This window comes from Reyranella sp., from assembly GCF_030651995.1.
In the GTDB taxonomy this organism is placed as follows: domain Bacteria; phylum Pseudomonadota; class Alphaproteobacteria; order Reyranellales; family Reyranellaceae; genus Reyranella.
Window position 1 is genome coordinate 168454 of sequence record NZ_JAUSBN010000005.1, and the last position, 109411, is coordinate 277864.

Sequence of the window (109411 nt, forward strand, 5' to 3'; positions counted from 1 at the left end):
GCCGGTTCCCATACGCTCTGGACGCAGGCCCTCGTCACCTACGCCGTCGTCATCGCCTTCCCGCAACTGCTGCGCTGGCGGCTCATCGAGAACTGGACCGGCGGCGTCCAGGGACTCTACCTCGACTTCCCGACGCCGCCCACCGGCCTGCTCAGCAACGATCGCTGGGCCTTCCTGATGGCGCTCGCGATCCTGGGCGCCGGCATCTGGCTGGCGCACAATCTGATCCACAGTCGCTCAGGCCGCGCGTTGAAGGCCGCGCGCGATCAGGATTTCGCGGCGACCGCCCAGGGCGTCCGGGTCCCGCAGGTGCGCGCCGCGGCCTCCGGGATTGCCGGAGCCTATCTCGCCGTCGCCGGCTGCCTGTCGGCCTGGCAGTTCGGATTCGTGGGACCGGGCAGCTACAATTTCGCGCTCTCGGTCCAGATGCTGTTCGGCCTGGTGATCGGCGGCATGCATTCGGCCGGCGGCGCGATCCTGGGCGGGCTGTTCCTGCAGTTCTTCCCCGACGTGACGGCGGGGCTGGGCAAGGGCTACTCCGCCCTGCTTTACGGCGTGCTGCTGATCGCCGCCATGGTCGCTATGCCCGACGGCGTGGCGGGCGCGCTGGCCCGCCTCGCCGCCCGACTGAAGCTCAGGCGCCCTTGAAGTTGGGGGCGCGCTTCTCGACGAAGGCGCGCGCAGCTTCCTTGTGATCTTCCGTCTCGCCGGTGCGGATCATGCGCGCGGCCTCGCTGTCGAGCGCCTCGGAGAGGGTGCCCTCCTCCGCCACCTTCATGTTCTTCTTGGCGTGCCACCAGGCGACGCGCGGGCCAGCGGCCAGCTTCTTGGCGAAGGCCATCGTCTCGGCGTCGAGGTTGGCATCGTCGACGATGCGGGTCGCGAGGCCGAGCTTCTCGATCTGCTCGGCGTTCAGGATCTCGGCGGTGAAATAGAGCTCGCGCGCCTTGGAGGTGCCGACCAGCTTGTGCAGGAAGTAGTGCGAGCCGAAGTCGCCAGAGAAGCCCACCTTGGCGAAGGCGGTCGTCATGCGCGCGCTCTTGCCCGCGAAGCGCATGTCAGCGGCGAGAGCCAGCGACAGGCCGGCGCCGGCGGCGACACCGTTCACCATGGCGATCGTCGGCTTACCCATCTCGTGCAGCAGCTCGGAGACCTTCATGCGCTCGCGAATCTCGTGGACCTTGTCTTCGTAGGTCTTGTCCTGGTCGCGACCCGCCGCCATCGACTTCACGTCACCACCAGCGCAGAAGGCCTTGTCGCCGGCGCCGCGCACCACGACGCAGCCGATGGCGCGGGTCCCCGCCGCTTCCTCGAGCGAGTCGGAGAGGGCCTGCATCATGTCGCGGCTCAGCGCATTCATGGCATCGGGACGGTTGAGCACGATCTTCATGACGCCGTCTTCGACGGTCTTGATCAGGTGAGACATCGACTTCCTCCGGGATTGCGGTTGGCGGGTGTTGCGGCGAATGTTTCCCAAACCTTGAAGCCACGCAACGACATTCCGTCTTGCTGGGCGGAACCGACCGGGGAGGGAATTCTGGCCATGAACTACGAGACCTTGCTGACGGAAGTGAACGGCGGCGTGATGACCGTGACGCTGAACCGGCCCGACAAGCTCAACGCCTTCTCGACCACGATGAGCCGCGAACTCATCGACTTCTTCCAGCGCGTGAACACGATGGACGAGGTGCGCGCCATCGTCGTCACCGGCGCCGGCCGCGCCTTCTGCGCCGGGGCCGACATCTCGGGCGGAACGGCCGCCTTCCAGGTCTGGAACGACGGCAACAAGCCCGAGAAGCGGGAGGCCAGCGATTCGATCACGCTCGCGATCTTCAATTGCCTGAAGCCGATCGTCGCGGCGATCAACGGCGCCGCCGTCGGCGTCGGCATCACCATGTGTCTGCCGATGGACATCCGGATGATGTCGAGCACCGCCCGCATCGGCTTCGTCTTCAACAAGCGCGGCATGGCGATGGAGGCTGGAAGCTGCTGGTTCCTGCCGCGCCTTGTGGGCATGCAGCAGGCGCAGGAATGGGTCATGACCGCCGACCTGTTCGGCGCGGACGAGGCGCTGAAGGGTGGCCTGGTGAGGTCCGTCCATGCGCCGGAGGAGCTGCTGCCGGCGGCGCAGGCGCTGGCCGCGAAGTTCGCCGCCTCGACTTCCTCCGCGGTGGCGGCGGCGGTCAACCGCCGGCTGATGTGGAGCATGTGGGGCGCGCAGGATCCGCTCGATGCGGTGACGCTCGACCTGCAATGCGTCGGCCATCTTGCGGCCGGTGCCGATGCGCAGGAGGGCATCAAGTCGTTCTTCGAGAAGCGCGCCCCGAACTTCCCGCTCAAGCCCTCGAAGGACATGCCGCCCTTCGGACCGTGGGTCAGGTAGCACCAGGTCGACCGATGCTTCGCCCCGGCGTGCTGCCTAGAGCCGGAGCACGTACATGGCGAAGCTCTCGGCCGGTTCGCTCCTGGGTTCGTAGAGGGCCCGCGCGGCGTCGTTGTCCGGCTCGGTACCAACCCAGCCTTCCCGGCAGCCCAACTCCCGGCCAAGTACGAGCATGGCGTCGAGCAGACGACGGGCAATGCCCTGCCGTTGGAACGCCGGAGCCACGCCCACTTCGTCGATGTACAGTTCGGTCGGGCGTCCATCCGGATGATAGTGCACCACGGCGGCGATCTGACCGACGATCTGCCCCTCCGCGATCGCCACGATGAGATGGTGTCCTGGCGTGGTGAGATAGCGGGAGAGCTGGCTGCGCTCCACCGGATGGTCGAACACGTCGGGCGCAACGCGGTCGAACAGCGCCTCGTCACCTGGCAGGACGTATCGAATTCCTACGGTCATGGTGCCTCCGTAGCCGATATTCGAAGCGCTGCCACCAGGGCGCGGGCGATCGCGGCCGGTGACTTCTTCCCAGCGCGATACCAGGTCGGTGTCCAGTTCAAAGCCCCGAGAAGCTGAAGACGCCAGATCGTCCGATCGATGCCGGACGCGAGCGGCAGGGCGCCCACCAGTTCGACGAAGCGCCGTTCGTAACCGTCGCGCATCGTGACCAGCCGGCGGCGCAGCTTGGGATCGAGGCGGCCGAGATCGGCCGTCATGACCGCCGCGTGGGCACGGTCGGCCAGCAGCGATTCCAGATGCGCCACGCAGGCGGCTTCCAGGCGGCTCCAGGGCGCCTGCAGTCCCGCCAGGGCGCGATCGACCGCGCCGCCGATTTCCGCCACCCCCTGCTCGTAGACCGCCGCGATCAGGTCGTTCTTCGAGGGAAAGTGATAGTACATCGAACCCGCGAGCATCCCCGCCTCGCCCGCGATGTCGCGCATCGAGGTGGCGTCGAAGCCACCGCGGGCAAACAGGCGTGCAGAGACGGCCATCAGGGTCTCACGGGACATTTGTTCTTCTACCAACCAAACACTTGTTTGGTAAACCGCACAGCGCTAGCCTCGCCGGGTGACCTACACCTTCGATCTCGGCAATCCCGCGACCAACGCCAATCCCTTCCCGGAATTCGCGCGTCTGCGCGCCGAGGATCCGATCCACTGGTCGCCGGCCATGAAGGCCTGGATCATCACGCGCCATGCCGACGTGAAGCAGGTGGCGCTCAACAACAGGCAGATCTCGGCCGACCGGCTCACGCCCTTCTTCAAGACCAACCCCGAGTACCTGCGCGGCTCGATCGACAGCCTGGTTCGTTACCTCAACCACTGGATGGTGTTCCGGGATCCGCCCGACCACACGCGGCTGCGGCGGTTGTTCAACAAGGCCTTCACGCCGACCTCGGTGTCCAACCTGCGGCCCAGCATCGAGAGCATCGTTACCCACCTGATCGACGGCATGGAAGCCAGGGCCCGGCGCGGCGAGACCGTCGACTACATCGCCGATTTTGCCTATCCGCTGCCAGCCTCGGTGATCATGGACCTGCTGGGCGTGCCGCGGGCCGACCTCGAACGCGTAAAGGTCTGGTCCGACGACATCGCCCTGTTCATCGGCACGGCCCAGGTGGCCGGCAACAAGTACCTGCGTGCCGAATCCGGCGCCAAGGCCATGTCGGACTATTTCCGCAGCCTGGTCGAGGCACGTACCGCAGAGCCGCACGACGACATGATCAGCCACCTCGTACTGGCGCGCGACGATCGCGATGCACTCACGACCGACGAGATCATCGGCACCTGCATCCTGCTCCTGTTCGCCGGTCACGAAACGACCACCAACCTGATCGGCAACGGCTTCCTTTACTCGATGCGACATCGCGACCAGTGGGAGCGCCTGGTCGCCGATCCGTCCCTGGCCGGGAGCGCGGTCGAGGAATACCTGCGCTACGACGGCCCCTCGGGTGCCCTCGCCCGTGTCGCCGCCGCGGACCTCGAGATGGGCGGCAAGACGATTCGCCAAGGCCAGCGCCTCTTCGCCTTCATGAACTCGGCCAACCGCGATCCCGAGGCCGTCGCCGATCCCGACCGGTTCGACATCGGTCGCGAGCCCAATGCCCACCTCACCTTCGGTCACGGCATCCACTTCTGCCTGGGCGCGCCGCTCGCTCGTCTGGAGGCGCAGATCGCGACGACCCGGCTCGCGGAACGACTGCCCGACATCCGGCTTTCCGGCGGCGACCCGGAATGGCACGATTCGCTCATCCTGCGCGGCGTCAAGCGATTGCCGGTGCAACTCGGCTAGGGAGACATTGGCATGGCCTCTGGAATTCGCGACAAGGTCGCCATCGTCGGCATGGGGTGCACGCGCTTCGGCGAGCACTGGGACAAGGGCGCCGAGGAGTTGATGGTCGGCGCCTTCGAGGAGGCGATCGGCGATGCCGGCATCGAGCGCAAGCAGATCGATGCCGCCTGGCTTTCGACCTGCCTCGACGAGGTCCATGTCGGCAAGTCGGGCCTGCCGCTCTCCGAGACGCTGCGCTTCGACTATATTCCGGTCAGCCGCGTGGAAAACTACTGCGCCTCCGGCTCCGATGCCTTCCGGTCGGCGGTCTATGCCGTCGCGGCCGGCGCCTGCGACATGGCCCTGGCGCTGGGTGTCGAAAAGCTGAAGGACACTGGCTTCGGCGGTCTGCCCGGCCTCAATGCCGGATCGACCGCACCGCTGTGGTGGTCGAACCTCACGGCCCCCGGCAGCTTCGCCCAGCTCGCCTCGGCCTATCGCGCCAAGCACGGCATCGGCCGAGACGACCTCAAGCGGGCAATGGCCCATATCTCGGTCAAGAGCCATGCCAATGGCGTCAAGAATCCCAAGGCTCACCTGCAGCGTGCGATTACCGAAGCCGACGTGCTGAACGCGCCGCTGATCGCCGATCCTCTGGGCCTCTACGATTGCTGCGGCGTGAGCGACGGCGCCGCCGCAGCCATCGTCACCACCCCCGAGATCGCGCGCAGCCTCGGCAAGAAGGATATCGTCTCGGTCAAGGCGCTCCAGATCGCGGGCTCCAATGGCATCGAGGAGCAGCACAATACCTGGGACGGAAGCTATTTCGCCACGGCCCGGGTCGCCGCCCAGCGCGCCTACCGCGAGGCCGGCATCGACCGGCCGCGCGAGCAGCTCAGCCTGGTGGAATGCCACGACTGCTTTTCCGTCACCGAACTGGTGACGCTGGAAGACCTGTTCATCTCGCCGGAAGGCGGCGCGGTGAGGGACGTGCTCGACGGCTTCTACGATTCGGATGGCAAGGTGCCGTGCCAGATCGACGGCGGCCTGAAGTGCTTCGGCCACCCGATCGGCGCCTCCGGCATCCGCATGATCTACGAGATGTACCTCCAGCTGCAGGGCCGCGCCGGCGCCCGGCAGCGTCCCGACGTCCGCCTCGGCCTCACCCACAATCTCGGCGGCTTCCCGGCGCGCAACGTCTGCTCCGTTGCCATCGTCGGCGCCCTCGGCGCCTGATAGAAAGCTCCTCATGAAGGCCATGATCTGCCGCCAGTGGGGCGGCCCCGAGGACTTGCGTCTCGAAGATGTCGAGTCGCCGCCGCTGAAGGCCGGCCAGGTGCGCATCCGCATCCGCGCGGCCGGCGTCAGCTTCGCCACGACCCTTGTCATCGCGGGCAAGTACCAGCGGCGACCGCCCTTCCCCTTCGCCCCCGGCACCGAGGCCTCCGGCATCGTCACCGAAGTCGATCTCGCCTGCACGCGGGTTAAAGTCGGCGACGAGGTCGTGGCCGTGCTCGACTGGGGCGGGCTCGCCGAGGAAGTCGTGGCTCACGAGGTCAATGTCTTCCCCAAGCCGCGCAATGTGGGGTTCGTGGAGGCGATCCAGCTCGCCATCTCCTATCCGACGTCGGCCGGCGCCCTGACCTGGCCCGAGGCGCTCGACGTGCGGTCCGGTCATACGTTGCTGGTCCATGCGGCGGCCGGCGGCGTCGGCATGGCGGCGGTCGAGATCGGCAAGATCCTCGGCGCGACGGTGATCGCCACCGCAGGCGGCCCGCGCAAGACGGCGTTCGCCAAGGCGCACGGCGCGGACCACGTCATCGACTACAGCGCGACCGACTTCCGCGAAGAAGTACTGAAGATCACCGGCGGCCGCGGCGTCGACCGGGTCTACGATCCGGTCGGCGGCGACGTCTTTACGCAGTCCCTGCGGTGCATGGCCGTGGGCGGCCGCATCTGTCCGATCGGCTTCGCCAGCGGCACGATCCCCCAGGTCCCCGCCAACATCCTGCTGGTGAAGACCCTGGCCGTGATGGGCTTCAACTACGGCTACTATGTCGGCTGGAGCCCGCACGACGCGCGCTTCGAGGAGGCGGCGCGCACCTTCGCGCTGGCCGAGCGCATCCGCGGCTGGTGCGAACAGGGTCTCTGCCGCCCGCACGTCGACCGCACCTTTACCCTCCCCGACGCCGCGCAGGCGATGCGCGCGCTCCTGGAGCGTAGCGTCACCGGCCGCGTGGCGATCGTGATGGACGGGTCTGCGGGCTAGATCAGGCCCGGCGCCTTGGTGCCGTAGCCGCTCGGCAGATCGCTGAAGTCCATGCAGTAGCCCTTCAGGGGCCGCGGCACCTTGCTGACGAACAGGTCATAGGGAATGGCCTCCGCGAGTACTGCGGCCGCCGTATTGATCTGTCCGCGCAGGAGGGCGGCATTGTTGGCGCCCATCTGCACGAAATCGTAGGGCTGGCCGCAATAGGTCCATGTCGCCTTGTGCAGCATCTGCTTGCGATCGGGCGACTGGACCTGGGCCGTGACCTGGGCGACGAGCGCGATCTTCGGGTTGACGTGCGCCTGATGGAAGATGGCGAGCCTGTACTCGACGGCGATGATGTGCGACGGCGCGCTACCCGCCGAAACAGTGGTCGCGCTTTGCTGAGCCGCCGTGGAAGCGCCTGCCGTGACACTGGAAACAACGATGTTGCCGGCCACATTGGAAGCGGCGAGACGCGCCCTCAGATCTTCGGCGAAGTCGGTGTCCTGCATGGCAAGCCGCAGTTCGGTGCGCGTGTCATCCACCACGTTCTCCGATTGCGCCTCCGCCGCACCCTTCGCGCCTCCTATGGCTGCGCCCACGGGCGCGATGAGAAGTCCGAGGAGCGTGCCGCTACCAATGGTCGCCGCGGCACCTTGATTAGCCCCGCGCCTGGCGCCTTCGTCGCTGCCGCGCGCACCGATCTTGGAAGTGTCTGAGTTCTTTACCCCGGACACATCGCCCGATATCGACGTAATCGTCCGCAGCGTGGCTTCCGGTACCGGTTTGACAGGTGGTTCAGCACAGGCCGAAAGAAAAACACAGACAACACTCGCAACTGCGAAAACACGCGCAACCACCATCGATAGTCTCTCCCCCGGCTCTCTCAACCAGTGGAAACCATCGACGCGTTCCCTGTCAACGACTTAAATTTCCAGAGATCACTCCGGTGTCGCGCCCCACGCGCGGATCCAATCCAGCGGGGCTATGTTCACTACCTGCCGGTGAAATGCGGCTCGCGCTTTTCCAGGAAGGCCTTGATGCCCTCCTTCATGTCCTCGGTCTGCATCAGCGGCAGGAGCTGCAGGAAGACGTGATGGACGTGCTCGTTGAACGGCTCGTTCCAGGCCATGCGCATCATCCGCTTGGCCGCCTGGATGGCGAGCGGCGCATTTGCCGCGATCTCCAGCGCCAGGTCGCGGGCGGCGCCCAGGACGTCCGCGTCCGGCACGACCTTGTTCACGAGGCCGATCTCCAGTGATTGCGCGGCGGTCAAGGTCCGGCCGGTGAAGATCAGCTCCGAAGCCTTCGCCCAGCCCAGCATGCGCGGCAGATACCAGGTGCCACCGGACTCCGGCAGGACGCCGCGCTTGGCGTAGGAGGCGGCCAGCTTGGCCGACTGCGCCATCACCCGGATGTCGGCGCCGAGCGCCAGGTCGAGCCCGTAGCCGGCCGCGGAGCCGTTGAGGGCGCAGATCACCGGCTTGTCCATGGCATGCAGGACCGGCGGCGGCGTGTTGCGCAGGTCGATGCTGGTCGGCGTGGCGCCCGAACCGACGCTCAGATTGTCGGTGCCCTTGCTCTGTGCCTCGAGGTTCAGCCCGGCGCAGAAGGCGCGGCCCGCGCCGGTCAGGATCACGACGCGCACGGCGCGGTCCTCGTTCGCCTTCACCAGCCCATCGGTGAGCTGCCTCAGCATCGGGCCGGAGATGGTGTTCATGCGCTGCGGCGCGTTGAGCGTGACCGTCGCGATCGCGCCGTCGACGGCATAGAGCAGCTCCTCCGGCAGGGCCGAAGCTGTGGGTGCGGCCGCAAACTGGCTCATGTTTCCTCCTCCTGGCGATTGCCGTTATGGTGGCGCAGGAGATCAGGACACGCCATGCAAAACCGTTTCATCGACCTTTACAGCGACACCAAGACCAAGCCGTCCCCCGGCATGCGGAAGGCGATGGCCGACGCCGAGGTCGGCGACGAGCAGAAAATGGAGGACCCCACCGTCAACCGGCTGCGCGACCGCGTGTGCGAGCTTCTCGGCAAGGAAGACGCGGTGTTCCTGCCGAGCGGCACCATGGGCAACCAGATCGCCATCCGGGTGCACTGCCGGCTGGGCGACGAGGTGATCGCGGACCGCACGGCCCATATCATCAACGCCGAGTCGGGCGGGACCGCCGCCAATGCCGGCGTCATGATCCGCATGCTCGACGGCCCCCAAGGCGTCTTCACCGGCGAGCAGGTCAAGGAAGCGATCCGCGATCCGGGCAGCCGCAACGCGCCGCGCTCGCGCCTCGTGTCGATCGAGAACACGTCGAACGGCGGCTGCGGCACCGTGTGGCCGCTCGCCACCATGCAGGGCGTGACCCAGGTGGCCCGCGAGGCCGGCCTCGGCCTGCACATGGACGGCGCCCGTCTCTGCAACGCGGTCGTCAAATCGGGAACGAAGGCCAGCGACTACGCCGCCTGCGTCGACTCGCTGTGGCTCGACTACACCAAGGGCCTGGGCGCGCCGGTCGGCGCCAGCCTGGCGGGCTCGAAGGAGTTCATCCACGAAGCCTGGCGCCAGAAGCAGATGCTGGGCGGCTCGATGCGCCAGTCCGGCATCATCGCCGCCGCCGCCCTCTACGCCCTCGAACACAACTGGGACCGTCTCGCCGAGGACCACGACAATGCCCGCCATCTGTCGGAGGGCATCGCCAACATCAAGGGCCTGAAGATCGACGTGCCGCGCATGGAGACCAACCTGGTCTTCTTCGAGGTCACCAAGCCCGGCTGGACGCCGGCCCGACTGGTCGAGGCCTGCAAGGAGCGCGGCGTCGGCATGGGCACCGCGGCCGGCAACCGCATCCGCGCCGTCACCCACCTCGACGTCAACAAGGCCGACATCGACAGCGCCCTCAAGGTGATCAGCGACGCGCTGGCGGCCTGAACTCGTTTCGAGCGCACTCGACTCCATCGTACCAACCTCATGCTGAGGAGCGCTCCGCAGAAGCGCGTCTCGAAGCATGGGAACGAGCACCGCGTCCGTTGCTCACCCTTCGAGACGGCGCGCTTCGCGCGCCTCCTCAGGGTGAGGCGGGTGGGTCAACTCGACATGGAAGATCTCGGAAGATCGCGCCGGACCTACGGCACCGCGTGGCCGCGGCGGACCCATTCCTGGACCAGGAAACGGACGTCGAAGATCGGTTTGCTGTCATAGCCCTTGCCGACCCAGCAGAACTGGCGCTGATCGAGGCTGCGACCCTCGACCAGGCGAACTCCGGCCTCCAGCTCGCCCCGCCGGGCGAGAGCGACGGCCTGCAAGCCCTGCAACGTGTCGCGCAGGCAGGCGACGTCCTTGGCGGGCAACTGCGCCAGGTCCTTCGGAAGCGATCGGGTCGCCGCCTCGATCTCGGATGCAGCACCATCCCAGGCCAGCGCATCGGCCACCTCGACCAGCCGGCGGCTGGCTTCCTGCGCGTCGATGCCCTGGCGCAGGCCCACGAGCGTCGCGAGATCGGTCCGGTCGCCCATCTCGCGCAGCAGCATGACGCCAACGAAGATGTCGGAGACGCCGAAGGCGCCGGCGCTGCCGGCCACGAAGCCGCGCAGCATCGCCTTCGCCCGGTCGCGCCGCCCCTGCAGCAGCAGGAGCCGCAGCGCCGGAAGGTCCTTGCCCGGAAACACGTGGAGATAGGCATCGAGCGCGGCCGCGGCGCGGTCCGTCAGACCGGCATTCTGCCGCGCCTCGATAATGTGGAGGACGGGACCGGCGTCGAGATCGACCGCGGCCGGCTCCGCTTCCATGAGCGCCCGGGCATCGACGGCATTGCCTTCGAGCACCAGGGCGATCAACTGGAGTTGCGCCCGCAGTTTGGGATTGATGCGATCCAGGGTTTCCCGGTCGGGCCCGGCCAGCCCAGCCAGTCTCCGCGCCAGCGGGGAGCGGGGATAGTTCGCGAGGAACGATAGCGCCCAGTCCACGCCCAGCGCCTTGGCCGCCGCGTCGTCGATCGGTGCGCCCGCCGCCACGCGCGCGAGGATCAGCGACTGCCGCGCCCCGTGCCAGGCGAGCGCCGGCGCATTGTTGCGACGCGCGATATCGGTCTGGGCCTCGGCCGCAAGGATCGCGGCATTCGTGAGATCGATGCCGTTCTCGCGCGCGCTCTTGTCGAAGATGGCGATCAGCTGCTCGATCAGTTCGACGGAAGCCGGTCCCGCCGTCGCTCCGGCCACCGCTTCCGCGAGGGCCACGAGATAGGGCTGTCCCAGCGCCGTGCGGCCGGGCTGTGCCGTCAGCTTGAAGGCCGACTGCCAGTAGACGCTGCGCGCCTGCCAGCGCCGCGCAAAGCCGCGATCGAGCGTCCAGTCGCAGTCGCCATAATCCACCGACACGCGGCGGTCGGGTGACAGTTGTCGCGGTTCGACGGCCTCGACGACCTTGCGGACGAGACGCTCGACCTCCGCGCTGTCGCCGCGCCGGCTGGCCATGACGGCCAGGCGCGCCAGGATCTCCGGACCGGCCGGGGCGCGGCGCGTGGTCTGCGTCATGCTGCCGGCCACACGCTGCTCGGCCTCGGCCGAGGCCCCGAGATCGGCCAGCCTCAACCCCATCGCGGCGTCGAGTTCGGGCGCGGTCAGGCGCGTTGCGACCTGCCGTGCCAGCGACCGGTGGCCCCGCTGGCACAGCCAGTCGATGGCGACGCTGCGATTGACGAGTCCCGCGACCTCGCCGACGCCTGGCTGCATCGACTGGAAGAACCAGCTCATGGCATCGGCGTCGTTCGCGCGCATGAGCTGAAGGAAATACTGTTTGTTCACGCCCTCGCCCGACGACAGGCCGGAGTATTGCCGGTCGAACAGGAATATGCGCTGCAGGTCGTCGCGCTCCTCGGCCAGCGTCCGGGCCGCGGCCAGTCCGACTTCGATGACTTCGCGGTCGCTCGATGCGGACGGAGATTTCTCCGCGAGCGCCTCGTCGATCGCCCTCAGCCGGTCGGCCGCCTCGTACTGCCGATGGGTCGACGGCAGGGAGAGCAGCGCCAGATAGGCCTCGACCTGCATCCGCCGCTTCAGGTCGGCATTCATCTCCCGCTGGGCCTTGTCGAGATGCGCATCGACCAACTCGATCGCGCGGGCGAGCGTCGTGCGCTCAGAGGGCGTCACGGCGGCCGGCGATTGCGCCTGGCCGAGGGAAGCGAAGCAGTGCACTGCCAAGGCCGCAGCCAAGACAGACTTGATCCAAACCCTAAATTTCATCGTCGATGCTGGTCGCCCGAACCGGTGTATGATGGGGGTTAACGAACGACTGAGTACATTTGGTGGCAAAGATTACAACAGACCGGCCGGTTCGGCGCCCCATCCCCTCCCGGACCGGCGGGACCCGATGAACGCGCCCCTCAAGCTCGGTCATTCGATCACGCGGCGTGAAGACCAGCGGTTCCTGACCGGCCGCGGGCTCTATGCCGACAATACCGCGCCCGCCGACGCGCTGGCTGTGCTGTTCGTGCGCTCGCCGCATGCGCATGCCCGGATCCTGGGCATCGATGCGGCGGCCGCCCTCGCCTCGCCCGGCGTCCAGGCGATTTATACGGCGCAGGATCTCGTGGCCGACAAGATCGGCCACATGCCGGCCATCAGCGAGATCAAGGATGCGGCCGGAAATCGCCACCGCGAGCCGGATCATCTGCCCATGCCGGTCGGCAAGGTGCGCCATGTCGGCGACATCGTGGCGATGATCGTGGCGGGTACGATCGACGAGGCGCGTGACGCCGCCGAACTGCTCCAGGTCGACTACGAGGAACTGCCCGCCGTCGTGACCGCGGCGCAGGCGCTCGCTCCGGATGCACCACTGGTGCATGACGACGTGCCCGGCAACCTGATGTGCCGCTGGGGCAAGGGCGACGGCACCGCCACCGAGGCCGCGTTTGCGCGTGCGGCGCACGTCACGACCCTGTCGATCCGCTCGCCGCGCCAGATCGTGCACTACATGGAGACGCGGGCCGCCTGGTCGAACTACGACGCCGGCGACGATCTCGTCACCGTCACCTTCTCATCTCAGGGCGTACAGGTCCCGCACCGGCTGATGTGCGAGCGGGTGCTCCACGTCCCGAAGGAAAAGCTGCGCCTGATCACCGAGGATGTCGGCGGCGGCTTCGGGCCGAAGTACCCGATCTACGCCGAATCGACGCTGATCGCCTGGGCGACGCGCAAGCTCGGACGAGGGCTACGCTGGACCTGCGAGCGCGCGGAACTGGCACAGGCCGACGCCCATGCCCGCGACCTCGTCGCGACGGCGGATCTCGCGCTCGACGCCGAGGGCCGTTTCATCGGCCTGCGCGTGAAGGCGGAAGCCAATTACGGCGCCTATGTCTCGATGTTCGCCCCGACCATCCCGACCACGGGGCTCGCCAAGGTCATCTCCGGCCTCTACCGCATTCCCGCGATCTGCCTCGACTTCGACTGCGTCTTCAGCAACACCGTGCCGGTCGACGCCATTCGCGGTGCCGGCAAGCCCGAAGCGCTGTTCCTGCTGGAGCGTCTGGTCGACCTCGCCGCCCACGAGACCGGCCGCACGCCGGTCGAGCTGCGCCGCCTAAATTTGCTGCGCCCCGACGAGATGCCGTATGCCACGGCGACCGGCTACACCTACGATGCCGCCGATTGCACGAGGCTGTTCGAGACGGCGCTCTCGGCCGCCGACGAAGCGGGCTTTGCAGCCCGGCGCGTCGCGAGCGAGGCCGCGGGCAAACGGCGCGGCTTGGGCCTGTCGTGCCACCTGCATGGCACTGGCGGCATCGCCGACGAGCATGTCGTGGTGAATGCCGAGGCCTGCCGGCTGGTCGCGCGGGTCGGCACGCAGAGCCAGGGCCAGGGCCACGAGACGGTGTTCGCGCAGATCCTGGCCGCCGCGCTCGACGTGCCGGTCGAGCGCATCGAGATCCGCCAGGGCGACACGCGCAGCATCCCGCACGGCGGCGGCACCGGCGGCTCCTCCTCCACCATCATCAGCGGCACGACGCTCAAGCGCGCCGCCGACGTGCTGATCGAGCGCGGCCGCGATCTCGCCGCCGAGCGGCTCGAGACCTCGCCCGCCGACATCGCCTATCGCGACGGCGCCTTCGAGGTCGTGGGTACCGACCGGCGGGTCGGCCTGTTCGAGCTGGCGGCCTGGAGGCCGTTCGACGGCGACGCGGTGTTCGCCGACAGCATGGAAGCCTTCCCGACCGGCGTCATGGTCTGCGAGGTCGAAGTCGATCCCGAGACCGGCGCCACGCACATCGACCGGCTCATGGCCGTCGCCGACTGCGGCCCGATCGTGAATCCGCGCCTGCTGGCCGGCCAGATGCATGGCGGCATCGTGCACGGACTCGGCAATGCGCTGATGGAGGAGGCTCTCTACGACGAGACGAGCGGCCAGCTGCTGACGGGCACCCTGATGGATTATGCCCTGCCGCGGGCCGACGACGTGCCGTCGTTCGGGATCGAGACGATCGTGACGCTCTCGCCCAACAACATGCTGGGCTTCAAGGGCGTCGGCGAGCTTCCGACCAACGGCGCGCCGGCGGCGCTGGCCAATGCGGTGCTCGACGCGCTGCGGCCGCTGGGCGTTCGTCATATCGACATGCCACTGACCGCCGCCAAGGTCTGGGCGGCCTTGCAGAAGGGCTGATCAGGCCTGCAGCAGGTCGAACAGGCCGCGCCCGCCGACATAGAGGCCGGCCACGATCACGAAGAGGGCGAAGAGCCTCGTCAGGACTCCCTTGCGCTGCGCCAGCACGGCATTCGCTTTGGTGCCAGCCAACGCACCGGCGACGCCACCCGCGATCAGAAGGGCCGCCACCTGCCAGTCCACCAGCCCGGACCAGGCATAGCTGCCGGCCGCCGTGATGCCGAAGGCGGTCACCGCCACCAGCGAGGCGCTGGTCGCATCCTCGAGTTTCATGTCCGCGGCGAGGATCAGGCCCGGCACGATCAGGAAGCCGCCGCCGATGCCGAAGAAGCCCGACAGGAGACCGACGCCCGCCCCCAACAGCACGAGACGCGGCAGGAGTCGCCGCGCGTTCTCCCGCGTCAGCCAGGCCGACTGGCTGCCGCCCTTGTCCTTGGGGCGCAGCATCATCACGCCGACCACGATCATGAGCACGCCGAACAGCGCGACGAGCTTCTGCCCGTCCATCGTCTTGCCGAGCGCGGCGCCGGCGAAGGCGCCGCCGACGCCCGCGAGGCTGAACACAATGGCACACGGCCAGTGGATCGGCGCCTTGCGCGCATGCATGGCCAGCCCTGCCGCGGCATTGACGGCCACGGCGAAGGCGGCCGTGCCGATCGCGACATGGGCCGAGGGCATGCCGACGGCGTAGAGGAGGAGCGGCACGGCCAGGATCGAGCCACCGCCCCCGATGAGTCCGAGGACGAGGCCGACCACACCGCCCGAGGCGAGCGCCGCGATCGGAGCGAACATCAGGCCAGCGCCTTCCGGACCGTCCGGTTCCACGGCATCAGGGCCAGCACCTTGGCCATGCCGCACCAGCCCGTACTGCCGGCAAAGACGAGACCGGCGCCGACGAACGCCGAGACGGCGAAGAAGGGCGGCGCGATCCAGAGGCCCAGGACGACGCCCAGCACGACCAGGCTGCCGGCCACGATCTGGACCTGCCGCATGATCTCGATTGGCTGCTTCCTGTCGGTTGCCACGGGCAGCCCGGCACGCTTCCACGCTTCGAGCCCGCCCTCGAGCAGGTAGGCCTCACATCCCGCCGCGTCACCCAGGCGGGCGGCGTTGGCGCCGGTGCGGGCGCCGGAGCGGCAATGGAAGATGACCGCCATCGCGCCGCTCGTTTCGACACGCTGCAGGCTCGACAGCGGCGCATGCTTCGTCCCGGGGATGTGCTCGCGTGCCCTCTCATCGGGTTCGCGCACGTCGACCAGGATGGCTCCTTCAGCAACGAGCTGACGCGCCTTGGCAACATCGATGACTTGCAGGGACATGATGAATCCTTTCCGCGCGGCTCTTCAGTCCGCGCAATAGAGTCTGTGAAGCGTCGAAAGCAACGTCTCGATCCGGGCGTCCCCGATCCGGTACCAGAGGGTCTGGGCCTCCCGCCGGAAGGCGACGATCCCCTCCTCGCGCATGCGGGCGAGATGCTGGGACAGCGCCGACTGAGACAGGCCCACTTCGGTCGCGAGCGTGCCGACGGTCGCCTCCCCTACCTCCACGAGCTTGCAGAGGATGAGCAGGCGCCGGTCATTGGCCAGCGCCGAGAGGGTGTCCGCGACTTCGCCGGCTTTTGCGCGGAGAGTCTCGAGATCGATGGTTTGCTTTGCCGTCTTCATTTTCGATCTTGCTAATTTAGTCATTTCTAATATATCCGTCAATCAGATAACAGAGGAAATCATGGCACACGCCCCCACCATCGACGCCTTTTTCGACGAGGCGACCTTCACGGTAACCTATCTGGTGACCGACCCCGAGACGCGCCGCGCCGCGATCGTCGACCCTGTGCTCGACTACGACCACAAGTCCGGCAAGGCGTCGACCAGGTCGGTGGAGCGCGTTCTCGCCAAGGCAAAGGAACGGCAGGCCTCCGTCGACTGGATCCTGGAAACGCATGCCCACGCCGACCATCTGACGGCGGCGCCGCTGTTGAAGGCACGGACAGCCGCCAAGGTCGTCATCGGCGAGCACATCCGCGACGTGCAGAGGATCTTCAGGAAGGTGTTCAACGCGGCGGACGTGAGCGAGGACGGGCGCGAGTTCGACCGGCTCGTCACCGACGCCGAGACGCTGCCGCTCGGCGATCTCCTGATCGAGGTGATGCACCTGCCCGGCCATACGCCGGCCGACGTCGCCTACCGGATCGGCGATGCCGTGTTCGTCGGCGACACGATCTTCATGCCCGACTACGGCACCGCCCGCACCGACTTTCCCGGGGGCGATGCGCCCACGCTGTACCGGTCGATCCGGCGCCTCCTGTCCCTGCCCCCGGAGACGCGGCTGTTCATGTGCCACGACTACAAGGCGCCCGGCCGCGACCGCTATGCCTGGGAAACCACGGTCGCCGAGGAGCGGGCCCGCAACATCCATGTGCATGACGGCGTGACCGAGGCCGAGTTCGTCGCGATGCGCACCAAGCGCGACGCCTCGCTGGCGGCCCCCGTGCTGTTGCTGCCTTCGGTGCAGGTGAACATCCGGGCCGGTCGCCTGCCGCCGCCGGATGACAATGGCCAGAGCTACCTGAAGATCCCGGTGAGACTCGTAGAAGCGTGAGGATTGGCAGCGCGTTTCGCTCCCGCTAGGCTCCGCGTCCAAGGGAGAAAAACGCATGTCCAAGAAATCCGTCGTCGCGCTCGCGGGCGCGCTGGTCCTGTTCGCCTCGTCGGCCTTTGCCCAGGCGCCCTGGCCCAACAAGCCCATCAAGCTGGTCGCACCCTATCCGCCGGGCGGCCAGACCGATGTCGTGTCCCGCTACTTCGCCGAGAAACTGTCCGGCGTGCTGGGCCAGCAGGTGATCGTCGACAACAAGCCCGGCGCCAACGGCATGGTCGGCATGGAGATCGTCAAGAACCTGCCGGCCGACGGCTACACGTTCGTCTACGTGAACTCGTCGATGATGTGCATCAACCCGTACGTCTACAAGAAGATCCCCTATGACGGGTTCAAGGATTTCATGCCCGTGACCCAGCATGGGCTGGCGCCGCTCGCGATGGTCGTGCCGCCCTCGCTGGGCGTCAAATCGGTCAAGGAATTCGTCGCCTGGGCCAACGAGCGCAAGGGCAAGGTCAACTTCGCCTCGTTCGGCAACGGCTCCTCCTCGCATATCTGGGGCGAGATGCTGAACCAGGCCGAGAAGCTCGACATGACGCACGTCCCCTACAAGGGCGCCGGACCGGCCGTGCAGGACGTCGTAGCCGGCCACATCCCGGTAACCATCCAGGACCTCGCCTCCAGCGGCGGGGCGATCAGCGGCGGCAAGCTGACGCCGCTCGCCGTCACCTCCGCCCAGCGCTGGCCGCGCCTGCCCAACGTGCCGACCTTCGAGGAGGCCGGCTACAAGATCAACCTGACCGGCTGGAACGGCCTCATGGCGCCGGCCGGCACGCCCAAGGAGATCGTCGAACGGCTGAGCGCCGAGATCCGCAAGCTGGTGCAGACTCCCGAGGGCAAGGAGAAGCTCCTCGACATGGGCCTGATCGCCACGGGAACGACGCCCGCGGAGATGGCCGAGATCCTGAAGACCGGCTGCGCCGCGTGGGGCGACGCCGTGAAGCGCGCCGGCGTCCAGCCGGAATGAGCGATCAACTCTGATCCACATCAAGGGATGAAGGGCGTCCCCATGCGAGCGTGGCGCGCATGGGCTCACGCATCCTGATCCTGAACGGCCATCCCGACACCAGCCGCAAGGGTCTGTGCGGCGCCTTGGCCGATGCCTATGCCGAGGGCGCCGAATCGGGCGGCCACTCGGTCGAGCGGCTCGACATCGGGGCGCTGCAGTTCGACCTGCTGCGCTCCCAGGCCGAATTCGAGACCGGCACGGCGCCGCCGGACATCGCGGCGGCGCAGGAGGCGATCCGGCGCGCCGAACACCTGGTGGTCGTCTTCCCGCTCTGGCTGGGCGACATGCCGGCGCTGCTCAAGGGCTTCTTCGAGCAGACGCTGCGGCCGGGCTTCGCCTTCGCCTATCGCCCCAGTGGCCTGCCGCAGAAGCATCTCGGCGGGCGCAGCGCCCGGATCGTCGTCACCATGGGCATGCCGGCGCTCATCTACCGCTGGTACTTTCGCGCGCACGGGGTGAAGAACCTGAAGCGCAACATCCTGGGCTTCGTGGGCTACGGGCCGGTGCGTGACACGATCATCGGAGGCGTCGCAACGGCCAAGCCCGCCGCCATGGCCCGCCACTTCGAGACGATGCGCTCCCTCGGCCGGGCCGCGCGCTGAGCTAGCGGCGCGACAGGCGGTCGAGGGCCACTGCGATCGCTTCGCGTGTCGCGGCGGGCTGCTCGGCGATGGCACGCCCCAGCAGGTCGAGCTGGCGGCGCAGCGTGTGCACCTGGTCGACCAGGTCGACCACCGTCTCGACCGATTCTTCTTCGAAGCCCAGCTCGTCGACCAGCTCGCCCAGAAGGCGCGCGCGCGCCACGTCGATCTGCTCGAAGCGCCAGCCATCCCCCGCGCCCGAGGGACGCAACAGGCCGCGCGACACCCAGCGCTCGACATGGACTTCCGTCAGCTGACCGTGCTGACGCAGCAGTTCGTCCAACGTCGTCATGTGAACTGCTCCATCTCCTTGCGGGGATCGTAGGCACGACCGGCTTCCCAGCCCTCGAGGAACGCCTTCAGCTTATCGTCCGGCGCCTCGGGCAGGACGACCTTGAGCTTCACGTACTGGTCGCCGCGCTGGCCCGACTTGCGGTCGAGCAGGCCGCGTCCCTTGAGCCGCAGCGACGTGCCGGTGTTGGAGCCGGCCGGTACGTTCAACATCACCGCGCCGCCCACCGTCGGCACCTTCACCTTGCCGCCCAGGGCCGCCTCGGTGACCGTGACCGGCAGCTCGACATGGATGTCATTGTCGCGCGGCTGGAAGAAGGCGTGCGGGTCGACATGGATCTCGACATAGGCATCTCCCGCGGGACGGCCCTGGGTGCCGGGCATGCCCTGCCCCTTGAGGCGCAGGGTCTGGCCGTCGGTCGTGCCCTCGGGCACGTCGATGTCGAGCGTCTTGCCGTCGGGCAGCGTGACCCGCTGCTTGCCGCCGCGGGCCGCGACCAGGAACGGCACGCGCAGACTGTAGGTGACCGGCATACCGCCCATGTCGAAGCCGTCTCCGCCGAACCCAGGGCCAGGGCCACCGCCACGGCGCTGGCCGAACATTTCGGAGAAGATACCGCCCATGTCGACGAACGATTCGTGGCCGCCCGCGTGTTCGTACTTGCCGCCGCGGCCGCCTGCCTGGTCGCGATAGAAGCCGCGCGGCGGCATTTCCTGGCCGGTACCGTCGATCTCGCCCGCGTCGAAGCGCCGGCGCTTCTCCGGATCGGACAGGATTTCGTTGGCCTGGCTGATCTCCTTGAACTTGGCTTCGGCCGCCTTGTCGCCGGGATTGAGGTCGGGGTGGTGCTTCTTGGCGAGCTTGCGGAACGCCTTCCGGATATCGTCCTCGGAGGCAGTCCTTGGCACGCCGAGAACGGAGTAAGGATCTGTCATAGCCCTACAGATGTGAAGAGTATTGCGCGCTTACAAGGGCCTTATGACAGGTGCTCACAGACCCAGCACCGCCTTGGCGATGATATTGCGCTGGATCTCGTTGGAACCGGCATAAATCGTCGAGGCCCGGTTGTTGAGGTAGAGCGGCATGGCGCTGATACCCCAGTCGGGCGTCACCGTCGGCTCGTTGTGGCCGAGCTCGCGCGCCTCGGGTTCGAAGGGCGCGGCGTACCAGGCCAGCGCCTCGACGCCGAGATGGTCGAGCTTCTGCAAGGTCTCGCTGCCCCTGATCTTCATCGAGGAGGAGACCGCACCGGGATTGCGGCCGCGGCTCAGGTCGGACAGGACCTGCATCTCGATCATCTCCAGCGCCTGGATGTCCATCTCGGCCTCTGCCAGCCGCTCGATGAAGCCGCGTTCGGCGATCAGCCGGCCCGATCCGTCGGCCGCCTCCTCGCGGGCGATCCGCTTCACGTCCTCGAGACGGGCATGGAGATTGGGCGTGTAGGCTTCGCCGCCGCGCTCGAATTCGAGCAGGTACTTGGCGACCGTCCAGCCGGCATTCTCGGGGCCGATGCGGTTGGCGACCGGCGTCCGGACACTGTCGAAGAAGACCTGGTTGACTTCGTGGTCGCCGGCCAGGGTGACGATCGGCGCGACGGTGAGGCCCGGCGTTTTCATGGAATCGATCAGCACGAAGGAGATGCCGTCCTGCGGCTTGCCTTCGGAGGAGGTCCGTACCAGGCAGAACATGTGATCGGCGACGTGCGCGCCGGTCGTCCAGATCTTGGTGCCGTTGATGACATAGTCGTCGCCGTCGCGCTCGGCGCGGGTCTTGAGGCTGGCGAGGTCGGACCCCGAGCCCGGCTCGGAATAACCTTGGCAGAAGGTGATGTCTCCCGACACGATGCGCGGCAGGTACTTGGCCTTTTGCTCCGGCGTGCCGAACTTCATGATGACCGGCCCGACCATGCGCAGGCCCATTGCGAAGATGCGGGGCGCGTCGGCGGCGATGCATTCGCGGCTGAAGATATAGCGCTGGGTCGCGCTCCAGCCGGTGCCGCCATACTCCTTCGGCCAGGTCGGCGCCGACCAGCCGCGGCGGGCCAGGATCTTGTGCCACCGCATCCCGGCGGCATATTCGGCGAACACCCCCGTGGTCTTGCGCCCGGCCTCCCGCAGATCCTGCGTCAGGTTCTCGTCGAGGAAACGCCGAACCTCGGCGCGGAACTCTTCGTCTTCCCTGCTGAGCGTCAAATCCATGAGCTTCCTCCGCTTCCTCTTTCCAAGGAGGCTAGCGACCGCCGCCACCCCTCGTCCAGTGGCGGCTGACACCAGCGCAGGATGAGCGGTATGGTTCTTGCCTCTGAAGCGTAACGAACGCGGAGGTCGCCGTGGCCCGACTGGTTGGTCTGATCGCCCTTCTCTTCCTGGCGCTGCCGGCGACGGCCCAGGACCGCAAGGAAGTCGACCTCGCGCTGGTGCTGGCGATCGACATCTCCGGCAGCATCGACCCCGACGAGGCCCGGCTGCAGCGTCAGGGCTATGTCGAGGCGTTCAACGACCCGGTCATCGTCCGGGCGATCCTGGGCGGCAATCACGGCCGAATCGCCGTGGCCTACTTCGAATGGTCCGACTCCTGGATCCAGAAGCTGCTGATCGACTGGACTCTGCTCGATTCGGAGGCGGCGATCCTGGACTTCACCCGCCGCCTCGCCGACGCGCCGATCTCGATCGCGCGACGCACCTCGATCAGCGGCGCCATCCGCTATGCCATTCCCATGTATGGCCGCAGTCCCTATGACGCGGACCGCAAGGTGCTCGACATTTCGGGCGACGGATCGAACAACGATGGCGGCCTGGTCACCGAGGTCCGGCACGACGCGCTGAAGCAGCGAATCATCATCAATGGGCTGCCGATCATGAACGGCCGCCCCAACCCGTTCGGCTTCCCGGCCGAGGAAGACCTCGACAAGTACTATCTGCACTGCGTCACCGGCGGGCCGCGCTCCTTCGTCGAGGTCGCGCGCAGCTTCGAGGATTTCCCCCGCGCGATCCGCAAGAAGCTCCTGCAGGAAGTGGCCGATATCGGACCTTTGAACGACTTCGACATCCGCGAGCTCGGCGCGCCGCGCGACGGCGTCCAGCTCGCGCAATCGAGCGGCGGCACGCGCCGCACGGTCGACGACGACTATACGCGCTTCGTACGACCCGAATACGAGCTGGGCTGCGACGTCGGCGAGCGCCGGTCCCGCGATTTCTGGCAGCGCCGCTTCGGCGTCGCTCCCGACTGAGGCGAAACGGGGCTAAGGCGTGGGGCGCAGCGGGCCCCCTCCAGCCGGCGGATTGGGCAGCGCCGGGCCGGAATCGATACCGCCGCCACCGATGCCCGGTCTACCGATCATCGGTTGTCCAACCGGGCCGTTGGCCCGCGGAACCGGCCCGCCCTGGACCGGTCCGAGGGCATTGGGGCCCTTGCCGGAATTGGCGTCGGCCAAGCCGGTTGCCATCGCCGCCCCGTCGGCACCAGAGCCCGGCCGGCCCGCGCCTGCTTCGAGCCTGCTGATACTGCCGGCGAGGCTTCCACGCGCAGGGCGCATTGCCGGTCCCGGCGCCTGACCCAGGACTGTACTGACCTGAAAACCGGGAGCCGTCACGCTCTGCGTCCTGCCCTGGCTGGTCATCGTCATTTCATGGCCGAATACGAAGGTGGCGGTGGTTTTCGTCGGCTCGACGCTGAACATCGCAATGCCGCCGCGAATGGTGAGCGTGGCCGATGGCGTAACGACGGTGACCGGCGTCTTCTTGCTGATCCTACCGCCGACCAGACGGAAAACGCCTTTCGTCGCCGTGATCGCGAGGTCGCCCAGCTTCTGGTCGGCGTCATAGACGAACCGGTCGAGGGTGACCTGCGCCAGGTTGCTGATCGTCAGAGCAGTTCCGTCAAGGAACAGGAGATGGGCGCGATCCGCCGCGCCCGTGGTGACGACCTCGCCCGCCGTCACGTCGATCCCGACATGGAGGACCCGCTCGATCTCGTCGGGCGGCTTCCCGGTCGGATCACCCGAGACCGCCGACGTGATCCCGATCCTTTGCGCGATCGCTGGGCCGGGCGCTCCAGCGCCTAAGGACAGGACCAGGATTGTTGCACCCACAAGGAACGCGCCGCGAATCTTCTGCATGCAACAGCTACGCGCGTGGCGGTGGCGTCATCCCCCTTGGCTTCCGGTCCAATCATCCCCTGACCGCCGGCGTGCACCGATCGTTCGCTCCGGAATCGTGCCTGGCCAGGCAGCGACGATCCGTCTGGAAGCCGACATAGGCCATGCGCCTCGGATCGAACGGCATCTCCGGCGGAGCCTTCTACATCCTCAGGGCCGAGAAATCCGGATGAAGAAGGCCGGCGCGGAAAGCGCCCGGCCACGGGAACAAGCAGGCCGATTCCTTCTGAACCTGGAAGCCCTCTCCAATCACGTCGTCGCGAATCAGCATCGAAAGTGATCGCGAACTGCAATTATCCCCAGCACAGTGACTGTACTCTCGACTCTCCATGCCTGCCGCTAGTGCCCGTGAACATTGCAAAAATTCAATCCATCGGATCGTCTCTGGCGGATTGCCAATTGTTGATCTCTCACTGAAATTTGCTATCGTAGGTTTTGGGAAGAGGTGGCCTTGGGAAGGGTCGCCACCGTGGGCGTCGGATTGGGCTCCGATGCACCAAGCCACGGTCTTGTTGTTGTGGGTAGGGTGTAAATTTCATGGCTGGGGTACAACCTGGCGTCGCAGCGTCGGCCACATGCGCCGGCGCCGTCGATGCGTTCGATTTCGAGAATGTGGGTGGAACGATCACCGGGCGGTTTGCCGCGAGCGCGGCCGCCGCCGCGGCTTCGGTCGCTATCGTCCAGCGCGACCAGACGACGACCTATGCCGAGCTCGATCGCCGGTCCAACAAGCTCGCGCGCTACCTTGTCCGCCAAGGAGTCGGCGCCGGAGATGTGATCGCGTTGCATGCCGGCCGCTCCGTCGGCTCGATCGTGGCGATTCTCGCGATCCTCAAGGCAGGCGCTGCCTACGCGCCGCTCGACCCCGCCGCCCCTCCCGACTGCCTCGCCTGGCTCGTCCATGATTGCGGCGCCCGCCTCACGCTGGCGGGCCGGTCCGATGCAGCGGAGCGGACAGGACAGGTGCTCGACCTCGACGCGGCGCTGGCGGCGTGCGAACACGAGGACGGATCGGCGATCGAGGATCGCTGCCGCCCCGACGACATTGCCTACGTGATGTACACGTCGGGCTCGACCGGCCGCCCGAAGGGAGCCGCCGTGCCCCATCGCGCCGTGGTCCGCCTCGTGACCGACCAGACCTACGCGCGCTTCGCCGCCGACGAGGTGTTCCTGCACGCAGCCCCGCTGGCCTTCGACGCCAGCACGCTCGAGATCTGGGGCACGTTGCTGCACGGTGCGCGAGGCGTCGTCGTCGAGGAGGATCGAGCCTCCCTGCAGCAGATCGCCGGCACGATACAGCGCCACGGCGTCACCACGGCCTGGTTCACCGCCGGACTATTCCATCTGCTGGTCGATCACCAGCTCCTGGCGTTGCGGGACATGCGCCAGATCCTGGCCGGCGGCGACGTGCTGTCGCCCACTCATGTGCGGCGCGCCTACGCCTCGCTACCGAACTGCCAGCTCATTAACGGTTACGGCCCGACCGAGAACACAACCTTCACCTGCTGCTACCGGATCCCGAAGGCCGGCTGGGGCGCCGGCCCGGTGCCCATCGGCACGCCGATCCGCGGCACCTACGTGCGCCTGCTCGACGACGACATGAAGCCGGTGGCGGATGGCGAGATCGGCATGCTCTATGCCGGTGGCCTCGGCCTCGCCTCGGGCTATCTCGGGGACGCCGGCCGGTCGGCAGCCATGTTCGTGCCCGATCCCTTTCACCCCGGAGCGACGCTCTACCGGACCGGCGACCTCGCACGACGACGTCCGGACGGCGCGCTCGACTTCATGGGTCGGCGCGATCGTCAGGTGAAGATCGACGGCAAGCGGGTCGAGCTCGGCGAGATCGAGGACACCTTGCGACGCAGCGTCAGTATCGCCGACGCCATCGTCACCGCGAGCAAGGTCGAGGACAGCCACATCCTCACCGCCTACATCAAGGGCGCCGCCGCCAACAGCGACCCCTCGATGCTGGCGTCGGAGGCGCGTAACGACCTGCTTCGCACCCTACCCCCGCACATGCGGCCGGCGCGCATCGTCGTGCTCGACGAGTTCCCGCTCAAGACCTGCGGCAAGGTCGACCACGACCGCCTGCCCAAGCCGTATCCGCTGCCTGCCGAAGCCGGGCAGCCCGCCGAGGACGACACCGAGCGCACGCTGCGCGAGATCTTCGGGCGCAAGCTGGGCGTGCGCAGCGTCGGCGCCGACACCAACTTCTTCGATCTCGGCGCCACCTCGCTGAAGCTGGTCGAGGCCCATGCCGCGATCGAGCGCATCTGGCCCGGCGTCAACGTCGTGGCTCTGTTCCGCCATCCCAACATCCGCGACCTGGCACGCGCCATCGGAGGGCGCGATACTTCGCTCCACGCCGCCGCGCGCCGCCGCGCGCAGCAGCAGTCGGATGCGCTGAAGAGGATGCAGCGCGCCCGGCTGGCGCGATGAGCGAAGAGCTGCCCGAAAACGCCATCGCCATCGTCGGGCTGGCCGGACGCTTCCCCGGCGCCGACGACGTCGCCGAGTTCTGGGCGAACGTGCGCAGCGGGAAGATCTCGATCGCGCGCTTCACCGAAGCCGAGCTCGAGGATTCCTTCGGCCCCGACGTGCGCCACGACCCCAACTTCGTGCGGGCCCGGCCGATCCTGAAGAACGTCGACAAGTTCGACGCCGAGTTCTTCGCCATGCTGCCGCGCGACGCTGCCCTCACCGACCCGCAGCACCGGCTGATGCTGGAATGCGCGTGGGCCGCACTGGAAGACGCGGGCTACGATCCCGCGAAGTATCCCGGCTCGATCGGCGTGTTCGCCGGCTCGAGCATGAACACCTACCTGCTGACCAACGTGCTGGCCGAGCGGCAGAGCGCCGACGGCTTCGCCAGCGACTACCAGGTCGGCTCCTACGACACGCTGCTGGGCGCGCTGTCCGACACGCTGGCCACCCGCGTCGCGTACAAGCTCAACCTGCGCGGCCCGGCGATGACGGTGCAGAGCGCCTGCTCGACCTCGCTGCTGGCCGTGGCCCAGGCCTGCCAGAGCCTGCTGATGTACCAATCGGACATGGCGCTGGCAGGCGGCGTCTCGATCACCTTCCCACAGAAGCGCGGCTACCTGCACCAGGAAGGCGGCATTGTCTCGCCCGACGGCGTCTGCCGGCCGTTCGACGACGGCGCCGGCGGCACCGTGTTCGGCGACGGCGCGGCCGTCGTGCTGCTGAAGCGGCTCAGCGACGCGATCGAGGATGGCGACCACATCCACGCGGTGATCCGCGGCAGCGCGGTCAACAACGACGGCGCCGACAAGGTAGGCTTCACGGCACCCAGCGTGCGCGGCCAGTCGGAGGTCATCGCTTCGGCGATCGCCGCCGCCGGCATCGACGCCCGCACCATCGGTTATGTCGAGTGCCACGGCACGGCGACGCCACTCGGCGATCCCATCGAGTTCGACGGGCTGCTGCGCGGCTTCGGCACGCAGGAGGTCGAGCAGCCTTACTGTGCGCTGGGCTCGGTGAAGGCCAATGTCGGCCATCTCGACGCCGCCGCCGGCGCGACCGGCCTGATCAAGGCGGTGATGGCGCTGCAGCATCGCGAGATCCCGCCGCTGACCAACTTCACCCGCCCCAACCGGCACCTCGATCTCGTCGGCAGCCCTTTCTACTTCCCCGCGATGCCGCTGCCCTGGGCGCAAGGCACCGCGCCTCGCCGAGCCGGCGTGAGCGCGTTCGGCGTCGGCGGCACCAATGTCCACGTGGTCCTGGAAGAAGCGCCGCAGCCCGCGCGGCGGCAGGCTCCGGCCGCGCAAATCGAGGACGTCGCCCATACCCTGCAGACCGGCCGACGAGCCTTCGACCGCCGCGTCGCGGTCACCGCCCACTCGCGCGAGGACGCGATCAAGGCATTGCGCACGCTGCCGCCCGCCAGCACGGCCCAGGGACGGCCGCCGCTCGTGTTCATGTTCCCCGGCCAGGGCGCGCAGCATGCCGGTATGGCGCGCGATCTCCATCGCGACCACGCGCTGTTCCGCCGGCTGGTCGACGAGGGCATCGCCATCGCGGGGCCGATCGTCGGCGACGGGCTGAAGGCCCTGCTCCTCGACCCGGAGGCGACGGCTGGCGACGCGACACTCCATGCGCAGCCCGGCCTCTTCATCTTCGAGTACGCGCTGGCGCGGCTCTATATGTCCTGGGGCCTCGAGCCCGATACCATGGTGGGCCACAGTGTCGGCGAGTTCGTCGCGGCGTGCCTCAGTGGCGTCTTCACCTTCGAGGAAGGCTGCCGTTTGGTATCCGAGCGGGCGCGGGCGATGCAGGCCATGCCGCCGGGCGCGATGCTGGCGGTCCGCCTGCCCGAAGCCGAGCTGCGCGCCGAACTGGGCGACGCGCTCGACCTTGCCGCCATCAACGCGCCGCAGCTCGTGGTCGCCGCAGGGCCCAAGGCCGACATCGATGCCCTGAATGCCCGCCTCACCGCGCGCGGCGTGATGTGCCGGCCGCTCGCCGTCAGCCACGCCTTCCATTCGCGCGCACTCGACCCGGCACTGCCGGCCATCGAACGCGCCGCGGCTGCGGTCGCGCTGCAGGCGCCACAGCGTGCCTTCGCCTCCAGCGTCACGGGCGGCTGGGCGAGTGCGGCACAGGCGACCGATCCGGGATACTGGGCACGCCACGGCCGCGAGCCGGTGCGCTTCGCCGACGCGCTGGCCACGGTTGCGCACGACCAGCCGTTCCTGCTGGAGGTCGGTCCGGGCCGCAACCTCGCGGGCCTGGCGGCACAGATCGTCGCCCGCCGGTCCTTGCGCGGCGTGGCAGCGAGCCTGCCCGACGCCGAGACCGAGGATCTGCGTGAGGCGCTGGGGGCGCTCTGGAGCGCGGGCATCGAGATCGACTGGAACCAGGTCGGCGCGCCCGAGGGGCGGCGGATCCCGCTGCCGACCTACCGTTTCCAGCGCACGCGGCACTGGATCGAACGCACGCCGCGCCGCGCCGCCGCCCCCATGCCGGCGATCGGGGCGGAGCCGGTCGCGGCAGCAGCACCCGTCGCCGCCGCGTCGGCGTCGCGTCTGGAGACCCTGCAGGCCGAGATCGTCGGCATTCTCGAGCACCTGTCGGGCGCGGCGGACATCGATCCGCGCGAGACCTTCGTGGACCTGGGCTTCGACTCACTGCTGCTGGGCCAGGTCGCGCGCGCCGTCGAGCGCAAGTTCAGGATGCGGATCACCTTCCGCCAGCTCCTGAGGGACATGCCGTCGGCGGCGGCCCTCGCCCGCCATCTCGACGCGACCCTGCCGGCCGATGCGGTGCAGCCAAAGCCCGAGGCCGCAACGCCCGTCGCTGCCGCTCCTCCGCCGGCCGACGAGGGCGAGGCGCGGGTGCGGCTCTACCGGCCGTCCTCGGCCAAGGTGCCGAGCACGCTCAACAACACCCAGCGCGACTACGTCGAGACGCTGGTGCGCCAGATCAACGAGCGCACGCCGCTCTCCAAGGCCAGGACGCAGCGCGACCGCGCGGCGCTGGCCGATCCGCGCACCGCCGCGGGCTTCCGCCAGGAGTGGAAGGAGCTCGTCTATCCGGTGATCGCGGCCAGCGCCAAGGGCTCGAGGATCCGCGACATCGACGGCAACGACTATGTGGACCTGGTGAACGGCTACGGCCAGACCATGTTCGGCCACTCGCCCGACTTCGTGACCGAGGCGATCGAGGCCCAGCTCAGGGACGGCTTCCCGATCGGCCCGCAGAGCCCGCTGGCCGGCGAGGTCGCGACGCTGGTTTCCGAGATGACCGGCGACGAGCGCGTCACCTTCTGCAACACCGGCTCCGAGGCGGTGATGGCCGCGATGCGCGTGGCGCGCGCCGTCACGGGACGCGAGCGCGTCGTGGTGTTCGCGCACGACTATCATGGCCAGTTCGACGAGGTGCTGGTGAAGGCGGGCGGTGGTGCGGCACGCGCCGCCGTGCCGGTGGCGCCGGGCATCCCGCCCGAGTCCGTGGCCAACATGACGGTGCTGCCGTACGGCGACCCGCGCAGCCTCAACTGGATCGAGGCCAACGGTGAGGAGATCGCCGCCGTCATGGTCGAGCCGGTGCAGAGCCGCCATCCCGACCTCCGGCCCAAGGGATTCCTGCAGAAGCTGCGGGCGCTCACCGAGGCCAGCGGCTCGGCGCTGGTGTTCGACGAGATCGTCACCGGCTTCCGCGTCCATCCGGGCGGCATGCAGGCGGTATTCGGCATCCGAGCCGACATGGCGACCTACGGCAAGGTGGTGGGCGGCGGTATGCCCATCGGCATCCTGGCCGGCAAGGCGCGCTTCCTGGATGCGCTCGACGGCGGCATGTGGCGCTACGGCGACGACTCGATCCCCGAGACGGCGCCGACCTTCTTCGCCGGCACCTTCGTGCGCCATCCGCTGGCGCTCACGGCCTGCAAGGCGGTGCTGCTGCATCTCAAGGCCGAAGGGCCGGCGCTGCAGGAGACTCTCGCCGCGCGCATGGGCGGGCTGGTGGAACGGCTGAACGGCGAGCTGCGGCGGCGCGGGCTCGCGACGCGCCTCGAAGCCTATTCGAGCTGGTTCCACATGAACTTCGCGGCCGAAGGGCCGCTCGCCGCCCTGATCTGGCCGCAGATGCGCCAGCTCGGCGTCCATGTGCAGGACGGCTATCCCTGCTTCCTGACGACGGCCCATTCCGATGCCGACATCGCCGCCATCGAGAGTGCCTTCACGGCGACGCTCGACGCGCTGGAGCGCGGCGGCATCCTCGATGCGGCGCGCCCTGCAGCGGCCGACTCAGCGCCGCTCACCGAGCCGCAGCTCGAGATCCTGGCGGCCGCCCAGCTCGGTGACGATGCTTCCTGTGCCTTCAACGAGGGTGTGAGTGTCGAACTCGTGGGCGAGATCGACCCGGCGGCCCTCGCGGCGGCGCTGAACGCGGTCGTGGCGCGCCACCAGGCGCTGCGCGGGCACGTCGACCGCTCGGGCGAGCGCATGCACTTCGCGCGCAACCTCACGCTCGACCTTCCCGTGCGCGACCTCTCGCGCGAGGCCGATCCGGCAGCCGCGCTGGCCGGGCTGGTCGACGCCGATGCACGCACTGCCTTCGACCTGTGGAACGGCCCGCTCGTCCGTGCCGCGCTCGTGCGGCTGGCAGCGGACCGCCATGTGCTGGTCTTCACCGCGCACCACATCGTCTGCGACGGTTGGTCGGTGAACATCGTGCTGAACGATCTCGCCGCGCTCTATGGCGCGGCGCGCGCCGGCGCGACCGCCGACCTCGCACCGGCGCCGCGCTTCGCCGACTACGCGTCGGCGCAGACGGAAACCCGGGACGCGCGCGCCCAGGACCTTGCCTGGTGGACCAGCCAGTTCGCCGACCTGCCGCCGCTGCCCGACCTGCCGGTAGACCGGCCGCGGCCGCCGCTCCGCTCCTTCGCCGGCGCCACCTACACGACGCGGTTCGATGGCGGCCTCCACGCCGCGCTCCGCAAGACCGGCGCGGCGAGCGGCACGACGCTCTTCTCCGTCCTGTTCGCCGCGCTGCAGGCCGTGCTCGGCCGCCTCGCCAACGCCTCCGACGTGGTGATGGGCGTGCCGGTCGCCGGCCAGTCGGTCGACGACCAGCCCGACCTCGTCGGCCATTGCGTGCAGATGCTGCCCTTCCGTGCGGCCGTGGACTGGCAGGCGCCGTTCGATCGCCACGTCGAGGCAGTGGCGCAGCGCCTGCTCGACGGCTTCGACCATGCGCGCTGCACCTACGGCACGCTGGTACGCGCGCTGCCGATACAGCGGGTCGCCAATCGACTGCCGCTCACCGAGATCCAGTTCAACCTGGAGAAGGTCGCCGACGCGCTCGGCTTCGGTGGCCCCAGGGTCTCGGTCACGCCCAACGGCAAGGCCGCGGTCAATTTCGACCTGTTCGTGAACATCGTCGAATCTGCTTCCGGCCTCCGGATCGATTGCGACTACAACAGCGACCTCTACGACGAGGAGACGGTCGCACGGTGGATGGCGCATTACCGGCGCCTGCTCGAGGGTCTCGTCGCGGCGCCGGCCACGACCATGGCCGCGCTGCCGCTGCTCACACCCGAGCAGGAGCGCTTCGTCCTCGACGAGGTCAACGACAGCGCGGCGGTCTATCCGAGCGAAAGCTGCCTGCACGAGCTGTTCGCCGCGCAGGTGGCGAAGACACCCGACGCCGTCGCCGTCGTCGACCGTAGGGGCTCGCTGACCTACGCCGAGCTCGACCGGCACTCGACGCGGCTCGCACACGAGATGCTGGGCGTCAGCGAGAAGCGCCACGGCCGGATCGCCATCGCGGTCGACCGCTCGCGCCTGCTGCCGGTCGCGCTGCTCGCCGCCCTGAAGTCGGGCCACGCCTACGTGCCGCTCGACGCAAGCCAGCCGATCGAGCGGCTGAAGCAGATCGCGCTCGCCGCCCAGATCGACGGCCTTGTCTGCCAGGATGACCGACTCGCAGGGATTGCGCCTTATGCCTTCGCGCTGCGCGCCGACCGGCTCCCCCTCGACGAGGTGCTGCAGCGCCGTCCCCTGCCCAAGGTGACGGTTGACGCGACGGCCTACGTTCTCTTCACGTCGGGCTCGACCGGTGCGCCCAAGGGCGTCGAGGTCGGTCATCGCTCGCTCACCAACCTGATCACCGACGTGGTCCGCCGGCTCGAACTCACGGCGAGCGACGTCACGATCGGCTCCAGCGCCATCACTTTCGACGTGGCCGCCACCGAGCTCTTTGCGCCGCTGGTGAGCGGCGGCCGTCTCGTGCTGAGCGAGGCGGACGAGGTCAGGACCGGCGTCGAGCTGATCCACCTCGCCGGGGAATCGGCCGCCACGCTGATGCAGGCGACGCCGACCCTGTGGCGCATGCTGCTCGACGCGGGCTTCGCCTCGTGGCCCGGCCTGCGCATGATCACTGTCGGCGAGGCGATCTCGCGCGCCACCGTCGACCGGTTGATCGAGGGCGGCGGGCGGCTGTGGAACCTCTACGGCCCGACCGAGACCACGATCTACTCCTCGGGCCGCGAGATGCTGCCGGGCGAGACCGGGGTCACGATCGGCCGGCCGCTTGCCAACCAGCGCCTCTACGTGCTCGACGACCGCGACCAGCCGGCGCCGCCGGGCACGGTCGGCAACCTGTTCATCGGCGGTGACGGCCTCGCCAAGGGATACTTCGACCGCAGCGACCTCACCGAGGCCGCCTTCCGCGCCCTCGCGCTGGCCGGCCGCGCGCCGCAGCGTCTCTACCGCACCGGCGACCTCGCCCGCCTGCTGCCGTCGGGCGAGTTCGAGTTGCACGGGCGCATCGACCATCAGGTGAAGCTGCGCGGCTTCCGGATCGAGCTCGAGGAGATCGAGGCAGTGCTGCGCCAGGCGTCAGGCGTGCGCGACGCCGCCGTGGTTCTGCGCACCGACATCGGCCCCGATCCGCTGCTGGTCGGCTACGTGGCAGGCGATGCGCGCGCGACCAAGCTCTCGGCCTTCCTGGCCGACCGGCTGCCGGCCTACATGGTGCCGTCGCGCTGGATGACGCTCGATGCGCTGCCGCTCACGCCCAATGGCAAGACCGACCGCAACGCCTTGCCCTTGCCCGCACCGGCCGCCGCGGCGCCGGTCAGCAGCCTGCCGCGCACGCCGCTCGAAGGCCGCATCGCCGCGGTGTGGGCGGCCGTCATCGGCCTGCCCGCGGTCGGCGTGCATGACCCGCTGTTCGCCCTGGGCGCGGATTCACTCCAGGTGTTCCGCATCGCCGCCCAGCTCGACCAGGAGGGGATCGCGGTCAGCGCACGCGAGCTGATGAAGAACCCCACGGTGGCCGCTCTTGCGGAAGTGATCGATGGCACGCCGGAGGCGTCGCGAGAGGCCAACGTCCGTCGCGGCCCCTCTCTTGCCGACTTCCGGCACGGCGCTCGGCGGCGTACCCTCAACTCGTGAGCATGGGGGAATACGACGACAGGCTTCCGGCGGCGGACGCGCAGGCGTTCGCCTGCACGATGCTGCAGGAACGCCTCTTCGCCCAGCAGCACAGCCGCGGACCGCAGGGACTGAACATCGCCATGCGCTGGCTGGTGACCGGCGCGCTGTCGCATGCCGCGGCGGAGGGCGCGCTGCAGGCGCTGGTGCGCCGGCACGAGATCCTGCGCACCTCGTTCCGCGAGATCGACGGCCGACTGGCGCAGGAGGTGCATCCGTCCTGCCCGGTGAAGCTGAACGCCATCGACCTGACGGCGCTGCCGGCCGAGGAGCGCGAGTCGCGCGCCGAGGAGATCGCCCGCGCCGAGGCCGTGGCGCCGATCGATCCCGCGGTGGCGCCGCTCCTGCGCGCCAGCCTGCTGCAGCTGGCGCCCGACCACGGCGTCCTGCTGCTCACCCTGCATTCGCTGATCTGCGACGGGTGGTCGACCGGCTTGATCGTCCGCGAGCTGCGTGCGGCCGCCCAGGCGATCGACGACGGGCGCACGCCCGACGCCACACCGCCCGACCTGCAGTTCGCCGACTACGCGGCCTGGCAGAACGAGCTGCTCGCGAGTGGCGAGCTCGACGAGGCGCGCGCCTACTGGATGCGGCAGCTCCGCGGCGCTTCGGCCACCCCCGTGCCGGCCGACTACGCCCTGCCCGCTGGCCCGCGGCCCGGTGAGCGCAGCAACATCACCTCGCTGCTGCTGCCGGGTGAACTCAGCGCGGCGTTCGAGAGCTTCGCGCGGAAGCACGACGCCACGCTGTTCGGCCTGGCCGTGGCGGCGCTGGGGCTGATGCTGCATCGCGTGACGGGGAGCGCCGAAATCGTGTTCGGCTCCCAGGTCGCCAACCGCGAGCAGCCCGAGGCCGCGGAGCTGGTCGGGCCGACGGTGAACTCGATCACCCTCCGCCTGCCGGTCGACGACGCCACGACCCTGCACGGCTTCGTCGGCGTCGCCAACGAGCGCGTGCAGGAAGCGCTGCGCCACCAGCGCCTGCCGTTCGAGATCGCCGAGAGCTTCGCCGCGCGCCGCGACGGGCGACCGCTGCACGCCGTCAACCTCGTGCTGCACCGCTCCTATTCCGGCACCACCGAGACCGAGCGCGACGGCGCGGGCCGCTTCGGCCTGGTCTCGCTGCCCTCCTTCTCGTCGGGCACGCAGTGGCCACTCAACTTTTACATGATCAGCCGCGACGAAGGCTGGCGCCTGTCCTGCGAGGCCGATGCCGGCCTCTACGAGCCGGCCACCGTCAAGGCGCTGCTGGACGCGTGGCGCCTCTGCCTCGAGACGCTCGCGACCGCGGCCGACGGGCCGCTGGTGGCGAACGCGGCTCTGGCCGGCATCGCGGCCCGCAGCGGGCCGTTGCCGTCGGGGCGCCCGGCCGTGGCGCGCGGCGAGCCCATCCCGGTGCACGAGCCGGAACGGCAGGTCGTGCGCTTCCACGAGGGCGGTCCGCGCACGCCGATGATCGTGCTCAACAACCGCTCGGTCTATTTTCAGCTCGCGCGCCAGCTCGGCGAGCAGCGGCCCTTCACCGACATCCTGATGTACCACCAGGACGGACCGGTCGATCTCGACGCCTACACGTTCGAGGATTTCGGCGCCTATGCGGCGCGGCTGATCCGCTGGGCGCAGCCGCGCGGGCCCTACATCCTGGGCGGCCACTGCGTCTATGGCGTGCTGGCCTTCGAGGCGGCGCGTCAGCTCACGGCGATGGGCGAGAAGGTGCCGCTGGTCGCGCTGTTCGACAGCTGGGGGCCCGGCTATCGCGAGACCATGTCGCGCTGGGACCGCGTGCTGCGCCGCCAGCAACTCCGCCTCGACCGCTACAAGAATCGCGTCAGGCAGTTCCGCAAGGGCGAGGTCGGCCTCGACGAGCTGGTCCGCAAGCCGGTGCTCTACCATCTCGGCCTGCTGCCCCAGGAAGCGGGACCGACGCGGCAGGCGCTGGCCGGCGAGTGGTTCGACGACTATCTCTACGGCAAGGTCGCGCAGTACCGGCCGACGCCCTATGCCGGCGATGTCGTGCTGTTCCGCAGCAAGGAGCCGCTGCGCGGCCGGCTGTTCGACGAGCACATGGGCTGGAAGCCCCTGGTCGCCGGCAAGTTCGCCAAGGTCGAGGTGAACAGCGGCCATTTCGACATGTTCCGCGAGCGGCCAGCGGCCGAGATCGCAACCGTCTTGCGTCCGCTGTGACCCTCCTCCGCCTATTCCTCCTCGCCGTACTGGTCGTGGCCGTTGTCATCGCGGCCGGTTGGTACGTCCTCGTGCCGCGCTGGCCGACGCCCGGCGGTCCCGACGCGGTCGCCGAGAGCAACGCCACGCTGAAGGACGCCAACGGGCAGCCGCTCGTCGTGACGATCTGGCAGCCGCGCGAGCTCAAGGGGCCGGCGCCGCTGGTCCTCTATTCGCCGGGCTGGGGCGGAACGCGCACACAGAGCCGCGCGCAGGTCGAGAATCTCGCGAGCAACGGCTTTGTCGTCGTGGGCGTCGATGACTATGCAAGCGACCGCGCCGCCGACCCGGACAAGGGCGCCTCGTTCGAGCTGCTCACCGAGGCACAGACGGAGGAGTCGATGCGGCGCGCGGCGCGCCATGTCACCACCCAGGGCAACCGCATTGTCGAGGTACTGGCGGCACTGCGCGACGGCCAGCTTCCCGACCTCGCCAACCGGATCGCCCTCGACCGCGTCGGCGTGCTCGGCATGTCGATCGGCGGCCCCTCTGGCCTGGCGGCCGCGTCCAAGGACCCGCACATCGTCGCGGTCTACAATCTCGATGGCGGCCTGTTTGGCGCCGCCGCCCGTCGCATCGGCGTGCCGAACTATCTCCTGATGTCGAGCCGCGAGGCCTTTCCCTCGGATGCCGAGCTCGCCTCACCCGATGCGTTCACGCGCAACTACGCCCAGGTGAGCGCCCTCGACATCCCGCACAACAGTCTTCGCATGGAGCGACCGCACGGTTACTGGGCGCAGATTCCGGCTGCCGGGCACAACGACCTCGCTGATGGGTTGTTCCAGATGCCCCGCCGTCCGCCGATCCGCACGAACTTCGAACGTACGGACATCAACGAGGCGATCGCCCGGACCCAGGTCGCCTTTTTCCGAAGCGCCCTGCTGCGCGACGACGCGGCGCTCCGCGCGTTGCTCGGCCGCAGCGATCAGACTTTGCGCTGGATCAGTCCGAGTTCGCCGCCGCCGGGCACCGCAACGGCGCGGCAGTAGTCGCCCGGCTCGAGGTGCAGCCACCAGGCGCCCGGCGACTCGGACGGCGCGACGGCCATGACGGGGCGTGGCCCGTCGATCGAGACCGCGAAGCCGTCGAGCGGCAGCGAGAGGCCGAGGCCGATCGCCTTCACCACCGCCTCCTTGAGCGTCCAGATTTGGAAGAAGGCCCGCCGCGGGTCTCGATGCCGCTCGATGGCGCGGACCTCGTCGGGATGGAAGTTGCGTCGCGCGAGGTCGAGATGGTCGACGGCGCGCATCATCTCGAGGTCGGCACCGATCTCCGGGCCGTCGCTCACCGCCAGCAGCGCGCGATCCTGCGAATGGCTGAGGCTGAAATGCACGCCGGGATGGTCGGCGAGCCGCGGTTTGCCGAACTCGTTCAGCAGGAAGACGAGGCTGCGGGGTTCGCGGCCGAGATGGTGGCCGAGCAGGGCGCGGAGCCGGGCGCGCGCCGCCACGAAGCGACGCTGCAGCAACGGACCGACGAAGCGTTGTGCGCGGTCGCGCTCCTCATCGGTAAGCAGGCTCTCGCCGCCCGGCGGCTCGTCGTCGAGAGACCAGGACCAGAGTTGGATGTCGTGTCGGCTCATGCTACGGCCGCGATCTTGGACACCCCGGCGGCGGTTGGCTAGGTTCGCGGCGGTGCTAGGTCCTTTGAAAAACCTCGGCTTCATGGCCTATGGCCGGTTCCGTGCCCTGCGCGGCGAGCCGGTGCGCTTCCGCGGCGCCTTCGCCTCCTACGACGAGGCACTGGCGAACGTCCGGGCCGGCCGGCTGGCAGGCTACGACCACGACAGCGTCGCACCGGTCTCGCAGGCGTTCATGCAGGAGCGCGCGCCGTGGGACTACCCGGTTCTCTACTGGCTGCAGCGCCTGGCGCCAGACATCCGATGCCTGGTCGACGCCGGCGGCCATATCGGCGTGAAGTACCGCGCTTTCGCGCCCTATCTCGACCTCGACCGGCTGCAATGGGTGGTCTACGACCTGCCCGCGCTGGTGCGGGCCGGCCGCGCGCAGCAGCGACCGCAAGACCACACGCTCTCCTTCGTCGAGCGCCTCGAGGAGGCGCCGTCCGCGGACGTGCTGCTGGCCTCGGGCCTGCTGCCCTATCTGCGCGAGCCGTTCGAGGAGCTGGTCGGCCGCCTCAGCCGTCGGCCGCGCCACATCCTCCTGAACAAGGTCGTGACGCGCGATGGCCCGACCGTCGTCACGCTCGAAAACTTCGGCCTGGCCGAAGTGCCCTACCAGATCCGCAATGTGTACGAAGTGCCGGCAGCGCTGCAGGCGCTGGGCTACGAGATCCTCGACGAGTGGACGATCGACCAGCTCGCCCACCGCATCCAGACGCATCCCGAGCTCGGCCGCTGCGCCTATCGCGGGTACGTCGCGCGGCTCAAAGGCTAGGCCGCGTTCGTCGTCTCGAACGGCATCTCCTTCGGACTGCTCCGAGCCGGTCAATCGGGGTGCAGTACAGGCAGGGCCGACAGTTTCCTCGCCGCGAATTCCACGAAGGTGTCGATCTTGGGAGCCCGATGTAACCGGCTCTTTGTGACCAGCTGCACCGGCAGCGGCGGCGGCTCGAAGCGGTGCAACAGACGCACGAGACGTCCGGCGGCGAGATCCTCGGCGACCTGATAGGAGAGGAACTGTGCGATGCCGCGACCCTCGCGCGCCAGGCGCAGGCGGGTCTCGATATCGTCGACGCGAAGCCGGCCCGCGAGATGGGTGGGCGCGCCGCGACGCCGGCTGCCGAAGGTCCATTCAATCGCCCCACGGGAGGTGCCCAGCAGCGCCTCGTGCCGTGCGAGATCCGCCGGCTCCTTCGGCGCACCATGCCCGGCGAGATAGGCGGGACTGGCCACCCACTGCCGCCGCACGCGCCCGACCGGCCGGGCGACGAGCCCCGAATCGGCGAGGGCGCCGATGCGGACCGCCACGTCGATCCCTTCCTCGATGAGGTCGACGTTGCGATCGTTCAACATGAGTTCGATCTCGACGCCGTCGTGACTGTCGAGAAAGCGCGTCGCGAGCGGCGCGACATGGCGCCGGCCGAACTGCACCGGCGCGGCGATGCGCAGCAGTCCGCGCACCGGCGCCTCGCGAGCGCCCGCTGCGGCGGCCTCATAGTCGGCGACGACCGCACGCGCCCGCTCATAGAGAGCGCGCCCGGCCTCCGTCGGCGCGAGCCGCCGCGTCGTGCGGTCGATCAGGCGCACGCCGATGCGATCCTCGAGCGCCGCCAGGGCCCGCGTCACCGCCGGCGCCGACCGGCGCAGACGCTGTGCCGCCCGCACCAGGCTCCCCTCCTCCACGATGCGCACGAAGATCGCGAACTCGTCCAGCCGATCCATACATTCTTCCACCTTTTGAAATTATGACTTTATCATTCATCCCGTTATCGTCGCAATCGACCGACCTTACCTTGGCATCGCCGACAATCGTTCGTGTTGAAGGAAGGGTGAGGTATGCAATGACCCCCAGTGAGATCGACTTCCTGCCGTTCCATGCCGACGAGCAGGCGGCGCAGGCGCTGGCCGGATACCGCCTGGGACGGGCGCCAGTCCGGCCCCTCCTGCCGGAGCAGCATCGCGAGTTCTTCGGCCTGCTGCCCTACCTCTTCACCGCAACGCCGGACGCGCAGGGCTGGCCGATGGCCTCGATGCTGACAGGCTCGCCCGGGTTCATCGCGTCGCCCGACCCGATAACACTGCGCATCGACACCCTGCCGCGCGAGGGCGATCCCGCGGCGCCGGGCTTTGGGGCCGGCGCCGACATCGGCCTGCTGGGGATCGACCTCTCGACGCGGCGGCGCAACCGCGCCAACGGCCGTATCGTGACACGCGACATGGGGCTCACGGTCCAAATCGCCCAGAGCTTCGGCAACTGCCCGCAATACATCCAGACGCGCAAGGTGGTCGGACGCGACAGGAAGGCCGGCCCGGTCGAGACGTTGGCCGGGTTGGACGAAGCGGCGCGCGATCTGATCGAATCAGCCGACACGTTCTTCGTTGCCAGCCGGGGCCGGGCAGAGCTGGGGGCCGAGGGCGGGTTCGACATGTCCCATCGCGGCGGCCGGCCGGGTTTCGTCGGCGTGCACGGAGACACGCTCGTCATTCCCGACTTCCGCGGCAATCGCTTCTTCAACACGCTGGGCAACCTGCTGGGTGACCCACGGGCTGGCCTGCTCTTCGTGAATTTCGGCACCGGGGACGTGCTGCAGCTCCAGGGCACGGTGGCCATCGACTGGCATCCCGGAGAAATCGGGCCGGAAGGGACCGAGCGCCTGTGGCGCATCCGGGTCGCGCGGGCGTGGCGCACCCGTTCGGCTTTCCCCTACCTCACGATTTTCGGGGATTACGCACCGACGACGCTGCTGACGGGCATCTGGTAGCCATATCCGTCGTCAGGCCGAGATCGGACGCACCCGCGCCACCATGGCCTCGAGCGCCAGAAGATAGGAATCGACGCCGAAGCCCGCGATCATCCCGACCGCCGCCTCGGCGGTGATGGAGCCGAAACCGCGCTTCTCGATGTTGGTCATGTGGATTTCGATCGCCGGCATCGAGATCGACCGGAGGCAATCACGCAGCGCGTGGCCGGCGTGGAGAAAGCCCGCGGGGTTGAACAGCAGCCCGTCGAACTTGGCACGGTCGGCCTTGTAGATCGCCGACACCGCCTCGCCTTCGGTGTTCGTGTAGAAGATCTCGATCTCCACGCCGAGATCCCTGGCCCGGCGCCGGATCGCGGCATCGAGCTCCTTGGCCGTGGTCGTGCCATAGAGTTCCGGCTGGCGGCGGCCCAGATACTCCATGTTCGCACCCTGAATCAGCAGAAGCTTCATCAGATGATGCTAGGCCAAAATCGTCCGCAAGCGAACCATAACCGTTCCGCCCATCAACGCGGCAAAGTAGAAGATCCCATCAAGCTTTCGTCAATGGAGCGGGCGCACTGGCGACCTTCGCGGATCGCCCAAACGACCAGCGACTGGCCGCGACGCATGTCGCCGGCAGCAAACAGCCTCGGCACCGAGGTCTGGTAGTCCTTCACGTTGGCTGAGACGTTGCCGCGCGGATCGAGCGCCACGCCCGCCTGCTCGACCAGGCCGGGCCGGCGTGGTCCGACGAATCCCATGGCCAGCAGCACCAGGTCGGCCCTGAGCTCGAAGGTGCTGCCCGCGACCTCCTGCATGGCCATGCGACCGTCGGCGCCCTTCACCCATTCGACGCGCACGCACTCCAGCGCCTCGATCTTGCCGTTGCTGCCCACCGCACGCTTGGTCAGAACGGCGAAATCGCGGGCCGCGCCCTCCTCGTGGCTCGACGAAGTGCGCAGCTTGAGCGGCCAGTCCGGCCAGGTCAGCGCCTTGTTCTCGCGCACCGGTGGCTGCGGCATCACCTCGAGCTGCGTCACCGAGGCGGCGCCATGGCGGTTCGAGGTGCCGACGCAATCAGAGCCGGTGTCGCCGCCGCCGATCACGATGACGTGCTTGCCCTTGGCGGTGAGCGTGCCGCGCGGCGCGGCCCGCGCCTCGTCGTCGCCGGCGTTGCGCTTGTTCTGTTGCGTCAGGAAATCCATCGCGAAATGGATGCCGTTCAGCTCGCGCCCCGGGACCTCGAGATCGCGCGGCAGCTCGGCGCCACCGGTGAGGGCAACCGCGTCATAGCCTTCGAGCAACGACTTGATCGACAGGGTCGCCCCGACCTCGACGCCGGTCCGGAACTCGACGCCCTCGGCCTCCATCTGCCGCATGCGCCGGTCGATATGGTGCTTCTCCATCTTGAAGTCGGGAATGCCGTAGCGCAGCAGGCCGCCGACCCGGTCGGCCTTCTCGAACAGGGTCACCGAATGGCCGGCGCGCGCGAGCTGCTGGGCGCAGGAGAGACCCGCCGGGCCCGAGCCCACGACGGCGACGCGCTTGCCGGTCTTCTGGACGGGCACGAGCGGCTGGATCCAGCCCTCCTGCCAGCCGCGGTCGACGATCGCGCATTCGATCGACTTGATGGTCACCGGGTTGTCGTCGATGTTCAGCGTGCACGAGGCCTCGCAGGGCGCGGGGCAGATACGGCCGGTGAACTCCGGGAAATTATTGGTCGAGTGCAGGACCTCGAGCGCATCCTTCCAGCGGTCGCGGCGCACCAGCTCGTTGAACTGCGGGATGATGTTATTGACCGGGCATCCGTTGTGACAATACGGGATGCCGCAGTCCATGCAGCGCGCGCCCTGCCGCGAGACCTCGGCCGGCGGCATCGGCAGGACGAACTCGCTGTAGTTCTTCAGGCGCTGCTCGACCGGTTCGTAGGACCGGTCCTTGCGCTCGATCTCGAGGAAGCCCGTGGCTAGGCCCATCGTCCAAATTCCTTCAGCTCACTTAATTCTTCCTCCTCTCCCCCGCTAGGGGGAGAGGAACATGATTCATTCAGCCGCGACGGCCTTCGCCGACGCCCGCTCGCGCGCCCGAAGGAGCGCCTGCTTGTAGTCGCGCGGCATCACCTTCACGAAGCTCTGCAGCGCATTGTCCCAATCCTCCAGGAGCGCCCGTGCCTGCGCGCTGCCGGTATGGAGATGATGGCGCTCGACCAGGATGCGCAGCCGTTCGGCGTCGAAGCGCAGCACGTCGCCCATCCCGTTGTCCTCGACATCGGTCGCGCGCTGGCGCGGCCGACCGGTCTCGTCGCCGTCGATCGAAGCAGGACCGACCTTCTCCAGATCGACCATCGACGGGTTGCACAGCTCCGTGAAGCGGGCCCTCGGATCGTAGACGTAGGCGACGCCACCGGACATGCCGGCCGCGAAGTTGCGCCCGGTATCCCCCAGCACGACCACCACGCCGCCCGTCATGTACTCGCAGCCATGGTCGCCCGTGCCCTCGACGACGCAGACGGCGCCGGAGTTGCGGACGGCAAAGCGTTCGCCCGCCACGCCCTCGAAGTAGGCCTCGCCGCCGATGGCGCCGTAGAGCACGGTGTTGCCGACGATGATGTTCTTCAGCGGATCGCGCGCGCAGTCCTTCGGCTGGCGCACGACGACCCGGCCGCCCGACAGGCCCTTGCCGACATAGTCGTTGCCGTCGCCCGACAGTTCGAGCGACACGCCGCGCGCCAGGAAGGCGCCGAAGCTCTGGCCGGCGGTTCCGGTCAGGCGCACGGAGATCGTGTCCTCCGGCAGTCCGGCATGGCCGTAACGCCGCGCCACCTCGCCCGACAGCATGGCGCCGACGGTGCGGTTCACGTTGGTGACCGGCAGCTCGATCTGCACCGGCTCGCCCGTCTCGAGCGCCGGCTGCGCCGCCTCGATGAGCTTGTGGTCCAGTGCCTTGTCGAGACCGTGATCCTGGCGCTCGACGTTCCAGATCGCCACGCCTTCGCGCGCCGGCATCTGGTGAAGGAGCTTCGAAAGATCGACGCCGCCTGCCTTCCAGTGGTCGATGGCGTGGCGCATGTCGAGCCGGTCGACCCGGCCGATCATCTCGTTCAGCGTGCGGAAGCCCAGCCGCGCCATGATCTCGCGCAGTTCCTCGGCGACGAAGAAGAAGTAGTTGATCACGTGCTCGGGCTGGCCGGTGAAGCGCTTGCGCAGCACCGGATCCTGCGTCGCCACACCCACCGGGCAGGTGTTGAGGTGACACTTGCGCATCATGATGCAGCCCGCCGCGATCAGCGGCGCGGTGGCGAAGCCGAACTCGTCGGCGCCCAGCAGCGCGCCGATGGCGACGTCGCGGCCGGTGCGCAGGCCGCCGTCGACCTGCACGGCGATGCGGCCGCGCAGCCCGTTCAACACCAGCGTCTGCTGCGTCTCGGCGAGGCCGATCTCCCACGGCGAACCGGCATGGGTGAGCGAGGTGAGCGGCGAGGCGCCGGTGCCGCCCTCGTAGCCCGAGATCGTCACATGGTCGGCGCGGGCCTTGCTGACGCCGGCGGCGACCGTGCCGACACCGACCTCGGAGACGAGCTTCACGGAGACTCGCGCCGCCGTGTTCACGTTCTTCAGATCGTGGATGAGCTGCGCCAGGTCCTCGATCGAATAGATGTCGTGATGCGGCGGCGGGGAGATCAGGCCGACGCCGGCCGTCGAGCGGCGCACGCGGGCGATGTTCTCGTCGACCTTGTGGCCGGGCAGCTGGCCGCCCTCGCCGGGCTTGGCGCCCTGCGCCATCTTGATCTGGATGTCGTCGGCATTGACCAGGTATTCGGCCGTGACGCCGAAGCGGCCCGACGCGACCTGCTTGATGGCCGATCGCATCGAATCGCCGTTGGCCAGCGGCTTGAAGCGATCCGCCTCCTCGCCGCCCTCGCCGGTGTTCGACTTGCCGCCGATGCGGTTCATGGCGATGGCGAGCGTCGTGTGCGCCTCGCGGCTGATCGACCCGAAGCTCATGGCGCCGGTGGCGAAGCGCCTGACGATGGAAGTGGCAGGCTCGACCTCCTCGACCGGAATGGGCTGCTCCGCCCACTTGAGCTGCATCAGGCCACGAATGGTGAGCAGCCGTTCGCTCTGCTCGTTGATCGAGGTCGCGAAGGCCTTGTAGTCGTCCGACGAGTTGCCGCGCACGGCGTGCTGCAGGCGCGACACGCTCTCGGGCGTCCAGGCATGCTCCTCGCCGCGCAGGCGGAAGGCATAGTCGCCGCCGACGTCGAGCATGGTGCGGTAGACCGGATTGTCGCCGTAGGCGTTGCGGTGACGGCGCACCGTCTCCTCGGCGATCTCCTGCCAGCCCGCGCCCTCGATCGTGGTGGCGGTGCCGGTGAAGTACTTCTCGACGAAGCCGGAGTGCAGGCCGACCGCGTCGAAGATCTGCGCGCCGCAATAGGACTGATAGGTCGAGATGCCCATCTTGGACATCACCTTGAGCAGCCCCTTGCCTATCGCCTTGATGAAGTTCTTCTGAACCTCGTAGGGCTTGAGCGGCAGGCCGTTCTGGACGCGCAGTGTCTCCAGCGTCTCGAAGGCGAGATAGGGGTTCACCGCCTCGGCGCCGTAGCCCGCCAGGCAGCAGAAGTGATGGACCTCGCGCGCCTCGCCGGTCTCGACCACGAGACCCGTCTGGGTCCGCAGGCCGCGGCGGATCAGGCTGTGATGAACGGCGGCCGTCGCCAGCAGCGCCGGGATCGGCACGCGCTCGGCCGACACCGCGCGATCCGACAGGATCAGGATGTTGCGATCGGCCAGAACGTGGTCGGTGGCCTCGGCGCAGACGCGGTCCAGCGCCTCCTCGAGCCCGGCCGCGCCTTCCGAGGCGAGCCAGGTCGTGTCGATGGTGGCGGTGCGGAACGAACCGTCGAGCAGGTCCTCGATCGATCGGATCTTCTCCAGTTCGGCATTGGTCAGCACCGGCTGGGACACTTCGAGGCGCTTGTGCATGCCGGCGTGGCGGCCGAGCAGGTTGGGGCGCGGGCCGATCATCGAGACCAGCGACATCACCAGTTCCTCACGGATCGGATCGATCGGCGGATTGGTGACCTGCGCGAAGTTCTGCTTGAAGTAGTTGTAGAGCAGCTTCGGCTTCTTCGAGAGCACGGCGATGGGCGTGTCGGTGCCCATGGAGCCGATCGGGTCGTCGGCCACGCTGGCCATCGGCTCAAGGAAGAACTGGATGTCCTCCTGCGTGTAGCCGAAGGCCTGCTGGCGATCGAGCAGGGTCGAGGGATCGTTCGACGCCACCGGCGAGGGCGCGTCGGGAATCTCCGACAGCTCTTCCAGCTTGTGCTGCGTCTCCTTCAACCACTCCTCGTAGGGCTCGGCCTCGGCCAGGGTGCGCTTCAGTTCCTCGTCCTCGACGATGCGGCCCTCTTCGAGGTCGATCAGCAGCATCTTGCCGGGCTGCAGGCGCCACTTGCGCACGATCTTCTCGTCGGGGATCGGCAGGACGCCGGATTCCGACGACATCACCACGAGATCGTCCTCGGTGATCAGGAAGCGCGCCGGCCGCAGCCCGTTGCGGTCGAGCGTGGCGCCGATCTGGCGGCCGTCGGTGAAGGCGATCGACGCCGGGCCGTCCCACGGCTCCATCAGCGCCGCGTGATACTCGTAGAAGGCCTTGCGGCTGGAATCCATCAGCGGATTGCCGGCCCAGGCCTCCGGAATCAGCATCATCATGGCGTGGCTCAGCGAATAGCCGCCGGCGACCAGCAGTTCGAGCGCATTGTCGAGGCAGGCCGTGTCCGACTGGCCGTGCGGGATGATCGGCCACATCTTGTCGAGGTCGGCGCCGATCAGGTCGGATTCCATCGTGCGCCGGCGGGCATACATCCAGTTGACGTTGCCGCGGACCGTATTGATCTCGCCGTTATGGGCGATGAACCGGTACGGATGGGCCAGCTTCCAGGACGGGAACGTGTTCGTCGAGAATCTCTGGTGAACGAGGCAAAGCGCTGATTCACATAGAGGATTCCTCAAATCCTCATAAAAACTCTCAACCTGGTGCGCGAGCAGCAGACCCTTGTAGACCACGGTGCGCGACGAGAAGGACGGCATGTAGAGTTGCGACAGGCCGGGCAGCTTGTGCTTCTTCTCCAGATCGGCCAGCGGGTTCTGGGTCTGCTTGCGGATTGCCAGCACCTTGCGCTCGAAGGCGTCCTGGTCGGCGACTTTCGTGCCCCGGCCAACGATCGCCATGCGGATGACCGGCATAGATTCGATGACCGCCTTGCCGAGACCCGTGAGGTCGGTCGGCACGTCACGCCACCCAACCAGCTTCTGCTTTTCTACTTTAATGAAATGCTCGAACCGCTTGATTGCAAACGCTCTTGCCTTCTCATCCGGCGGCAGGAAGCACATCGCTACGGCGTAGTGGCCGGGCTCCGGCAGGTCGACGCCTTCCTTGCGCGCCCAGTCGCGCAGCAGCGCGTCCGGAATCTGGATCATCGCGCCCGCGCCATCGCCCATCAGCGGATCGGCGCCAACGGCGCCGCGATGGTCGAGATTGACCAGGATCTGAAGACCCTGGCGCACGATGGCGTGCGTTTTCCGGCCCTTGATGTCGGCCACGAAGCCGACGCCGCAGGAATCGTGTTCGTTGCGTGGGTCGTACAGTCCCTGCTTCTCAGGCAATGCCATGATTCTACCCTGCTGGCGCGCTAGCTGGCCCAGCATCCCCCCCGGATGCGTTCGCTTATCGCGGCATTATTAGCCCGGCCGGCCCTGCAAACGAAAGCCCTCGTTGCATCGCGAGAGCCGACCTGAGAAAGCGACGCTATCGGCTTGAATTCGATTGAGTTTGGCGGCAGCACTCCGCGGTGCATTGAAGAGGCCGCGCCCATGGCCTAATTTGCCCGCCGGAGAGGGGCGGCGTTCATTGCCCCGGGGAGAGGCTGCGCTGATGTCGGAACCTTCGATCGGTCGCTGGACGACCCTGCTCACGGCTCCCCTGCTGGCCGCCGCCCTGGCCATTCCCCTGGGGGCCTGCACGGGGCCCGGCGCGAGCCAGGCCTATACCGGCCCCGGCTGGTACCTCGAAAAGTCCTACATCATCGTCGGTGGCGGTCCCAAGGTGTTCGGCGGCCCCTTCACCTACGAGAAGTGCGAGGAAGAACGCATCAAGATGGGGCCGATCACCTCGCCCGAGATGCTCTGCGTGAACCACCCCGGCCCGCCGAAGAAGTACGGCCTGTACTGAGCCCAGGACGCGACCGCTAGCCGATCGCCATCAGGCTGGCGTTGCCGCCGGCAGCGGCGATGTTGACGCTGAGCGACACCTCGTCGAACAGAAGCGCGCGCGAATAGGGCGCGACATGAACCGGGACGATACGGCCCGGCCGATCGGCCATGCGACGGGTGAGATCGAGAAAGTCCTCTTCTTCGCCCGAGAACAGGACGGCCGCAATGTCGCCGGCTTCGCTCGCGGCGACGCGACTGCCGGTCGACCGCACCAGCTCCTGCTGCACGGCCAATTCCGCCGGATCCGCCGCGATACAGAGGACCGCACCCTTGGGGCGACGCGCATAGACGTTGCGTTCGCCCACCGGGCCGGCGAGTTCGCCCTCCGCCGCCTCGGCGGCCGGCCCGCTCGCCAGCAGGCGGTGGACGTAGAGCGGCCCGCCCGCCTTCGGGCCGGTGCCCGACAGGCCATGCCCGCCGAACGGCTGCACGCCGACGACGGCGCCGATCATGTTGCGGTTGACGTACTGGTTGCCGGCGGCGCTGGCGGCCGTGGCCCGCTCGATCGTCTCGTCGATGCGGCTGTGCACGCCGAACGTGAGGCCGAAGCCTGTCGCGTTCACCGCGCGGATCACCTCCTCCATCTCTTCCCGGGGATAGCGCAGAACGTGGAGCACCGGGCCGAAAACCTCTCCCGGCAAATCCGCTATCGAGCTGATTTCGATCAGGGTCGGCGGCACGAAGGTCCCCCACCTCACGTCGTCGGGAAGCGGCACCTGGTGGACGCGATGGCCGGCCGCACGCATGCGGTCGATATGGTCGAGCAGCCGCTTCTGGGCCTCCGCCGAGATGACGGGGCCGACATCGACCGAGAGCCGGTCCGGATTGCCGATCCCCAGCTCCGCCATCGCACCCTGCAGCATCGGCACAACCTTGTCGGCGATCTCGTCCTGCAAGCAGAGGACGCGCAGCGCCGAGCAGCGCTGGCCGGCCGAGTCGAACGCCGAGGCGAGCACGTCGATCACCAGTTGCTCGGGCAGCGCCGAGGAATCTGCCATCAGCGCGTTCTGACCGCCGGTCTCGGCAATCAGCGGTTCGGGCCTGCCCCCGGCACCGAGACGCCGCGCCAGGGTGCGGTTGATCGATTGCGCCGCCTCGGTCGAGCCGGTGAAGACCACGCCCGCCACCGTCTCGTTGGCGACAAGTCGTTTCCCAATCTCGCCATCGCCCGGCGTGAGCTGCAGCGCCGTGGCTGGTACGCCGGCTTCGTGCAGGATCGCCACGGCAAGGGCCGCGATCAGGGGCGTCTCTTCGGCCGGCTTGGCAATGACGGCATTGCCTGCGGCCAACGCGCCTGCGACCTGTCCGGTGAAGATCGAGAGCGGAAAGTTCCACGGGCTGATGCAGGCGACGACACCGAGCGGCCGATGCGTTGCGTTGCTGAACCCCTCGATGCAGTTCGCGTAATAGCGCAGGAAATCGACCGCCTCGCGCACCTCGCCCACCGCGTTGCCCAGCGTCTTGCCGGCCTCGCGCACGATCGGCCCCAACAGCCTTTCCATCCGAGCTTCCATCAGGTCGGCCGCCCGACGCAGGGTCGAGGCGCGATCAGCGGGTGAAGCCGACCACGGCTCGGCCTCGGCGCAGGCTTCGTCGACCAGATCAGGCGTCGCTTCGACGACGGTGCCGACGAGATCGCCCCTGTCCGCGGGACTGTGCACCTCGCGTGGGGTGCCATCGCGCGGACCGTCGGCCAGGATCGGAGTCGCCCGCAGCATCGTCGAGGCGCCGGCAACCAGCTCACGCGCCAGCGCGGCGAGCACGCCTTCGTTGACCAGATCGAGGCCTCGCGAATTGGCACGCGTCGGCCCGAACAGGTCGCGCGGCAAGAGTATGAGCGGGTGCGGCGCACCGACCGGCGAGAGACTGAGGGCGCGTTCGACCGGATCGGCCAGCAGGCTGTCGATGGCCAGGTCGGGATCGGCGACCTGGTTTACGAAAGAGGTGTTCGCGCCGTTCTCGAGCAGGCGACGCACGAGATACGCCAGCAAAGTCTCATGCGTGCCGACGGGCGCATAGATGCGGCAGGGCCTGTTGAGCTTCTCCCGCCCAACCACTTCCTCGTAGAGCGGCTCACCCATGCCGTGCAGGCACTGGAACTCATACTGGCCGGCATAGAAGTTCTCGCCCGCCATGGCGTGGATCGACGCCAGGGTCAGCGCATTGTGCGTGGCGAATTGCGGGAAGGCCGCTTCCGGCGCAGCCAGCAGCTTGCGGGCGCAGGCGAGATAGGAAACGTCGGTGTGGATCTTGCGCGTGAAGACCGGGAAGTCCTCCAGCCCGTCGACCTGCGCGCGCTTGATCTCGCTGTCCCAGTAGGCCCCTTTCACCAGCCGGATCATCAGCCGGTGGCGGCTGCGACGGCCGAGATCAATCAGATGGTCGATCACGAAGGCGGCGCGCTTCTTGTAGGCCTGCACCACGAAGCCGATGCCGTTCCAGCCTTCGAGCGCGGGCTCGAAGCAGAGCCGCTCCAGCAGGTCGAGCGAGATTTCGAGCCGGTCGGCCTCCTCCGCATCGATGTTCACGCCGATATCGTAGGTGCGCGCCAGCACGGCGAGGTCGCGCAGGCGCGGATAGAGTTCGGCGTGGACACGCTCGACCTGCGAACGGCTGTAGCGCGGATGCAGCGCCGACAGCTTGAGCGAGATGCCCGCGCCCTCGTAGATGCCGCGCCCGGCCGAGGCGCGGCCGATGGCGTGGATCGCCCGCTCGTAGGCCTGGCGGTAATGCTCGGCCTGGGCGGCGGTGATCGCCGCCTCGCCCAGCATGTCGTAGGAATAGCGGAAGCCCTCTTCCTCGAAGCGGCGGCCGTTGGCCAATGCCTCCTCGATCGTCTGGCCGGCCACGAACTGTTCGCCCATCATGCGCATCGCGATGTTCACGCCGCCCCGGATCAAGGGTTCGCCGCCCCGCGCGATCAGCCGCGTGAGCGCGGCCGAGAGGCCAGTCTCGCTGCTGGTCGCCGTCAGCCGGCCGGTCAGCATCAGGCCCCAGGTGGCGGCGTTCACGAACAGCGACGGGCTCTGCCCAAGATGGGCGCGCCAGTCGCCGCTGCCGATCTTGTCGCGGATCAGCGCGTCGCGGGTCTCGTCGTCGGGAATGCGCAGCAGCGCCTCGGCGAGACACATCAGCGCCACGCCCTCCTGGCTGGACAGTGCATATTCGTGGATCAGCCCCTCGACGCCGCCCGACGGCACCTTGGCGCGCAGGGCTTCGACCAGCCGCCGCGCCAGCGCGCGTGCCCTGGCCGTCGCTGCGGGCGTCAGGGTTGCAAGATCGAGCAGCGGCGGCACGCACTCCGGCTCCGGCCGGCGATAGGCCGCCGTGATGGCGGCGCGCAGCGGCGTCTGCAGTCGCAGCGAGCGGACGAAGGCGTCGAACGGCGCGGTCATTTCCTCTCCAGCCTACTTGTAGGACGAAACCTCGATCAGGTTGCCGTCGGGATCGCGGCAATAGACCGAGAGGATCGTGCCCATCGCGCCACTCTTTTCGGTCGGTCCCAGCTCGATTGCCACGTCGCAGCTCCGGAAATGGTCGGCCACCGCTTGCGGCGTCGACCGCGTCAGGAAACACAGATCGTCGCTGCCCGGCGCCACACTCTTGCCCGTGAACCATTGCTTTTGTGTGGCTGTCTCAGGCCGCAGGTTGATCTTCTGGCGGCCGAAATGCATCGAGGTGACCGTCCGGCCGGGCGACGGTTCGGTGAGCTTGCGCGTCATGCCCAGCACGCGCTCGTACCAGGCGGCCGCGACCTCTACGTCGCGCACGTTGATGACGATATGATCCAGAGCTTCGACGACGACAGACATTGGACGACCTCAAGCGTAAAAGCCCAGAGTGAACCCGCCCCGTCTTTCCGTCCATCCACCCGCCCCATGACAAGGGGATCGATGGAGCCGCTTCCCGTCGACGAGGCGCTGCCGCGTCTCACGGCCGCGCTGGTGGCCGGCAATGCCGCCGTGCTGGTGGCGCCGCCCGGCGCCGGCAAGACGACGCGCGTTCCGCTGGCGCTGCTCGATGCGCCGTGGCTCGGCGGCCGCAGGATCGTCATGCAGGAGCCGCGACGGCTGGCCGCGCGCGCCGCCGCCCGGCGGATGGCGGCGACCCTGGGCGAAGCGGTCGGCGAGACCGTGGGCTATCGCGTCCGCTTCGATACCAGGGTAGGCCCGCGCACCCGCATCGAGGTCGTCACCGACGGCCTGTTCCTGCGTCTGCTGCAGGAGGATCCGTCGCTCGATGCGGTGGGCTGCGTGATCTTCGACGAGCTGCATGAACGCGGGCTCGAGACCGATCTTTCATTCGCGCTGGTGCGCGAGGCGCAGAGCGCCCTGCGCGAGGATCTGCGCGTGGTGGCCATGTCGGCGACGCTCGATCCCGGCCCGGTCTCGGCGCGGCTGGGCGGCGCGCCCGTCATCGAGAGCGCGGGCCGCATGTTCCCGGTCGACACGCGCTATCTCGATCGCGAGTCCGCCGGCCGCATCGAGGACGCCGTCGCGACCGCCGTGCGCCGCGCGCTGGCCGAGGAAACCGGCAGCGCGCTCGTGTTCCTGCCGGGCGTCGGCGAGATCCGCCGGGTCGAGGAGCGGCTGCAGGGCATCAGCGCCGATGTCGACGTGGCGCCGCTCTACGGCGACCTGTCGCCCGCCGACCAGGACCGCGCCATCGCGCCCTCGCTGCCGGGCCGGCGCAAGGTTGTGCTGGCGACGTCGATTGCCGAGACCAGCCTCACGATCGAGGGCGTGCGCATCGTGATCGACAGCGGCCAGATGCGCGTGCCGAAATTCTCGCCCCGCTCGGGCATGACGCGGCTCGAGACCGTGCGTGTCAGCCAGGCTTCGGCCGACCAGCGCCGCGGTCGCGCCGGTCGTCTCGAACCCGGCATCTGCTATCGCCTGTGGCCGGAGCAGGCGCAGCGCGGGCTGCTGCCCTTCACGCCGCCCGAGATTCTCGATGCCGACCTGGCGCCGCTCGCGCTGGAGCTGGCCGCCTGGGGCACCAGCGATGCCGCGAGCCTGCCGTGGCTGACGCCGCCGCCTGCCGCCTCGCTCGCCACCGCGCGGGCGCTGCTGGCCGATCTCGGTGCGATCGACACGGGCGGCGCCATCACGCAACACGGCCGCGCCATGGTGCGTCTCGGCCAGCATCCGCGCATCGCCCATCTCGTTCTCAAGGGCCGCGAGCTGCGACAAGGCAAGGTCGCCGCGCTGCTGGCCGCGATCCTGGGCGAACGCGATTTCCTGCGCCTGCCGCCCGGCCAGCGCGACGCCGATCTCAGGCACCGGGTCGACATCGCGCTGAGCGGACGACGCGACGGTACCTTGCGCCTGATCCAGGAGTCGGCACGTCGATTGATGCCGCGTAACGGCGGCGAAGAACGACCCGATATCGCGATGACGGGGCCGCTGCTGGCGCTGGCCTATCCCGACCGGATCGGCCGCCGCCGCCCCGGCACGGCCGGGCGCTATCTCCTGTCGGGCGGCCGGGGTGCCGCGCTGCCCGAAGGCGATCCGATGGCCAACGAGGAGTTCCTCGTCGTCGCCGATCTCGACGGCTCGGCGCAGGAATCGCGAATCTTCCTCGCCGCGCCGATCACGGCCGCTGAGATCGAAGATCTCTACGCCGACCGCATCGTCGACGAGCAGCTCGTGCAGTGGAGCGCGCGCGACGGCGCGGTGCTGGTGCGGCGCCGTCGCCGGCTGGGCGCGCTCGCGCTGGAGGACAAGCCGCTCGGCCACCCCGATCCCGACAAGGTGCAGGCCGCGATGCTCGACGGCGTGCGCCAACTCGGACTCGGCGCCCTGCCCTGGAGCGACGATCTCGTGCGCTGGCGCGAGCGCATCGGCTTCCTGCGCCGCCATGCCGGCGAGGACTGGCCCGACCTGTCGGACGCCGCCCTGCTGGCATCACTGGCGGATTGGCTCGGCCCCTCTCTTGATGGCGTGTCGCGCAAGGATCATCTCGCCCGCATCGATCTCGCCACGGCGCTCAAGACGCTGGTGCCGTGGGAGAAGCAACGCGAGGTCGAGCGGCTGGTGCCGACGCACATCGAAGTGCCGAGCGGGTCGCGCGTAGCGATCGACTATGCCAACCCGGACGAGCCGACGCTGTCGGTCCGCCTGCAGGAGATGTTCGGGCTCACGGAAACGCCGCGCATTGCCGGCGGCAAGGTGCCGCTCACCATCCACCTGCTCTCGCCGGCACGCCGGCCGGTCCAGGTGACGCGCGATCTCGCGAGCTTCTGGGCCAACGGCTACAAGGCCGTGAAATCCGAACTCAAGGGCCGCTACCCGCGCCATTACTGGCCGGACGATCCGCTGGTCGCCGAGCCAACGGCCCGCCCGCGTCCCCGCCCCCGTTAGCAAATGGCCTGAGCGCTACCGGGTCTCGATCAGCCGCGACAGCAGCCGCCGCATCACCGGCATCAGGAACAGCATGGTCGGAAAGGCGACCATCCAGGACGCCATCCACGATTCCATCCAGCGGGCGGTCATGCCCGTCTCGAATCCCATCGCCCGGATCGTGGCGATGCCGGAGACGATGAAGGTCATGACGAAGGTCAGGGCCAACGGCATGGCGAGGTGCATGGTTCGGGCGGGGAGTTTCTTCACGGCGGGCCGGACAATATGGTACGGGCTTGGATCTCGTCCATCCCCGTTGCGGAAGCCCAGCCCCCCATGTCCCTCGCCCTCCCGTTCCAGACCGCCAAGCAGCTCGCCGCTGCGGTCCGGAAGAAGAAGATCGGCTGCCTCGAACTGCTCGACCTCTACCTGAAGAGGGTCGAGGCCTATAATCCCGAGCTGAACGCCATCATCGCCACCGACATCGAAGGCGCCCGCAAGCGCGCCAAGGCGGCGGACCGCGCGGTCAGGGCCGGCAAGAAGCTGGGACCGCTGCACGGCGTGCCGATGACGATCAAGGAATCCTTCGACGTCGCGGGCTTGCCCACGACCTGGGGCGATCCCGCCTTCAAGGACACGGTCGCGGCGCAGAACTCGCTGGTCGCCCAGCGCATGACCGATGCCGGCGTCACCCTGTTCGGCAAGACAAACGTGCCGCTGAACCTCGCCGACTGGCAGAGCTACAACGAGGTCTACGGCTCGACCAACAACCCGTGGGATCTCGGCCGCACGCCGGGCGGCTCCTCGGGCGGGTCGGGGGCGGCGCTGGCCGCCGGTCTCACCGGCATCGAGGCCGGCAGCGACATCGGCGCCTCGATCCGCAATCCCGCCCACTATTGTGGCGTCTGGGGCCACAAGCCGAGCTGGGGCGTCGTCTCGCCGAAGGGCCATGCCCTCGCGGGCGCGGTCGCCTACGGCGATATCGGCGTGGTCGGTCCGCTGGCGCGCGGCGCGGAGGATCTCGAGATCGCGCTCAGCGCGATGGCCGGTCCCGATGCGATCGACGGCCGCGGCTGGACGCTCACCCTGCCCCGCTCGAAGAAGACCCAGCTGCGCGACTTCAAGGTCGCGGTGCTGCTGACCGACCCGAATGCCGAAGTTGACGACTCTGTGCAGGAGCAGATCTCGAAGCTCGCCTCGTTCCTCGCCAAGAACAAGGTCAAGGTGAGCGACAAGGCACGGCCCGAGATCGACACGACGGAACTGAACGACGTCTATATCCGGCTGCTGCGCGCGGCGACGTCGGGCCGCATGAGCGACGCGGTCTACGAACAGGCCGTCAAGGACGCGGCCAGCCTGCCGGCCGACGACATGAGCTACTTCGCGCAGATGCAGCGGGGCAACTCGCTATCGCATCGTGCCTGGCTCGGGCTGAACGAGAAGCGCCACAGGATGCGGCACGCCTGGGATTCGTTCTTCCAGGACTACGACCTGATGCTGTGCCCGGTCGCCGTGACCGCGGCCTTCCCGCACGATCAGGCAGGGCTGCGCCACAAGCGCACGATCGTCGTGAACAACAAGAAGGTGCCGGTCGTCGACCAGATCTTCTGGGCGGGCTACTCGGGCGTCACCTGGCTGCCCTCGACCGCCGCCCCGATCGGGCAGAGCAAGGAAGGCCTGCCGATCGGCGTGCAGATCATCGGCCGCCAGTATGGCGACTACGAGTGCATCCAGTTCGCCAAGCTGCTGGAGAAGGAATATCGCGGCTTCGTGCCGCCGCCGGCCTACAGCTGATCGCAGGAGACAGAATGTCCAAGGATATCGACCTCAAGCAGCACATTCGCTCGATCCCCGACTTCCCCAAGCCGGGCATCCTCTTCTACGACATCTCGACCCTGCTGGCGCATCCCAAGGCCTGGCACACCGCGATCGAGCGGCTCGCCGACCTGATCCGGCCGCACAAGCCCGACGCACTCGCCGGAATCGAATCGCGCGGCTTCCTGCTGGCCGCGCCGCTTGCCCTCGCGCTCGGCACCGGCTTCGTGATGATGCGCAAGCAGGGCAAGCTGCCGGGCACGACAGTACGCCACACCTATGCGCTGGAGTACGGCACCGACACGATCGAGATCCAGCAGGACGCCGTGCACAAGGGCTCCCGGGTCGTCCTCGTCGACGATCTGCTGGCGACCGGCGGCACGATGGGCGCCGCCGTGAACCTGCTGGAAACCATCGGCGCCGTGGTGCCCGCGACCGCGGTCCTCATCGAGCTCACCTTCCTCGAAGGCCGCAAGAGACTGACGCCGCCGGTCGAAACGCTGCTGCAGTACGACAGCTAGAGGCCGAGCCGACGGACCTCATTCTGAGGAGCCGCGCAGAGCGCGGCGTCTCGAAGGATGGGCAACAGACATGGTGCTCGTTCCCCACCCTTCGAGACGCGGTCCTTCGGACCGGTCCTCAGGGTGAGGCATTGTTGTCCGACATGCTTTCCGCCTCGTCGGCAAACCGGCTACGATGCCGGCCGGAGGAAATGCATGTTTTCAGTTTCCGGGTGCTTCTCTGAAACCTATGCCGAGGCGCGCGCCAAGTTCTGCGGTGCCGCCGCCCAGGCCGGAGGAGCCCTGCGTTCGTGGCTGAATCCGAAGGCGCGCGGTCCGAATGGCGAGACGCTCTATCTCGACACGGCGCGCTTCGGGCCGGCGGATGCCGCGAACATGCTGGTGCTGATCGCCGGCACGCACGGCGTCGAGGGCCATTGCGGATCGGGCGCCGAGATCGCCTGGATGCGCTCGGGCGGGCCGGCGAAGCTGCCGCCCGGCACGGGGGCGCTGCTGATCCATGCGCTCAATCCCTATGGCTTCGCGTGGACGCGCCGCGTCACCGAGGACAATGTCGATCTCAACCGCAACTTCGTCGATCACGACAAGGGCTATCCAGCGAACGACGGCTATCTCGCCATTGCGGACGCCGTTCTGCCGACCGACTGGGATGAGGCAAGCAAGGCCGAGACCGATCGCGTGTTCGCGGCCTATGCCCAGAAGCACGGCGCCTTCGGCCTGCAGAGCGCGATCAGCGGCGGCCAGTATACCCACCCCGACGGCATTTTCTTCGGCGGCACTTCGCCCAGCTGGAGCAACCGGACGATCCGCGCCATCGCCCGCGAGGAGCTGTCGCGGGCCAAGAGAGTCGGGATCATCGATTTCCATACCGGCCTCGGCCCGTTCGGCCATGGCGAACTGATCTGCGCGGTGTCGCCCGCCGCCAGGTCATTCGCCCGCGCCAAGGCCTGGTACGGCGACGAGATGACCTCGCCGGAAGGCGGCACTTCCACTTCGGCAGTGGTCGTCGGCGTCATGACCGACGCCTTCCCGCAGGAGCTGCCCGATGCCGAGGTGACGCCGGTCGCGCTCGAATACGGCACCTATCCGGTGCCGGAAGTGCTGAACGCGGTGCGCGCCGACAACTGGCTGCATCATCGCGGCGACCCCGGCTCGGCGCGGGGGCGCGCCCTGAAGGCGGACATGAAGGAGCGTTTCTTCCCGGCCGGCGACAAGTGGCGGGAAATGGTCTGGGCCCGCGCCGACCAGACGATCGGCTGGGCGCTGAAGGGGATGACCAGGGGATGAGCCTCGCCGTGCCGAGCGAGGATACCGCCCGGCTGCGGCTGCAGAAGGTGCTGCAGCAGACTCCGCTGTTCGCCGACCTCGCCCCCGAAGCCCTGGCCGCCGTCGAGCACCAGCTGACCTTGCTGGTGCTGCCCGGCGGTGCGCCGCTGTTCCGCCAGGGCGAGCCGGCCGACGCCGTCTATGTCGTGACGAGCGGCTCTCTCGGGGTGTTTCGCCATCACGAGGCCGGCGACGCCCGCGAGCCCGTGCTGATCGCGGAGATCCCGCCGGGCAATCTCGTCGGCGAGATGTCGCTCCTGTCGCAGGGCAAGCGCACGCGCAGCGTGGCGGCGCTGCGCGACAGCGAGGTCTGGCGTCTGCCCCAGACCAGCTTCCACACCCTCACCTCGAACCATCCGGAGGTCTTGCCGGCGCTGATGCGCAGCGTCGTGGCGCGCAATGCGCAGGACGCCAGGGGCGGGCGCCGCCAGCCGCGTACCTTCGCGCTGCTGCCCAGCGGCCCCGACGTTCCCTCGGCGCGTTTCGCGGTGATGCTGGCCAATGCGCTCGGCCGCATCGGCACCCAGGTGCAGATGCTGGGGTCGGAATCGCTCGACCAGGAGCCCGAATGGTTCGCGCGCTGCGAGATGGAATCGTCGTTCGTGCTCTACCGCGCCGATCCGACCCTGACGCCGTGGACCGAGCTTTGCCTGCGCCAGGCCGATTGCCTGGTCGTGATGCGCAATGCCGACAACGACGCTCCGACCAAGGTCCCTTTTGAAATCGAGACGGCGCAGAGCGGCGCGGTGTTCCACCGGCGCCGCGAGCTGGTGCTGCTGCATGAGGGTCACGAACCGAAGGCGGGCTCCACCGCTCCGCTGCTGGCGGGCGGCCTCTACGGCAACCACCATCATGTTCGCCTCGACATTCCTGCCGACATCGACCGGCTGGCGCGCATCCTCACCGGTCATGCCGTGGGCGTCGTCATGGCGGGCGGCGGCGCGCGCGCCTTCACCCATATCGGCGTGGTCAAGGCGTTGCGCGAGTGCGGCGTGCCGATCGACCTGGTGGGCGGCACCAGCATGGGCGCCATCGTCGCGGCCGGCGTCGCCTCCCGCTGGAACGACGAGGAACTCGACACGCGTTTCCGCCGCGCCTTCGTCGACAACAATCCGCTCAGCGATTACACGGTGCCGCTGATCTCGCTGTTCGCCGGGCGCAGGGTCACGCGCCTGCTGCGCATGGCCTTTGGCGAGAAGGACATCGAGGATCTGATCCTCCCCTACTACTGCATCACCGCGAACCTCACGACCTCCAAGGCAGACATCCATACGGTCGGGCGGCTGTGGCGGTGGCTGCGTGCCTCGGTGTCGATCCCCGGCGTGATACCGCCCTTCAACGAGGCGGGCGAAGTCCATGTCGATGGCGGCGTCATCGACAATTTCCCCGTGCGCGCCATGCAGCGGCTGGGTCGCGGCGTGACCATCGGCGTCGACATCGATACCGGCGGCGCGCTGGCCGCCGGCGAGGGTGTCATGGAACCCTGGTCGGCCTGGCAGTTCTTCAGGCGCCTCGTCTGGAAGCGCAACGAGACGCTGCCGATCCCCTCGATCGTGCGCATCCTGCTGCGCTCGGCGCTGGTCGCCAGCACGTCGCGCGCGGCCGAGGATCGCGCCGCCGCGGAGCTGCTGATCGTGCCGCCGATGACCCATATCGACCTGCTCGACTGGACCAGTTTCGACGCCGCGATCGAGCTCGGCTACCGCACGACGATGGAAGGTCTCGAGAAGGCCCGCACCCTGCCGGTCGGCGTGCGTCTCTTCGTGTCGTGAAGGACGCTTCCGATCGGACACGGGAAGGAAACAACATGACGGACGAGTCGACGGCCCGGCATCTCGCGACCCTGCGGGAGCTCAATCACCACTACGTGCGTTCGGTCGGGGAAGCCGACGTCGAGTGGTTCGACCGGCATCTGTCGGACGATTTCCACAACACCAACCCCGACGGCACGCTGATCGAGCGTGCCGCGTTCCTGGCGCAGATCGGCCGCGGCTCGGCGGTGAAGCACCTTCGCGAGCACGACGTGAAGATCCGCCTGCTGGGCGGCTTCGCCATCATCCACGCGCGGACCAGCTATACGAAGGCCGACGGCAGCACCGGCGCCGGCTGGTACACCGACGACTGGCAGCTTGGGCCGGAGGGCTGGCGCTGCGTTTCGGCCCACGTCAGCCGCTCGTGAGCGCGTCCCGGCCATGACGACGGATACGGCCGCCGCGGATACATCTCCCGCCGCCTGGCGCGTCGTCTTCGCCTGCTTCGTATCGGCCGTGTTCGCCTGGGGGTTCGGCTTCTATGCGCACGGGATCTATCTCGTCGAACTGCAGCGGGCGCACGGCTGGTCGACCGGCTTCATCTCGTCCGTCGTCACCATGCACTACGTGCTGGGCGCCTTGCTGCTGCCCCGCATCGCCGAGGCGATCGGCCGCTTCGGGCCGCGCACCGTGTTCCTGGCCGGCCTCTCCATCACGACCGTCTCCCTGATGCTGCTGCCCTCGGTCACCGAACCGTGGCAGCTGGTCGTGCTCTACATCGTCATGGCGCCGGGCTGGAACGCCACCAGCGTGGCGCCGATCGCCGCCACGGTCGGCCAATGGTTCGACCGCAAGCGCGGCCTCGCGCTCAATCTCGCGCTGAGCGGCGCCACCCTCGCGGGCCTCGTCGTCACGCCGGTCCTGCTCGCGGCCATCCCCGCGCTGGGCTTCGCGACGGCCGAACGGCTGCTGGTGGCCGTCGGCATCGTCCTGGCCGCCGGCGCCGTCGCCCTGTTCGTGCGCCGGGGACCGCTGTCGCCCAGGCCGGCGACGGTGCGGCTCAATCGGCTGGCGCCCCTGCGGGAGTGGCATTTCTGGAGCATCGCTGCGCCCTTCGCCCTCGTGCTGACGTCCCAGGTCGGCTTCCTCACACATCTCGTGCCGCTGGTTATCTCTCGTTCGGCTGTGAGCGGAGCGGCGATTGATCCTGCCCTGGCCGTCGGCATCAACGCCGTGACGGCGCTCGTCGGCCGCATCATGCTGGGGTTGGTGATCGACCGCCTCGAGCCGCGCCGCGCCTCGGCGATCTGCTTTCTCGTGCAGGCCGGCGCCATCGCCGTGCTGGAATTCGTCGAGACGCCGCTCGCCGTTTACAGCGCCTGCGCCGCCTATGGGCTCGCCGTGGGCAACATCATCACCCTGTCGCCGATGATCGTGCAGCGTGAATTCACAGCCGATCGGTTCCCCGCGATCGTCGCCCTTTCCACGGCGGTCATGCAGACCCTCTACGCCTTCGGACCCGGCCTGCTGGGCGTCCTGCGCGACGCCTCAGGTGGGTACACCGTGCCACTGGCGGTCTGCATGGGCCTCAACCTCACGGCGTCAGCGCTGATCCTGATGCGAGCGCGGCGACCAGCCTAAGCCAGGAACTTCAGCCCGTTCACCACCTTGTCGACCGCCTTGCGCGGCCCGTGCACGCCGATGCCGACGAAGTCCAGCGCATCGACCGGCGCCGCGGCCACGGCCGCGCGATTGTCGGCGTCGTTGGTCGTGGTGAACATCGGCTCGATATAGATGGCGGGCACCAGCTCGCGCGACAGCGCCCGCTGGTGCGTCCGCCGAAGCTCCTCCAGCGTGGCGCCGTAGACGAACACCGGCTCGCGGATCAGGGCGGTGTAGGCCCGCCCACCGCCATCGCGATAGGGCTCGCCCATCAGATGGGCGTGGGTGCCGGCGAGGCCGCCCGCCAGGAAGGCCGCGACATTGGCGACCTGCCAGGCGGCCAGTTCCTTGCGCAGCACGAGGGCTGTCTTGGTTTCGTAGATCATGCCGCCGATATGGGGCATGCTGTTCCCACCGTCTTGAACATTCGTGCATGACCGTCGACCAGATCCGTCTCGACCGACCGGCGTCCGGCCTGCAGCGCCTCGAAGGGCGGTTCGGCGGCCATGCCTACGACCTGCACCGGCACGAGACCTACGGAGTCGGGCTCACCCTCTACGGCGTGCAGCAGTTCCACTATCGCGGCAGCCTGCGGGCGAGCCGGGCGCGGCAGGTGCTGGTCCTGCATCCCGACGAGGCGCATGACGGCCATGCCGGCGAAGGCCGCGCCTTCGCCTATCGCATGCTCTATCTCGATCCAGCCGCGATCACCCAGGCGCTCGATGGTGCGAGCCTGCCCCATGTCACGGAGGCGGTCGGGCACGATCCCGAGACGGCGAGGCTCATCGAGGAAGCCTTTGTCGATTTCCCGCAGCCGCTCGAGCCACTGGCGATCGACGCCACGATCGGCCGTCTCGCCGATCTCCTGGCGCGGCGCGGGGATGGCGGACCTCGCCGGCGGCGGGGCAGCGTCGCCTTTCGGGCGGTGCGACTGGCCCGCAGCTTCCTGATGGCCGAGTCTCACCGTGTCGTGGGCTCCGACGAGCTGGAACGTGTGAGCGGGCTCGACCGCTTCACCCTTGCCCGTCATTTCCGCTCGGCGTTCGGCACTTCGCCCCATCGCTACCAGGTCGGCCGGCGCCTGATGCGCGCGCAGGCCCTGATCGTGGAGGGCCATGCCCTGTCGGAGGCCGCCGCCGCCGCGGGCTTCGCCGACCAGAGCCATCTCACGCGACACTTCTCGGCCCGCTTCGGGATCACGCCGGGCCGCTGGGCCGCTCTGTCGCGACGCGACTAAAGCCGATACCGGCCGTCGGCGTCGAGCGAATCGGCCGATCGCCAGCCGCGGCGCAGCCCCGCCAGCACGCCCGTCAGCCTCCGGCGGAGGGGCGCTATCTGACAGGCGCGCGGCAGGACGAGATCGCGCGGGATGGCGAGCAGATCATGGTGCGACTGGAAAAACGGCGTCAGCAGGTGACTGGCGGTCCCGTAGAAACGGTTGGGAGGACCTCGTCTCTGCGCGAACAGGTCCATCGCCTGTGCAAGATCGCCGGCCTCGGCGAGGCTGCGCCCCAGCGCATGAGCGTCGAGCAGGCCGAGATTGGCCCCTTGGCCCAGCTGCGGGCTGGTGCCGTGCGCGGCATCGCCGATGAACAGGACCGGGCCCTCGGCCCAGCGCGGCAAGCTCACGTGGCGGTAAGTCGCGCGCGAGAAATCGCCGGCAGCGACTGCGCGCTCGACGATCGGGGCCGCATCCGGCCAGAGCGACAAGGCGTCGCGCCGCATCGCCTCGAGATCGAGCGGCCGGTCGGCCTCGAGTTCGGCCGTGGGCAGGCTCCAGAACAGGGTGACCCTGTGGGGCGCGACCGGGAGAATCCCCATCATATTACTCGTGCCAGCGAAGCGCTGGCGCAGGAGGCGTACGGCACCGAAGGCCTGGGTATCGGGCACGGTCGTCCACATGCAGCCCCAAGGATAAAGGGGTGCCCGAGACCGGGGAAACACGCGTTGCCTCAGCGCCGAATGTGAACCGTCCGCCACCACCAGCAGGTCGAAGGGGCCGTGCCGGCCCGCCTTGCGGTCGAGGGCAACCGCCCGGGCGCCCTCGCGCTCGACGTCCACGATTTCAACGCCTGTGACCAGCCGGACCCCCGAGACCAGCACACGGCGGTGCAGAAGGTCGAACAGGGCCGAACGGCGGATTCCCAGGCCGAACGTCGCCGGGTGCAGGTCGCCATAGGCGAGATCGATTACCCGTATCCCCCACTGATTCTCCCCCACCAGCCCGTCGATCCGAGCCCCGGCGGCGAGGGCGTCCTGCTCGATGCCGAGGGCGCGCAGGACCGAAAGGCCCGTGGGCTGCAGCAGCAGGCCGGCCCCCACCGCGTGCGGCTGCTCAAAGCGCTCCAGCAAGGTGACGACATGTCCGGCATCGGCGAGAAAGCGGGCCGCTGCCTGCCCTGCGATGCCGCAGCCGACAATACCGATCTCAAGAGACCTCAACGCCATCCACCCTCGTAGGTCGCCCCACTATCCATACAACGAAAAAGGGTGACCCGCAGGCCACCCTTTGATCGAGCGTCCGTCGTCGAAGATCAGAGGCCGCCGTTCACGACCAGGCACTGGCCGCTGACATAGTCGCTGTCGGGGCTGCAGAACAGGTAGACCGAACCCGCTGCCTCCTCGGGCAGGCCGCCGCGGCCCAGGGGGATCATCTGGTTCAGCGCGGCGAGACGGCCGCCCTGGACGCCGATCTTGACGGTGCGGCCCTGGACCTCGATCTCGCCGGACTCGCCCTGGGCCAGCGGCTTGGTGAGGCGGGTCTGGATGTAGCCGAAGGCCACGGCGTTCACCGTGACGTCGTAGCGGCCGAACTCCTTGGCCAGCGTCTTGGTCAGGCCGACGATGCCCGCCTTGCCCGCCGAGTAGTTGGACTGGCCGGCATTGCCGTTGACGCCCGAGGTCGAGGAAATGTTCACGACCTTGCGCACGATGCGCTTGCCCTCGGCGCGCTCCTTCTCGACGGCATCCTTGAAGTGCAGCTGGAAGGCCCGGAGGATGCGGAACGGCGCGGTCAGGTGGACGTCGAGGATGGCGTACCACTGCTCGTCGGTCATCTTCTGGATGACCGAGTCCCAGGTGTAGCCGGCATTATTCACCACGACATGGCAGCCGCCGAAGGCGTCGACCGCGGTCTTGACGATGCGATCGCCGAAATCCGGCTTGGCGACGTCGCCGTTGCACATGACGGCCTTGCCGCCCATCTTCTTGATCTCGGCCACCGTCTCCTCGGCCGGCGCGTCGTCGATGTCGTTGATGACCACGCTGGCGCCGTCGCGCACCAGGCGCAGCGCGATCTCCTTGCCGATGCCGCGTCCCGAACCGGTGACGATCGCCACCCTGCCGTCCATCTGACCCATGTCTGTCTCCTCAAAGTACGCCTCACCCTGAGGAGCCGCGCGCAGCGCGGCGTCTCGAAGGGTGGGAACCAGTCGCAATGTTGCCCACCCTTCGAGACGCGCCTGTGGCGCTCCTCAGGGTGAGGTGGATGGTGATCAGTTCAGTGCGACCGTGGCGGTCCCCTGAAGAGTGTCCTGGCCGTTCTGGTTGGTGCACTTGACCTCGAGATCGACCAGCGTCTCGCCGTCCTTCTCGCGCTTGCCCGTGACCTTGCCCGAGACGGTGATGACGTCGCCCACCCAGGTGATCGAGGTGAAGCGCGTGCCGAGGCCGCGGACCTGCTTCTGCGGGACCCACGAGGTGACGAGACGGCCGAGGAAGGCCATCGACAGCATGCCGTGGGCGAACACATCCTTGAAACCGAACTTCTTGGCGAAGTCGATGTCGACGTGGATCGGATTGTGGTCGCCGGAGCCGCCGCAGTAGAGGGCGAGCTGGTGGCGGCTGATCGGCGGCAGCACCAGCGGCTTCAGTTCGTCGCCGACCTTCACGTCGGCAAATTTCGGAGCGGTCGCAGTTGCCATGAGTGCCTCCCTTACTTCTTCGCCGCGTCGGGGTTGCGGACGACGGTGACGCCGCGGCCCTTGGCCAGCAGCTTGCCCGCCTGGTCCTTCATCTCCATCTCCTGGACGACGAACCAGAGCGCGCCGCCCTTCTTGTCGTAGATGTCGACGACCTTCTCCTGGCAGGTGACGACGTCACCGACCACGACCGGTGCGTGGTATTCGAAGTGCTGCTCGCCGTGGAGGATCAGGCCGATATCGACGTTGAGCAGGCGCAGAAGCCCGCCCTTGTTGGGATCGTCGGCCTGCAGGGCGCGCAGGAAGGTGAGCGGCGCGGTGATGCCGCGATAGCCCGCCGCCTTGGCCGCCCCCTCGTCGGAATAGATCGGGTCTTCCTCGCCGATGGCCTTGCAGAACAGCTTGATCTTGCCGGCTTCGACGGTGGCGGTAAACGGCGTGAACTCGTGGCCGATGAGCTTCTTGTCGAGCTCCATGAACGTCTCCTCCTGATCGGATGCAAAGAAAAGCCCTCTCCCCGACTGCCTCGAGTCAGAGAGAGGGCTTCGCGATTCGCGACTACTCGTAGCGGCCGACGATGGCGACGCTCGAGATGTTCTCGCGCGGCGCGCCGCCGAGATTGTGCGTCATGCCGATGCGCGGGTTGGCGAGCTGGCGGGGGCCGGCCTTGCCCTGGAGCTGCAGGTACATCTCGTAGAGCATGCGCAGGCCCGAAGCGCCGATCGGGTGGCCGAAGCACTTGAGGCCGCCGTCGATCTGGCAGGGGATCTTGCCGTCGGCGTCGTAGAAGCCGTCGAGCACGTCCTTCCAGCCCTTGCCGGTCTCGGAGATGTGCAGGTCTTCCATGGTCACCAGTTCGGTAACCGAGAAGCAGTCATGGACCTCGAACATCGACACTTCGTCGCGCGGGTTCTTGATGCCGGCTTCCTCGTAGGCCTTCTTGGAAGCGATGCGCGTCGTGTGGAAGTAGCTGCCGTCCCACGAATTGTGGCCCGACTCCGAGCCGTTCGAGACCGAGAGCTGCAGCGCCTTGACGCTGACGATGTCCTTCTTGCCGAGCGCCTTGGCGATCTCGGGCGTCGTCACGATGGCCGCGGCCGCGCCGTCCGACACGCCGCAGCAGTCGAACAGGCCGAGCGGCGAGGCGATCATCGGCGCGTTGAGGATGGTGTCCATCTCGACGGCCTTCTGCAGATGGGCCTTCGGATTCTTGGCGCCGTTCTGGTGGCTCTTCCACGAGACGTGGCCGATCGCCCTCTTGAGGTCCTCACCCGAGACGCCGTGCGCGGTCATGTAGGCGGTGGCGAGCTGGGCGAAGTTGCCCGGCGCCGTGCCGTTGGCGTTCCACAGGACCTGCAGCGGGCCGCCGCGGCCGCCGGGAAGGCCGCCGTAGCCGGTGTCCTTGAGCTTCTCGACGCCCAGCGCCAGCGCGAAGTCGGCGGCACCGGAAGCAACCGCGTAGCAGGCGCCGCGGAAGGCCTCGGTGCCCGACGCGCACATGTTCTCGACATGCGTCACGGGAATGTTGGGCAGGCGCAGTGTCGTCGACAGCGGGATACCGGACTTGCCGACATGGACCTCGTCGATGGCGGTCGAGAACCATGCCGCCTGGAGCTGGTTCTGATCGATACCGGCGTCCTTCAGACACTCCTTGTAGGCCTCGAGCATCAGCTCCTCGGCGCCGCTGTCCCAGCGTTCACCGAATTTCGAGCAGCCCATGCCGAGAATAGCGACCTTGTCCTTGATACCACGAGCCATTGCAGGTCTCCTTGGTGGTGAGGTTGAACTCTTGAACTCTTCGAAATCTTACTCCTCTCCCCCGCTAGGGGGAGAGGTTGGGTGAGGGGGTTACACGAACCTTCAAAGCCCCCTCACCTAGCCTCTCCCCCTAGCGGGGGAGAGGAACATGAAAGTCAGACCGGTGCGGCCTTCCAGAAGTAACGCTTGAAGCCGCCGCGCATCTGGTCGTTGTCGCGCATGCGGAAGGTCATGCGCATCTTGGCGCCGACCTTCACCTGATCCTTGTCGCTGTCCGTGAAGTCGGCCATGAACCGCCCGCCCTCGGGGAAGGTGATCATGCCGTAATACGCCGGCGGATCCGGCGAATAGGTGAGCGAGTCGGCGGTGAACGACATCACCGAGCATTCCAGTCCGGCCATCGCGTAGGGATCCTGGCTGTCGATGGCGTGGCAGTTCGGATTGACGCAGACCTGGCTGCGCGGGAACTGCACGGTGCCGCAGACCTTGCACTTGCCGCCGACCAGCCCGTAGATCATGTCGCGCTTGCGCCACAGGACCGACAGCGCGGTCTTCTTGTCGAACTCCGCCCGCATGCCCTTGTCGATCGGCAGCATCTCGTTGAAGGCGAGGAACTTCATATAGTTCTTCTCTTCCTTCCGGCGCGCCATCCAGCCCGACAGGCCCTTGCGCGCGGGAAGCTTGTCCTTCTCGGCCGTGACCTCGAACACCAGGATGTCGACGCCCTGGCCGAAGGCGACGACCATGATCCTGTCGCCCGCCTTGGCGGCTTCCAGCGCGTCGACCAGCATGACCAGCGCATGGGCCGCACCCGTATCGCCGAGCGTCGCGCCCAGCAGGTCGCGCACCGCGCCCTCGCCGATGCCCACCATCTTGGCCATCTGCTTCGGCACCGCCGGCATCGGGCTCGGCATGATGAAGTGCGTGATGTCCGTGCCCTTCAGCTTGCAGGCGGCAAGGGCCGCCTTGATCGCCGGCGGCACGATCTTCGAGTAGCCCTCGTCGCGGATCCAGCGCTCTTCCCAGCCATAGTCGAAGTCCGACTCGTCGCCGCGGAAGTGGTCGACGAAGTCCATCGACACGGAGTGATGGCCAACCAGCTTGGCGATCACGTTCTCGGTGCCGCACAGCAGGGCCGCGGCGCCGTCGCCGTAGTTCAGCTCGCCGGACGAGGCCACGCGGGCCATGCGCTTGTCGGCGGCGGCGACCAGCGTCGGCGCGCCTTCCCGGGAGGCATTGAGGCCGGCGATGAGGGCCGAAGTGCCGGCCTTCAGCGAGCCGCCGATGTCGGTGGCCGACAGGTTCTGCTCGACGTTCAGCGCCGTGCCGATCACGCCGGCATTCTGGCGATCCTTGAACGGATGCGTGGTCGAGGCGAAGTAGATGTTGCGGACATCCTCGGCCTTGTGGCTGGTCAGGCAGTCGCGCGACGCCTCGACCGCCATGGTGATCGAGTCCTCGTCCCAGTTGGCCATCGACCGCTCGCCCTTCGCGAGGCCGCGCAGGCCCGGGGCAAACCACTTGTTGGCGTCGTAGACGGCCTGACGGTTGAGACGCAGGCGCGGCACATAGGCGCCAAAGGCCACGATTCCGACCATCGTTCTTCTTCCTCCACCTGGTCCGACCGCAGTCGGTTCATGAACGAGCGTTTATTGCGTCGCTCTTAGCGCGGCGGCCCGTTTCGGGCGAGCCGCTTTTCTTCCGCGCGCCGCATTCAGCGAAATTATCTTCCAGTCTGCGGAACACCACCGCCTGCCGGCATCTCACGGATCAGATTACGGTACCCGGCGCCCTCGGGGATGTGCAGGAACTTCTTGCCGTCCTTGACCTCGACCCAGGGCAGGACCGTGACGATCTTGCGCGCACTCGCTGCGGAGATCGCACCGGCGACCGTCTTGCCCTCGGCCAGCAGCTCGAGGTTCTTCGTCGTGGCGTGGACCAGCGTCCGCTTGCCGGCCTTCGCTTCCTCGATCGCTTCCTGAGGTCCGATCCAGACCGAGTCCGTCGACTCCGACCCATCGTGCAGGGCGATCTGGTCCTCCGGCGCCTCGGCCAGGAAGAACCAGGTGTCGAAGCGCTTCGGCACGAAGGTCGGCGTGATCCAGTGCGCATAGGGCGTCATCAGTTCGGTCGCGATCTCCAGGTCCTCGGCCTCGACCATGTCGACGATGCTCGCCTGGTCCTTGGCAAGCTTGACGCGCCAGCGCTCCTCGATCCCCTTGAGGTCGGCCGCCCCGATCAGCGCCCGCTGACCGCGCTTGCGGGCGAGAAGGACTCCGCATTCCTCGAAGGCCTCGCGCACGCCGGCGACACGGAACTTGAGTTCGGCATCGTCGATCTTGTCGGCACCGCCGCAACGCGCCCGCAACGACGCGGCGCCATCGGCCTCCTCCAGCTTGCCGCCGGGAAACACGAGCGCGCCCGAAAAGGAATCGATCTGATGATGGCGCACCACCATGAACACCTCCAGCGGCGATGCGGCGTCGCCCAGCTGCGACGGACGCAGCAGGAGCACGGTGGTGGCGGGTCGCGGCGCGGCGCCTTCGGTCTTCGGTTGGGTCATCTCTTCCTGCATTCGTGTGACACTTGAGTGTCCCATACAACCAGCGACAGTGCCATTGGGCGGGTGTATCCTGACATTGTCCATTCCGCTCTGAAGGAGCATGCCATGACAATGTCCACCAACAGTCCGCTTCCCCCCAATCTGGCGGAGGGCCTCAAGGTTCTCCGCGCCAAGTGGGGGTGGATCGTGGCGCTGGGCGTCGTGTTCCTGATCGCCGGCTTCATCGCGCTGGGCAGCGCCGTCGCCGCGACCGCCTCGGCCGTCATGATCGTCGGCATCATGATGATCATGGGCGGCGCCGCGGAAATCGTCGCAGCCTTCAGCGTCAAGGGCTGGGGCAAGTTCATCCTCTGGATGCTGCTCGGCGCGCTCTATGTCGGCGCCGGCATCATCGCCATCGGCAACCCCTTCGCGGCGGCCACCATCCTCACGCTGATGCTGGGCGCGGCGCTGGTGGCCGGCGGCGTGCTGCGCATCTTCCTGGCGTTCAGCATGAAGTCGGCCGGCAAGCCGTGGGGCTGGGTCGTCGTGTCCGGCCTCGTCACCCTGCTGCTGGGCGCCATGATCATCGCCCAGTGGCCGGCCTCCAGCTTCTTCGTGCTGGGCATCTTCCTCGGCATCGACCTGATCTTCATCGGGTCGGGCTGGGTGACGATGGGGCTGGCTCTGAAGAACCGCCCGGTGGCCTAGAGCAGGATGACGTTAGTCCAATAAAAAGCTCCGTCGTCTCTCCACTCCGCGCCTGCGGCGCTCCGGTCGAGACGACGGAATCTCTTGGGTCGATACTACTTCCGGGTCGGATCCTCGGCGACCTGCACCAGCAGCTTGCCGAAGTTCCGGCCCTTCAGGAGGCCGATGAAGGCCTCGGGCGCGTTCTCGATGCCCTTCACGACATCCTCGCGGTACTTGATCTTGCCGGCCTTCACCGCGGCCGGCACTTCCTTCCAGAAATCGGCCATCTGGCCGAAGTGATCGGAGACGATGAAGCCGGTCACCGTGGCACGCTTGATCAGCAGCAGGCGCCAGTCGGGGCCGGGGTTCATCTGCATCTCGTTGTACTGCGAGATCAGGCCACAGAGCGGCACCCGCGCGAAGTCGTTGAGCTGCGGCACGACGGCCGCCTGCACCGCCCCGCCGACATTCTCGAAATAGATATCGATGCCCTTGGGCGCCGCGGCCCGCAGCTCCTTGAACAGATTGCCGCCGGCCGCGCGATAGTCGACGCAGGCATCGAAGCCCAGCTCGTTCACGACATAGTCGCACTTCTCCTTGCCACCGGCGATCCCGACCGCGCGGCAGCCCTTGAGCTTGGCGAGCTGTCCGACCACCGAGCCGACGGCGCCGGACGCCGCCGACACGACGACGGTCTCGCCCGCCTTGGGCTTGCCGATCTCCATCAGCCCCCACCAGGCTGTCATGCCGGGCATGCCCAGCACCGACAGCGCGGTCGAGAGCGGCGCGGCGTCGGGATCGAGCTTCATCGACATGTCGCCGGTCGAGACGGCGTAGCTCTGCCAGCCGGCATACTCGACGACATAGTCGCCTTCCTTGAAGCGCGGGTTCTTCGACTTCACCACCTGGCCCACCGTGCCGCCGACCATCGCGTCGCCGAGATTGACGTTCGACGCGTAGCCCTTGGCCTCCGCCATGCGGCCGCGCATGTAGGGATCGAGCGACAGCCAGATCGTGCGCGACAGATACTCGCCGTCCTTCGGCTCGGGGATCGCCTGGTCGACAATGTCGAAATTGTCGGGCGTCGGTTCGCCCTGCGGACGCGACTTCAGCAGCACGCGACGATTGGTGGCCATGGAATCCTCCGTTGATTTGCGGCACGGTATCATGCCGATGAAAGCCCGCGAAACGCCGCGCCTCGTCCTTGCCCTGCTCCTTCTGCTATGGAGTGGTGCCGTGACAGCCCGGACCCTCACCGAAGACGAACGTGCCCTGATCGAGGCGACGCAGCGCAACGACATCGGGACCGCGCGCCGCCTGATCGCCGCCGGCACCAGCGTCAATGCCCAGGACGAGAAGCGCGACAGCGCCTTCCTTCTGGCCGGCGCCGAGGGGCGCCTCGAAATCCTGAAGCTCACCCTGCAGGCCGGCGCCGATCTCACGAGCACCAACCGCTATGGCGGGACGGCGCTGATCCCGGCCTGCCATCACGGCCATGTCGAGACGGTGCGCGAACTGCTCAAGACTGCGATCGACGTGAACCATGTGAACCGGCTCGGCTGGACCGCCCTGCTCGAGGTGGCGATCCTGGGCGATGGCGGACCTGCTTATATGGAAATCACGCGCCTGCTGCTCGCGCACGGCGCCGACATCAATCTTCCCGACAACCAGGGCGTCACGCCGCTCGGTCACGCACGACAGCGCGGCCAGCGCGAGATCGCCTCGATCCTGGAGGCCGCCGGCGCGCGCTGAATGAGTGAGTCCCGTACCTACGTTTGTCTTCCCGGCGCCTGGATGGGCGCCTGGTCCTGGAAGTTCGTGCTCGAACGGCTGACGGCGGCGGGCCACGACGCCCGCGCCCTGCCCTTTCGCGGCATCGGCGAGCGTGCGGCGGAACTGTCGCCCGAACTCGACAACGACGTTTTTCTCGCCGAGACGATCGCCACCCTGGAGCAGGAAGACCTGCGCGACATCGTGCTGGTCGGCCACAGTTTCGGCAGCCTGATCGCCACCCTCGTTACCGATCGCATCCCCGACCGGATCGGCCATCTCGTCATCATCGATGGCGGCATCGCAACCGACGGCCAGTCGATCTTCGGCCGCATCCCGCCGGAGATCGTGGCCAAGCGGAAGAAATTGATAAAGGTCGTGAACGACACGGAGGTGCTGCCCTTCGCGCCGGTCGGCAGCCTGATCATCGACGATCCGGAGCTGGCCGCGTGGACGCACCGCCATCTCACGCCACACCCCGTCGCCTGCTACACCAAGCCGATCACGCTGCATCATCCGGCCGGCAACGGCCGCCCGATGACCTACATCGCCTGCACCAAGCCGCGCTATCCGGTGTCGGCCGGCATGCACGAGAAGGTCCAGGCAATGCCGCATGTCCGCTACCGCTCGATCGAAGCGGGTCACAACTGCATCATTTCGGCCCCCGATCTGGTAGCCGCGGAGTTGCTGGCGGTTCCGCGTTAATCATCAAACCCGTCGTCCCGAGCGAAGCCGCCCCTGGGCGGCGCAGTCGAGGGACCTCTTTTCCGGCGCACGATGTGTCGAAACGAAAAGAGGTCCCTCGACTTCGCTGCGCGCCGCTCCAGGGCGGGGGTTACCCCGCCCGCGACGGCGCAGGGCTGTCCGGGGAAAATGACGCGCGACTTCGAATAGGGGAAAATTGTCATCCCGAGCGCAGCGAGGGACCTTTAGAGCCACCGACAAAGGTCCCTCGCTGCGCTCGGGATGACAAAGTGCGTACAAATAGGGCCGGCTGGACCAGACTCGGGGTCCTGAGTCGGACACTCCCTGGATTGTAACGTGTCGTTGCTGCTGCTGGCGATTTGCCGGACCTCTTCAATCTTTCCCCGGACACTCCTGCATCTGAATGGGGAAGCGGATGATCCGCCTTAACCCCGCCCGCCGTTCTTCCACCAGCGGTTCAGGCTCGCGGCGTCGCCGTTGTACATGTTGCGGTCGCAGTGGCCGACGCCCTCGACGTGGCGCGGTTCGCTGCCGAAGGCGAAGTTCTGCGAGGTCTCGTCGGCGACGTACTGCCAGAGCTTCCAGCCGCGGGTCGCCCAGGCCACGGGAAGGCGCGGCGTCTCGCGATAGTCGGCCAGCCAGAGTTCGCAGCGCGCCAGGATCGAGCCCGGCCGGATGCTGGCGCCGAGGCTGATGCGGCGGCGGCCGTAGATCTCGCCGTCGGCCCAGGCGGGATGGGAGTAGAGCATCGGCAGCCGCCCGGTGGCCTTCTGCACGGCCAGCACGAAGGCCTCGGCCTGGTCGAGCCGCATCGTGTTGCGCGGGTTGGCGTCGTTCGGTTCGAGGTCCAGCGCCATCACGGTCTGCGGGCCGGGCTGGCAGGCCGACAGGAACGAGGCTGCCTGCTGTTCGCCGGAAAACTGGCGCGTGCCGAAATGGTAGCCGCCCCAGAAGAGGCCCGCCGCCTCGGCCTGGCGGCGCCGTGCCGTATAGGCCGGGTCGAACCAGTCGCCGCCCTCGCTGACCTTGTGGATGATGCCCAGGATGTTGCTGCGCCGGATCGCGGCGAAACTGGTGACGGTCACGTGGTTGCTGATGTCGATCACTGCATCCAGGCCAGGCCGCGTCTGGCCCGACGTGGAGGCCGCCGTCTGGGTCGGCTGGCCGCCGCAGCCCGCCAGCGCCGGCAGGGCGAGCCCGCCCGCCAGCATGCTTCTCCGTGAGATCATCGAGGGGAGTCCTATTTCGCTTTCTTGAGCACATTGGTGGCGGCGACCGAAACGCCGGCACGGTTCTCGGTATAGAAGAGTTCGAGCGAGCCGTCGTCCAGCAAGGTGCCTTCGATCGCCGAACCGCCCTGCCCGATCATGCGCACGCGCTTCCCGTCCGCCCCGATGACGCCGATGATCGGCTCAGCCTTCGATTCGGAAGAGAGCGTGCCCCAGAACCGTCCCTCGTCCTGGCCGTCGATCCGCACCGTGACCTTCAGTTCGACCAGGCGGTTGCCATCGACGATCGTCGAGGGCGCGGTCACCGGAAAGTGAGCCGGCAGGCCGCTCACGATGCTCCTGTTGGTGCCGGTCCAGGTGCCCGTCATGTCCGGCCCGGCCGGCTGGGCGACCGCGATGCCGGCGGCACAGGCGAGGGAAAGGCCGAGGGGAAGCAGGAGGGAGACACCACGCATGGCTTTTTCCTTCGAGGTTGTCGGGGGCCGCATCATGCCCAAACATCGGCCCGCGTAAAGCCGGGCCATCGTCGCGGCAGTCGACAGGCGGAGCAGCCGCGCGCCATACTGGCCGCAATGGAATACGACTTCATCGTCGTCGGCGCCGGTTCGGCGGGCGCCGTCGTCGCCAACAGGCTGTCGGCCGACCCGCGCCACAAGGTGCTGCTGCTGGAAGCCGGGCCCGCCGGCCATCCCTGGACCCGCATTCCCGTCGGCTATTCGCGGTTGATCACCAACCCGGCCGTCAACTGGCTCTACAGTTCCGAGCCCGAGCCCAGCACCAACGGCCGCCGCATCCCGGTGCCGCGCGGAAAACTGCTCGGCGGCTCGAGCGCCATCAACGGCCTCGCCTTCGTGCGCGGCCAGGCGCAGGACTTCGACACCTGGGCGCAGATGGGCAACCAGGGATGGGCCTACGAGGACGTCCTTCCGTTCTTCAAGCGCATGGAGAGCTACGAGGAGGGTGACGAGCGCTTTCGCGGCCGCTCGGGCCCGCTGAAGGTGACCAATCCCGCGCCGGCCAGTCCGCTCTACGCCACGGTGATCAAGGCGGCCGGCGAAGTCGGGATCCCGCACAACTCCGATTACAACGGGGCCAAGCAGGACGGCATCGCCATGAGCCAGGCCACCATCGCCTCAGGCTGGCGCATGAGCACGGCCCGCTGCTACCTCGATCCGGCGAAGCGGCGGCCCAACCTGCGGATCGAGACCGGCGCGCTGGCCGAATCGCTCCTGCTCGACGGCCAGCGCTGCACCGGCGTGCGCTATTCGGTGGGCGGCGAGCCGCGCGAGGCGCGGGCGGCCCGCGCCGTCGTGGTGAGCGGCGGATCGATCAACTCGCCGCAGCTGCTCGAACTGTCGGGCATCGGCCAGCCGGACCGGCTGCGCGCGCTGGGCATCGAAGTGCGCCACGCGCTGCCCGGCGTCGGCGAAAACCTGCGCGAGCACTATGCGCCGCGCACGCGATGGACCATCGGCACGCGCGGCATCACCTTCAACGATCGCGGCCGCGGGCTCGGCCTGGTGCACCAGGCGCTGCGCTGGGCGCTGAACCGCGACAGTCTCCTGTCCATGGTCGGCGCGCCGCTGCGCGCCTTCGTGCGCTCGCGCGACGGGCTCGAGGCGCCCGACCTGCTGCTGGGCTGGGTGCCGATGTTCACCGAGGCGGGTCCCCGCGGGCCGCGGATCGCCCGGCAGTCGGGCATCTCCTGCTATGCCCATCCGATGCGGCCCGAGAGCAAGGGCACCATCCACATCGTCTCCGCCGATCCGAAGCGGCCGCCGGAGATCCGCTACAACTTCCTGTCGGCCCCGATCGACGGCGAGCTGACCGTGCGCGCCATCCGCATCGCCCGCGCCATCATGACCGCGCCGGCCATGGCGCCGCTGCAGGTGGCCGAGATCGCGCCGGGACCGGGCGGCAACAGCGACGACGAGATCCTCGACTGGGTGCGCCGCGCCGCCGAGACGACCTATCACCCGGTCGGCACCTGCAAGATGGGCTCGGATCCCCTGGCCGTGGTCGATGCGCGGCTGCGCGTCCATGGCATCGAGGGGCTGAGGATCGCCGACGCCTCGATCATGCCGACGCTGACCTCCGGCAACACCAACGCGCCCTCGATCATGATCGGCGAGAAGGCCGCCGACATGGTGCTGCGGGATGCAGCCTAAGGCCTATCCGATTCAAGTTATCCGCACGACCTCATCCAGAGAGGCTGACCGGAAATGAACTGAATCGATTCAAGCACTTGCCTCATCCTGAGGAGCGCCGCCCCGCGGCGCGTCTCGAAGGATGGGCAACAAACGCGGTGCTCGTGCCCATGCTTCGAGACGCGCTCCTGCGAAGCGCTCCTCAGCATGAGGTTGGTGGTGGTGATTCTGTCGTGCTCAGAAAGACTTCACCGCCCGCGGAAGGCGCGGGCGAGCTGGTCGGTGAGCGGCTTCACGAGGAACGACGCCACGGTGCGGGGCGTGGTCTCGATGAAGGCTTCGACCGGCATGCCGGCCAGGAGCTGCAGTCCCTGGAGGCTGGCCAGCCCGCTCTCGGAAACCCGGATGCGCACCGAGTAATAGGGCTCGGTCGCCTTGTCCTCCTGCGTGACGTCGGCGCCGATATGGATCACCTCGCCATTGACTTCGGGTGTCGTCTGCTGGCTGAAGGCCCCAAAGCGCAGGACGGCGTGCTGCCCGACATGGATCTGGTCGATGTCCTGCGGCGCCACCTTGGCGTCGACGATCAGCGTGTCGGAATCCGGCACGATCAGCATCAGCTGTTCGCCGGCCTGGACCACGCCACCGACCGTATGGACGTTCCTCTGGAACACCTTGCCGTTCTGCGGCGATACGAGATCGATGCGCTTCAGCTGATCCTCGGCGGCGATGCGGCGCTCGCTCATCTCCGATCTCTTGGCGCGGATCTCGGCCAGTTCCTTGCCGACCTCGCTGCTGAGATCCTGGTCGATCTGGTGGATCTTGAGTTCCAGTTCGGCGATGCGGCCCCGGCTCTGCGCCAGCGAGGCGACGAGGGCGGAACGCTCGCCTTCCATACGGGCCGAGTCGCGTTCCAGGGTCGTAACCCTGCTGATCGGCACCAGGTTCTGCTTCCAGAGCGTACGGACACCCTCCAGCTCCTGCGCCAACAGCTTCAGCTCTTTGCCCTTGGCAGCTTCCTGCGCCTGAATGCCGTCGATCTGGAGGTGGAGCTGCTTGATCTGTTCCCGGAGCTGGGCCTTCTGGCCGTCGCGCGCTGTGCGGCGCATCTCGAACAGCTTCTGCTCGCCGCTCATCAGGCGCGCGATCTCCGGATCGCCTGCGCGCGAGGTCAGTTCGGGCGGGAACTCGACGTCCTTGTCGTTGTCCCGCTCCGCCTCGAACCGGGCCTGGCGAGCCGCCAGCTCCTCCAGCGCCTTGGTCACGATCCCGAGATTGGCCTTGGCCTGGGTGCCATCGAGCCGGACGACCACGTCGCCCTGCTTCACCCGGTCGCCTTCCTTGACCAGCAGCTCGCCCACGACGCCGCCGGTCGGGTGCTGGATCTTCTTGACGTTGGTGTCGACGACCAGCTTCCCGGACGCGATCACCGCACCGGACAATTGCGTCGTGGCCGCCCATCCCCCAACCCCGAAGACGAGAAGGAGGCTGGCCGCCAGACCGATCATGAGAGGTTTCCGGGTCATGGCCGGGATGGATACGGGCTGGGTCATGGCTCTCGCGCTCGCGCCGCCGGGGCCCGCAACTGAGACGGCGGGCCGGCCGCCGTCGCCGCCGCCACCGGCGTCGCCGCCTTCAGGGTTTCCCGCAGGACGGCATCCTTGGGACCGAAGGCCTGCTGCCGGCCGCCGCGCATCACCAGAAGCTGGTCGACGGCGGCCAGGGCGCTCGGCCGGTGGGCGATCACGATGGCGATGCCGCCACGTGCCCGCACGGACATGATGGCCTTGGTCAGGGCTTCCTCGCCGTCGTGATCGAGGCTCGAATTGGGTTCGTCCAGCACCACCAGGAACGGGTCGCCGTAGAGCGCCCTCGCCAGCCCGACGCGCTGGCGCTGCCCGGCCGACAGCGCGGTGCCGCCCTCGCCCATCTCGGTCTCGTAGCCGTTGGGCAAGCCGAGGATCAGCTCGTGCACGCCGGCGGCCTGCGCCGCCGCGATCACCTTCGCGGCGTCGGGTTCGGGCTCCAGGCGGGCGATGTTCTGCGCGACCGTGCCGGAGAACAGCTCCATGTCCTGCGGCAGGTAGCCGATATGTTCGCCCAGCGCCTCGGACGACCATTGGTCGAGCGTCGCGCCATCGATCCGGACCTTGCCGGTGACGGGCCGCCAGACGCCGACGAGGGTGCGGGCGAGAGACGACTTGCCCGAGGCGCTGGGACCGATGACCCCCATCCCCTGGCCGGCCTTCAGGCCGAAAGCGATGTCACGGGCCACCAGCGTGTTCACGCCCGGAGGTGCCACGCTGACCGCTTCGACCGACAAAGAAGCCTTGGGCTTGGGCAACTGCATCACGTCGCGGTCTTCGGGAATACGGGTCAGCAGGTTGTTGAGGCGGTGCCAGCTCTGGCGGGCCGAGACGAAGACGCGCCACTGGGCGATCACCTGCTCGATCGGCGCCAGCGCCCGGGCCGAGAGGATGGAACCGGCGATGATGATGCCGGCGGTCGCCTGCCCATTGATCACCAGATAGGCGCCGACCGCCAGCACCGCCGATTGCAGCGCCATGCGCAGCGCCCGCGAGAAGCTGCCCATGCCGCCGGTAATGTCGCCCGCACGCTGATGGGCCTCGACATAGCGGCGCCCGTAGTCCGCCCAATGCTGGGCAAACCGCCCGACCATGCCCATGGCATGCAGGACCTCCGAATTGCGGCGGCTGGCTTCGGCGAGGCTGTTGCGGCGGCCGGAGAGCGACGAGACTTCGATCGACGGCTGGCGGACCTTGACCTCGGTCATGAAGGTGATGGCCACCAGGATCAGCGCGCCGACCGTCGCCGTGAGGCCGATCAGCGGGTGGAACAGGTAGCAGATGCCGAGATAGAGCGGCATCCAGGGCAGGTCGAACAGCGCCGCGGGACCGGGTCCGGACATGAAGCCGCGGATCTGGTCGAGGTCGCGCACCGGCTCGAAGCCGTTCATCTGCGGCGCCCGGAGCGGGAGCTTGACCAGCAGGTGATAGATGCGCCGGTCCAGCGTCTCGGCAAAACCGCCGGCGATCCGGATCAGGACCCGGTTGCGGACGATGTCCAGGATGGCCTGAAAGCCATAAAGACCGAGAGCCAGGATGCACAGCGCGATCAGGGTGGGTACGCTGCGGCTCGGCAGCACCCGGTCGTAGACCTGGAGCATGAAGAACGAGCCGGTGAGATAGAGGACGTTCAGAATGGCCGTGAAGACGGCCACGCCCAAATAGGACGAGCGGCAGGACCGGAGCGCCTCCGCCAGTTCGGTCCGTGGCGATCCTGCGGCAGGTTTCGGAGCCCGGGTCATGTTCTTGTCACATCCCTCATGGGCCGCCCCTGTCTCCGGACAGCGGGGCGACGGGCCCACCTAGCATCGGCAAACCGCGGCTGTCTCTCCCTTTCGACCAAAAAGAGCCCTGTTGACGGAGATTTCACGGTCCCCAAACGCTGGGAACGGCCGAGTTTACCGGTTCGGCGGCGGCTCGAGGTTGCAGTGCACCTAAACGTCGACCATCTTCAGGGCGCCGCACATTCCGTGCGATCGCCCCCAAACTTCCAACCCTGCAGACGGAAACGGAAAGCATGCCTTCAGTGCCCCCGGTCGGTGTGGTGATTGCCAACTACAACAACGGCGCCTTCGTGGGACGGGCGATCGAATCGGTCGCCCGCCAATCCTGCCGGAACCTGCGCACGATCGTCGTCGACGACGCCTCGACAGACAATTCGGACGCGGAAATCCGGGCCTGCCTGTCGCGGCTTGACGATTCGAGGTTCCACTATGTCCGCCTCGACGCCAATGTCGGACAGACCGGGGCGATCAAGCGCGGCCTCTCCCAGCTGGACACGCCTTTCGTGGGTTTCCTCGATTCCGACGACAAGTGGTATGAGAATTTCATAGAGAGACATTTGTGCGTTCACATGAACGCCGAGTTTCCCGTCGCCCTCACCTACTGCGATTCGCACATCATCGACGCCGACGACCGTCTGCTGGCAGGCACGGCCTGGTGGTTCGAGCACGCCGCCCCTACCGACAAGGCGTTCGACACCGCCATCGTGCCGAAGATCGACGCGGCGACCGGCGGATTCACCTTCCCCGCGAACGGCCGGCTGACCTTCCATCCGCGCTGGACGCCGCTCAGCGCCACCAACAGCATGGCGAGCATGCTGTTCCGTCGCAGCTTCGTGGACCTCGTGCTCGTCTTGCCGGACAACGATCTCAGGCTCTATCTCGACTACTACCTGTCGACGTTCGCGGGCCTGCTGACCGGCTCCATCGCCATCCACGACGCGCTTTATGGCTACCGCATGCACGGCGCCAACAAGCATTCAAATGCCACGGTCATGGGCGGCACCTACAATTCCTCGACCAAGGACTGGGAGCCGATCAGCAACCACATCCTCCAGCTCGTCCAGCGCGTCCTCGACGAGGAGGCCCCCTCCATTCGCGCCGCGTTCGGGGAGTGGCGTCACGCCCATTCGCAGGCACTGGTGCGACGCGCCCTGGATGCCCGCTCGAACAGCAGCAGGGGCGCGTGGATCCGTTTCGTCGATGCGGTGTCGATGAGAGTGAAGACCCTGCTCGGCAACGGCCGTTCGGCCGCTGCGGGACAACTGCATCGCGAGCGCTGATGGCGGCGCGCTCGGCCGGCCGGATGCCCTGCACCGCCCGTCACGGCTCCCCCTTCAGGCCAAGCGAGGCCAGGTAGCTCCAGCGCACCGTGCCGTTCCTGAAACGGATGCCCTCGAGATACTGCGCGACGGCACGGTCGATCACTTCCGATGAGGGCTTCTCCTTCGCGGCACCGTCGGCAAAGGCCACGATCTCCTTCCAGCCCTCGGGGCGCGGGATCGACACGATGGTCGAGGGCGTGTCGAGGTTCTTGTAGGTCCAGAACGACCAGCCGATCCCGTGGGCCTCGTGCAGGCGGCGGAATTCCTCGTTCCATTCGTCGGTGAGTTCGCCGGTCTCGCCCAGGAACAGCGGCACGTCGTGGAGGTTGGCGAAGTTCAGGTGCCGCTGGATCGAGTCGCGCTGCGTCGAGGCCCAGAACGAATGGTAGGTGTAGGCGAGATTCTTCGCGAAGGGCGGGCCGAGCATGGCGAAGCTCGAACTCCACTGCCCGCCCGCCAGGATCACGATGCGCTGGGGATCGACCTCGCGGATCGCCGCCGTCGCCCGCTTGTAGAACGGCTCCAGCCGCGCGTTCAGCGTCGCCACGTCGTGATAGGGGGCGATCGGCTCGTTCAGGATGTCGTATCCCAGGATCGTGGGGTTGCCGCGATAGCGTTGCGCCACGGCGCGCCACAGCTTGACCGTGAGATCGCGATGGCGCGGCACGTAGAACATCAGCGGGTAGCCCGGCCCGTCGTCGTGGTTGATGCCGGTCTGGCCGCCGGGGGCGGCGTGCAGGTCGGGAATCACGTAAAGGCCGGCCGTGGCGGCCCAGCCGACGACCCGGTCGAGCAGCGACCAGCCCTCGCCGCCGATCTCGCCGTCGGCGGACATGAACAGCCGCCAGTGCAGCGGCACGCGCACCATGTTGAAGCCGACCGACTTGATGAAGCGGATGTCGTCCTCGGTCACGTAGGTGTCACGATACTGCCGCCAGAACTGGGCCGCGCGCTCCGGTCCCAGCAGGCGATCGAAGGCGCCGTAGATCTGGCGCGGCGACTTGGCGACCTGGAACTTGAACATGTAGCCCTCGGGCATCAGCCAGTTGCCGAGGCTGATGCCCTTGAGGTGCAGGATGCGGCCGTCGGGTTCGACGAAGTTCCTGCCCTCGATTCGTACCAATGCCTCGGCATGAGCGGGCGACGCGAGACCGAGCATCATCAAAAAAGCGACGAGGAGGCGCATGACGGAACTGTAGCAGGACACTAAGGTTCGTCCCGAAATGATTCTCGCTTCTCTCCTGCTGCCGATGGCGGTCGCCGCCATCGTCTTCCTGGTCCAGCGCGTCCGCCTGCCCGTCTTCCTCGCGATCATGGGAACGGTCGTGGTCTATGGCATCGCCGCCGACATGACCTTCCAGTCGGTCGGCAAGGCGTTCGGGCTGGGCTTTACCGCGGCGATGGAGCAGACGGGCCTGCTGGTCGTCGCGGGCGCGCTGATCGGCGGCCTGGTGCTGCGCACGCCGCTCGGCACCGGCACCTCGGCCGCAGCGGGCGTGGTGGCGGGACTGGGCGCCTCGGCTTCGGGCGGGCTGGCGCTCCTGCAGCCGGCCGGGCAGGACGCCCCGCGGCGCGCGCTGGGTCTGGCGCTCACCCTGCTCGCGGTCGCAGCCCTGATGGCGCCGTCGCCACTGGCGGTCGCGGCTGCTTCGGTCATGAAGGCCGACATCCGCACGGAGTTCATGATCGCCTTGCCGGTCGCGGCGGTCGCCGTGGGGCTGGGCTGGTGGCACGTGGCGCGACAGGTCCCCTCGCAGCCGGCCGAAGGGCGGCTCTCCTGGGCCTGGCTGTGCGTCGGCATTCCGCTCGTCCTGCTGGTCCTGCAGTCGGTGGCGCAGATGCCCAGCGAACCCCTCGGCAGGGGCGGCTCGCGCGAATTCTACGTCGGCATCTCCAAGCCGCTGATGCTGACGGCCATCGCCGTCACCCTGGCGATCGTGCTCGCCCGCCGCTGGGAGCCCTCGGTCCTGGCCGGCCGCTCCTGGGCGCCGCTGCTGCTGGCGGTGGGCGCGTCGGGCGGCCTGGCGCGCGTCTTCGACGAAACCGGCATGTCGGAGCTTCTGGCCGAGTATGTGCTGCATCCGCGTTACGGCGTGCTGACGCCCTTCCTGGCGGCCGCCATCGTGAAGACGATGCAGGGCAATTCGCTCACCGCCGTGCTCACCGCCTCGGGCATGGTCGAGCCCATGCTGCCGGCGCTCGGCCTCGACAGCGCCTCGGGCCGGGCCATCGCGGCAGCGGCCGTCGGCGCGGGCTCGATGGCGATCTGCCACGTCAACGATCCGTTCTTCTGGATCGCTGCCCATATGGGCCGGCTGTCGCCCGGCCGCGCGCTCACCGTGATCTCGCTCGGCAGCGCCGTCATGGCAATCGGCGCCCTGGTGGTGATCGCGGCGATCCGGCAGTTCATTTAGAGCGACGGAGATATCCAAAAAAGAAACCGTCGTCCTGAGCGGAGCGCCATAGGCGCGCAGTCGAAGGACCTCTTTTCGTCTCTGCACATCGTGCGTCGGAAAAGAGGTCCTTCGACTGCGTTCGCTTCGCTCACTTCGCTCAGGACGACGGGCATCTTTTCAACCTCATCCCGTTCCCATCTGCACCACCCCCTCCTCGCGGGCCTTGATCTGTAGCGCGAGGTAGCGGGAGTAGATGCGGCACTGGGCCAGGCTGCCGGCGATGAACCACAGGCCGGGCTGCGGCGTCGGCTTGAACATGTTGGCGAGTTCGCCGCCGGCATCGAAGCCCCAGACCGGGCCGATCCGGTCGGCCACGGCATCGCCCAGGAAAGCGCGCACCGTCTCCTGCTGGTTCTCGTAACCGGTGGCGACCACCACCAGCTCGGCCTCGCGCAACGTCCCGTCCTTCAGGCGCACGCCGCCGGTCTCGAACCGCTCGATGTCGTCGTACTGCAGCAGCCTGATCCGCCCGTCGACGATCATGTCGGAGCAGCCGACGTTGAAGTAGTAACCGCCGCCGCGGCGCAGATACATCATCTGGAAGCCGGTATCGTCCTCGCCATAGGTGAGGCGGAAGCCGCGCTTCTCCAGGCCCGCCAGGAGATCGCGGTCGACCTGGCGCATCTCGGCGGTCGAGAGCTGGTAGGCGCGCTGCAGGACCGGATAGGGCGAGGCGGCGGCCAGCAGGTCGCAATCCTCGAACGGCAGGCCCTCGGTGTAGATCGCATAGACCTTCTGGGCCTCGCGGATCGACACGACATAGGTCGGGCTGCGCTGCACCATCGTCACCTCGGCGCCGCTGGCGCAGAGATCCTGCGCCACGTCGTGACCGCTGTTGCCGGTGCCGACCACGATCGCTTTGCGCCCCTTCCACTCCATGCCGTTCGTATAGGCGCCGGAATGCATCACCGTACCGGCGAACGTGTCGAGGCCCGGCAGCGACGGTTCGATCGGAATGGCGCTCACGCCGGTGGCGAAGACGACATGGCGCGGATGGAGCACGCGCTCGGTCCCGTCGCCGCGCTTCAAGGTCACCGTCCAGCGCTGCGTGGCCTCGTCGTAGCTGCCCGCCGTGAGCTGCGTATCGGCCCAGTAGTTGAGGTCGAGAGTCTCGACATAGGACTCGAACCAGTTCGCCAGCTTGTCCTTGGGAATGAACACCGGGAAGGTCGAGGGGAACGGCATCAACGGCAGGTGATTGACGTGCACCTCGTTGTGCAGGGTGAGCGAGTGGTAGCGCCGCCGCCAGTTGTCGCCGATCCTCTGATGCCGATCGACGATCAGCGTATCGACGCCCAGCGCCCGCAGGCGGGCGGCGGTGGCGAGACCCGCCTGGCCGCCACCGACCACGAGTACGGCGGGATCGCGATCCTCGTAGGCCTGCGCCTTGACCCGCTGGTCGAGCCAGTTGGCGCCGCCGAAGTCGCGGCTGTAGCGCTCGGCGTCGCTCAGCTCGCGCGGCCTCCCGTCGGGCCAGCCGTGCAGCTCCTCCAGCGTGGTGAGCAGCGACCAGGCCCGCCACGCGCCGTCGGCCTCGACGAGGCGCACGACGGCGTTGGCATGACCAAAGGCGGTCTCGAACCCGAAGATCGCCTCGATGCACTCGATGCCGGCCCGCTTCGCGCGACGCGGCGGCGTGCGCCCGCCGGGGATCTCCACATCCTTCGCGGCGGTGCGCGCCAGCACCGGCCCCAGCGCCGCCTCGATCGCCGCCCGTCCCGAATGGGTGACGACGTCCCAGGTGAAGGCCAGCACGTCGCGCCAATGCCCGTCGGGCATGAACGTCGCCGCAACGGCAGCGGCATCCTGCGCCTGGAGCGCTGTTCCGAACGAATCGAGCCAGCGCGCGGCGATCTCTCCGGCCTCGTCCGGGACTTCGGCAAACTGTACGGACATCAATACTACTCCTGAAGAGAATCAGTCGAGCTTCACGCCCGAGGCCTTGACCGCGGGCTCCCAGAGCTTGCGGTCCTCGGCCAGGAACAGGTCGAAGCCGGCACGGCCGGGCGGCGGCATGTCGAGGCCGAGATCGCTGTTCCAGCGCTTCTGGATCTCGGGCGACTTCAGCGCCTCGGCGATCGCGGTCTCGAGCCGGGCGAGGATCGGTTCGGGCGTGCCGGCCGGCGCGCCGATCCCGTACCACGAGGTGGCGACATAACCCGGCACGGTCTCGGCGATGGCCGGAATATCCGGCGCCGCCTTGGAGCGCTGCGCCGAGGTGACGCCCAGCCCCCTGAGCTTCCCGGCGCGGACCTGCGGCAGCATCGAGGGCATGTTGGCGAACATCATGTTCACGATGCCGGCCATCAGGTCGGAATAGACCGGGCCGGCGCCCTTGTAGGGCACATGGATGATGTCGACGCCGGCCAATTTCTTGAACAGCTCGCCGCTCAGGTGCAGCGACGTGCCGGGGCCCGACGAGGCGAAGGAGTATTTGCCCGGCTCCTTCTTGCAGAGCGCGATCAGCTCGGCGACGTTGTTGGCCGGCAGCGACGGCGTCACCCCCAGCAGGTTGGCGAGGAGCGCGACGCGCGAGACCGCCACGATGTCCTTGTCCGGATTGTAGGGCAGCCTCGAGTAGAGCATCGGGTTCAGCGTATGGCTGGCCACCGAGATCAGGCCGATCGTGTAGCCGTCGGGGGCCGCCCGCGCGAGTTCGACCGTGCCGATGTTGCCGCCCGCCCCGCCCTTGTTCTCGACCACGAAAGTCTGGCCCAGTGCCTTCGAAAGCTGGTCGCACATCAGCCGGCTCACCGTGTCGGTGCCGCCGCCCGCCGCGAAGGGACAGATGAACTTCACGGTCTTCTTGGGCCAGGCCTCCTGGCCCAGCGCGACGCCGGGAACGATCGACGGCGCGGCAAGAGCCGCGACGAGCAGGCTGCGTCTTTTCATGGCATTTCCCCCGAACTTCCAGTTTTTGCTTTTGAGACATCCGAGCGTAACGTGCTTGGGTAATCTGTCCAGATGACAGAACCGAAAAGCGTACAGGCCTACATCGACCAGACACCGTCCTGGCCCGATGGCACCCCGACCCCCAGCGTCCCGATGACCCAGATGCAATGGCGCATCTGGACGCTCGCGACCGCCGGCAAGTTCTTCGAAGGCCTGGTCGTGTTCATGACCGGCGTCGCCCTGCCGCTGATCGTCGAGGAGTTCGGCCTCTCGCCCACGGGCAAGGGCATCGTGAGCGCCGCCACCCTGGCGGGCATCATGGTCGGCGCCGTGGCGATGGGCGGCCTTGCCGACGTCTACGGCCGGCGCCGCATGTTCGTGATCGAGATGCTGGTCTTCGTCATCTTCCTGGCCGGCCTGACCATCGCACCGAATTTCGGCTGGCTGGTCGTGTTCCTGTTCGGCGTCGGCGTGGCGCTGGGCTGCGACTATCCCACCGCGCACCTCGTGATCTCCGAGAGCATTCCCAGTCGCGATCGCGGCAAGCTGGTGCTGGCCGCCTTCGCCTTCCAGGCGATCGGCGCGCTCGCCGGCACGGCGCTGGGCTTCGTGATCCTGACCTTCGATCCCTCGCTCGACGCCTGGCGCTGGATGTACGCCACGGCGATCGTGCCGGCGGCGTTCGTCGTGGTCGCCCGCCTGTTCGTGAGCGACAGCGGCCAGTGGCTGGTGAGCCGCGGCCGCCGCGCCGAGGCCGAGCGCGAGTTGCGACGGCTGCTGAAGCGCAAGCCGCAATATCCCAAGCAGGTGCGCCTGGCCGTGAGCGACGACCCCGCCCATCACAGCCACCACCGGCACGGACGCTGGGCCGACCTCTTCAACAAGAAGAACCGGCGCGCCACGATCCTGGCCTCCGTGCCGTGGTTCCTGCAGGACCTCGGGACCTACGGCATCGGCATCTTCACGCCGACGATCCTCGTCCATACGATCGGTCACGAGGTCACGAACGCCCATAACGTGTCGGCCGTCATCGCCCGCGACCTCGAGGGTGCGAAAGGCGCGGCGCTGGTGGATACGCTGCTCATCGTGGGCATTCTCGCCGCGGTGCTGATGTCCGACAGGGTCGGCCGGATCCGGCTCCAGGTGCTGGGCTTCCTGGGCTGCGCCGTCGGGCTCGCGATGGCGGCGCTGCAGTCCCATGTCGAGGAGCCGGCGCGCACGATGCTGCTGTTCGGCGGCTTCATGCTGTTCAATTTCATGACCAACCTCGGGCCCAATTCGCAGACCTACCTGCTGGCCGGCGAGGTCTTCCCGACCCACATCCGCGGCAAGGGCGCAGGCTTCGCCGCCGCCTTCGCCAAGATCGGCGCGGTGCTGACGGCCTTCATCTTCCCGGTGATCCTGGCCGATACCGGCACCGACGTCCTGCTGACCGGCCTCGTCTTCACCTCCCTCCTGGGGGCGCTGATCACCTGGTGGTTCCGCATCGAGACGGCAGGCGTCAATTTGGAGGAGATCGGGCGCTGAAACCTGCAGGCCGCGCTTCGCATGACGCGGCCGCGCGGGTACCTTCGGTGAAATGGACTCGCCGATCCGGGAGCTGTTGCGCTCGCCCGACTTTCTGAGATTGTGGCTGGTGGGCGCTTTCGCCAACGCGATGCGCTGGCTGGAGCTGCTGGCGTCGGGCCTGTTCGCCTGGGAGGTCACCCATTCCGCCTTCGCCGTCACGGTCGTGGTGGCCCTGCGGCAGATCCCGCAGCTCCTGTTCGGCGCCTTCGCCGGCGCCCTCTCCGAGGCGCTGAACCGCAAGCTGATCTTCATGCTGGCGCTGGTGATACCGGCGGCGATCTCGACCCTGCTCGCCACGCTGGCCTTCACCGGCCATCTCGAAGTCTGGCATGTGGCGCTGGGCAACCTCGTCTCCGGGACCATGTGGTCGACCGAGATGTCGACGCGTCGGCGCATGGTCGGCGAGGTCGCGGGGCCGCACCGCATCGTGAACGCCATCGCCCTCGACAGCGTCACCTCGGCAGCCACGCGCGCGGTGGGACCGCTGCTGGGCGGCGTGGCCTTCGAGTGGCTTGGCATGAAGGGCGCCTACACCGTCACCGCCCTCGTGCAGTTCGCCGGCGCCTTCGCCATCGCGGGCCTCGCCCACGCCCAAGTGACGCGGCGGCTCGACCTGCTGCGCATCCCGCACGAGATCGCCGACGGGCTGCGCTTCGCCTGGACGCGCCCCACCATCCTGCTGGTGTTCGGCGTCACCATCGTCACCAACGCCTTCGCCTTCGCCTATTCGGGCCTCGTGGCACCTCTCGGCCAAGGCGAGTTCAATGTCTCGCCGGCGCTGGTCGGGCTGCTGGCGGCCGGCGAGCCGCTGGGGGCGCTGCTGGGCGGCGCGCTGATCGCGGCCGGCATCGTGCGCATGGATCGGCGCCTCGCCTTCGCCGGCGGCGCCGCGCTCTTCATGGTCGCGCTCATCCTGATGGCGCTGTCGCCGTTCTACTGGCTCGCCTTCGCCCTGCTCGTGATCGGCGGCTTCGGCACGGCGGGCTTCGGCAACATGCAATCGACCCTGATGCTGACCGAGGCTCCGCCCGAGATGCGGTCGAGGCTGATGGGCGTCGTCACCGTCTGCATCGGCACGGGTCCGCTCGGCCAGCTAGCCGCCGGCGCGCTTTCCGATGGGCTCGGCACCCGCGGCGCGGTGATCGCGATCGCGGCGGTGGGATTGGTGCTGACCGGCCTAATGATGATGGCGCTGAGGACAAGGCCTCACGCGCCACCACCTACTTGAGGGGTCCTGGTTTAGTATCTTCGTTTAAGTTCGAAGTGCTTTTGAATGTCTTGATAATCCAAGGGGACAGATCGCGTTCCCGATCTTATGTAGAGTTCCACCCCGCCGCCCGATTTCTTCAAAAATGTCAAATCTACCCGAGGAGCAATCTCTATCTTGACGAAGTTATTTCCCTGTTCCTGATGGCAACTCGTCTTAAAGTAGGCGTTTACTGATCGCCCATCAACAATCTGACTTTCCACCTGTGATCGTAGATACAAATCCCAGCCGTCGTAATCCTGTAGTGTCGGATTCGCCAATTGGAAGTCTTCTCGCAATCCACACAGCGTGGAATTGTTCTCAAGGCACGGCGATTTTTCTGAGTATTGTGAAGGGTCTTCTTTGGCCTGGAGTATCAGCCGAAATTCGCCGAAATCGGCACTGCCAGCTACCGACGTCGTTCGCAACGATTGAAGTGGGAAGCGCCGAGGAGAAACTGCAGAATACTTAGCAAATCGGCAGGGCCCCGTCAGAGGAGTGGGATGACAATCTAGATTGTCGCCCTGAGCCGCCAGCGACTACTCCTCACTTCAACAACTTCAGACACTCCCCTGCCGCTTCGGCGGCGGTGCGGGCGGTGTCCCGGGACATCGAACCGGCCATCACCATTGGACGGGCGACACCGGTCAGCGCATCCTTGATGTCGGTCTTGGGCGTCATCGTTGGCGCCACCTTGCCGTAAAAGAGCTGGCCGTCCTGGGAGAGCTGGGCTGAACACGCGGCAGCGGCGACCTGGTCAGCGGCCTGGGCGAGGGCGGGCAGCAGCAGCAGGCCGAACAGGGGCAGAAGGATGCGGCGCATGATGGATCTCCCTCGAGAGCTTGAAGCGGCCGGGAACGGTGCGTCGCCGGTGGGCCGCGGCATAGGCGCCGGGGGTGTGCCCATTGCGGCGAACGGACCGACGCCGTGCAACGCCGGGAGGCCGGGCGCGTTCACCCTGCGCCGATGTGCTGCGCGTCCGCGGGACGGCCAGGGGATCTCACCATGACCATGTCGGCCGAAAGCATTCTCGTCATTCTCGTCGTGGGCATCGTGGCCGGCTGGCTGGCCGGCAAGGTCTTGCGCGGCACCGGGTTCGGGCTGGTCGGCGACCTCCTGGTCGGCATCGCCGGCGCCCTGTTCGCGGGCCTGCTGTTTCCCCGTCTGGGGCTCAACCTGGGCGGCGGGATCCTCGCCCAGATCCTGTTCGCGGCGCTGGGTGCGATCGTCCTGCTGCTGATCGTCGGGCTGGTGCGCGGGCGGCGGGCTTAGCCCGCTTCCCCTGCGCCCCTCGGGCGTCAGGGCGCTATCACATGTGACTCAAAGGTCCCTCACTGCGTTCGGGATGACAGCGTTTTCTGAATCGGCGCACTGCACAAATTCCAACAAAATTGTCATCCCGAACGAAGTGAGGGACCTTTCGCTTTCTTGAAAAGTGAACTGCAACGGCGCTTCGGGTCACATGCGATAGCCCTCAGGCGTCAGGGAGCGGGCGTCAGGCGAGCTTCTCGACCGAAATCTCGTGGACGGCCCGGCCGTCGCGCTCGAAGGCCGTGATGTTGGCGATCGTGGTGGCGGCAATGCCCTGCAGGGCGTCGGCGGTGAAGAAGGCCTGGTGCCCGGTGACGAGGACGTTGGGGAAGGACAGGAGCCGGGCAAAGACGTCGTCCTGGATCACCTTGTCGGACAGGTCCTCGAAGAACAGGTCGGCCTCTTCCTCGTAGACGTCGAGACCGAGATGGCCCAGCCGCCCGTCCTTCAGCGCCGCGATCACGGCCGGCGTGTCGATCACCGCGCCGCGGCTGGTGTTGATCAGCATCGCGCCCGGGCGCAGGCGGGCGAGCGCCGCCGCGTCGATCAGGTGATGGGTTGCGGGCGTCAGGGGGCAATGGAGCGAGACGATGTCGGAGGCCGCCAGCAGCTCGGGCAGCTCGACATAGCGCACCCCCGCCGCGATGCAGGCCGCGTCGGGGGCTGGATCGACGGTGAGGATCGTGCAGCCGAAGCCCGCCAGGATGCGGGCGAAGGTGGCGCCGATGTGCCCGGTGCCGACGACGCCCACGGTGCGGCCCTTCATGTCGAAGCCCAGCAGCCCTTCCAGCGCGAAGTTGCCCTCGCGGACGCGGGCATAGGCGCGATGGATGTTGCGGTTCAGCGCCAGCACGAGGGCGACGGCATGCTCGGCGACTGCATGCGGTGAGTATTCGGGCACGCGGGCGACGGTGATGCCGAGCTTCCGCGCGGCCGCGAGGTCGACGTTGTTGAAGCCCGTGCAGCGCAGCGCCACGAGGCGGACGCCCCCTCCGGCGAGCGCCTCGAGCACCTCCGCGGGCAGCGCATCGTTCACGAAGGCGCAAACCGCCGTCGCGCCCCGGACGAGGGTGGCGGTCTCGATCGTCAGGCGCGGTTCGAGATAGGCCAGCTCATGGCGGGCGGACGCGTTGGCGGCGTCCAGGAAATGCCGGTCGTAAGGCTTGGTGCTGAAAACCGCGACGCGCATGCGGGCGCCCGGGGTGCCGGTCCCGCCTCTCCTAGCCTTTCTGGCCGTGGCCGGTCGGGCGCTTGTCCTTTTTCACGGACTTCGGGCCGCCGCGCACGGCGTCCTTGGCGATCTGCCTGGTCGAGACACGGAGGGCCGCCTGGTGCTGACGGTCGTTGGGGGTGCGCTGGGGAGTCTTTGACATCACCGCTCAACGCCCGCCCGGTCTGGAAGTTGCCTGGAGTGCGCGCTGGCAGGATGGCGCGAAACGCGTCACACTCGCAGCGGCCTCGCGTGATCTCGCGGTGGCGGCCCAGGAGCGATAGAGACGGTGCAGGACAGCGAGCGGAAGCCCCCCACGATGCTGAGCGCGACGGCGCTTTCCAAGCCGCCCCGCATGGACGGCAGGCGGCTGCGCAGCGAACGCACCAGGCAACTCATCATCGAGGCCTATCTGGCGCTGCTGCGCGAGAGTCCGGAGATCCCGACGGCGGCCGAGATCGCCAAGCGGGCCGGCTATTCCGTGCGCTCGATCTTCGAGCGGTTCGACGACCTGCTGGCCCTGAGTTTCGCCGTCGCGGACTATGCCCTGGCGGCGGGGCTGGCGCAGGCGGCGGTCCGCGATCTCGACGGCGATCGCGCGGCGCGTATCCGTTCCCAGGTCGAGACGCGGGCCGGCATCTGCGAGCAGTGGCTGCCGCTGTGGCGAGTGCTGTTGCACAACCAGCGGGAATCGCCCCTGCTGACGCTGCGCATCGACCGCATGCGCGACGCGGTGTGGGCGCGGCTGATGCTGATGTACCGGCCCGAGCTCTCGACCCTGGCGGAGACCGACCGGACGGCCCTGCTGATCACGCTGGAGGCGCTGACCGATTTCGAGAGCTGGGGCCGGATGCGCGAGCGTCACGGACTCAGCATCGAGGCGGCGCGCGACGTGTGGGTCCGCGCCATCGACCGGCTGTTGCCGCAGACGCCCTGAGCCGCACACTTCCTGTTAGGCTATGAACGTCGATGGCCCTCGGGGCCGGTTGTCGTCATCGGGGATCAGGGAATGCTCACGCTCTATCATGGCTGGAAATCGTCGGCGTCGCGGCGGGTGCGGTTGTGCCTGGCCGAGAAGGGCCTCCCCTTCGAGAGCAAGGTGATCGACCTCACGAAGATGGAGCATCACGCGCCCGCCTTCCTGAAGCTCAACCCCAACGGCGTCATTCCGCTGCTGATCCTCGAGGACGGGCGCTCGCTCTACGAGAGTGGCACGATCTGCGAATATATCGACGAGACCTGGCCCGAGCCGCCGCTGCGACCGGCGGACGCCTACGGACGGGCCGTGATGCGCAACTGGATCCGCCATGTCGACGGGCTGATCGGCAACCTGATCATCTTCAACTGGGCGCACTCCATGGCCAAGGTCGCCACGCAATGGTCCGATGCTGAACTCGCCGAAAAGCTGGCCAACGTCCCCAGCAAGGAACGGCGCGAGGCGTGGCTGCGCACCGCGCGCAAGCCCTATACCGAGGAGGAGCGCCAGGAGGCGCGCACCAAGCTGAAGGTCGGGCTGGTCGACCGCATGGAAGAGACGCTGCGCCACAGCCGGTGGCTGGCCGGCGACAGCTATTCGCTGGCCGACATCGGCGCGGTGCCCTTCATCAAGCGGATCGACGAGGAGATCGCACCGGAGGAGATCACACCGGCCAGGCATCCCAGGGTCGCCGCCTGGTGGACGGCGATCCAGTCGCGGCCGGCCTTCGCCACCGCCAAGATAGGGCCCTTCACGGGATGAGGGAGCCTGTGACGAGCGGCGCGCGCACCATCACCTTCGATTTCTACGGCACGCTGGTACAGTGGCACGAAGGCGTCGAGGCCGGCTTCCGAGCCATCGCCGCGCGCCACGGCAAGCCGGCGATGGACCCTGCGCCTCTCATCCACGCCTTCCATGCCGAGGGCCGCCGGCGGCGCGACACACCGCCCTGGCGGCCCTATCGCGACGTGCTGCGCGAGAGCCTGCGGTTCGCGATGAACCAGGGCGGGCTTGCGATGACGGAAGCTGATGTCGATGGACTCATCGCAGGATTGTCGCGGCTGCCGGCGCATGCCGACGTGCCGGCGGCGCTCGCGTCCCTGCGGGCCGGCGGCTGGCGCCTGGCGGCGATCTCCAACACCGACGACGACCTGATCGCGGGCAGCCTGCCGAGCCTGGGCCTCACCCTCGATGCCGTGATCACCGCGCAGCAGGCCCGCGCCTACAAGCCGGACCTGCGCCTGTTCCGCCATGCCCATGAAGGGCTCGGCGTGACGCCGCAACAGACAGTGCATGTCGCGGCGAGCCAGCCGCTCGACATGGCGGTGTGCAAGGCGCTCGGCATCCGCGCCTACTGGGTGAACCGGCGGGGCGAGACGGCCGACCCGCAATGGTTTCCCTTCACCGAGGTGACGGACGTGGCCGAGGCGGCCCTGTCCATTCTCCAGTGAGGCGATCCAGGGCTGACCGTCAGGCGCGCACGAGCGACTTGATGGCAAGCGCCGGCTTGCCGGACTTCTCGGCGACCTCGCGATCCTGCTCCTCGATGATCTGCCGGGCCGGCAAGTCTTTTTCGAGCCCTTCGAGGGCCTCGAGCGGTACGCGGCGGTTGGAGCGCTGGCTGCCGTCCTCGTAGATGACGTTGAACAGCACGTATTCCGAACGCTTGTTGGATTTCTTACCCATCGGGGGCCTCCATATCGGTTCAAGTCCGTCGACGGAGAGGGGGGCTCGCGCGCCCGATCGACGGATCGACGCGACACTTCAGCAACCGTCGCCGGTCGCCGCGGTTCCCGCCACGCCGGCAGCGCCGCGCCCGTAACGGGAAAGCCAAAGAAAAGCCCCGCACCCAGAGGGTGCGGGGCCAATCTCGTATTCCGAGACGTGGCCGCCGTTACCGGCGGCCGCGCGATCAGCCGATCGTCTTCAGATTGTCGGCAGCCATCTTGCCGCTGCGACGGTCAGCGACGAGTTCGAACTCGACCTTCTGACCTTCGTTGAGCGTGCCCAGGCCGGCGCGCTCGACGGCGCTGATGTGCACGAAGGCATCGGCACCGCCGTTGTCCGGCTGGATGAAGCCGAAGCCCTTCTGAATATTGAACCACTTCACGGTTCCCGTCGCCATGGGTAACCCTTTCACTACTTTAGATATGCTGAACCGCGCGGCATCCCACTTATTAAAATGGAACGCGCAGCGGGCCGTCGAATTCGCACTGGTTTTCGGGATCAAAGTTCGGGAGCGAGCTGCCGGCGAGGCCGGGAACGCGGACCAAATCGTCTGTCCGTCTATCGACCGGGTGCATATGGCCTTTTGCCGGGACTTTTGCAAGGACCGTTTGGCCACGGACGGCTAAGGTCCGCCAAGGCATGCAGGGGAGTTCGCGTGGCCAACAATCCGAAAGTGCTGATCACGGGTGCGGGCCCGGTGGGCCTGACCCTCGCCAACGAGCTGGTGCGGCACGGTATCTCCGTCCGTATCGTCGACAGGTCGGCCGCCCGTACGGACAAGTCCAAGGCGCTCGTCCTGTGGAGCCGCACCCTCGAACTGCTGGATGATGCCGGCTATGCCAAGGACTTCCTGTCGTCCGGCATGCCGGCGCATGGTGCGCAGATCTCGACCGGCAAGCAGGTCGTGGCCAAGGTCTCGTTCGACCAGATCGACAGCCGCTTCGCCTACGCGCTGATGATCGCGCAAAGCGAGACCGAGAGGGTGCTCGAGGAACGACTGGCGGCCGCCGGCGTGACGGTCGAGCGCACGGTCGAACTGACGCGTTTCTCCGACAAGGGCGCCGCCGTCGAAGCGGAGCTCACGAAGGCGAACGGCAAGCGGGAAACGCTCGAGGCCGACTGGCTGGTCGGGTGCGATGGCGCCCACTCGACCGTGCGGCACGGGCTGGGCTTCGCGTTCGAGGGCTCGACGCTCCAGTCCCACTGGGCGCTGGCCGACGGCCACCTCGAAGGCCTCGCGCCGGCGGATCATCTCCACATCTTCTGGCACCGCGACGGCATCCTCGCCTTCTTCCCGATCGGCGGCGATCGCTGGCGGGTGATCGCCAATCTCGGCCCGGCCAGGGACGGCGAAACCCATCCCGACCCTACCCTCGACGACATCAACGCCCTGATGGCGCGTCGCGGCTCGCCGGGCATCGTGATGTCCGATCCGGTCTGGCTGGCCGCCTTCCGCATCAACGAGCGCAAGGTCAGGGACTATTCGAGGGGTCGTGTGTTCCTGGCCGGCGATGCGGCGCACATCCACAGCCCGGCAGGCGGCCAGGGCATGAACACCGGAATGCAGGACGCCTTCAATCTCGCCTGGAAGCTGGCGCTCGTCATCGACGGCGCCGCAAAACCGTCGCTGCTCGACAGCTACTCGACGGAGCGCACGGCGGTCGGCGACCGCGTGCTGAAGAATGCCGGACGCCTCACGGAGGCGGCCACGCTCAGCAATCCACTGCTGCAGGACGTGCGCAACGCGGTCCTGCGCTTCGCGGCGACTTTTCCGCACTTCCAGCACAAGGTGGCCGACCAGCTCGCCGAGATGGACATCGGCTATCCCGACAGTCCGCTCTCGGCCAGGAATGGCCACGTGGCGACCGGACCGCGATCGGGCGAGCGCTGGCCGCACCGGCTGCCCGAGGGGGCCGGCGGCCGGAAGTTCACCGCCCTCGGGCCGGCCGATATCGTGGCGGGTCTCGCCGCCAGGTTTCCAAGACTGGTCGTCGCTGCGCCGGCACGGGATCCGTCGCACGCGACCGCAGTGCGCCTGATCCGGCCCGATGGATACGTGGGCTTCGCCGGGTCGCCGAAGGACGCCCCGCGCGCCGAAGCCTACCTGACGATTTTGGCCCCCTGAGCCGTCGGTTTCGCGGCCGCAGGCTTCGCCGGCAAGTAACGGAACGTCATGAGCCAGCCGCGGGCCTGAAGCGGATCCGTGAACACGCGGAACGGCCGCGCCCCCACGCGCTGCTTCAGCAGCACCGCCATGTCGATGTTCAGGGCGCCCAGCACGACCATGGCGACGGGACCGGCATCGCCGCCAACGCCGTATTCGACCACCGTTCTGGCCACCGACTCCAGGTCGTCGCGATCCAGGCTGAGATTGCCGACCATGAGATCGACCAGCTTGGCATGGGCCTTGGTCCCTTCCCGCACGGTGGCACTTAGATAGTCTTCGATGTCCTGCCGGCCGATGTCGCCTTGCCCGACGACGGTCAGGATTCCGAACTCGTCGCTGCGCATCCAACGAAGCGGCATGCGTACCCTCCCAACGTGAACGACACTACACGTCAACAACGCAGCCGGGCAAAAATTTGCAGCGGAAGATCAGGGACTTCCCGGGAGCATCCGGTCGATGGCAGAGACCCAGACGTCGAGGGCCGAATCCCAGGCCACACCGAAATCTTCCCGCAACGCGCCCCAGCTTTCGAAGCTTGTAAGCGTCACCACCGCCAGGACCAGCGCCTCGCGCGCTGGTGGATCCAGTCTTGCCAGTTCCGGTTGGTACATCAGCTCCACGCGCTCGACGTTGGCACGGCGGACGGCCAGCACGCGCAACCGCAGATCGGTGATTTGTTCCTGGACCGGCTTGGCCGTGAGGATCCGCCACAGCGGCAGCCATTTCTCGCAGGCCTGCGCCCGCGTGCGGACATGCGAGCGGATGCGGGTGGCTCGATCGCCCTCGGTAGCGCGCGCCACCGCCTCGGCCTGGCCGAGCGCGATCGCGTAGTCCGCCGCAGCAAGGCTCAGCGCATCGAGATCGGAAAAACGCTCGAAAATGGACCTTACGGAATAGCCGGCGCGGCCCGCGATCTCGGCCGTGGTCGGCATGCGCCGGTGTTCCAGCAGGAGCGCCAGATAGGCCTCGATGATGAGCTGCCGCGTCCGCTCGCTGCGCAGGCGCCGGCCGTCGAGACGGGTGTTTGCGGCTGCGGCGAGGTCGAGGTCCTGCGAGGACACTGTCTGGGCTCCAATAAGAATAGGCAAGCACCACTAAGGCGGCGCGGCGGCAGAGTCACCCCCTCCTTTCGCCGCTCTGGTGCTCCTTTCGCGACACTGGCAAGTTCCCCCGCCATGCCGCTGCACTGGACCATCGACTCCAAGACGAAGCTGCTCACCGCCGTGGCGGAGGGCGATGTCACGCGGGCCGAATTCGAGTCCTATCTCGACATGATCGATCAGGCCGGCCTTCACACGTATCGCAAGCTGTTCGACGGCATGGGCGCCGACACCAGCATGGGGCCGGAGCACATTCTGGCGATGGGCGTGCGCATGCGCACATCCCACCAGACTCAACCCGTCGGTCCGCTGGCGGTCGCCGTCGCGGAGGACAAGGTCGCCCTGTTTGCCCGCGTGCTCGGCATGCTGGCGGCGGCGACCAGACCGATGCGCGTCTTCCACGATGCCGGTCCGGCCCGCGACTGGATCCTGAAGCAGCCGCCTGGCAAGAGCGCAGCTATCTAGGATCAGCGGCGGCGGCGCGCCTTTGCCCGTGACGTCGCCGGAACCTCCTCGTCGCGGCTGAGGTTGTCGTGGTGCTCGTCCATGAGACGGTAGTCCATGGTGAGCTCCTCCCCGGCCTTGATGTCGCGCAACGCATAGTAGGTCACGTCGCCGTCGTCGGAGCCGATGTTGGGATCGGCATCGTGGTTCATGTACCAGCCGGTCGAGATTCGCAGGAAGTCCAGCGGCGCCCAGTAACCGCCGCTGACGCGGATGCCGAAGCGCTTGATGAGCTGGACCTGCGGCGAGGCATGTGCCCGGGCGAGCGGGATGAAGCGGCTGTCCTTGCCGTCCCACACCCGGACGGACTCGCCCTTCCCGATGTCGATGTCGGCAAAGCAGCCGAGCCCGTGGATGGCAGAGGGGCCTAGATGGACGAACGCCTTGCTGGCCTTGCGCTTCATGGACTCACCACTCTCGGGGACTCGGACGGGCGGCGCGTGAATACCCCGCGCCGGCACGGCAGCGCAACGTGGACGAAGCGGTGAAACTGCAGATAGGCTGTCCGCAGCGTCAGGGCTCGGAGGTCTGGGATGAAGCGGCGGGACATGGTCATGATGGGCGCGTTCACGGTCACGACGGGCATGGCGGCGACGGCATTCGCCCAGCCCAATTCGTCGACGGCGCAGGCGACATCGGCCGGCACCGCCGCGATGGCCGACAGGCATTTCACGGCGGCCCAGCTCGACCAGATGCTGGCGCCCATCGCGCTCTATCCCGACGCCTTGTTGGCACAGATCCTGATGGCGGCAACCTATCCGATCGAGGTGGTCGAAGCGGCGCGCTGGTCGAGGGACAACCCGGCCCTCAAGGGCGACGCCGCCCTCACGGCAGCTAAGGACAAGGGCTGGGACGTGAGCGTCACCTCGCTGGTCGCCTTCCCGCAGGTCCTGCAGATGATGTCCAGCAAGGTCGACTGGGTTCAGAATGTCGGCGACGCGATGGTGTCGCAGCAGTCCGACGTCGCCGCGTCGATCCAGCGCCTGCGCGCGCAAGCCAAGGCGGCGGGCACGCTCAAGACCACGCCACAGCAAACGGTCGTGGAGCAGCCGCCGAGCGCCGGCGCACCGGCAGGTACGCCGCCGGCCATTGTCATCCAGCCGACCAATCCCGAACTGGTCTACGTGCCGAGCTACGACCCTTCGACGGCGTACGGCCCCTGGCCCTATGCGGAGTATCCGCCCACCTACTTCCCCCCGTCACCGGGCTGGGGCTACGGCGTCGGCCCGGCCGTGTTGGGTGGGCTGGCGTTCGGCGTGGGCATGGCCGTCGGCGGCGCCTTTTTCGGCGGCTGGGGCTGGGGCGGCGGTTGGGGTGGCGGCTGGGGTTGGCGAGGCTGGGACGCTTGGGGAAACCGTCATAGCTGGGCGACCTATCGCGACGGCCGCTGGGCCCACGACCCCGCACACCGGCATGGCGTGCCCTATCGCAACGCAGCGGACCGCGAACGATATGGCCAGCATCATCCGGGGGCCGCCGGGCGCGCCGGATTCCGGGGCGGACACGATGGCGATAGGCGAGGCGAAGGGCGGCGCGAGCATCATGGTGCGGGACACCACGGCGCCTTGCATGGCGTGAACCATGGCAACCATACGAGACACGCATCGGCGCGCGGCCATGCCTCGACGCATCACTCTGCCGCCCATCACGGGGGCGGAGGACATCATGGTGGCGGTGGGCATCATGGCGGTGGCCACCATGGTGGCGGACATCACGGCGGCGGACATGGAGGTCGGCGATGAGCGGCTCGTTTCAACGGCGTCAACTCCTGGCGCCCGCCGCGCTGACCATGACGACGGTCGTCGCAGCCCTGCAGCAGGCCGCGGCCCAGCCGGCAACCAGGCTACAAGGTTTTCCGACGCCCGAAGCGGCGGCAACGGCTCTCACCGAAGCCGTCCGCTCCCTGAACGACAAGGCCCTGGCGGCGATGCTGGGCGAAAGTTGGAGCGTCTTCGCACCCACCCGTGATCAGGATTTCGGCATCGATCGCGAGGCCTATCTCGCGGCCTGGCAGGCCGGCAACAAGGCGATCGTCGACGGCGCGAAGGCGACCATCGAAGTCGGAACGGATGGCTGGACCCTGCCGCTCCCCCTCATGAAGGACGGCGCCGAATGGCGCTTCGACATCGCGGCAGGCCGAGAGGAAATGGCGGCGCGCATCATCGGCAGCAACGAGCTGGGCGCCATCCAGACGCTGCTGGCGATCGGCGATGCCGAACGAGAGTACGTCGATCTCAACCCGATGAAAGAGAAGGCGCCGACCTATGCACGCCGGCTGATGAGTTCAGCCGGTCGCAAGGATGGGCTCTACTGGCCGACCAAGGCCGGCGAGCCGCCAAGCCCGCTCGGTCGGCAGGTCGCCATGTCCCAGCCGGACGGTATCTCGCCAAGCCTCCATTATGGCTACAACTACCGCCTGCTCTATGCGCAGGGACCGGCGGCCCCCGGTGGCGCCCGCGACTATTTCGTGCAGGGCCGCATGATCGGCGGCTTCGCCGCCATCGCCTGGCCTGCGCGCTACGGCGTGACCGGCGTCATGACCTTCATCATGGGCCACGACAATGTCGTCCGGGAGCACGACCTAGGTCCCCACACCCCAACGCGTGCCGGGCTGATGACCGTCTTCAACCCCGACACGGGATGGAAGAAGGCCGACACTACCCTGCCATGAACTTCTTCGTGAGGCCCGATCAGCTCTTCACGATGAACGGCTTCGCCGTGGCATCATAGTCGGCATAGCCCAGGGTCGCGCGCAGATCGGCGGGCGACAGCGCGGCCTTGCTTTCCGCCTCGCCGGCCTTGAGCGCGGCCAGGCCCGCCTTCATGCCGGCGGTCGCGGGCGAGAGCATGCCGGTCGGATAGGTGCCGATCTTGAAGCCGAGCTTGAGGGCTTCCGCCTGCGAGGGCGTGGCGCGCGGCGCGCCGGGCGACAGCACGGCGAAGGACGGCCGGCCCTTCGCGGCGGCGATTCCGCGCTTTATCTCCTCGTCGTCGGCCGGCGAGTCGAGGAACAGGATGTCGGCGCCTTCCTCGACGTACATCTCGATGCGCGCCACGGCCTCGTCGATGCCCTGCGTCGGGCGGCAGTCGGTGCGCGCCAGCACCAGGATGCCGGAGTCCCTGGCGGCCTGCACGGCCGCGCGGATCTTCATGCGCGCCTCCTCGCGCGGCAGGCAGGGCTTGCCGGCCGCCGTGAGGGCGCGTGGCGTGATCTTGTCCTCGATCAGCACGGCGGCGGCGCCGGCGCGGCCATAGGCGCGGACGGTCCGCTGGACGTTCATCGCGTTGCCGTAGCCGTGATCGCCATCGGCCAGCACCAGCAGGTCCGGCGCCGCGCCATGCACCATGTTGAAGGAGTCGAACATCTCGCCGAACGAGACGAGATCGAGGTCGGGACCGCCGAGGCGACTGGCGGCCACGCAGGACCCGGAGAGGAAGGCCGTCTTGAAGCCCTCGCCGTAGGCCAGCTTGGCGGTCAACCCGTCCCACACCGCCGGCATGACGACGAGGCCGGGCTCGGCCAGCAGGGCGCGCAGACGCTGAGGGGCAGTGGTCACAGGAATCTCCTCGGGATGAATTCGGGCCGGACGATAGCAGAGATGCCGGCCCAGTCGACACGCCGACTGTATCGGGTCTAGGCTTCTGGCCGAGTGCAATCGAGTTGGAGAAACCACGAACGAGCAAGCGACGTCACTGGGAGGACAACATGAAGATCCCGAACGGGTGTTTCGCGTTGATTTGCGTAGTGGCGGCAGTGATTGCCCCAACCGGCGCCGGATGGGCGCAGAAAAGCGGCGGCACGCTGCGCATACAGCACATGGACACGCCGCCCAGCGCCTCCATCCATGAGGAATCGACCGTCTCGGTCGCCGTCCCCTTCATGGCGATCTACAACAACCTCGTCATTTTCGATCAGAACGTTCCGAAGAACAGCCTCGAGTCGATCGTGCCCGACCTCGCGACGAGCTGGGAGACGAAGGACGGTGGCCGAAAGCTCGTCTTCAGGACACGCGACGGCGTGAAGTGGCATGACGGCAAGCCGTTCTCGGCGGCCGACGTGGCCTGTACCTTCGACCTCATCCTCACCCCAGACAGGTTGCGCCGCAATCCGCGCAGTGCCTGGTACACCAATCTCGAGAAGGTGACCGCCGACGGGCCGTCGGAAGTGACCTTCCACCTGAAGCAGCCGCAACCCTCTCTGCTGGCGCTGCTCGCCTCCGGCTACACGCCGATCTATCCCTGTCACGTGCCGGCCGCCGACATGCGGCGCAAGCCGGTCGGCACCGGCCCGTTCAAGCTGGCCGACTTCAGGATGAACGAGGGCATCAAACTGGTGAAGAACCCGGACTACTGGAAACCGGGTCGCCCGTATCTCGACGCCATCGAGTTCTCGATCATCCCGGATCGCTCGACACGCATGCTGTCGTTCGTCGCCGGCAAGTTCGACATGACGTTCCCGGCCGACGTCACCGTACCGCTGCTGAAGAACGTCAAGCGCGACGCGCCCCAGGCGCAGTGCACGATGCGCGAGAGCGGCGTCAGCACCAACCTGATCATCAATCGCGAGGTCGCGCCCTTCGACAATCCGAAGATCCGCCGCGCCATGGCGCTGACGCTCGACCGCGAGGCCTTCATCCAGATCCTGAGCGAAGGCGAAGGCAGGATGGGCGGCGCCCTGCTGCCGCCGACCGACGGCGTCTGGGGCCTGCCTGCGGAGAAGCTGAAGGGCCTGATCGGCTACGGCGACGTGGAGAAGTCCCGCGAGGAAGCCCGGGCGCTGATGAAGGAGGCGGGCTACGGGCCTGACAAGCGCCTGAAGCTGAAGGTCAGCACCCGCAACATCGCCACCTTCAAGGATCCGGCGGTGATCCTCATCGATCAGCTCAAGCAGATCTGGATCGATGCCGAACTCGAGATCATCGATACGACGATCTACTACAACCGCGTCTTCAAGAAGGACTACGTCGTCGCCTTGAACCTGACCGGCAGCGCGGTCGACGATCCGGACGTGACCCTGTTCGAGGGCTACGCCTGCGGCTCGCTGCGCAACTACAACAACTACTGCAATCCGGAGATGACGAAGCTCTTCGAGGAGCAGTCGCGCGAGACCGACCGCAGGAAGCGGCAGGAGCTGGTCTGGGAGATCGACCGCAAGCTGCAGGAGGACGTGGCGCGGCCGATCATCAGCCATGGCCGCATCGCCGGATGCTGGCAGCCGCACGTGAAGAACGTGACGCTGCACATCAACAGCATCTACAACAACTGGCGGTTCGAGGACGTCTGGCTGGACCGCTGAGACCAGATCAGCCGACGGCCTTCAGCAGCAGCTTGCCGGCGACGCCCCGGCCTTCGAGGCGGCGGTGCATCTCCGCCGCCTCGGCCAGCGCAAACACGCCCTCGATGGGCACCTTGAGCCAGCCCCCGACGAGGCCCGCCATCACCTGGTCGACGCCTTCCCGCCACTCGGGCGACGTCTGGTCGATATGGCCGAGATGCAGGCGGGTGAAGGTCTGGGAGCGCGGCAGGATGCGCTCGCGGATATTCTTGAAGGGCTGTCCCTCGGCTTCGCCGATGCTGATGACGTGCCCCAGCATCTTCACGACGCCGAACGTACGGTCGAGCATGGTGGCGCCGTAGGAATCGATGGCGAGGTCGACGCCTTTCCCGCCGGTGAAGTCGAGCACGGCACGCTCGAAATCCTCCTGCGAGGTCACCACGACCCGCGAAGCGCCATAGGCCAGCGCCCTGGCCTCCTTGCCTGGCGTCCCTGTCGTGCCGATGACGCGCGCGCCAGCATGGACGGCGAGCTGGGTGCACATGAGACCGACGCCGCCGCCGATCGCACTGACCAGCACGGTGTCGCCCGGCCCGATGCCGCCATAGATCGTCCACATCATGTGCCAGGCGGTCAGCGCCTGGATCGGAAACGCCGCCCCCACGTCGAGGCCGACCGCATCGGGCAGCTTGATGAGCCCTTGGGCCGACGCGACGCACTTCTCGGCATAGGCGCCACCCTTTTCGGGGAAGGTCGCGACGCGATCGCCTACCTCGACACCCGTCACGCCCGGTCCCAGCGCCGCCACCGTTCCCGAGACCTCGAAGCCCAGGACCATCGGGTAGGTCATCGGATGCGGATAGATCCCCATGCGGACCTGGGTGTCGGCCCAGTTGCAGCCGGCATAGGCCACGTCGATCAGCACCTCGCCCGCACCGGGCACCGGATCGGGCAGATCGGCCAGCACGAGCTGCTCGGGGCCGCCGGTGGCATGGATGACGACGGCTTTCATGAGGATCCTCCCGCGACGTTTGCGGCAGGAGCCTTGCAGCTTCGGTGCCAGAAGCGGACCGGCCGGCGCCGGGCGCGGCTCAGCCCTTCTCCGCCAGCACCTCGCGCAGACGGGCCGTCGCGGCCCGGCCGATGCCGAGCGGGTCGGTCATGCCCTCGAGAAAGAGGCGACTGGTCGACCGCGCCGGCGATTCGACGCAGCGCAACCGGTCGAGGTTGATCATCACCGACCGCCCCAGGCGCACGAACGGGCCGGACGGCAGCACTTCCTCGAAATGCGCCAGCGTCCGCAGGATCATCACCGGCGGCTGCCCGGCCACGAAGACACGCACGAAGTCGCCGTCGGCGCAGATCGCCACGATCTCCGCCGGCGCCGCGAGCAGCGTGCGGCGGGGCGTCCTGAGCTCGATCGTGCCGGGGCCGGAAGGCGGCGCCGACAGGGCGAGCTCCCGTTCCGCCCGCGCCAGCGCCCGTTCCAGGCGGGCCGGCTCGACCGGCTTGAGAAGGAAATCGACGGCCTCGACAGCGAAGGCATCGACCGCGTGTTCGGCATAGGCCGTCACGAAGACCACGATGGGCCGGCGTTCCAGGGAATCGAGGAGGTCGAAGCCGTCACCACCACCGCCCAGTTCGATGTCGAGGAAGACGAGATCGGGCTGCGTGCTTGTGACCTGATGACGGGCGGCTTCGGTGCTGTCGGCCTCGCCGACGATCTCCACATGGGGATGGGCGCCGAGCAGCCGCCGCAGGGCGCTGCGGGCCAGCGGCTCGTCGTCGACGATCAGGACCCGCACGGTTCGCCCCGGAGTTCGAGCGTCGCGGTCACTCTCTTGTCGCAGGCAGGCCCGCCGCTCTCGGTTAAGCTGAAGGAATGCCGGTCCGGGTAGTGCAGCGCAAGGCGACGGCGCACGTTCTCCAACCCGATGCCAGGACGCTGGCGACGGGCCGGTCGCCGCGTCGTGTCGAGCGTGCCCGTGTTCTCGATCTCGACGTGGAGCGTATCGCCCGAGAGGCGGATGCCGACGCGGAGCTCGAGTCCGTGGTCGCGCCGGCCGTGCTTCACGGCATTCTCGACGAGCGGCTGCAGCAGGAAGCTCGCGATGCGCCGTTGCGCGGCCTCGGGCATCACGTCGAGACGGGTATGCAGGCGGTTGCCGAAGCGCGCCCTCTGGACACCGAGATAGGCCATCAGGCCGGCAACTTCGCGCGAAACCGTTACGACCGTGTGGTCGATACCGTCGAGAGAATGGCGGAGGTAGGCGGTGAGATTGCGCAGCATCTCGAGGGCTGCGGCCGGATGCTCGGGAATCTCCTCGGCAATCCCGTTCAGGGCATTGAATAGAAAATGCGGGTCGAGCTGGAGCCGCAGCTGCTCGAGTTCGGCGCGCAGGGCCTCGGCCTGAGCGCGCATCGCCTTGCGATGCTGCGCCTGCTCCGCCAGTTCGGCGCGCAGCCAGAAATAGGCGAGGCTCCACCCCGCCAGGACGAAGAAATAATGCACGAGCGGGACGAGGAATTCACGGGCCCCCTCGTGATCCGGCGTCACGAGCCAGGGAAGGGCTTCATGGGCGACCACGATCATGGTCGCGGTGACCAGAGCGCCGAGAAGCGAAAGCAGGGCGATCAGGGCCAGGCCTGCGATCGACACACGGGCTTCGAAACGGCGCGAGACGTAGACGGCACGCATCGCCGTCGAGATCGCGACCAGGCAGAGAAGAATGAGCCCCGTGCGGGCGAAGGCGACACCGTAACTGTGAAACGCCACGCGCTGCGCCATGAGGTTGGCGATCGCGAAGAGCCCCCATCCCGCGATCTGGGCCTGCCAGAACAGAGGCAGGCCGTTCCACCGGGCAAGCAGGAATGCAGACAAGGTCGTGAACTCCGGAGGACGCAGCGGACGTCCGTCGGAAGATTGTGCATTTGGCGCAGCGGGGCAAGCGCCGCCCCTCCAGGGGCGCGCGAGTGCCGTTCGTCGAGTTTCCTGCCGTGTTCATCGACTGGGGCCCGGGCTGCCGATTTACCGCCCGAAAGTCGATGGCATCTTTGCGTGGACGCAGTGGAGTGGAGGTAGCAATGGCGACGGTGCGATACACGGTCAGGGACAACTGGGGTTCGGGCTTCATCGGCAACATGACCGTCGAAGGAGGCTCGTCCGGCATTGATGGATGGACCGTCGAGTTCGATGCCGGCTTCGCCATCACCAACATCTGGGGGGCCGAGATCGTCAGCCATGTCGGCACGCACTATGTGCTGCGCAACGCCTCCTACAACGCCGACGTCTCGCCCGGCGGCAGCGTGACCTTCGGGTTCCAGGCGACCCCGGGCGCCACCGGCGGCACGACGGCGACCGGCCTGTCGCTCACCGGTTCCGGCGAGGAGCCGCCACCGGTCCTGCCGACGATCTCGGTCGGCGACGCGTCCGTCGTCGAAGGCAACAGCGGCACAAAACAGATGGTCTTCACGGTCAGCCTCTCCCAGGCGGCCACCGGACCGGTGACGGTCAACTACGCGACCGCCAACGGCACCGCGACGGCCGGCCAGGACTACGTCGCCCAGTCCGGCGCGATCACTTTCGCGGCCGGCGAGACCCAGAAGACGATCAGCGTCACGGTCAACGGCGACAAGGTGGCTGAACTCAACGAAACGCTGGCACTCACCCTGACTTCGCCGAGCGGCGCCACGATCGCCGACGGCGCGGCTGTCGGCACGATCCTCACCGACGAGGCCATCGTCCCCAGGATCGCCATTGCGGACGCCACCGTGAAGGAAGGCGACAGCGGCACGCGCGATCTGTCCTTCACCGTCACCTTGTCGCAGGCCACCACCAACGCGGTCACGGTCACCTACGGCACGGCGGACGGCACCGCCAAGGCGGGCCAGGACTACGTCGCCCAGAGCGGCACGCTGACCTTCGCGCCTGGCGAGACCTCCAAGGTGATCAAGGTCAAGGTCACCGGCGACACGGCGATCGAAGGCAACGAGACGCTGAAGATCAACCTGTCGTCGCCGAGCGGCGCCGCCATCGCCGACCGGGTCGCGACCGGCACGATCGTGAACGACGATGCGCAGATTACCGTCGCCGACACCTCGGTCACGGAAGGCAACGACGGCACCACCAATCTCGCCTTCACGGTCAAGCTGTCTGCGGCGGCGTCCGGGCCGGTCACGGTCGCCTACACCACCGGCAACGGCACGGCGAGGGCCGGCCAGGACTATGTCGCCCAGCCCGGCACACTGACCTTTGCCGCCGGCGAGACGTCGAAGATCGTGAACGTCCTGGTGACGGGAGACAGGGCGGTCGAGGGCAACGAGACGGTGAGGCTCTCCCTGTCGTCGCCGGTCGGTGCCGCGATCAAGGACGGCCTCGCCATCGGCACGATCGTCAACGACGACAGCACCGCGCTCCCCTCGCTGTCGATCAGCGACGCCTCGTCGGCCGAAGGCAGTGCGGCGGCCCCCGGGCACACGACGTTCACGGTGAGCCTGTCGTCCGCAGCCGCCGGCCCGGTCACCGTGAATTTCACGACGGCCGACGGCACCGCGGTGGCCGGCAGCGACTATGTCGCCCAGTCCGGCACGCTCACTTTCGCCGCCGGCGAGACGCAGAAGACGATCCAGGTCGTCCTGATCGGCGACGCGGTCTCGGAGGCCAACGAAGGCTTCAGTCTCGTACTCTCGAGCGCCAGCGGCGCCACCATCGTCGACGCGACCGGCATCGGCACGATCGTCAACGATGACGGGGCGCCGGCCCTGCCGACGCTCAGCATCTCCGACGCGACGGTGATCGAGGGCAATCCCGGCGGCGGCGCGGCGCCCGGCTGGCTCAGCACCTCGGGCAACCAGATCGTCGACTCGGCCGGACACTCGGTGCAGATCGCCGGCGTGAACTGGTTCGGCTTCGAATCGTCGACCTTCGCGCCGCACGGCCTGTGGACGCGCGGCTACAAGGACATGATGGACCAGATGGTGGATCTGGGCTTCAACACGATCCGCCTGCCCTTCTCAAGCGAGATGCTGCACACGAATGCGGCGCCCAACGGCATCGACTTCGGCAAGAATCCCGACCTGCAGGGCCTGTCGGCGCTGCAGATCATGGACAAGATCGTCGACTATGCGGGCGAGATCGGCCTCAAGATCATCCTCGACCATCATCGCAGCAACGCCGGCGCCGGAACGTCCGAGAACGGCCTCTGGTACAACAGCCAGTACACGCAGGCGGCCTGGATAAACGACTGGAAGATGCTGGCGGCGCGCTACGCCGACGATCCGGCGGTGATCGGCGCGGACCTGCACAACGAGCCCTACAACGGCACCTGGGGCGGCGGCGGCACCAACGACTGGGCGCTGGCGGCGGAAACGGCCGGCAATGCCATCGGCACGGTCAACGCCAACTGGCTGATCTTCGTCGAGGGCGTCGGCACCTACAATGGTCAGAACTACTGGTGGGGCGGCAACCTGATGGGCGTGCGCGACAGGCCGATCGACCTCGCGCTCGACAACAAGCTCGTCTACTCGGCGCACGACTATCCCAACTCGGTCTACGAGCAGCCGTGGTTCCAGGGCGCCGACTTCCCCGCGAACCTGCCCGCCAAGTTCGACCAGATGTGGGGCTACATCTACCGGGAAGGCATCGCCCCGGTGTGGATCGGCGAGTTCGGCACCAAGCTGGTCGATCCCAAGGACGCGCCGTGGCTGGAGGCGATCACCTCCTATCTCGGCGGCGACTTCGACAATGACGGCACGTCCGATCTCGCGCCGGGACAGAAGGGACCGAGCTGGACCTTCTGGTCCTGGAACCCCAACTCAGGCGACACCGGCGGCATCCTGAACGACAACTGGACCACGGTGAACCAGACCAAGATGGGCTACCTGACGCCCATCGAGTACCAGTTCCCCGAGGACGCGCCGGGCGATGGCGGCACGCCGGGCGGCCCGACGGCGAGCTTCGTGCTCACCCTCTCGGAAGCCGCCACGCACGAGGTGACGGTCGACTACCAGACCGTCTATGGCGAGGCCGGCGCCGCGGACTTCATCGCCAGCAACGGCCAGGTCACCTTCGCGGCCGGCGAGCAGAGCAAGACGATCACGATCGAGATCTCGCCGGACAGGCTGGCCGAGGGCAACGAGCATTTCGGCGTCGTGCTGAGCAACGCCGTGGGCGCCACGATCACGCGCGCCACCGGTACCGGTACCATCGTCGATGACGACTCGGCGGCTGCGCCCACCACGCCCACGACTCCCTCCGACCCGACCCCGCCCGGGGAGTCGGGCGACCTCGAGGCCATGTTCGCGGTCGTCAATTCCTGGTCAGGAGGCTTCAACGGCAGCGTGACGCTCGAGAACGACGGCGCTACGGCGACCACGGGCTGGCAGGTCAGGATCGAGACGACCAACCAGATCACCGACATCTGGAACGCCGTCATCGTGTCGCACGATGCGAGCGGCTACGTCATCGGCAACACCTCGTACAACGGCACGATCGCCCATGACGGCGAGACCAACTTCGGCTTCGTGGCCGCCGGCGCGCAGGATCCGTCCGCCGTGAATATCGATCTGCTGAACGTCTGAGGTCGAACTTCAGAGGTGACGCTGCTTTTTATCTGGGATTGACCCACCAACCTCATCCTGAGGAGCGCCGCCCCGCGGCGTGTCTCGAAGGATGAGCAACAAACGCGGTGCGCGTACCCACCCTTCGAGACGCGCTCCTGCGGAGCGCTCCTCAGGGTGAGGTGGCTTATTTCAAACGGATGATTCTTTCTCAGCCGGAGAGACTCTAAATCCGGCGACGTCTCGCCCTGCAGTCCACGGTGCTCGACGAACGCTTCCGGTCACCCCTCCCAGTGCCTAAAATCGGCGCTGGGAGGATTTTGTATGAAGTTCAGTTTCTCGAGCGAGCAGGAAGAGTTCAGGACCAGCCTGCGCCGCTTCCTGGCCGAACGCTCGCCCACCAAGGAAGTCC

At 67.9% G+C, this 109411-nt stretch carries 93 protein-coding genes (1 of these 93 cut by a window edge); 44 read left to right on the top strand and 49 right to left on the bottom strand.

Annotated elements, in window-relative coordinates; genetic code table 11:
- Window positions 1-648, top strand: partial view of a branched-chain amino acid ABC transporter permease gene (locus Q7V45_RS01530; RefSeq protein ID WP_304845811.1) — the 3' portion only. Its footprint begins 291 nt before the window's first position; only the last 648 of its 939 coding nucleotides appear in the window; its start codon lies beyond the left edge, outside the window; the stop codon is at window positions 646-648.
- Here Q7V45_RS01530 and Q7V45_RS01535 read toward each other — a convergent pair.
- Entirely contained in the window at window positions 635-1426 is a 792-nt protein-coding gene (locus Q7V45_RS01535; RefSeq protein WP_304845814.1) for an enoyl-CoA hydratase, read from the bottom strand. The two genes, Q7V45_RS01530 and Q7V45_RS01535, sit on opposite strands and share 14 nt — an antisense overlap.
- A gap of 117 nt (window positions 1427-1543) precedes the next feature.
- Here Q7V45_RS01535 and Q7V45_RS01540 point away from each other — a divergent pair, with 117 nt between their 5' ends.
- Entirely contained in the window at window positions 1544-2383 is an 840-nt protein-coding gene (locus Q7V45_RS01540) for an enoyl-CoA hydratase-related protein (RefSeq protein WP_304845817.1), read from the top strand.
- A gap of 36 nt (window positions 2384-2419) precedes the next feature.
- On the opposite strand, the gene Q7V45_RS01545 is transcribed toward Q7V45_RS01540, so the two are convergent.
- The gene (locus tag Q7V45_RS01545) at window positions 2420-2842 is read right to left on the bottom strand and encodes a GNAT family N-acetyltransferase (protein ID WP_304845820.1); all 423 of its coding nucleotides are present in this window, start codon (window positions 2840-2842) and stop codon (window positions 2420-2422) included.
- On the bottom strand, window positions 2839-3393 hold the full coding sequence (locus Q7V45_RS01550) for a TetR/AcrR family transcriptional regulator (protein WP_304845823.1): 555 nt from the start codon (window positions 3391-3393) through the stop codon (window positions 2839-2841). The genes Q7V45_RS01545 and Q7V45_RS01550 overlap by 4 nt, the downstream gene beginning before the upstream one ends.
- Before the next feature lie 58 nt (window positions 3394-3451).
- Here Q7V45_RS01550 and Q7V45_RS01555 point away from each other — a divergent pair, with 58 nt between their 5' ends.
- The 3 genes from Q7V45_RS01555 to Q7V45_RS01565 are packed head-to-tail and all read left to right on the top strand — an operon-like array spanning window position 3452 to window position 6923.
- Window positions 3452-4675: a cytochrome P450 gene (locus tag Q7V45_RS01555; RefSeq protein ID WP_304845827.1), complete on the top strand. Its 1224-nt coding sequence runs from the start codon at window positions 3452-3454 to the stop codon at window positions 4673-4675.
- A 12-nt stretch (window positions 4676-4687) separates the two neighbouring features.
- Window positions 4688-5890, top strand: coding sequence for an acetyl-CoA acetyltransferase (locus Q7V45_RS01560; protein WP_304845830.1), 1203 nt, complete (start codon window positions 4688-4690; stop codon window positions 5888-5890).
- A gap of 13 nt (window positions 5891-5903) precedes the next feature.
- Window positions 5904-6923 carry an NADPH:quinone oxidoreductase family protein gene (locus tag Q7V45_RS01565; protein ID WP_304845833.1) on the top strand — a complete coding sequence of 340 codons (1020 nt, stop codon included), beginning with the start codon at window positions 5904-5906 and terminating at the stop codon, window positions 6921-6923.
- Here Q7V45_RS01565 and Q7V45_RS01570 read toward each other — a convergent pair.
- A complete protein-coding gene (locus tag Q7V45_RS01570; protein WP_304845836.1) occupies window positions 6920-7768 on the bottom strand; it encodes a hypothetical protein in 849 nt (282 codons plus the stop codon). The two genes, Q7V45_RS01565 and Q7V45_RS01570, sit on opposite strands and share 4 nt — an antisense overlap.
- 131 nt (window positions 7769-7899) lie before the next feature.
- A complete protein-coding gene (locus Q7V45_RS01575) occupies window positions 7900-8730 on the bottom strand; it encodes an enoyl-CoA hydratase/isomerase family protein (protein ID WP_304845839.1) in 831 nt (276 codons plus the stop codon).
- Window positions 8731-8784: 54 nt separating this feature from the next.
- Between Q7V45_RS01575 and Q7V45_RS01580 the strand changes: the two genes are divergently transcribed.
- Window positions 8785-9828 (top strand): low specificity L-threonine aldolase, encoded by a 1044-nt coding sequence (locus Q7V45_RS01580; RefSeq protein WP_304845842.1) that lies wholly within the window; start codon window positions 8785-8787, stop codon window positions 9826-9828.
- A 194-nt stretch (window positions 9829-10022) separates the two neighbouring features.
- Here Q7V45_RS01580 and Q7V45_RS01585 read toward each other — a convergent pair whose 3' ends face one another.
- The gene (locus tag Q7V45_RS01585) at window positions 10023-12107 is read right to left on the bottom strand and encodes a hypothetical protein (RefSeq protein WP_304845845.1); all 2085 of its coding nucleotides are present in this window, start codon (window positions 12105-12107) and stop codon (window positions 10023-10025) included.
- Between the two features lie 157 nt (window positions 12108-12264).
- On the opposite strand from Q7V45_RS01585, the gene Q7V45_RS01590 reads away from it, so the two are divergent.
- Window positions 12265-14550 carry a xanthine dehydrogenase family protein molybdopterin-binding subunit gene (locus Q7V45_RS01590; protein WP_304845848.1) on the top strand — a complete coding sequence of 762 codons (2286 nt, stop codon included), beginning with the start codon at window positions 12265-12267 and terminating at the stop codon, window positions 14548-14550.
- On the opposite strand, the gene Q7V45_RS01595 is transcribed toward Q7V45_RS01590, so the two are convergent.
- From Q7V45_RS01595 to Q7V45_RS01605, 3 genes are read right to left on the bottom strand one after another with little or no spacing between them, the layout of a single operon-like run.
- Window positions 14551-15342 (bottom strand): sulfite exporter TauE/SafE family protein, encoded by a 792-nt coding sequence (locus Q7V45_RS01595; protein ID WP_304845851.1) that lies wholly within the window; start codon window positions 15340-15342, stop codon window positions 14551-14553.
- Window positions 15342-15869, bottom strand: coding sequence for a rhodanese family protein (locus Q7V45_RS01600; protein WP_304845854.1), 528 nt, complete (start codon window positions 15867-15869; stop codon window positions 15342-15344). Before Q7V45_RS01600 ends, Q7V45_RS01595 begins: the two co-directional genes overlap by 1 nt.
- A gap of 24 nt (window positions 15870-15893) precedes the next feature.
- Complete coding sequence (locus tag Q7V45_RS01605) at window positions 15894-16214, bottom strand: helix-turn-helix transcriptional regulator (protein ID WP_304845857.1); 321 nt, start codon at window positions 16212-16214, stop codon at window positions 15894-15896.
- Between the two features lie 61 nt (window positions 16215-16275).
- Here Q7V45_RS01605 and Q7V45_RS01610 point away from each other — a divergent pair, with 61 nt between their 5' ends.
- From Q7V45_RS01610 to Q7V45_RS01620, 3 genes are read left to right on the top strand one after another with little or no spacing between them, the layout of a single operon-like run.
- Entirely contained in the window at window positions 16276-17148 is an 873-nt protein-coding gene (locus Q7V45_RS01610) for an MBL fold metallo-hydrolase (protein ID WP_304845860.1), read from the top strand.
- A 55-nt stretch (window positions 17149-17203) separates the two neighbouring features.
- Complete coding sequence (locus tag Q7V45_RS01615) at window positions 17204-18172, top strand: tripartite tricarboxylate transporter substrate binding protein (protein WP_304845863.1); 969 nt, start codon at window positions 17204-17206, stop codon at window positions 18170-18172.
- A gap of 59 nt (window positions 18173-18231) precedes the next feature.
- Window positions 18232-18816 (top strand): NAD(P)H-dependent oxidoreductase, encoded by a 585-nt coding sequence (locus tag Q7V45_RS01620; protein WP_304845866.1) that lies wholly within the window; start codon window positions 18232-18234, stop codon window positions 18814-18816.
- 1 nt (window position 18817) lies between these two features.
- Here the strand turns inward: Q7V45_RS01620 and Q7V45_RS01625 are convergent, their stop codons facing one another.
- The 3 genes from Q7V45_RS01625 to Q7V45_RS01635 are packed head-to-tail and all read right to left on the bottom strand — an operon-like array spanning window position 18818 to window position 21345.
- Window positions 18818-19147 carry a chaperone modulator CbpM gene (locus tag Q7V45_RS01625; protein WP_304845869.1) on the bottom strand — a complete coding sequence of 110 codons (330 nt, stop codon included), beginning with the start codon at window positions 19145-19147 and terminating at the stop codon, window positions 18818-18820.
- On the bottom strand, window positions 19144-20082 hold the full coding sequence (locus Q7V45_RS01630; RefSeq protein WP_304845872.1) for a J domain-containing protein: 939 nt from the start codon (window positions 20080-20082) through the stop codon (window positions 19144-19146). Before Q7V45_RS01630 ends, Q7V45_RS01625 begins: the two co-directional genes overlap by 4 nt.
- Before the next feature lie 54 nt (window positions 20083-20136).
- Window positions 20137-21345 carry an acyl-CoA dehydrogenase family protein gene (locus Q7V45_RS01635; RefSeq protein ID WP_304845875.1) on the bottom strand — a complete coding sequence of 403 codons (1209 nt, stop codon included), beginning with the start codon at window positions 21343-21345 and terminating at the stop codon, window positions 20137-20139.
- A gap of 131 nt (window positions 21346-21476) precedes the next feature.
- Between Q7V45_RS01635 and Q7V45_RS01640 the strand changes: the two genes are divergently transcribed.
- Entirely contained in the window at window positions 21477-22376 is a 900-nt protein-coding gene (locus Q7V45_RS01640; RefSeq protein WP_304845878.1) for a DUF1194 domain-containing protein, read from the top strand.
- 12 nt (window positions 22377-22388) lie between these two features.
- On the opposite strand, the gene Q7V45_RS01645 is transcribed toward Q7V45_RS01640, so the two are convergent.
- On the bottom strand, window positions 22389-23264 hold the full coding sequence (locus Q7V45_RS01645) for a FecR domain-containing protein (protein WP_304845881.1): 876 nt from the start codon (window positions 23262-23264) through the stop codon (window positions 22389-22391).
- Between the two features lie 576 nt (window positions 23265-23840).
- Between Q7V45_RS01645 and Q7V45_RS01650 the strand changes: the two genes are divergently transcribed.
- Genes Q7V45_RS01650 through Q7V45_RS01665 form a run of 4 tightly spaced genes read left to right on the top strand, consistent with a single transcriptional unit; the run spans window position 23841 to window position 36479 of the window.
- Window positions 23841-25742, top strand: a complete 1902-nt coding sequence (locus Q7V45_RS01650; protein WP_304845883.1) for a non-ribosomal peptide synthetase — start codon at window positions 23841-23843, stop codon at window positions 25740-25742.
- On the top strand, window positions 25739-33229 hold the full coding sequence (locus Q7V45_RS01655; RefSeq protein ID WP_304845886.1) for a non-ribosomal peptide synthetase/type I polyketide synthase: 7491 nt from the start codon (window positions 25739-25741) through the stop codon (window positions 33227-33229). Before Q7V45_RS01650 ends, Q7V45_RS01655 begins: the two co-directional genes overlap by 4 nt.
- Window positions 33230-33231: 2 nt before the next feature.
- Entirely contained in the window at window positions 33232-35451 is a 2220-nt protein-coding gene (locus Q7V45_RS01660; RefSeq protein WP_304846119.1) for a condensation domain-containing protein, read from the top strand.
- A complete protein-coding gene (locus tag Q7V45_RS01665) occupies window positions 35448-36479 on the top strand; it encodes a dienelactone hydrolase family protein (protein WP_304845890.1) in 1032 nt (343 codons plus the stop codon). The genes Q7V45_RS01660 and Q7V45_RS01665 overlap by 4 nt, the downstream gene beginning before the upstream one ends.
- On the opposite strand, the gene Q7V45_RS01670 is transcribed toward Q7V45_RS01665, so the two are convergent.
- The gene (locus Q7V45_RS01670) at window positions 36416-37072 is read right to left on the bottom strand and encodes a 4'-phosphopantetheinyl transferase superfamily protein (protein ID WP_304845893.1); all 657 of its coding nucleotides are present in this window, start codon (window positions 37070-37072) and stop codon (window positions 36416-36418) included. The two genes, Q7V45_RS01665 and Q7V45_RS01670, sit on opposite strands and share 64 nt — an antisense overlap.
- Before the next feature lie 64 nt (window positions 37073-37136).
- On the opposite strand from Q7V45_RS01670, the gene Q7V45_RS01675 reads away from it, so the two are divergent.
- Entirely contained in the window at window positions 37137-37886 is a 750-nt protein-coding gene (locus Q7V45_RS01675) for a methyltransferase, TIGR04325 family (protein WP_304845896.1), read from the top strand.
- Window positions 37887-37936: 50 nt separating this feature from the next.
- On the opposite strand, the gene Q7V45_RS01680 is transcribed toward Q7V45_RS01675, so the two are convergent.
- Window positions 37937-38833 (bottom strand): LysR family transcriptional regulator, encoded by an 897-nt coding sequence (locus Q7V45_RS01680; RefSeq protein WP_304845900.1) that lies wholly within the window; start codon window positions 38831-38833, stop codon window positions 37937-37939.
- Between the two features lie 119 nt (window positions 38834-38952).
- Between Q7V45_RS01680 and Q7V45_RS01685 the strand changes: the two genes are divergently transcribed.
- A complete protein-coding gene (locus Q7V45_RS01685) occupies window positions 38953-39873 on the top strand; it encodes a pyridoxamine 5'-phosphate oxidase family protein (RefSeq protein WP_304845903.1) in 921 nt (306 codons plus the stop codon).
- A 12-nt stretch (window positions 39874-39885) separates the two neighbouring features.
- On the opposite strand, the gene Q7V45_RS01690 is transcribed toward Q7V45_RS01685, so the two are convergent.
- The 3 genes from Q7V45_RS01690 to gltB all read right to left on the bottom strand — a co-directional run bounded on the left by Q7V45_RS01690 (window position 39886) and on the right by gltB (window position 46535).
- Window positions 39886-40323 (bottom strand): type II 3-dehydroquinate dehydratase, encoded by a 438-nt coding sequence (locus tag Q7V45_RS01690; protein WP_304845906.1) that lies wholly within the window; start codon window positions 40321-40323, stop codon window positions 39886-39888.
- A 53-nt stretch (window positions 40324-40376) separates the two neighbouring features.
- Entirely contained in the window at window positions 40377-41828 is a 1452-nt protein-coding gene (locus Q7V45_RS01695) for a glutamate synthase subunit beta (protein ID WP_304845909.1), read from the bottom strand.
- Window positions 41829-41894: 66 nt separating this feature from the next.
- Window positions 41895-46535, bottom strand: a complete 4641-nt coding sequence (gene gltB, locus Q7V45_RS01700) for a glutamate synthase large subunit (protein ID WP_304845912.1) — start codon at window positions 46533-46535, stop codon at window positions 41895-41897.
- Between the two features lie 262 nt (window positions 46536-46797).
- Here gltB and Q7V45_RS01705 point away from each other — a divergent pair, with 262 nt between their 5' ends.
- Complete coding sequence (locus Q7V45_RS01705; protein WP_304845915.1) at window positions 46798-47094, top strand: hypothetical protein; 297 nt, start codon at window positions 46798-46800, stop codon at window positions 47092-47094.
- A gap of 16 nt (window positions 47095-47110) precedes the next feature.
- Here the strand turns inward: Q7V45_RS01705 and putA are convergent, their stop codons facing one another.
- Together putA and Q7V45_RS01715 are read right to left on the bottom strand one after the other, a co-directional pair.
- Window positions 47111-50530, bottom strand: coding sequence for a bifunctional proline dehydrogenase/L-glutamate gamma-semialdehyde dehydrogenase PutA (putA, locus tag Q7V45_RS01710; protein ID WP_304845920.1), 3420 nt, complete (start codon window positions 50528-50530; stop codon window positions 47111-47113).
- 12 nt (window positions 50531-50542) lie between these two features.
- Entirely contained in the window at window positions 50543-50947 is a 405-nt protein-coding gene (locus tag Q7V45_RS01715) for a VOC family protein (RefSeq protein ID WP_304845923.1), read from the bottom strand.
- A gap of 81 nt (window positions 50948-51028) precedes the next feature.
- Between Q7V45_RS01715 and hrpB the strand changes: the two genes are divergently transcribed.
- A complete protein-coding gene (hrpB, locus tag Q7V45_RS01720; protein WP_304845926.1) occupies window positions 51029-53497 on the top strand; it encodes an ATP-dependent helicase HrpB in 2469 nt (822 codons plus the stop codon).
- A 15-nt stretch (window positions 53498-53512) separates the two neighbouring features.
- Here the strand turns inward: hrpB and Q7V45_RS01725 are convergent, their stop codons facing one another.
- Window positions 53513-53710 (bottom strand): DUF2798 domain-containing protein, encoded by a 198-nt coding sequence (locus Q7V45_RS01725; RefSeq protein WP_304845929.1) that lies wholly within the window; start codon window positions 53708-53710, stop codon window positions 53513-53515.
- Window positions 53711-53812: 102 nt separating this feature from the next.
- On the opposite strand from Q7V45_RS01725, the gene Q7V45_RS01730 reads away from it, so the two are divergent.
- The 6 genes from Q7V45_RS01730 (at window position 53813) to Q7V45_RS01755 (ending at window position 60530) form a co-directional block, all read left to right on the top strand.
- Complete coding sequence (locus Q7V45_RS01730; RefSeq protein ID WP_304845932.1) at window positions 53813-55270, top strand: amidase; 1458 nt, start codon at window positions 53813-53815, stop codon at window positions 55268-55270.
- Window positions 55271-55284: 14 nt separating this feature from the next.
- The gene (locus tag Q7V45_RS01735) at window positions 55285-55812 is read left to right on the top strand and encodes an adenine phosphoribosyltransferase (RefSeq protein ID WP_304845935.1); all 528 of its coding nucleotides are present in this window, start codon (window positions 55285-55287) and stop codon (window positions 55810-55812) included.
- Window positions 55813-56007: 195 nt separating this feature from the next.
- On the top strand, window positions 56008-57099 hold the full coding sequence (locus tag Q7V45_RS01740; RefSeq protein ID WP_304845938.1) for a M14 family metallopeptidase: 1092 nt from the start codon (window positions 56008-56010) through the stop codon (window positions 57097-57099).
- Window positions 57096-58910, top strand: a complete 1815-nt coding sequence (locus tag Q7V45_RS01745) for a patatin-like phospholipase family protein (protein ID WP_304845941.1) — start codon at window positions 57096-57098, stop codon at window positions 58908-58910. Before Q7V45_RS01740 ends, Q7V45_RS01745 begins: the two co-directional genes overlap by 4 nt.
- A gap of 35 nt (window positions 58911-58945) precedes the next feature.
- A complete protein-coding gene (locus Q7V45_RS01750; RefSeq protein WP_304845944.1) occupies window positions 58946-59317 on the top strand; it encodes a nuclear transport factor 2 family protein in 372 nt (123 codons plus the stop codon).
- A gap of 13 nt (window positions 59318-59330) precedes the next feature.
- Complete coding sequence (locus tag Q7V45_RS01755) at window positions 59331-60530, top strand: MFS transporter (RefSeq protein WP_304845947.1); 1200 nt, start codon at window positions 59331-59333, stop codon at window positions 60528-60530.
- On the opposite strand, the gene Q7V45_RS01760 is transcribed toward Q7V45_RS01755, so the two are convergent.
- Window positions 60527-60955, bottom strand: a complete 429-nt coding sequence (locus tag Q7V45_RS01760) for a DUF2000 domain-containing protein (RefSeq protein WP_304845950.1) — start codon at window positions 60953-60955, stop codon at window positions 60527-60529. The two genes, Q7V45_RS01755 and Q7V45_RS01760, sit on opposite strands and share 4 nt — an antisense overlap.
- 29 nt (window positions 60956-60984) lie before the next feature.
- Between Q7V45_RS01760 and Q7V45_RS01765 the strand changes: the two genes are divergently transcribed.
- On the top strand, window positions 60985-61788 hold the full coding sequence (locus tag Q7V45_RS01765) for an AraC family transcriptional regulator (protein WP_304845958.1): 804 nt from the start codon (window positions 60985-60987) through the stop codon (window positions 61786-61788).
- On the opposite strand, the gene Q7V45_RS01770 is transcribed toward Q7V45_RS01765, so the two are convergent.
- The 7 genes from Q7V45_RS01770 to Q7V45_RS01800 form a co-directional block, all read right to left on the bottom strand.
- Window positions 61785-62999, bottom strand: coding sequence for an NAD(P)/FAD-dependent oxidoreductase (locus tag Q7V45_RS01770; RefSeq protein WP_304845961.1), 1215 nt, complete (start codon window positions 62997-62999; stop codon window positions 61785-61787). The two genes, Q7V45_RS01765 and Q7V45_RS01770, sit on opposite strands and share 4 nt — an antisense overlap.
- 86 nt (window positions 63000-63085) lie before the next feature.
- Window positions 63086-63910: an SDR family NAD(P)-dependent oxidoreductase gene (locus Q7V45_RS01775; RefSeq protein WP_304845964.1), complete on the bottom strand. Its 825-nt coding sequence runs from the start codon at window positions 63908-63910 to the stop codon at window positions 63086-63088.
- Window positions 63911-64045: 135 nt separating this feature from the next.
- A complete protein-coding gene (locus tag Q7V45_RS01780) occupies window positions 64046-64474 on the bottom strand; it encodes a MaoC family dehydratase (protein WP_304845968.1) in 429 nt (142 codons plus the stop codon).
- Window positions 64475-64485: 11 nt separating this feature from the next.
- Window positions 64486-64947 (bottom strand): MaoC family dehydratase N-terminal domain-containing protein, encoded by a 462-nt coding sequence (locus Q7V45_RS01785; protein WP_304845971.1) that lies wholly within the window; start codon window positions 64945-64947, stop codon window positions 64486-64488.
- Window positions 64948-65029: 82 nt separating this feature from the next.
- Window positions 65030-66229 carry an acetyl-CoA acetyltransferase gene (locus Q7V45_RS01790; RefSeq protein ID WP_304845975.1) on the bottom strand — a complete coding sequence of 400 codons (1200 nt, stop codon included), beginning with the start codon at window positions 66227-66229 and terminating at the stop codon, window positions 65030-65032.
- 155 nt (window positions 66230-66384) lie between these two features.
- Window positions 66385-67827 (bottom strand): hydroxymethylglutaryl-CoA synthase family protein, encoded by a 1443-nt coding sequence (locus tag Q7V45_RS01795; RefSeq protein WP_304845978.1) that lies wholly within the window; start codon window positions 67825-67827, stop codon window positions 66385-66387.
- Between the two features lie 125 nt (window positions 67828-67952).
- Complete coding sequence (locus tag Q7V45_RS01800) at window positions 67953-68792, bottom strand: NUDIX hydrolase (RefSeq protein WP_304845982.1); 840 nt, start codon at window positions 68790-68792, stop codon at window positions 67953-67955.
- A 105-nt stretch (window positions 68793-68897) separates the two neighbouring features.
- Here Q7V45_RS01800 and Q7V45_RS01805 point away from each other — a divergent pair, with 105 nt between their 5' ends.
- A complete protein-coding gene (locus tag Q7V45_RS01805; protein WP_304845985.1) occupies window positions 68898-69482 on the top strand; it encodes an HdeD family acid-resistance protein in 585 nt (194 codons plus the stop codon).
- A 95-nt stretch (window positions 69483-69577) separates the two neighbouring features.
- Here the strand turns inward: Q7V45_RS01805 and Q7V45_RS01810 are convergent, their stop codons facing one another.
- Window positions 69578-70600 carry an NADP-dependent oxidoreductase gene (locus Q7V45_RS01810; protein WP_304845988.1) on the bottom strand — a complete coding sequence of 341 codons (1023 nt, stop codon included), beginning with the start codon at window positions 70598-70600 and terminating at the stop codon, window positions 69578-69580.
- Window positions 70601-70700: 100 nt separating this feature from the next.
- Between Q7V45_RS01810 and Q7V45_RS01815 the strand changes: the two genes are divergently transcribed.
- Window positions 70701-71216, top strand: coding sequence for an ankyrin repeat domain-containing protein (locus Q7V45_RS01815; RefSeq protein ID WP_370692538.1), 516 nt, complete (start codon window positions 70701-70703; stop codon window positions 71214-71216).
- A complete protein-coding gene (locus tag Q7V45_RS01820) occupies window positions 71217-71939 on the top strand; it encodes an alpha/beta fold hydrolase (RefSeq protein ID WP_304845994.1) in 723 nt (240 codons plus the stop codon).
- A 425-nt stretch (window positions 71940-72364) separates the two neighbouring features.
- Here the strand turns inward: Q7V45_RS01820 and Q7V45_RS01825 are convergent, their stop codons facing one another.
- The gene (locus Q7V45_RS01825) at window positions 72365-73168 is read right to left on the bottom strand and encodes a glycoside hydrolase family 25 protein (protein WP_304845998.1); all 804 of its coding nucleotides are present in this window, start codon (window positions 73166-73168) and stop codon (window positions 72365-72367) included.
- Between the two features lie 11 nt (window positions 73169-73179).
- Window positions 73180-73623, bottom strand: a complete 444-nt coding sequence (locus Q7V45_RS01830) for a hypothetical protein (RefSeq protein ID WP_304846001.1) — start codon at window positions 73621-73623, stop codon at window positions 73180-73182.
- Between the two features lie 117 nt (window positions 73624-73740).
- Between Q7V45_RS01830 and Q7V45_RS01835 the strand changes: the two genes are divergently transcribed.
- Entirely contained in the window at window positions 73741-75336 is a 1596-nt protein-coding gene (locus Q7V45_RS01835; protein ID WP_304846004.1) for a GMC family oxidoreductase, read from the top strand.
- Between the two features lie 227 nt (window positions 75337-75563).
- Here the strand turns inward: Q7V45_RS01835 and Q7V45_RS01840 are convergent, their stop codons facing one another.
- Window positions 75564-76868: an HlyD family type I secretion periplasmic adaptor subunit gene (locus Q7V45_RS01840; protein ID WP_370692539.1), complete on the bottom strand. Its 1305-nt coding sequence runs from the start codon at window positions 76866-76868 to the stop codon at window positions 75564-75566.
- Window positions 76865-78643 carry a type I secretion system permease/ATPase gene (locus Q7V45_RS01845; protein ID WP_304846010.1) on the bottom strand — a complete coding sequence of 593 codons (1779 nt, stop codon included), beginning with the start codon at window positions 78641-78643 and terminating at the stop codon, window positions 76865-76867. The genes Q7V45_RS01840 and Q7V45_RS01845 overlap by 4 nt, the downstream gene beginning before the upstream one ends.
- 275 nt (window positions 78644-78918) lie before the next feature.
- Between Q7V45_RS01845 and Q7V45_RS01850 the strand changes: the two genes are divergently transcribed.
- On the top strand, window positions 78919-79965 hold the full coding sequence (locus tag Q7V45_RS01850; protein ID WP_304846013.1) for a glycosyltransferase: 1047 nt from the start codon (window positions 78919-78921) through the stop codon (window positions 79963-79965).
- A gap of 40 nt (window positions 79966-80005) precedes the next feature.
- Here the strand turns inward: Q7V45_RS01850 and Q7V45_RS01855 are convergent, their stop codons facing one another.
- Window positions 80006-81193 (bottom strand): glycoside hydrolase family 5 protein, encoded by a 1188-nt coding sequence (locus Q7V45_RS01855; RefSeq protein WP_304846016.1) that lies wholly within the window; start codon window positions 81191-81193, stop codon window positions 80006-80008.
- A gap of 37 nt (window positions 81194-81230) precedes the next feature.
- Here Q7V45_RS01855 and Q7V45_RS01860 point away from each other — a divergent pair, with 37 nt between their 5' ends.
- Window positions 81231-82421 (top strand): hypothetical protein, encoded by a 1191-nt coding sequence (locus Q7V45_RS01860; protein ID WP_304846019.1) that lies wholly within the window; start codon window positions 81231-81233, stop codon window positions 82419-82421.
- Window positions 82422-82586: 165 nt separating this feature from the next.
- Here the strand turns inward: Q7V45_RS01860 and Q7V45_RS01865 are convergent, their stop codons facing one another.
- Both Q7V45_RS01865 and Q7V45_RS01870 read right to left on the bottom strand, forming a co-directional pair.
- A complete protein-coding gene (locus Q7V45_RS01865) occupies window positions 82587-84359 on the bottom strand; it encodes an NAD(P)/FAD-dependent oxidoreductase (protein WP_304846022.1) in 1773 nt (590 codons plus the stop codon).
- Between the two features lie 21 nt (window positions 84360-84380).
- Window positions 84381-85355 (bottom strand): tripartite tricarboxylate transporter substrate binding protein, encoded by a 975-nt coding sequence (locus Q7V45_RS01870; protein WP_304846025.1) that lies wholly within the window; start codon window positions 85353-85355, stop codon window positions 84381-84383.
- Between the two features lie 72 nt (window positions 85356-85427).
- On the opposite strand from Q7V45_RS01870, the gene Q7V45_RS01875 reads away from it, so the two are divergent.
- Both Q7V45_RS01875 and Q7V45_RS01880 read left to right on the top strand, forming a co-directional pair.
- Entirely contained in the window at window positions 85428-86882 is a 1455-nt protein-coding gene (locus Q7V45_RS01875) for an MFS transporter (RefSeq protein ID WP_304846030.1), read from the top strand.
- 52 nt (window positions 86883-86934) lie between these two features.
- Window positions 86935-88152: an MFS transporter gene (locus tag Q7V45_RS01880; protein ID WP_304846033.1), complete on the top strand. Its 1218-nt coding sequence runs from the start codon at window positions 86935-86937 to the stop codon at window positions 88150-88152.
- Window positions 88153-88716: 564 nt separating this feature from the next.
- Here Q7V45_RS01880 and Q7V45_RS01885 read toward each other — a convergent pair.
- Complete coding sequence (locus Q7V45_RS01885; RefSeq protein ID WP_304846036.1) at window positions 88717-88992, bottom strand: hypothetical protein; 276 nt, start codon at window positions 88990-88992, stop codon at window positions 88717-88719.
- 183 nt (window positions 88993-89175) lie between these two features.
- On the opposite strand from Q7V45_RS01885, the gene Q7V45_RS01890 reads away from it, so the two are divergent.
- On the top strand, window positions 89176-89442 hold the full coding sequence (locus Q7V45_RS01890; RefSeq protein ID WP_304846039.1) for a GlsB/YeaQ/YmgE family stress response membrane protein: 267 nt from the start codon (window positions 89176-89178) through the stop codon (window positions 89440-89442).
- A gap of 223 nt (window positions 89443-89665) precedes the next feature.
- On the opposite strand, the gene Q7V45_RS01895 is transcribed toward Q7V45_RS01890, so the two are convergent.
- Window positions 89666-90670 (bottom strand): 2-hydroxyacid dehydrogenase, encoded by a 1005-nt coding sequence (locus Q7V45_RS01895; RefSeq protein WP_304846042.1) that lies wholly within the window; start codon window positions 90668-90670, stop codon window positions 89666-89668.
- 31 nt (window positions 90671-90701) lie between these two features.
- Window positions 90702-90854, bottom strand: a complete 153-nt coding sequence (locus Q7V45_RS01900) for a hypothetical protein (protein ID WP_304846045.1) — start codon at window positions 90852-90854, stop codon at window positions 90702-90704.
- 156 nt (window positions 90855-91010) lie between these two features.
- On the opposite strand from Q7V45_RS01900, the gene Q7V45_RS01905 reads away from it, so the two are divergent.
- The 3 genes from Q7V45_RS01905 (at window position 91011) to Q7V45_RS01915 (ending at window position 93118) form a co-directional block, all read left to right on the top strand.
- Window positions 91011-91628, top strand: a complete 618-nt coding sequence (locus tag Q7V45_RS01905; RefSeq protein WP_304846048.1) for a TetR/AcrR family transcriptional regulator — start codon at window positions 91011-91013, stop codon at window positions 91626-91628.
- A gap of 72 nt (window positions 91629-91700) precedes the next feature.
- Window positions 91701-92429 carry a glutathione S-transferase family protein gene (locus tag Q7V45_RS01910; RefSeq protein ID WP_304846051.1) on the top strand — a complete coding sequence of 243 codons (729 nt, stop codon included), beginning with the start codon at window positions 91701-91703 and terminating at the stop codon, window positions 92427-92429.
- An 8-nt stretch (window positions 92430-92437) separates the two neighbouring features.
- Entirely contained in the window at window positions 92438-93118 is a 681-nt protein-coding gene (locus Q7V45_RS01915; RefSeq protein WP_304846054.1) for a haloacid dehalogenase type II, read from the top strand.
- 19 nt (window positions 93119-93137) lie between these two features.
- Here Q7V45_RS01915 and Q7V45_RS01920 read toward each other — a convergent pair whose 3' ends face one another.
- Together Q7V45_RS01920 and Q7V45_RS01925 are read right to left on the bottom strand one after the other, a co-directional pair.
- Window positions 93138-93353 carry a hypothetical protein gene (locus Q7V45_RS01920; protein WP_304846057.1) on the bottom strand — a complete coding sequence of 72 codons (216 nt, stop codon included), beginning with the start codon at window positions 93351-93353 and terminating at the stop codon, window positions 93138-93140.
- A gap of 226 nt (window positions 93354-93579) precedes the next feature.
- A complete protein-coding gene (locus tag Q7V45_RS01925) occupies window positions 93580-93792 on the bottom strand; it encodes a cold-shock protein (protein ID WP_304846062.1) in 213 nt (70 codons plus the stop codon).
- Between the two features lie 258 nt (window positions 93793-94050).
- Here Q7V45_RS01925 and Q7V45_RS01930 point away from each other — a divergent pair, with 258 nt between their 5' ends.
- A complete protein-coding gene (locus tag Q7V45_RS01930) occupies window positions 94051-95520 on the top strand; it encodes an FAD-dependent monooxygenase (RefSeq protein WP_304846065.1) in 1470 nt (489 codons plus the stop codon).
- On the opposite strand, the gene Q7V45_RS01935 is transcribed toward Q7V45_RS01930, so the two are convergent.
- Window positions 95496-95921, bottom strand: coding sequence for a hypothetical protein (locus tag Q7V45_RS01935; RefSeq protein WP_304846069.1), 426 nt, complete (start codon window positions 95919-95921; stop codon window positions 95496-95498). The genes Q7V45_RS01930 and Q7V45_RS01935 overlap by 25 nt on opposite strands.
- Before the next feature lie 69 nt (window positions 95922-95990).
- Complete coding sequence (locus Q7V45_RS01940) at window positions 95991-96623, bottom strand: TetR/AcrR family transcriptional regulator (RefSeq protein ID WP_304846072.1); 633 nt, start codon at window positions 96621-96623, stop codon at window positions 95991-95993.
- A 114-nt stretch (window positions 96624-96737) separates the two neighbouring features.
- Between Q7V45_RS01940 and Q7V45_RS01945 the strand changes: the two genes are divergently transcribed.
- On the top strand, window positions 96738-97127 hold the full coding sequence (locus Q7V45_RS01945; protein WP_304846075.1) for a hypothetical protein: 390 nt from the start codon (window positions 96738-96740) through the stop codon (window positions 97125-97127).
- Window positions 97128-97129: 2 nt separating this feature from the next.
- Here the strand turns inward: Q7V45_RS01945 and Q7V45_RS01950 are convergent, their stop codons facing one another.
- Window positions 97130-97570: an SET domain-containing protein gene (locus Q7V45_RS01950; protein ID WP_304846078.1), complete on the bottom strand. Its 441-nt coding sequence runs from the start codon at window positions 97568-97570 to the stop codon at window positions 97130-97132.
- A 129-nt stretch (window positions 97571-97699) separates the two neighbouring features.
- Here Q7V45_RS01950 and Q7V45_RS01955 point away from each other — a divergent pair, with 129 nt between their 5' ends.
- Together Q7V45_RS01955 and Q7V45_RS01960 are read left to right on the top strand one after the other, a co-directional pair.
- Complete coding sequence (locus Q7V45_RS01955; protein ID WP_304846081.1) at window positions 97700-98908, top strand: DUF3300 domain-containing protein; 1209 nt, start codon at window positions 97700-97702, stop codon at window positions 98906-98908.
- Window positions 98905-99837 carry a DUF2950 family protein gene (locus Q7V45_RS01960; RefSeq protein ID WP_304846084.1) on the top strand — a complete coding sequence of 311 codons (933 nt, stop codon included), beginning with the start codon at window positions 98905-98907 and terminating at the stop codon, window positions 99835-99837. The genes Q7V45_RS01955 and Q7V45_RS01960 overlap by 4 nt, the downstream gene beginning before the upstream one ends.
- 19 nt (window positions 99838-99856) lie before the next feature.
- On the opposite strand, the gene Q7V45_RS01965 is transcribed toward Q7V45_RS01960, so the two are convergent.
- Window positions 99857-100723: an oxaloacetate decarboxylase gene (locus tag Q7V45_RS01965; RefSeq protein WP_304846087.1), complete on the bottom strand. Its 867-nt coding sequence runs from the start codon at window positions 100721-100723 to the stop codon at window positions 99857-99859.
- Between the two features lie 149 nt (window positions 100724-100872).
- Here Q7V45_RS01965 and Q7V45_RS01970 point away from each other — a divergent pair, with 149 nt between their 5' ends.
- A complete protein-coding gene (locus tag Q7V45_RS01970; RefSeq protein ID WP_304846090.1) occupies window positions 100873-102462 on the top strand; it encodes an ABC transporter substrate-binding protein in 1590 nt (529 codons plus the stop codon).
- A 7-nt stretch (window positions 102463-102469) separates the two neighbouring features.
- Here Q7V45_RS01970 and Q7V45_RS01975 read toward each other — a convergent pair whose 3' ends face one another.
- From Q7V45_RS01975 to Q7V45_RS01985, 3 genes are all read right to left on the bottom strand, one after another.
- On the bottom strand, window positions 102470-103453 hold the full coding sequence (locus tag Q7V45_RS01975) for a zinc-binding dehydrogenase (protein WP_304846093.1): 984 nt from the start codon (window positions 103451-103453) through the stop codon (window positions 102470-102472).
- Between the two features lie 79 nt (window positions 103454-103532).
- Window positions 103533-104246: a LytTR family DNA-binding domain-containing protein gene (locus Q7V45_RS01980; protein WP_304846096.1), complete on the bottom strand. Its 714-nt coding sequence runs from the start codon at window positions 104244-104246 to the stop codon at window positions 103533-103535.
- On the bottom strand, window positions 104234-105322 hold the full coding sequence (locus Q7V45_RS01985) for a sensor histidine kinase (protein WP_304846098.1): 1089 nt from the start codon (window positions 105320-105322) through the stop codon (window positions 104234-104236). Before Q7V45_RS01985 ends, Q7V45_RS01980 begins: the two co-directional genes overlap by 13 nt.
- A 203-nt stretch (window positions 105323-105525) precedes the next feature.
- Between Q7V45_RS01985 and Q7V45_RS01990 the strand changes: the two genes are divergently transcribed.
- On the top strand, window positions 105526-109020 hold the full coding sequence (locus tag Q7V45_RS01990) for a Calx-beta domain-containing protein (protein WP_304846099.1): 3495 nt from the start codon (window positions 105526-105528) through the stop codon (window positions 109018-109020).
- Window positions 109021-109411: the final 391 nt, after the last annotated feature.

Coding starts and splice junctions, on each gene's coding strand:
- Q7V45_RS01535 (WP_304845814.1), bottom strand. CDS start 1,426: ATGTCTCACCTGATCAAGACCGTCGAAGACGGCGTCATGAAGATCGTG.
- Q7V45_RS01540 (WP_304845817.1), top strand. CDS start 1,544: ATGAACTACGAGACCTTGCTGACGGAAGTGAACGGCGGCGTGATGACC.
- Q7V45_RS01545 (WP_304845820.1), bottom strand. CDS start 2,842: ATGACCGTAGGAATTCGATACGTCCTGCCAGGTGACGAGGCGCTGTTC.
- Q7V45_RS01550 (WP_304845823.1), bottom strand. CDS start 3,393: ATGTCCCGTGAGACCCTGATGGCCGTCTCTGCACGCCTGTTTGCCCGC.
- Q7V45_RS01560 (WP_304845830.1), top strand. CDS start 4,688: ATGGCCTCTGGAATTCGCGACAAGGTCGCCATCGTCGGCATGGGGTGC.
- Q7V45_RS01565 (WP_304845833.1), top strand. CDS start 5,904: ATGAAGGCCATGATCTGCCGCCAGTGGGGCGGCCCCGAGGACTTGCGT.
- Q7V45_RS01570 (WP_304845836.1), bottom strand. CDS start 7,768: ATGGTGGTTGCGCGTGTTTTCGCAGTTGCGAGTGTTGTCTGTGTTTTT.
- Q7V45_RS01575 (WP_304845839.1), bottom strand. CDS start 8,730: ATGAGCCAGTTTGCGGCCGCACCCACAGCTTCGGCCCTGCCGGAGGAG.
- Q7V45_RS01580 (WP_304845842.1), top strand. CDS start 8,785: ATGCAAAACCGTTTCATCGACCTTTACAGCGACACCAAGACCAAGCCG.
- Q7V45_RS01590 (WP_304845848.1), top strand. CDS start 12,265: ATGAACGCGCCCCTCAAGCTCGGTCATTCGATCACGCGGCGTGAAGAC.
- Q7V45_RS01595 (WP_304845851.1), bottom strand. CDS start 15,342: ATGTTCGCTCCGATCGCGGCGCTCGCCTCGGGCGGTGTGGTCGGCCTC.
- Q7V45_RS01600 (WP_304845854.1), bottom strand. CDS start 15,869: ATGTCCCTGCAAGTCATCGATGTTGCCAAGGCGCGTCAGCTCGTTGCT.
- Q7V45_RS01605 (WP_304845857.1), bottom strand. CDS start 16,214: ATGAAGACGGCAAAGCAAACCATCGATCTCGAGACTCTCCGCGCAAAA.
- Q7V45_RS01610 (WP_304845860.1), top strand. CDS start 16,276: ATGGCACACGCCCCCACCATCGACGCCTTTTTCGACGAGGCGACCTTC.
- Q7V45_RS01615 (WP_304845863.1), top strand. CDS start 17,204: ATGTCCAAGAAATCCGTCGTCGCGCTCGCGGGCGCGCTGGTCCTGTTC.
- Q7V45_RS01620 (WP_304845866.1), top strand. CDS start 18,232: ATGGGCTCACGCATCCTGATCCTGAACGGCCATCCCGACACCAGCCGC.
- Q7V45_RS01625 (WP_304845869.1), bottom strand. CDS start 19,147: ATGACGACGTTGGACGAACTGCTGCGTCAGCACGGTCAGCTGACGGAA.
- Q7V45_RS01630 (WP_304845872.1), bottom strand. CDS start 20,082: ATGACAGATCCTTACTCCGTTCTCGGCGTGCCAAGGACTGCCTCCGAG.
- Q7V45_RS01635 (WP_304845875.1), bottom strand. CDS start 21,345: ATGGATTTGACGCTCAGCAGGGAAGACGAAGAGTTCCGCGCCGAGGTT.
- Q7V45_RS01645 (WP_304845881.1), bottom strand. CDS start 23,264: ATGCAGAAGATTCGCGGCGCGTTCCTTGTGGGTGCAACAATCCTGGTC.
- Q7V45_RS01650 (WP_304845883.1), top strand. CDS start 23,841: ATGGCTGGGGTACAACCTGGCGTCGCAGCGTCGGCCACATGCGCCGGC.
- Q7V45_RS01655 (WP_304845886.1), top strand. CDS start 25,739: ATGAGCGAAGAGCTGCCCGAAAACGCCATCGCCATCGTCGGGCTGGCC.
- Q7V45_RS01660 (WP_304846119.1), top strand. CDS start 33,232: ATGGGGGAATACGACGACAGGCTTCCGGCGGCGGACGCGCAGGCGTTC.
- Q7V45_RS01670 (WP_304845893.1), bottom strand. CDS start 37,072: ATGAGCCGACACGACATCCAACTCTGGTCCTGGTCTCTCGACGACGAG.
- Q7V45_RS01680 (WP_304845900.1), bottom strand. CDS start 38,833: ATGGATCGGCTGGACGAGTTCGCGATCTTCGTGCGCATCGTGGAGGAG.
- Q7V45_RS01685 (WP_304845903.1), top strand. CDS start 38,953: ATGACCCCCAGTGAGATCGACTTCCTGCCGTTCCATGCCGACGAGCAG.
- Q7V45_RS01690 (WP_304845906.1), bottom strand. CDS start 40,323: ATGAAGCTTCTGCTGATTCAGGGTGCGAACATGGAGTATCTGGGCCGC.
- Q7V45_RS01695 (WP_304845909.1), bottom strand. CDS start 41,828: ATGGGCCTAGCCACGGGCTTCCTCGAGATCGAGCGCAAGGACCGGTCC.
- gltB (WP_304845912.1), bottom strand. CDS start 46,535: ATGGCATTGCCTGAGAAGCAGGGACTGTACGACCCACGCAACGAACAC.
- Q7V45_RS01705 (WP_304845915.1), top strand. CDS start 46,798: ATGTCGGAACCTTCGATCGGTCGCTGGACGACCCTGCTCACGGCTCCC.
- putA (WP_304845920.1), bottom strand. CDS start 50,530: ATGACCGCGCCGTTCGACGCCTTCGTCCGCTCGCTGCGACTGCAGACG.
- Q7V45_RS01715 (WP_304845923.1), bottom strand. CDS start 50,947: ATGTCTGTCGTCGTCGAAGCTCTGGATCATATCGTCATCAACGTGCGC.
- hrpB (WP_304845926.1), top strand. CDS start 51,029: ATGGAGCCGCTTCCCGTCGACGAGGCGCTGCCGCGTCTCACGGCCGCG.
- Q7V45_RS01725 (WP_304845929.1), bottom strand. CDS start 53,710: ATGCCGTTGGCCCTGACCTTCGTCATGACCTTCATCGTCTCCGGCATC.
- Q7V45_RS01730 (WP_304845932.1), top strand. CDS start 53,813: ATGTCCCTCGCCCTCCCGTTCCAGACCGCCAAGCAGCTCGCCGCTGCG.
- Q7V45_RS01735 (WP_304845935.1), top strand. CDS start 55,285: ATGTCCAAGGATATCGACCTCAAGCAGCACATTCGCTCGATCCCCGAC.
- Q7V45_RS01740 (WP_304845938.1), top strand. CDS start 56,008: ATGTTTTCAGTTTCCGGGTGCTTCTCTGAAACCTATGCCGAGGCGCGC.
- Q7V45_RS01745 (WP_304845941.1), top strand. CDS start 57,096: ATGAGCCTCGCCGTGCCGAGCGAGGATACCGCCCGGCTGCGGCTGCAG.
- Q7V45_RS01750 (WP_304845944.1), top strand. CDS start 58,946: ATGACGGACGAGTCGACGGCCCGGCATCTCGCGACCCTGCGGGAGCTC.
- Q7V45_RS01755 (WP_304845947.1), top strand. CDS start 59,331: ATGACGACGGATACGGCCGCCGCGGATACATCTCCCGCCGCCTGGCGC.
- Q7V45_RS01760 (WP_304845950.1), bottom strand. CDS start 60,955: ATGCCCCATATCGGCGGCATGATCTACGAAACCAAGACAGCCCTCGTG.
- Q7V45_RS01765 (WP_304845958.1), top strand. CDS start 60,985: ATGACCGTCGACCAGATCCGTCTCGACCGACCGGCGTCCGGCCTGCAG.
- Q7V45_RS01770 (WP_304845961.1), bottom strand. CDS start 62,999: ATGGCGTTGAGGTCTCTTGAGATCGGTATTGTCGGCTGCGGCATCGCA.
- Q7V45_RS01775 (WP_304845964.1), bottom strand. CDS start 63,910: ATGGGTCAGATGGACGGCAGGGTGGCGATCGTCACCGGTTCGGGACGC.
- Q7V45_RS01780 (WP_304845968.1), bottom strand. CDS start 64,474: ATGGCAACTGCGACCGCTCCGAAATTTGCCGACGTGAAGGTCGGCGAC.
- Q7V45_RS01785 (WP_304845971.1), bottom strand. CDS start 64,947: ATGGAGCTCGACAAGAAGCTCATCGGCCACGAGTTCACGCCGTTTACC.
- Q7V45_RS01790 (WP_304845975.1), bottom strand. CDS start 66,229: ATGGCTCGTGGTATCAAGGACAAGGTCGCTATTCTCGGCATGGGCTGC.
- Q7V45_RS01795 (WP_304845978.1), bottom strand. CDS start 67,827: ATGGTCGGAATCGTGGCCTTTGGCGCCTATGTGCCGCGCCTGCGTCTC.
- Q7V45_RS01800 (WP_304845982.1), bottom strand. CDS start 68,792: ATGACCCAACCGAAGACCGAAGGCGCCGCGCCGCGACCCGCCACCACC.
- Q7V45_RS01805 (WP_304845985.1), top strand. CDS start 68,898: ATGACAATGTCCACCAACAGTCCGCTTCCCCCCAATCTGGCGGAGGGC.
- Q7V45_RS01810 (WP_304845988.1), bottom strand. CDS start 70,600: ATGGCCACCAATCGTCGCGTGCTGCTGAAGTCGCGTCCGCAGGGCGAA.
- Q7V45_RS01820 (WP_304845994.1), top strand. CDS start 71,217: ATGAGTGAGTCCCGTACCTACGTTTGTCTTCCCGGCGCCTGGATGGGC.
- Q7V45_RS01825 (WP_304845998.1), bottom strand. CDS start 73,168: ATGATCTCACGGAGAAGCATGCTGGCGGGCGGGCTCGCCCTGCCGGCG.
- Q7V45_RS01830 (WP_304846001.1), bottom strand. CDS start 73,623: ATGCGTGGTGTCTCCCTCCTGCTTCCCCTCGGCCTTTCCCTCGCCTGT.
- Q7V45_RS01835 (WP_304846004.1), top strand. CDS start 73,741: ATGGAATACGACTTCATCGTCGTCGGCGCCGGTTCGGCGGGCGCCGTC.
- Q7V45_RS01840 (WP_370692539.1), bottom strand. CDS start 76,868: ATGACCCAGCCCGTATCCATCCCGGCCATGACCCGGAAACCTCTCATG.
- Q7V45_RS01845 (WP_304846010.1), bottom strand. CDS start 78,643: ATGACCCGGGCTCCGAAACCTGCCGCAGGATCGCCACGGACCGAACTG.
- Q7V45_RS01850 (WP_304846013.1), top strand. CDS start 78,919: ATGCCTTCAGTGCCCCCGGTCGGTGTGGTGATTGCCAACTACAACAAC.
- Q7V45_RS01855 (WP_304846016.1), bottom strand. CDS start 81,193: ATGCGCCTCCTCGTCGCTTTTTTGATGATGCTCGGTCTCGCGTCGCCC.
- Q7V45_RS01860 (WP_304846019.1), top strand. CDS start 81,231: ATGATTCTCGCTTCTCTCCTGCTGCCGATGGCGGTCGCCGCCATCGTC.
- Q7V45_RS01865 (WP_304846022.1), bottom strand. CDS start 84,359: ATGTCCGTACAGTTTGCCGAAGTCCCGGACGAGGCCGGAGAGATCGCC.
- Q7V45_RS01870 (WP_304846025.1), bottom strand. CDS start 85,355: ATGAAAAGACGCAGCCTGCTCGTCGCGGCTCTTGCCGCGCCGTCGATC.
- Q7V45_RS01875 (WP_304846030.1), top strand. CDS start 85,428: ATGACAGAACCGAAAAGCGTACAGGCCTACATCGACCAGACACCGTCC.
- Q7V45_RS01880 (WP_304846033.1), top strand. CDS start 86,935: ATGGACTCGCCGATCCGGGAGCTGTTGCGCTCGCCCGACTTTCTGAGA.
- Q7V45_RS01885 (WP_304846036.1), bottom strand. CDS start 88,992: ATGCGCCGCATCCTTCTGCCCCTGTTCGGCCTGCTGCTGCTGCCCGCC.
- Q7V45_RS01890 (WP_304846039.1), top strand. CDS start 89,176: ATGACCATGTCGGCCGAAAGCATTCTCGTCATTCTCGTCGTGGGCATC.
- Q7V45_RS01895 (WP_304846042.1), bottom strand. CDS start 90,670: ATGCGCGTCGCGGTTTTCAGCACCAAGCCTTACGACCGGCATTTCCTG.
- Q7V45_RS01900 (WP_304846045.1), bottom strand. CDS start 90,854: ATGTCAAAGACTCCCCAGCGCACCCCCAACGACCGTCAGCACCAGGCG.
- Q7V45_RS01905 (WP_304846048.1), top strand. CDS start 91,011: ATGCTGAGCGCGACGGCGCTTTCCAAGCCGCCCCGCATGGACGGCAGG.
- Q7V45_RS01910 (WP_304846051.1), top strand. CDS start 91,701: ATGCTCACGCTCTATCATGGCTGGAAATCGTCGGCGTCGCGGCGGGTG.
- Q7V45_RS01920 (WP_304846057.1), bottom strand. CDS start 93,353: ATGGGTAAGAAATCCAACAAGCGTTCGGAATACGTGCTGTTCAACGTC.
- Q7V45_RS01925 (WP_304846062.1), bottom strand. CDS start 93,792: ATGGCGACGGGAACCGTGAAGTGGTTCAATATTCAGAAGGGCTTCGGC.
- Q7V45_RS01935 (WP_304846069.1), bottom strand. CDS start 95,921: ATGCCGCTTCGTTGGATGCGCAGCGACGAGTTCGGAATCCTGACCGTC.
- Q7V45_RS01945 (WP_304846075.1), top strand. CDS start 96,738: ATGCCGCTGCACTGGACCATCGACTCCAAGACGAAGCTGCTCACCGCC.
- Q7V45_RS01950 (WP_304846078.1), bottom strand. CDS start 97,570: ATGAAGCGCAAGGCCAGCAAGGCGTTCGTCCATCTAGGCCCCTCTGCC.
- Q7V45_RS01955 (WP_304846081.1), top strand. CDS start 97,700: ATGAAGCGGCGGGACATGGTCATGATGGGCGCGTTCACGGTCACGACG.
- Q7V45_RS01960 (WP_304846084.1), top strand. CDS start 98,905: ATGAGCGGCTCGTTTCAACGGCGTCAACTCCTGGCGCCCGCCGCGCTG.
- Q7V45_RS01970 (WP_304846090.1), top strand. CDS start 100,873: ATGAAGATCCCGAACGGGTGTTTCGCGTTGATTTGCGTAGTGGCGGCA.
- Q7V45_RS01975 (WP_304846093.1), bottom strand. CDS start 103,453: ATGAAAGCCGTCGTCATCCATGCCACCGGCGGCCCCGAGCAGCTCGTG.
- Q7V45_RS01990 (WP_304846099.1), top strand. CDS start 105,526: ATGGCGACGGTGCGATACACGGTCAGGGACAACTGGGGTTCGGGCTTC.